82 protein-coding genes and 1 pseudogene are annotated in these 91723 nt (G+C 59.5%); 42 read left to right on the top strand and 41 right to left on the bottom strand.

The annotated features are described in order from the left end of the window. The 8 genes and pseudogenes from WC392_11700 to WC392_11665 form a co-directional block, all read right to left on the bottom strand. On the bottom strand, window positions 1-230 hold a 230-nt coding region (locus tag WC392_11700), incomplete at its 3' end, for a VCBS domain-containing protein (GenBank protein ID MFA5243027.1). Between the two features lie 117 nt (window positions 231-347). Next, window positions 348-2078: pseudogene (locus tag WC392_11695) on the bottom strand (retention module-containing protein). 96 nt (window positions 2079-2174) lie between these two features. Next, entirely contained in the window at window positions 2175-2795 is a 621-nt protein-coding gene (locus tag WC392_11690) for a response regulator transcription factor (protein MFA5243026.1), read from the bottom strand. 17 nt (window positions 2796-2812) lie between these two features. Next, window positions 2813-4228 carry an HlyD family type I secretion periplasmic adaptor subunit gene (locus tag WC392_11685; protein MFA5243025.1) on the bottom strand — a complete coding sequence of 472 codons (1416 nt, stop codon included), beginning with the start codon at window positions 4226-4228 and terminating at the stop codon, window positions 2813-2815. Next, window positions 4225-6408, bottom strand: coding sequence for a type I secretion system permease/ATPase (locus WC392_11680; GenBank protein MFA5243024.1), 2184 nt, complete (start codon window positions 6406-6408; stop codon window positions 4225-4227). Before WC392_11680 ends, WC392_11685 begins: the two co-directional genes overlap by 4 nt. 156 nt (window positions 6409-6564) lie before the next feature. Beyond that, window positions 6565-7704: an FAD-dependent oxidoreductase gene (locus tag WC392_11675; protein MFA5243023.1), complete on the bottom strand. Its 1140-nt coding sequence runs from the start codon at window positions 7702-7704 to the stop codon at window positions 6565-6567. A 36-nt stretch (window positions 7705-7740) separates the two neighbouring features. Beyond that, window positions 7741-7908: a rubredoxin gene (locus WC392_11670; GenBank protein ID MFA5243022.1), complete on the bottom strand. Its 168-nt coding sequence runs from the start codon at window positions 7906-7908 to the stop codon at window positions 7741-7743. Between the two features lie 91 nt (window positions 7909-7999). Next, on the bottom strand, window positions 8000-8947 hold the full coding sequence (locus tag WC392_11665; protein MFA5243021.1) for a LysR substrate-binding domain-containing protein: 948 nt from the start codon (window positions 8945-8947) through the stop codon (window positions 8000-8002). A 106-nt stretch (window positions 8948-9053) separates the two neighbouring features. Here WC392_11665 and WC392_11660 point away from each other — a divergent pair, with 106 nt between their 5' ends. Next, window positions 9054-9248 (top strand): YjfB family protein, encoded by a 195-nt coding sequence (locus WC392_11660; GenBank protein ID MFA5243020.1) that lies wholly within the window; start codon window positions 9054-9056, stop codon window positions 9246-9248. Between the two features lie 16 nt (window positions 9249-9264). Here the strand turns inward: WC392_11660 and WC392_11655 are convergent, their stop codons facing one another. The 11 genes from WC392_11655 to queA all read right to left on the bottom strand — a co-directional run bounded on the left by WC392_11655 (window position 9265) and on the right by queA (window position 21341). Then, a complete protein-coding gene (locus WC392_11655) occupies window positions 9265-10560 on the bottom strand; it encodes a DUF3999 family protein (GenBank protein ID MFA5243019.1) in 1296 nt (431 codons plus the stop codon). Next, the gene (locus WC392_11650) at window positions 10560-12386 is read right to left on the bottom strand and encodes a DUF2339 domain-containing protein (protein ID MFA5243018.1); all 1827 of its coding nucleotides are present in this window, start codon (window positions 12384-12386) and stop codon (window positions 10560-10562) included. The genes WC392_11655 and WC392_11650 overlap by 1 nt, the downstream gene beginning before the upstream one ends. A 39-nt stretch (window positions 12387-12425) precedes the next feature. After that, window positions 12426-13061: a DedA family protein gene (locus WC392_11645; GenBank protein MFA5243017.1), complete on the bottom strand. Its 636-nt coding sequence runs from the start codon at window positions 13059-13061 to the stop codon at window positions 12426-12428. 11 nt (window positions 13062-13072) lie between these two features. Continuing rightward, window positions 13073-14011, bottom strand: a complete 939-nt coding sequence (gene secF / locus WC392_11640; GenBank protein ID MFA5243016.1) for a protein translocase subunit SecF — start codon at window positions 14009-14011, stop codon at window positions 13073-13075. Between the two features lie 129 nt (window positions 14012-14140). Beyond that, the gene (secD, locus tag WC392_11635; protein ID MFA5243015.1) at window positions 14141-15958 is read right to left on the bottom strand and encodes a protein translocase subunit SecD; all 1818 of its coding nucleotides are present in this window, start codon (window positions 15956-15958) and stop codon (window positions 14141-14143) included. Window positions 15959-16045: 87 nt separating this feature from the next. Further along, window positions 16046-16369: a preprotein translocase subunit YajC gene (gene yajC / locus WC392_11630; protein ID MFA5243014.1), complete on the bottom strand. Its 324-nt coding sequence runs from the start codon at window positions 16367-16369 to the stop codon at window positions 16046-16048. Between the two features lie 43 nt (window positions 16370-16412). Beyond that, a complete protein-coding gene (tgt, locus tag WC392_11625; protein ID MFA5243013.1) occupies window positions 16413-17516 on the bottom strand; it encodes a tRNA guanosine(34) transglycosylase Tgt in 1104 nt (367 codons plus the stop codon). Further along, window positions 17513-18019, bottom strand: coding sequence for a hypothetical protein (locus WC392_11620; GenBank protein MFA5243012.1), 507 nt, complete (start codon window positions 18017-18019; stop codon window positions 17513-17515). The genes tgt and WC392_11620 overlap by 4 nt, the downstream gene beginning before the upstream one ends. A gap of 19 nt (window positions 18020-18038) precedes the next feature. Next, window positions 18039-18713, bottom strand: a complete 675-nt coding sequence (locus WC392_11615) for an RloB family protein (protein MFA5243011.1) — start codon at window positions 18711-18713, stop codon at window positions 18039-18041. A gap of 16 nt (window positions 18714-18729) precedes the next feature. Then, window positions 18730-19998: an AAA family ATPase gene (locus WC392_11610; GenBank protein MFA5243010.1), complete on the bottom strand. Its 1269-nt coding sequence runs from the start codon at window positions 19996-19998 to the stop codon at window positions 18730-18732. A gap of 269 nt (window positions 19999-20267) precedes the next feature. After that, window positions 20268-21341: a tRNA preQ1(34) S-adenosylmethionine ribosyltransferase-isomerase QueA gene (gene queA, locus WC392_11605; protein ID MFA5243009.1), complete on the bottom strand. Its 1074-nt coding sequence runs from the start codon at window positions 21339-21341 to the stop codon at window positions 20268-20270. Window positions 21342-21387: 46 nt separating this feature from the next. On the opposite strand from queA, the gene WC392_11600 reads away from it, so the two are divergent. The 3 genes from WC392_11600 (at window position 21388) to WC392_11590 (ending at window position 23721) form a co-directional block, all read left to right on the top strand. Further along, the gene (locus WC392_11600; protein ID MFA5243008.1) at window positions 21388-21744 is read left to right on the top strand and encodes a hypothetical protein; all 357 of its coding nucleotides are present in this window, start codon (window positions 21388-21390) and stop codon (window positions 21742-21744) included. Between the two features lie 110 nt (window positions 21745-21854). Beyond that, window positions 21855-22442 carry a c-type cytochrome gene (locus WC392_11595; protein MFA5243007.1) on the top strand — a complete coding sequence of 196 codons (588 nt, stop codon included), beginning with the start codon at window positions 21855-21857 and terminating at the stop codon, window positions 22440-22442. A gap of 10 nt (window positions 22443-22452) precedes the next feature. Then, the gene (locus tag WC392_11590; GenBank protein ID MFA5243006.1) at window positions 22453-23721 is read left to right on the top strand and encodes an FAD/NAD(P)-binding oxidoreductase; all 1269 of its coding nucleotides are present in this window, start codon (window positions 22453-22455) and stop codon (window positions 23719-23721) included. Between the two features lie 212 nt (window positions 23722-23933). Here the strand turns inward: WC392_11590 and WC392_11585 are convergent, their stop codons facing one another. The 10 genes from WC392_11585 to WC392_11540 all read right to left on the bottom strand — a co-directional run bounded on the left by WC392_11585 (window position 23934) and on the right by WC392_11540 (window position 34525). After that, the gene (locus WC392_11585) at window positions 23934-25052 is read right to left on the bottom strand and encodes a 3-deoxy-7-phosphoheptulonate synthase (protein ID MFA5243005.1); all 1119 of its coding nucleotides are present in this window, start codon (window positions 25050-25052) and stop codon (window positions 23934-23936) included. Between the two features lie 12 nt (window positions 25053-25064). Further along, complete coding sequence (locus WC392_11580; protein MFA5243004.1) at window positions 25065-25796, bottom strand: UDP-2,3-diacylglucosamine diphosphatase; 732 nt, start codon at window positions 25794-25796, stop codon at window positions 25065-25067. An 85-nt stretch (window positions 25797-25881) separates the two neighbouring features. Then, a complete protein-coding gene (locus WC392_11575; protein MFA5243003.1) occupies window positions 25882-26373 on the bottom strand; it encodes a peptidylprolyl isomerase in 492 nt (163 codons plus the stop codon). Continuing rightward, window positions 26366-27031 (bottom strand): peptidylprolyl isomerase, encoded by a 666-nt coding sequence (locus WC392_11570; GenBank protein MFA5243002.1) that lies wholly within the window; start codon window positions 27029-27031, stop codon window positions 26366-26368. The genes WC392_11575 and WC392_11570 overlap by 8 nt, the downstream gene beginning before the upstream one ends. Window positions 27032-27059: 28 nt before the next feature. After that, the gene (locus WC392_11565; GenBank protein MFA5243001.1) at window positions 27060-28283 is read right to left on the bottom strand and encodes a L,D-transpeptidase family protein; all 1224 of its coding nucleotides are present in this window, start codon (window positions 28281-28283) and stop codon (window positions 27060-27062) included. After that, window positions 28280-29350: a tetratricopeptide repeat protein gene (locus tag WC392_11560; GenBank protein ID MFA5243000.1), complete on the bottom strand. Its 1071-nt coding sequence runs from the start codon at window positions 29348-29350 to the stop codon at window positions 28280-28282. The genes WC392_11565 and WC392_11560 overlap by 4 nt, the downstream gene beginning before the upstream one ends. 90 nt (window positions 29351-29440) lie before the next feature. Beyond that, window positions 29441-32509, bottom strand: coding sequence for an efflux RND transporter permease subunit (locus WC392_11555; GenBank protein MFA5242999.1), 3069 nt, complete (start codon window positions 32507-32509; stop codon window positions 29441-29443). Continuing rightward, window positions 32506-32676 (bottom strand): hypothetical protein, encoded by a 171-nt coding sequence (locus tag WC392_11550; protein ID MFA5242998.1) that lies wholly within the window; start codon window positions 32674-32676, stop codon window positions 32506-32508. The genes WC392_11555 and WC392_11550 overlap by 4 nt, the downstream gene beginning before the upstream one ends. After that, window positions 32673-33686: an efflux RND transporter periplasmic adaptor subunit gene (locus tag WC392_11545; protein ID MFA5242997.1), complete on the bottom strand. Its 1014-nt coding sequence runs from the start codon at window positions 33684-33686 to the stop codon at window positions 32673-32675. Before WC392_11545 ends, WC392_11550 begins: the two co-directional genes overlap by 4 nt. A 263-nt stretch (window positions 33687-33949) precedes the next feature. Continuing rightward, window positions 33950-34525 (bottom strand): GNAT family N-acetyltransferase, encoded by a 576-nt coding sequence (locus WC392_11540; protein MFA5242996.1) that lies wholly within the window; start codon window positions 34523-34525, stop codon window positions 33950-33952. A 487-nt stretch (window positions 34526-35012) separates the two neighbouring features. Between WC392_11540 and WC392_11535 the strand changes: the two genes are divergently transcribed. After that, window positions 35013-36296, top strand: a complete 1284-nt coding sequence (locus WC392_11535) for a glycerophosphodiester phosphodiesterase family protein (GenBank protein MFA5242995.1) — start codon at window positions 35013-35015, stop codon at window positions 36294-36296. A 290-nt stretch (window positions 36297-36586) separates the two neighbouring features. Here WC392_11535 and WC392_11530 read toward each other — a convergent pair whose 3' ends face one another. Beyond that, the gene (locus WC392_11530; protein ID MFA5242994.1) at window positions 36587-37138 is read right to left on the bottom strand and encodes a hypothetical protein; all 552 of its coding nucleotides are present in this window, start codon (window positions 37136-37138) and stop codon (window positions 36587-36589) included. A 254-nt stretch (window positions 37139-37392) separates the two neighbouring features. On the opposite strand from WC392_11530, the gene WC392_11525 reads away from it, so the two are divergent. The 6 genes from WC392_11525 (at window position 37393) to WC392_11500 (ending at window position 44801) form a co-directional block, all read left to right on the top strand. Then, window positions 37393-39066, top strand: a complete 1674-nt coding sequence (locus WC392_11525; protein ID MFA5242993.1) for a glutamine--tRNA ligase/YqeY domain fusion protein — start codon at window positions 37393-37395, stop codon at window positions 39064-39066. A gap of 102 nt (window positions 39067-39168) precedes the next feature. Next, the gene (locus WC392_11520) at window positions 39169-39669 is read left to right on the top strand and encodes a copper chaperone PCu(A)C (GenBank protein ID MFA5242992.1); all 501 of its coding nucleotides are present in this window, start codon (window positions 39169-39171) and stop codon (window positions 39667-39669) included. 31 nt (window positions 39670-39700) lie between these two features. Further along, complete coding sequence (locus WC392_11515; GenBank protein ID MFA5242991.1) at window positions 39701-40687, top strand: class I SAM-dependent methyltransferase; 987 nt, start codon at window positions 39701-39703, stop codon at window positions 40685-40687. A gap of 417 nt (window positions 40688-41104) precedes the next feature. Beyond that, on the top strand, window positions 41105-42103 hold the full coding sequence (locus tag WC392_11510) for an extracellular solute-binding protein (protein MFA5242990.1): 999 nt from the start codon (window positions 41105-41107) through the stop codon (window positions 42101-42103). After that, window positions 42100-43704: an iron ABC transporter permease gene (locus WC392_11505; GenBank protein MFA5242989.1), complete on the top strand. Its 1605-nt coding sequence runs from the start codon at window positions 42100-42102 to the stop codon at window positions 43702-43704. Before WC392_11510 ends, WC392_11505 begins: the two co-directional genes overlap by 4 nt. Further along, a complete protein-coding gene (locus tag WC392_11500; protein ID MFA5242988.1) occupies window positions 43704-44801 on the top strand; it encodes an ABC transporter ATP-binding protein in 1098 nt (365 codons plus the stop codon). Before WC392_11505 ends, WC392_11500 begins: the two co-directional genes overlap by 1 nt. A gap of 175 nt (window positions 44802-44976) precedes the next feature. Here WC392_11500 and dnaE read toward each other — a convergent pair whose 3' ends face one another. Continuing rightward, window positions 44977-48432 carry a DNA polymerase III subunit alpha gene (gene dnaE, locus WC392_11495; protein ID MFA5242987.1) on the bottom strand — a complete coding sequence of 1152 codons (3456 nt, stop codon included), beginning with the start codon at window positions 48430-48432 and terminating at the stop codon, window positions 44977-44979. Window positions 48433-48474: 42 nt separating this feature from the next. Here dnaE and yegQ point away from each other — a divergent pair, with 42 nt between their 5' ends. From yegQ to WC392_11375, 24 genes are all read left to right on the top strand, one after another. After that, window positions 48475-49815 carry a tRNA 5-hydroxyuridine modification protein YegQ gene (gene yegQ / locus WC392_11490; GenBank protein MFA5242986.1) on the top strand — a complete coding sequence of 447 codons (1341 nt, stop codon included), beginning with the start codon at window positions 48475-48477 and terminating at the stop codon, window positions 49813-49815. 63 nt (window positions 49816-49878) lie between these two features. Further along, window positions 49879-51129, top strand: a complete 1251-nt coding sequence (hemA, locus tag WC392_11485) for a glutamyl-tRNA reductase (GenBank protein ID MFA5242985.1) — start codon at window positions 49879-49881, stop codon at window positions 51127-51129. 6 nt (window positions 51130-51135) lie between these two features. Further along, window positions 51136-52218, top strand: coding sequence for a peptide chain release factor 1 (prfA, locus tag WC392_11480; GenBank protein ID MFA5242984.1), 1083 nt, complete (start codon window positions 51136-51138; stop codon window positions 52216-52218). Then, entirely contained in the window at window positions 52219-53085 is an 867-nt protein-coding gene (gene prmC, locus WC392_11475) for a peptide chain release factor N(5)-glutamine methyltransferase (protein MFA5242983.1), read from the top strand. Window positions 53086-53285: 200 nt separating this feature from the next. Next, on the top strand, window positions 53286-53774 hold the full coding sequence (locus WC392_11470; GenBank protein MFA5242982.1) for a sulfurtransferase TusA family protein: 489 nt from the start codon (window positions 53286-53288) through the stop codon (window positions 53772-53774). A 166-nt stretch (window positions 53775-53940) separates the two neighbouring features. Then, complete coding sequence (locus tag WC392_11465; GenBank protein MFA5242981.1) at window positions 53941-54546, top strand: MotA/TolQ/ExbB proton channel family protein; 606 nt, start codon at window positions 53941-53943, stop codon at window positions 54544-54546. A 10-nt stretch (window positions 54547-54556) separates the two neighbouring features. Continuing rightward, on the top strand, window positions 54557-54979 hold the full coding sequence (locus tag WC392_11460; protein MFA5242980.1) for a biopolymer transporter ExbD: 423 nt from the start codon (window positions 54557-54559) through the stop codon (window positions 54977-54979). After that, window positions 54976-55989: a tetraacyldisaccharide 4'-kinase gene (gene lpxK / locus WC392_11455; GenBank protein ID MFA5242979.1), complete on the top strand. Its 1014-nt coding sequence runs from the start codon at window positions 54976-54978 to the stop codon at window positions 55987-55989. Before WC392_11460 ends, lpxK begins: the two co-directional genes overlap by 4 nt. After that, window positions 55970-56152 (top strand): Trm112 family protein, encoded by a 183-nt coding sequence (locus tag WC392_11450; protein MFA5242978.1) that lies wholly within the window; start codon window positions 55970-55972, stop codon window positions 56150-56152. The genes lpxK and WC392_11450 overlap by 20 nt, the downstream gene beginning before the upstream one ends. A gap of 62 nt (window positions 56153-56214) precedes the next feature. Continuing rightward, window positions 56215-56973 (top strand): 3-deoxy-manno-octulosonate cytidylyltransferase, encoded by a 759-nt coding sequence (gene kdsB / locus WC392_11445; GenBank protein ID MFA5242977.1) that lies wholly within the window; start codon window positions 56215-56217, stop codon window positions 56971-56973. Window positions 56974-57111: 138 nt separating this feature from the next. Continuing rightward, window positions 57112-57765 carry an adenylate kinase gene (adk, locus tag WC392_11440; GenBank protein ID MFA5242976.1) on the top strand — a complete coding sequence of 218 codons (654 nt, stop codon included), beginning with the start codon at window positions 57112-57114 and terminating at the stop codon, window positions 57763-57765. Window positions 57766-57778: 13 nt separating this feature from the next. Next, window positions 57779-58129, top strand: coding sequence for a hypothetical protein (locus WC392_11435; protein ID MFA5242975.1), 351 nt, complete (start codon window positions 57779-57781; stop codon window positions 58127-58129). 23 nt (window positions 58130-58152) lie between these two features. Next, on the top strand, window positions 58153-59406 hold the full coding sequence (locus WC392_11430; protein MFA5242974.1) for a 6-phosphofructokinase: 1254 nt from the start codon (window positions 58153-58155) through the stop codon (window positions 59404-59406). A 9-nt stretch (window positions 59407-59415) separates the two neighbouring features. Then, entirely contained in the window at window positions 59416-59628 is a 213-nt protein-coding gene (locus tag WC392_11425) for a hypothetical protein (GenBank protein MFA5242973.1), read from the top strand. A 145-nt stretch (window positions 59629-59773) separates the two neighbouring features. Next, window positions 59774-61828, top strand: coding sequence for a sodium-translocating pyrophosphatase (locus WC392_11420; GenBank protein ID MFA5242972.1), 2055 nt, complete (start codon window positions 59774-59776; stop codon window positions 61826-61828). A gap of 181 nt (window positions 61829-62009) precedes the next feature. Beyond that, window positions 62010-62528, top strand: a complete 519-nt coding sequence (locus tag WC392_11415; protein ID MFA5242971.1) for a PAS domain-containing protein — start codon at window positions 62010-62012, stop codon at window positions 62526-62528. Between the two features lie 37 nt (window positions 62529-62565). After that, window positions 62566-63957: a methyl-accepting chemotaxis protein gene (locus WC392_11410; GenBank protein ID MFA5242970.1), complete on the top strand. Its 1392-nt coding sequence runs from the start codon at window positions 62566-62568 to the stop codon at window positions 63955-63957. A 54-nt stretch (window positions 63958-64011) separates the two neighbouring features. Further along, entirely contained in the window at window positions 64012-64560 is a 549-nt protein-coding gene (gene ppa / locus WC392_11405) for an inorganic diphosphatase (GenBank protein ID MFA5242969.1), read from the top strand. Window positions 64561-64644: 84 nt separating this feature from the next. Beyond that, a complete protein-coding gene (locus WC392_11400) occupies window positions 64645-65184 on the top strand; it encodes a YfcE family phosphodiesterase (GenBank protein MFA5242968.1) in 540 nt (179 codons plus the stop codon). A 221-nt stretch (window positions 65185-65405) separates the two neighbouring features. Continuing rightward, entirely contained in the window at window positions 65406-66689 is a 1284-nt protein-coding gene (locus WC392_11395) for an FAD-dependent oxidoreductase (protein ID MFA5242967.1), read from the top strand. Between the two features lie 3 nt (window positions 66690-66692). Further along, window positions 66693-68963, top strand: a complete 2271-nt coding sequence (locus WC392_11390; protein ID MFA5242966.1) for an FAD-dependent oxidoreductase — start codon at window positions 66693-66695, stop codon at window positions 68961-68963. A gap of 12 nt (window positions 68964-68975) precedes the next feature. Further along, entirely contained in the window at window positions 68976-69578 is a 603-nt protein-coding gene (locus tag WC392_11385) for a 4Fe-4S dicluster domain-containing protein (protein ID MFA5242965.1), read from the top strand. Between the two features lie 12 nt (window positions 69579-69590). After that, complete coding sequence (locus WC392_11380; GenBank protein MFA5242964.1) at window positions 69591-70493, top strand: CoB--CoM heterodisulfide reductase iron-sulfur subunit B family protein; 903 nt, start codon at window positions 69591-69593, stop codon at window positions 70491-70493. Window positions 70494-70592: 99 nt separating this feature from the next. Beyond that, a complete protein-coding gene (locus WC392_11375) occupies window positions 70593-70910 on the top strand; it encodes a hypothetical protein (GenBank protein ID MFA5242963.1) in 318 nt (105 codons plus the stop codon). Here WC392_11375 and WC392_11370 read toward each other — a convergent pair whose 3' ends face one another. From WC392_11370 to radC, 10 genes are all read right to left on the bottom strand, one after another. Next, a complete protein-coding gene (locus WC392_11370) occupies window positions 70911-72287 on the bottom strand; it encodes a phosphomannomutase/phosphoglucomutase (protein MFA5242962.1) in 1377 nt (458 codons plus the stop codon). It abuts the gene before it with no gap. A 55-nt stretch (window positions 72288-72342) separates the two neighbouring features. Then, a complete protein-coding gene (locus WC392_11365) occupies window positions 72343-72927 on the bottom strand; it encodes an NUDIX hydrolase (GenBank protein MFA5242961.1) in 585 nt (194 codons plus the stop codon). 76 nt (window positions 72928-73003) lie between these two features. Next, window positions 73004-74926: a DUF3488 and transglutaminase-like domain-containing protein gene (locus tag WC392_11360; GenBank protein ID MFA5242960.1), complete on the bottom strand. Its 1923-nt coding sequence runs from the start codon at window positions 74924-74926 to the stop codon at window positions 73004-73006. Then, window positions 74923-75840 (bottom strand): DUF58 domain-containing protein, encoded by a 918-nt coding sequence (locus WC392_11355; protein ID MFA5242959.1) that lies wholly within the window; start codon window positions 75838-75840, stop codon window positions 74923-74925. Before WC392_11355 ends, WC392_11360 begins: the two co-directional genes overlap by 4 nt. Window positions 75841-75896: 56 nt before the next feature. Further along, the gene (locus WC392_11350; GenBank protein MFA5242958.1) at window positions 75897-76814 is read right to left on the bottom strand and encodes a MoxR family ATPase; all 918 of its coding nucleotides are present in this window, start codon (window positions 76812-76814) and stop codon (window positions 75897-75899) included. Between the two features lie 115 nt (window positions 76815-76929). After that, the gene (locus tag WC392_11345; protein MFA5242957.1) at window positions 76930-77466 is read right to left on the bottom strand and encodes a CNP1-like family protein; all 537 of its coding nucleotides are present in this window, start codon (window positions 77464-77466) and stop codon (window positions 76930-76932) included. 92 nt (window positions 77467-77558) lie between these two features. Further along, complete coding sequence (gene rpmG / locus WC392_11340) at window positions 77559-77726, bottom strand: 50S ribosomal protein L33 (protein MFA5242956.1); 168 nt, start codon at window positions 77724-77726, stop codon at window positions 77559-77561. A gap of 10 nt (window positions 77727-77736) precedes the next feature. Then, window positions 77737-77973, bottom strand: a complete 237-nt coding sequence (gene rpmB, locus WC392_11335; protein MFA5242955.1) for a 50S ribosomal protein L28 — start codon at window positions 77971-77973, stop codon at window positions 77737-77739. 72 nt (window positions 77974-78045) lie between these two features. Further along, window positions 78046-78621 carry an NAD(P)H-dependent oxidoreductase gene (locus WC392_11330; GenBank protein MFA5242954.1) on the bottom strand — a complete coding sequence of 192 codons (576 nt, stop codon included), beginning with the start codon at window positions 78619-78621 and terminating at the stop codon, window positions 78046-78048. Then, on the bottom strand, window positions 78618-79292 hold the full coding sequence (radC, locus tag WC392_11325) for a DNA repair protein RadC (GenBank protein MFA5242953.1): 675 nt from the start codon (window positions 79290-79292) through the stop codon (window positions 78618-78620). The genes WC392_11330 and radC overlap by 4 nt, the downstream gene beginning before the upstream one ends. A 33-nt stretch (window positions 79293-79325) precedes the next feature. On the opposite strand from radC, the gene coaBC reads away from it, so the two are divergent. The 7 genes from coaBC to WC392_11290 all read left to right on the top strand — a co-directional run. Next, window positions 79326-80540: a bifunctional phosphopantothenoylcysteine decarboxylase/phosphopantothenate--cysteine ligase CoaBC gene (coaBC, locus tag WC392_11320; GenBank protein ID MFA5242952.1), complete on the top strand. Its 1215-nt coding sequence runs from the start codon at window positions 79326-79328 to the stop codon at window positions 80538-80540. Next, a complete protein-coding gene (dut, locus tag WC392_11315; GenBank protein MFA5242951.1) occupies window positions 80530-80976 on the top strand; it encodes a dUTP diphosphatase in 447 nt (148 codons plus the stop codon). The genes coaBC and dut overlap by 11 nt, the downstream gene beginning before the upstream one ends. 114 nt (window positions 80977-81090) lie before the next feature. Beyond that, the gene (acnB, locus tag WC392_11310) at window positions 81091-83652 is read left to right on the top strand and encodes a bifunctional aconitate hydratase 2/2-methylisocitrate dehydratase (protein MFA5242950.1); all 2562 of its coding nucleotides are present in this window, start codon (window positions 81091-81093) and stop codon (window positions 83650-83652) included. 37 nt (window positions 83653-83689) lie between these two features. Further along, complete coding sequence (locus tag WC392_11305) at window positions 83690-84298, top strand: glutathione S-transferase (protein MFA5242949.1); 609 nt, start codon at window positions 83690-83692, stop codon at window positions 84296-84298. 2 nt (window positions 84299-84300) lie between these two features. Further along, on the top strand, window positions 84301-84798 hold the full coding sequence (locus WC392_11300; protein ID MFA5242948.1) for a DUF4124 domain-containing protein: 498 nt from the start codon (window positions 84301-84303) through the stop codon (window positions 84796-84798). A 401-nt stretch (window positions 84799-85199) separates the two neighbouring features. Continuing rightward, window positions 85200-86957, top strand: coding sequence for a ShlB/FhaC/HecB family hemolysin secretion/activation protein (locus tag WC392_11295; GenBank protein ID MFA5242947.1), 1758 nt, complete (start codon window positions 85200-85202; stop codon window positions 86955-86957). Window positions 86958-87122: 165 nt separating this feature from the next. Beyond that, window positions 87123-91723, top strand: a 4601-nt coding sequence (locus WC392_11290; protein MFA5242946.1) for a filamentous hemagglutinin N-terminal domain-containing protein, incomplete at its 3' end; no start/stop codon positions are given.

Below are 91723 nucleotides of genomic sequence, written 5' to 3'. Positions count from 1 at the left end.
ACCGACCCCGTACCGGAACTGATCACTGCCACATCATTAGAGCCGGTCACGGAGATATTAACCGTTGTAGTAGAACCATCCGACAACGCTACGGTGAATGTTGGTTCCACGACATTCTGACCTGCCGCCAATGCTTGCACAGCCGGGTCGGAGTTATTGAGGTTATATGCCCATGAACCGTCCGCAGCGACGGACAACGAACCATAAGAGCCCGTGATGGTTGCCGGCACGAAGGTGGCACCACCCGTAGCAGTGAGCACCCCCCCTGTAGTAGATGTTACGTCTTCCTGCACGGCCCCAAGTCCAACGGAAGCTGTTTCATTGGCACCGTTGATGGTAATCGTGACCTGGCTGGAGGAGCCATCCAGCGAAGTGACGGGATAGCTAGTGGTCAGGGTCTGACCCGCGCCCAGCGCCTGAACAGTCGGATTGGTGTTATCGAGGGTGAAGGTCCAGGCACCATTCGTGCCGAGGGTGAAGCTGCCGTAAGCACCAGTGGTGGCGGCCTGAGCCACGAAGCTGGCCTGGCCCGCATCGGTATCACTGATCGTGAGCGAGCCTGAAGTCGAGAGAACGGCATCTTCCATCACCACACCGGTCCTGGAACTGATCACGGCAACATCGTTGGTGCCATTGACCGTAACCGTCACACTGGAAGCCGTGCCATCCAGGCTCGACACGGTAAAGGTTTAGCTCAGGGTCTGACCAGCGCCCAGAGCCTGAACCGTGGTATTGGCGTTATCGAGGCTGTAAGTCCATGCCCCATTGGTACCGAGGGTGAAGCTGCCATAGGCACCCGCAGTGCTGGCCTGAGCCACGAAGCTGGCCTGACCGGCATCGGTGTCGGAGATGGTCAGCGTGCCGCTGGTCGAGAGCGCCGAGTCTTCGGCGACCGTACCGGTACCGGAACTGATCACTGCCACATCGTTGGTGCCGTTGACCGTAACTGTCACACTGGAGGTTGTGCCATCCAGACTCGATACGGTAAAGGTCTCGGACAGGGTCTGGCCTGCGCCCAGGGCCTGAACCGTCGGGTTGGTGTTATCGAGTGTGTAAGTCCAGGCGCCATTGGTGCCGAGGGTGAAGTTGCCATAGGCACCAGAAGTGGCGGGCTGAGCGATGAAGCTGGCCTGGCCTGCATCGGTATCGCTGATGGTCAGCGTGCCTGAAGTCGAGAGAACTGCATCTTCCGTGACCGCGCCGGTCCCGGAACTGATCACGGCCGCATCGTTGGTGCCGTTGACGGTGACTGTCACACTGGAGGTTGTGCCATCCAGACTCGACACGGTAAAGGTCTCGGACAGGGTCTGGCCTGCTCCCAGCGCCTGAACTGCTGGATTAGCGTTATCGAGCGAGTAAGTCCAGGCACCATTGGTACCGAGCGTGAACGAACCATAAGCCCCCGCAGTGCTGGCCTGAGCCACGAAGCTGGCCTGGCCTGCATCGGCATCACTGATGGTCAGCGAGCCTGAAGTGGAGAGCACCGAGTCCTCGGTGATTGTGCCCGTGCCGCTGCTGATCACCGCAGCATTGTTGGAGCCGGGGGGGGGCTCGGCTACGGTGCTTGTGCTTGTTTGCGGCACCAGCAATACTTGAGCATCTGGCAACGGCGGTATGTCTCTGCGGCCTGCTGAGCCATACGCATCATCGAACTGGGGAATGGCTTCCGCAATACGAATCAGCTGGACAAAGTTGTGGCCGTTATCCGCAGCGCTGCCGCCGGTTAGTCCTGCCGCGGTTTCTTCGAGCAATTGATCGAGACTGCTGCCTGCGGCGATGGCCTGGGTAATTTCTGTCAATTCGCCCACACGCGGGAGCAGCGCTGCACTTTTTGCATCAGCGCCTTCGCTGTCATATACGCTGCTATCCAGGGTCAGGGTTTCCTTTTCGCGCAACAGGTAGGTGTGTCCCTGATCGAAGGCCAGTTCAATTTTGCTGCCTTCCCTGGTAATGATCACTTCCCCTTCATACACGGCGTCACCCAGCTTGAGCTGGCGCTGTGAACCGTCCGAACTGCGCGCAAAGGCCTGACCTTCGAGGTGGGCGACCTTGCCGGCGATGTTGGCTTGCTGTGACATGACGAGTATTCCGTGCGAAATGGATGATGGTCGCTACTTTAGTGCGACTTTCCAATGGTGGATATTGGACTGAAGTACAACCCGGCGAACGGGTTGTCAGGAGGGGGATTGGCCGTTGACGCGCAATGCGATTTGCAGGCGGTCGCGAACCTTGAGCTTTTCCAGAATGGCGCCGACGTGTGCTTTTACCGTGCGCTCGGTGATGCCCAGTTCACGGGCGATTTCCTTGTTGGAGGCGCCGTGTGCGATGTGGCGGGCGATTTCCCTTTCGCGCCCGGTCAGGATGTCTGCCCATCTGCGAACCATAGCCTGATCCGGTGGCTGCATAATCCGCGCAGTCGACGCGATAACTCGCTGCATCAGCGATTCGCCAATCCACAGCCCGCCCTGCTGCACTACGTTTGCCACTTGTTGCAGCACGGCTGGCGCGGCGTGGGTGTTGCAGTAGCCGCGTGCGGCGGCGCCGAAGGCTGCCAAGGCCTGCTCGTCATCCGGCAGGTCGCTCAGCACGACGCAGGTTACGCCGCCCAGATGTCTACGAACCTCTTCCAGCTGCTGCGGGGCGGAGTCTCCGGCGGTGATGTGCAGCCAGGCAATGTCGCATTTCTGTTTTTGTAGCCCGTCGCCTGTTTTGCAGCCCTTGGCATCCGGAAACGCCTCCAGCCAGCGTGGCAACAGTCCGCCATTGGCTGAAACGAAAAGGTTGTCGATTCCCATGGGCTGTCTGGTTTCCCTCAGCGCTCGGTCAATGCAGCCTGCTTGGCTTTGATGACCGGTTTCAGCAGGTAGGAGAGAATGCTCTTTTGGCCGGTGATAATGTCTACCTCGGCCACCATGCCGGGAATGATGGGCAGGTGATCGGCCAGTTTCGACTTGTGAGTGCGTACACGCACGATGTAGAAGGTGTTGCCGCGCTCGTCTGTCAGCGAGTCCGCGCCGATATGTTCCAGCGTGGCCTCGAGCCCGCCATAAACAGAAAAGTCATAGGCCGTGAATTTGACCAGCGCTTTTTGCCCGGGGCGAAGAAATGCGATGTCCTTGGGCATGACCTTGGCTTCCAGAAGCAGATTGTCCTCCAGCGGCACGATTTCCAGCACGTCTTTTCCCGGCTGAACCACGCCGCCTACCGTGTTGACCAGCAGACGCTTGACGGTACCGTAAACCGGGGAGCGCAAGTCGGAATGCTTGACTCTGTCCGCCAGCCCCACGCTGCCTTCGGAGAGGGCATTGAGCTTGCTCATGGTTTCGGAAAGTTCGGTGCCCTGTTCCCTGCGGAAACTAAGTTCTACTTCCTGAATTTTGCGCGAGGCTTCGGAGATGGCCGCCTGGGTACGGATAATTTGCGTGGCTGCCATGTCGCGTTCACCACGGAAGCGAGAGACGTCACGCTCCAGGCGCAGGAGTTCAACCTCGGAAACCGCGCCAGCCTTGAGCAGCGGCCTGGTGACGTTGAGTTCCTTGAGCGTCAGGTCGTAAGCTTGTCCAGCTTGCTCGCGACGCGCGCGCGCTTCCGCGAGCTCTTGCTGGCGCTGCGCGAGTTGCTGGCGGGCAATCGAGAGTTGGGCTTCCAGATTGGAGGTGGCGGTTTCATACAGGCTTTTTTCCTCTTCTACTGTCCGAGGATCTTCCTTGAGGGTTTCCGGTGGCGGTATAAAGGGTTTTCCCTCGGTGAGCGCGCGCTGGCGGGCGGCCTTGGCCAGGAGGGAAAAATACTGCGACTGGCTTTCGCGCACCGAGGAGACGAAACGGGTGGCGTCGATCCGCAGCAGCAGATCGCCCGGATTGACGATCTGGCCTTCGCGCACCTTGATCTCGGACACAATCCCGCCATCCAGGCTTTGCAGGACCTGCAATTGCTGGGAAGGCACGACTTTGCCTTCGCCGCGAGTGATTTCGTCGACCTGCGCCAGCGCGGCCCACATGGTGAAAATCAGGAACACCACCGCCAGGCTGCGGATCAGGACCCGTGCGCGCAAGGGTTCCTGCTGGACGATATAGTAATCGGCATCGGCAACGAAATCCGGTTCCGGAAGGTCGGGGTCGATTTTCCATGTGTTCAGCCAGCGATCCACGTCCGGCTGGACTTTGAGGCGGATGGCTTCCAGCATGGCCCGGATGCGTTTTGCGGCCCCGATCAGGCGCGCGCTCATGACGCCCTCCCGACCCGCCCGGCTTGCAGATCCTCGATCACCTTGTCGCGCGGGCCATCGGCCACGACGCATCCGTCATCGATGACGATGATGCGGCTTGCCAGATCAAGCAGGCTGTTGCGGTGCGTGACGATGATCAGGGTCTTGTGCTGCGCAAAGCCTTTCAGGCGCTCCTTGAACTGGGCTTCGGATGAAAAATCCATCGCGCTGGTGGGTTCGTCCAGCAACAGGATTGGGGGGTCGAGCAGGGCAGCGCGGGCGATGGCGACGCCCTGGCGCTGGCCGCCGGATAGCGATTCGCCACGCTCACCGATGATCATGTCGAAACCCTGGGGGTGACGGTTCACGAAGTCGGTCAGTCCGCCGACATCGGAAGCCGCGATAATGGTCCGGTCGTCGGCATAAGGCGCGCCGATGGCAATGTTTTCGCGCAATGAGCCGTAGAGCAGGATGGTGTCCTGTTCTACATAGCCGATGTTGCGGCGCACATCGGCAGGGTCGAGCTGGCGCAGGTCCACGCCATCGATCCGGACCGTGCCTTCGCTTGGAGGGTAGAGGCCCAGCATGAGTTTTTGCAGGGTAGTCTTGCCGGAGCCCACACGCCCGATTACCACGACGTGCTCGCCGGGATTGATTTTGAATGACACGCCGCGCAGTGCGGGTTCGCTGTGGCCCGGGTAGGTGAACTGCACGTCGCGGAATTCGATTTCACCGCGGATTTCCGGGCGATGAATAAAATTGGTTTCCTCCGAGCGCTCTGTCGCCTGGGACATGGTCTGTTCGAGTGATTTGAGTGCGGTTTCAGCCTGCTGAAACTGCAACAGCAGACCCACTATCTGCCCCAGCGGCGCCATGGCACGCGAGGCCAGCATGGTGCAGGCGATCAGGCCACCCATGGTGAGCATGCCGGCATGAATCAGATACACGCCGCCCACGATCACACTCATGTTCACGAACTGTTGCAAGGTCATGACGCCATTGATGGCGGAGGATGAAAGCAGGCGCATCTGGGCGCTCATGCGCGCCAGGAAGGCAGCGGTCTTTTCCCATTTGGCTTGCATCACGCCCTCGGCGCCATGCGCCTTGATGGCTTCGAGTGCGGTCAGGCTTTCCACCAGGGTGGCATTGCGTAATGCGGCAGAGCGGAAAGTGGTTTCGGATAGTTCATGCATTTTGTGCTGAATGACATAACTGTAGATCACGACGGCGATAACACCGAGAATCGGGATGAAGACCAGCGGCCAGGATATCCAGGCCAGGACCAGGAAAAAGAGCAGGGCAAAGGGCAGGTCGATCAGCGCCGTGACCGTGGCGGATGCAATGAAATCACGCACGGATTCAAAGGATCTCAGTGTTGCCGCGTAAGAGCCGACGGAAGCCGGGCGGTTGCTGAGCCGCATGCCCAGGACGTGTTCCATGATCAGCTTGGATAGCCTGAGGTCGATACGCACGCTGGCGAGGTCGATAAAATGGCCACGCAGCAGCCGCAGCACATAATCAATCCCAAGCACCAGCGTCATCCCGGCAGCCAGCATCCACAAGGTTTCAACGGCGAAGTTTGGCACCACGCGGTCGTACACGTTCATGGTGAAAAGCGGCATGGCCAGGGCAAACAGATTGATCAGCACGGCCGCAGCCAGAATGTCGCGGTAAACCGGCAGCTGTTCGAGAATTGCGCCCCAGAACCAGTGTTTTTGCGGCACGCTGCCTATTTCAGGGGTGCGCTGGTCGAAGCGGAAATGGGGGCGTGCAAAAATGGCGATGTCCGTGTAGCGGGCGGCCAGCTCGTCGCGCGGCAGGGTAACCAAGCCTTGGGAAGTGTCCGGAAACAGCAATCTTGCGGTATTGCCGTCATCACTCCAGCCCAGCAGCAGGCAGGCCTCATCCCCATCCAGCAACAGAATAACGGGTAACAAGGCAGGATCGATTTTTTCAAGTTTCCTGCGCACCACCTTGCTGGAAAACCCCGCGCGAGCGGCAGGACGTGCAAACAGCGAAGGAGTGAGACCTTCTTTTGGCAGGGGCAGGCCCGCCGATAAAGCAGCGCGCGTGCTGGGGCGGCCATGGATGCGCGTGAGTTCTACCAGGCAGTCCAGCAAGGGATCCGGGTGGAGTAAATCTTCATGCAGTCCCTCGCCGAGATGGCTTTTACTGGAGGCGGGCTGGTCCGGAGATGTCATGCAAGGTCCTGGCAAAGGGCTGGAACGGGTCTTGGCTCAATTCCCGGGCTATTTTCATGTGCTATGGAGCAAATGTCCAGCCAGAATGCCCGTTATGTTGTCATTCCGGATTTCCTGCATCGTGTTTGACCGGGCCGGGTTTGAATTACGTCTTGCTCAGGATGCGCCCAGTTGTTGCGCCAGGCTGTTCTTTTCCGCCGTGGCCTGTCCGGTAAGCGCGAAACCATGCAGCTGGTCTGCCCCGTCAAGAAACAGGGCGCGCACACCCTGTGGCGTGGTTTCCACTTGCCATTCGCCTTCCATGCCGATGGGCGGTGGACAGGCCGTGATCGGGCAGGCCGGTGTTTTGATCACCACCGGCATCACCGGATAACTCAACTCTGCCCCGGTTCCCGCGAGCACTTTTGCCAGTGTCCGCGCCTGCTGCATCAGCGGCATGACGTACAGCAGCACCTTGCCTTGCGCTTCCGCGCAGTCGCCGATGGCGTAGATGTCCGGGGCGCTGGTTTTGAGCTGGTTGTCGACCACGATGCCGCGCTTGACGGTGATGCCTGCCGCCGCGGCCAGCGCGGTGCGCGAACGCAGGCCGATGGCGGATAGAACAACATCCGCGTCCAGGCTTGAGCCGTCAGACAGCTTGAGGTGCAAGGCATTGCCCGCATGCGCCACGGCTTCCGCCTTGACGCCGAAGCGCCAGTTCACGCCCTGTTCGCACAAGGCATCCTGTAGTTTCATGCTGGCTTCGGCCGGCAGCAGGGCGGCCAGGGGGCGTGTGCCGGGGTCGATGACGTCAACGCTGAAGCCACCTGCCAGCAGATCATTGGCGAATTCACAGCCGATCAATCCGCCGCCGAGGATGGCGACGCGTTTTTTACCTTCCAGCGCGGCACGGAAACGGGCGTAATCGTCGAGATTGTTGACCGAAAGCACGGCGTCGGCGCCATCGCCCCGCAATGGCGGGCGAATCGGATCGGCGCCCTGCGCCAGCACCAGCCGGGAATAGGCAAGCTCCGTTCCGTTCACGCTGATGCTGTGACGCTGCGGATGGATGGCGCTGATCTCGCTGTGTGCGCTGATCTCGGCATTCAGTTCCTGCGCCATCTGCGCTGCCGTTTTCATGGCCAGCTGTGCGGCCGATTTGCCGCCGGCAATGGCATTGGAGAGCATGGGCTTGGAATAGAACCCGCCATCGTCGCGGGTGAAAATGCGCAGCGGCGTGGCGCTGTCGAGCTTGCGCCATTCCCGTGCCAGGGTGAAGCCGGCCAGGCCGCTGCCGATAATGATGAGGGGTGACATGGCGTTCTCCTGCAGGGGAAATCTCCCCCTCTGTTATCAGGCTATCTGAGCCATTTCAAAGTCAGCTTTTCCTACCCCGCAATCCGGGCATGCCCAGCTGTCCGGGACATCTTCCCAGCGCGTGCCGGCGGCAATGCCTTCGCCCGGTGCGCCAGCAGCCTCGTCGTAAATCCAGCCACAGACTACGCATTGAAATTTTTTCATTGTTTGCCCCTTGTTCATATTCATTTGGATAATTCTGAATATTTTAAATTATGGCAGGCAGCCCAATTTACAAGTTGTTTCCTGATAAAAATCAATTTTCCTGTGGCGGCAGATCCAGTCTGGATGTACATGGCAGGCCGGCATCCATCACTGCCTGACGCACGGCGGCGATGGCATCGGGGCGGGGATAGCGCTTGCGCCACGCCAAAGCCACCCGGCGGCTGGGGATGGGGGCGCTGAATGGGCGGAAAGCCAGCAGGCTGTCTTCGCTCGTGCCCTTGCCGATGGCGCTGCAAGGGAGCACCGTGATGCCGGCGCCGCTGGCCACCATGTGGCGGATGGTTTCGAGCGAGCTGCCTTCGAGCGTCTTCTGTATGCTGCCGGGCGCGGCGTTGGAACGGTTGTGCGCGGCGGGGCAGGCCTGCAATACCTGATCGCGGAAGCAATGCCCGGAACCCAGCAGGAGCAGGCTTTCCTGCTCCAGTTCGGCGCTGCTGATGGTTTCTTTCTTGCTCCAGGGGTGGCTGGACGGCAAAGCCACGCGGAAGGGCTCGTCATACAGGGCCTGGGTGACAAAGCCGGGTTCGTCAAATGGCAAGGCAATGATGATGACGTCCAGATCACCCTGTTTCAGCCGCTCGTTGAGACGGGCGGTAAAATTTTCTTCAATATGCAGCGGCATGTTTGGCGCAAGTTGATGCAGCGCCGGAATCAGTTGTGGCAGCAGATAGGGCGCGATGGTGTAGATGGCGCCGAGGCGCAAGGGGCCGGCCAGTTGATCCTGCCCCTGCTGGGCGATGCTTTTGATCGCGCTGGCTTCTTCCAGCACGCGTTGCGCCTGCGCTACTACCTGCTCACCGATGGGGGTCATGGTAATTTCGCTGGTGCCGCGCTCAAAGAGCGTGACGCCCAGTTCTTCCTCCAGCTTGCGAATGGCAATGCTCAGCGTGGGCTGGCTGACAAAACAGGCTTCCGCCGCGCGGCCAAAATGGCGGGTACGGGTGAGGGCAACGATATAGCGCAGTTCAGTGAGGGTCATGGCGGAATTTTATCCTAAGCCGCCGGGCAGGATTGCCCGGCAGAAAAAAATCGGGGTATACTCGAAGCGCTTGTTCGAGTAGCGGAGGTTAATTATGAATGTAAACATGAATACCAGCACGGCACTGGCTTCGGTTGCCGGCCAGAGCACCGGTGATGCGGTTGGTCTCTCGGTGCTGAAGAAAGCCATGCAGATCGAGGAGCAGAATGCCCAGCAGCTGATAGCCGCCATTCCCAAGGCGGAAAAAACCGCCGCCAATCTGCCGCCCAATCTGGGTCAGAACATCAACACCACCGCTTGATACCCGGGCAGGGAGTTCATTCCCGCCCGGTTCGATTTCCCGTCTTGTCCCCTACTCCTGAATGGCCGTGGCGCAACGCCGTGATGGCCATCCATGCCAGCATGCCCACCGCCGTGACGAGTGCAGTCCACAGCAGCCACGGATGGCGTTCGCTCCAGGGCGCCGCGCTGACATAGGACGTGTTGCTGGCTTCCATCCCCAATGTGGCAACAGGCGCGGATTGCCATTGTGCGCTGCTGGATACTTGTGCCAATTCATACTGTGCCGGCGTGGCGCTCGGGTTGCCGTAAAGCAGGCGGTAATCCAGCCCTGCCTCGCGCCTGAACGCGATGTGGCGCGGAATCGACAGCATGTTCACATGCAGGCCGGGCAGCGCGGGGTCGTTGCGGTTGAGTATGCTGATGCGCCAGAATCTGGCGCGGGTTTCGGGAAAGCTGATTTCCAGTACTGCGCGCTGCTTCTCATCCAGGGCGGCGGCATGGCGATAGATGTGTCCGTGCGCGATGCCGCGCCAGTTCTTGCCGTCTTCGCTGGCGCTGACCTTGACCCCGCGGTGAAATTTGGCCTGACTGGACTCAAAGCGCAGTGCGGAAACGGGCGGCAAGCTCCGGCCCAGATCGGTTTGCCACACGCTCTCCCCTTCAACCTGCCCGGCAGCGAGTTGAAATGTTGCGGCAAGCGGGGTGCGCTCCGCCTCGGTCCGGACTTCCCGGGTGATGCGCGCGCTGGTAATCGACAGGGCCTTCTCGCCCTGCAGAAAGCGCAGGCGTAGCCAGCGCGATCGGGTCAGGGGGTAATTCAGGATCTCGCCGTTGTTCGGCCTGGCGCTGTCGAAGCGGTAGAGCGGCGCTTTTTCCCGCACGCTGCGCCAGGTAACGTGGTCATCACTGGCGGCGATCTCTGTCCAGGTGAAAAAATCCTTCTGCTCCGTGCTGATTTCAACCGCATTGTGCAGCGCACCGTCAGTTCCTGCATCGACTACGGCCTGGCTGTACTGGCCGGGAATGAAGCCGGTATCGCTGAGCGGCGCGCTGCGCCAGGTGCGCTGGCATTGCTCCTGTTGCGCGTACAGTAGATAGGGAATTTCCTTGCCGTTTTGGCCGATCAGGCGCAGGTCTGCGAGGCTGCCCTGTGCCGGGCCATGAATTTCGGCTGGCAGGGTGAAGCGCGCCCACTCCGATGGTGCGGCGGGCATCTGCAATGGGCGGGAATATTGCCAGTGCTGCCAGGCGGCAGGCTCGGCTGCCTTGGCCGGGGGCAGTTCCGCAGCCTGCACGCCGAAAGGGAGGAGTAGCAGGAACAGCCGTCGCATCAGGATTCCTTGCCGGGTTTTTCAGCTCCCTGACGGCGCTGGTAGAAAAAGGATACGGCCAGCAATGCCGTGCCCAAGGCAAAGAAGGAGGCAATGCGATAGGCCTTTTCGAGCAGGGCGAAGTCATACAGGAATACCTTGCCCACCAGCAGCCCGAACAGCGCCAGCGCCTGCCAGCGCAGCGCGGGGATGTTGCGCCGCACGCCAATGAGGATCAAAACCGTGGCATACGCCGCCCAGAACAGGGACAGGGCAAGCAATTGTGCCAGGCCGGTTCGTTGCCCGCTGCTGAACACATCCCACAGTTCCAGCGACAGGCCCCACACGGCAAAGATATTCGCCGCCACGCCTGCCGCGCCAAAACCAGGGCGCTCGTTGCTGGAAAGTGTCTCAACCGCCCTGAACGCCCAGGCCGCAGCCAGGCCGAGGCAGGCGGCCAGCACGGCGAAAGTGGCGAAGCGCGCATTGAGGAGAAATGCCCCGCCTTCCGGCAGGTCAGCAATCAGCGTCACGGCAGCGAGGGCAAACAGGATCAGTGCGGCGCCGCGCAGGCCGGCGTTGCCGCTTCTGAATCCGCTGGCAGCCAGCGCCGCGCCCTCGATGGCCCAGGCAATGGCGATCCATTCGCCCTCCAGTTGTACCGGGATGGCCAGCGTGGCGGCGGTCAGGGCCAGCGCGGCGAAAGGCAGGCGCGCGGGCGTGGGCGGCGCGAGGCGCATCATGCCGAGGTAGGCCGCGGAGAGCAGCAGCAGGGCAAGGGTGAGATAGGTGCGATGCTGGCCGTAGAGCAGATCACCCAGTGCAATGAGGTAGAAGGCGGCATTCAGGAGCAGCAGCAGGATTTGCAGCGGCGTGAGCCGTTCGCCGCGCCGCGCCTGGAGCACGGACAGGGCGGCGAACTGGGCAAAGAACAGGGTCAGGAAGGCCAGCGTTGGCAGCAGGCGGGTGGCTGCAAGGTAGAACTGCTCGTGCCAGCCGAAGTAATAGGCGATGGTGGCCGCCAGCGCCAGTGGCGGCAGCAGGTCCCAGTCGCGGCGGCGGGCGAGAACCATCAGGCCCATGTTCAGCACGGCCAGATAGCTGAAAAGCTGGATTTGCGCATCCACTCCGCTGCTCAGCAGGGCCGGGGTGAGGAAGCCGCCAGCCAGCGCCAGCAGGGCAATGCGCTGCGAATCCCGGCCCAGCGCCAGTCCCATCAGGGCGGCAGTGGTGATGGCCATGCCGCCGAACGCCGCCCAGGAGGGCACGAGATGGTAAAACTGGTGGGCAGCATAGAGCGAAAGATACAGCACACCCGCCCCCAGCCCGGCGATGCCGTCGGAAAAATAGCTGTAGCCACGCCTGAGCAGGGTCTGGCTGAACACGATCAGCGCGCTGCCCGACAGCAGGCCGATGGCGACGCGGCCTGCCGGGCCGATCCAGTCGTTGTCGAAGGCAAATTTGAGGAAGAACGATCCGGCCAGCAGCAGGGCGATGATGCCGATGCGATTGAGCCAGCGGCCTGCGATCAGCGTTTCCAGGTCAATGCCGGATGAAGGTTTTTCATCGCGCCGGGGCCGAGGCGCGGAAACGGGTTGGCTGGGGGTGGCTACGGCTGTTACCGGAATGGCCGCATTTGCGGCGAGTGGCACGGGTTCACCTGGCGCCGGCTGGGGCTGCCTTAATAGAGCGATCTCTGCTTCCAGCGCGGAGATGCGCGCACTCAGGGCGTTGTTGCGTTCGCGCTGGGTTTTTTCAAGCGTCCCCTGCCGCAGATAGGCCGAAATGCCCAGCAGCGGGGCGATCAGGAAAAAAAGCGCGAGCGCGATGTAGGCCAGAAATTCCATGCCGCAAAGCTATCATGCTTTGTGGCTGGCGCAAATAGGCTACTGAAAACGGTGGCGCAGGTAGCCGATGATGCCGGGCAGAATGGATACGAAGATGATCCCAAGCATCACCAGGGTGAGGTTCTGCTTGATGAAGGGGATGTTGCCGAAGAAATAGCCGCCAAGCACGAAGGAGCCTACCCAGGCGATGCTGCCGCTGAAGCTGAAGAACAGGAAGCGGCGGTAATCCATGTGGCCCATGCCGGCGACAAAGGGCGCGAAGGTGCGGATGATGGGGAAGAATCGCGCCAGGATGATGGCCTTGCCACCGTGCTTCTGGTAGAAGTGGTGGGTCTTGTCCAGGTAGTCGCGGTTGAGCAGGCGCGAGGTGTTGCTCTTGAATATCCTCGGCCCGGCCAGGCGGCCGATCCAGTAGTTGGTGTTGTCGCCGAGAAATGAGGCGGATACCAGCAGGACGACCAGAACTTCGGGCTCCATGGCGCCGGTGGCGGCGATGGCGCCGGAAATGAAGAGCAGCGAATCTCCCGGCAGGAAAGGGGTTACCACCAGCCCGGTTTCGCAGAAAATCACCAGAAACAGGGCCAGGTAAATCCAGGTGCCATATTGCTGGATCAATATGGGCAGATGCTTGTCCAGGTGCAGGACAAGGTCGATGAAGGAAAGCAGCAGTTCCATGGGTTAAGTTCTTAAGGCAGGACTTCGGCCTCTTCGCCTTCCTTTTTCTCCGGCTTGAGGAACTGCTCGCGCGAAACCCCCAGCCACAGCACGATCGGGCTGGCAACCAGGACCGAGGAGTAAATGCCGAACAGGATGCCGATGGTTAGTGCCAGGGCAAAATAGTGCAGGGCCTCGCCACCGAAGAACAGCATGGCCAGTACCATCAGCTGGGTGCTGAAGTGGGTGATGATGGTGCGCGACATGGTGCGGGTGATGGCGTTGTCGATGACTTCGGGCACGCTGGCCTTGCGCATCTTGCGGAAGTTTTCGCGGATCCGGTCGAATACCACCACCGATTCGTTCACCGAGTAGCCCAGAATTGCCAGTACCGCGGCCAGCACGGTCAGGGAAAAGTCCCACTGGAAAAAGGCGAAAAAGCCCAGAATGATCACGATGTCGTGCATGTTGGCGATGATGGCAGCCACGGCGAAGCGCCACTCGAAGCGCACGGCAAGGTAGGCCATGATACCGAAACACACCACCAGCAGGGCCAGGGCGCCGTTTTCATACAGTTCCTGGCCTACCTGCGGGCCGACAAACTCGACGCGTTGCAACTTGACGCTGGCGTCTGATGCGGCCAGTGCCTGAAATACCTGCTCGGACAGCTTGGCGCTGCTGAGTTCGGGTTTGGCCGGCAGGCGGATCAGGACATCGTGCGAGGTGCCGAAGGTTTGCACGGCGGCGTCTTTCAGACCCATTTTCTCCAGCGTGTCGCGGATTTTCGGCACTTCCGCCGGTTGCGGGTAGGTGATTTCCATCACCGTGCCGCCGGTAAAGTCCACGCCCAGATTGAGGCCCTTGAAGCCGAGCGCGGCCACCGCCAGGATGAAGGTCACCAGGGAGATCAGCGTGGTGACCCGGGCATAGCTCATGAACGGGATGTCGCGCTTGATGTTGAAAAGTTCCAGCATATTTTTTCCTTAAAACGGCTTAGCCACAGAATCGCAGGGTGGGTTAGCGGCGTAGCCGCGTAACCCGCCATCATGCTGCCACCTGGTGGGTTACGCTTCGCTAACCCACCCTACATTTAGCAATAATCAAATCGAAACTTTATCCAGCCTGACTTTGCGGCCATAGCTCAGGTTGACCAGGCTGCGTGATACCACCACCGCGCTGAAAATCGAGGTCAGGATGCCGAGGCACAATACCACCGCGAAACCCCGCACCGGGCCGGAGCCGAGCCAGAATAGCGCCACGCCGGCAATGAAGGTGGTGATGTTGGAGTCCAGAATGGTGTCGAAGGCACGCTCGTAACCGGCATGGATAGCCGCTTGCGGCGAGGTGCCGTTGCGCAGCTCCTCGCGGATCCGTTCGTTGATCAGCACGTTGGCGTCGATCGCCATGCCGATGGTGAGCGCGATTGCCGCCATGCCGGGCAGGGTCAGCGTGGCTTGCAGCAGCGACAGCAAGGCCACCAGGAACAGCAGGTTGGCGCTCAGCGCGAGGGTGGAAATCGTGCCGAAGAAGCGGTAGTAAATGATCATGAACACGGCGATGGCGATGAAGCCATAGATGTTCGAGTTGAAGCCCTTGGAAATATTCTCCGCGCCCATGCTGGGTCCGACGGTGCGTTCCTCGATGATTTCCATCGGGGCCGCCAGCGCGCCGGCACGCAGCAGCAAGGAGACATCGTTGGCTTCCTGGGCTGTCATGGCGCCGCTGATCTGCACCCGGCCTCCGCCGATTTCCTCGCGGATCACCGGGGCGGTAATGACTTCCGCCTGGCCTTTTTCGATCAGCAGGATGGCCATGCGCTTGCCCACGTTTTCGCGCGTGGTGTCGCGGAAGATGCGCGCGCCGCGGCCGTCGAGGGAAATATGCACCACCGGCTCGCTGGTCTGGTTGTCGAAGCCGGGCGAGGCATCGCTGATGTATTCGCCGGTCAGCACGACCTGCTTCCTGACCAGCATGGGCGAGCCCTTGCGTTCGGTATAAAGCTCGGTGCCAAAGGGGACCTGGCCCTGGAGCGCGGCGTTGACGTCGTGTTCCTCGTCCACCATGCGGATTTCCAGGGTGGCGGTACGGCCGAGGATTTCCTTGGCCTTGGCGGTATCCTGCACGCCGGGCAGCTGTACCACGATGCGGTCCGCGCCTTGCTGCTGGATAATGGGTTCTGCCACGCCGAGTTCGTTGACGCGGTTGCGCAGGGTGGTGATGTTCTGTTGCAGGGCGAATTCCTGGCTGCGTTTTTGCGCCTGCGGGTTCAAATTGGCGATGATCCTGAATTCGCCGCCTTCTTCTGTTTCCTTCAAAATCAGGTCGGGCATGTTTTTGAGCAGTTCGTTGGCAGCCTTGCCACGCGTTTCGGCATCGCGGAACTTGACCTGGATGGTCTGGTCGGGCTGACGGCTGATGCCGGCATAGGCAATCTTTTTCTCGCGCAGGGCGCTGCGGATGTCGCCGGTATAGCGCTCCATGGTCTTGACCAGGGCTGCTTTCATGTCCACTTCAAGCAGGAAATGCACGCCGCCGCGCAGATCCAGGCCCAGGTACATGGGTAGCGCGCCCAGGCTGCTGAGCCAGCCCGGAGAGCTGGAAATGAGATTGAGCGCGATCACATAATTGTTGCCCAGGCTGTTTTGCAGCAAATCCTTGGCTTTCAGCTGGGTGTCCGTGTCTGCAAAGCGAACCTTGATGCTGGCCGCGTCCAGCGTGGTTCCCTGGGACACAATCTGGTTCTGGCTCAAGGCCTCTTCCACTTTTTTTAGCGTGGAGGTATCCACTTTGACCGTGGAACGGGCTGACGAGATCTGGACAGCCGGCATTTCACCGAAAAAGTTGGGCAAGGTGTAGAGCAGACCCAGCAGCAGCGTGACTGCAACGAGGATGTTTTTCCACAGGGGGTAGCGGTTCATGGATCGAATTCCGTGAGGGGTAAGGGGTTAGGGGTGAGGCGGGAGAGGGGGTGGTTTTTCTCACCCCTCACGCCTCACCCCTCACGCTTAAATGCTTTTGATCGTGCCCTTGGGCAGGAGGGAGGTGATGGCTGCTTTCTGTATGTTTACCACTACATTTTCGGCGATTTCAACGCTGACATAGTTCTCGCCCACCTTGACGACCTTGCCCAGCTGTCCGCCTCCGGTGATGACTTCATCACCCTTTTGCAGCGCGTCGATCATGTTTTTCTGTTCCTTGGCGCGCTTCATCTGCGGGCGGATCAGCATGAAATAGAACAGCACGAAAATCACGATGAGCGGTATGAATTGCATCATGCCACCGGTCGGGTCCTGGGCGGGTGCGGCGGCGAAGGCGTTGCTGATGAACACGGTCAATCTCCATTCATTATTGAAAACAAAATTAGGCGCAATTCTAGCACGCAGTTGTCCGGGCTTGCCTGAACTCCTGCACGAATTCGTCAAAGCGCTGTTCCTCGATGGCTTTGCGTATCCCCTGCATCAGTTCCTGGTAGTAATGCAGGTTGTGGATGGTGTTGAGGCGCGCGCCGAGGATCTCGCCCAGGCGGTACAAATGGTGCAGGTAGGCGCGGGTGAAATTGCGGCAGGTGTAGCAGCTGCATTGCTCGTCCAGCGGGCCAGTGTCGAGGCGGTATTGCGCATTCCTGATCTTGACCGTGCCGAAGCGGGTGAACAGCCAGCCGTTGCGCGCATTGCGCGTGGGCATGACGCAGTCGAACATGTCGATGCCCTGGGAGACTGCATCCACGAGATCTTCGGGCGTTCCCACGCCCATCAGATAACGCGGTTTGTTGGCGGGCATGCGCGGCGCGGTGTGGGTGAGGATGCGCAGCATGTCTTCCTTGGGTTCACCCACCGACAGCCCGCCGATGGCGTAGCCGTCGAAGCCGATGTTGACCAGTTCGCGCAGCGATTCATCGCGCAGCGGCTCGTGCATGCCGCCCTGGACGATGCCGAACAGCGCATTGGGGTTGCCCTCGTGAGCTTTTTTCGAGCGCTCCGCCCAGCGCAGCGAGAGGCGCATGGACTCGGCCGCGGTGTGGAAATCGGCAGGGTAGGGCGTGCATTCGTCGAAAATCATCACGATGTCGGAATTCAGCACCTTCTGGATGCGCATCGATTCCTCCGGGGTGAGGAAGCAGCGGTCGCCGTTCACCGGCGACTGGAACTTGACGCCTTCCTCCGTGATCTTGCGCAGCTCGCCCAGGCTGAACACCTGGAACCCACCGCTGTCAGTCAGAATCGGGCCGTCCCAGTTCATGAAGCGGTGCAGGCCGCCGTGCGCCGCGATCACTTCCAGCCCCGGCCTCAGCCACAGGTGGAAGGTGTTGCCGAGCACGATATGGGCGCCGATGTCCTTCAACTCGGCCGGCGACATGGCCTTGACCGTGCCATAGGTGCCGACCGGCATGAAGGCCGGCGTTTCCACCTGGCCGTGGGCCAGCGTCAGGGTGCCGCGACGGGCCAGGCTGTCGCTTTGTTTGATTTGAAAATTCATATTTCCTTTTGGGCCTTTCCGGTCAGGCGGTATTTCTGCAGGCGGCTGTTGGGTTTGTCCGGGATAGTGTATTCGATGAGACCATCGTTCAATAGAGTCTTCATGGCGCGCTTGAAAGCGCCCGTCTTGCTTCGCAGCCCAAGGTGAGCGATAAGTTCATTGGCCGGGAGTGGTGCCGCCATAAGGGCGTGCAGGATAGCTTCCGACTGGGCCCCATTCTGGGCCTTTGACTGGGCCCTTGGCGTTGCGTCGAGGATCATTTGCAGCATGAACTCGATCAATGCCGCCGAGTCGCCGTGTTCGGTGCTGCGGTTGAGGGCGTACTTTTCGTCGCTGTCCGTGGCGACTTTGCCAACGAGTTGGCTCAGCACGGCCGCATTGATTTCCACTCCGCTCGCATCTTCGGTGAGCAGTTCAGGGAGCAGCGCTTTTAGCTTGGCGATATTCTCGGCAATCAGGCCGGCAAATTGCGCTTCGGGGTCTTGGGCGGTAAGTTTTTGCATGGGTAGGGTATTGTTCTGATTAATGCTTAAGCGTGGTAAGTAGCGTTACCAGGTGGTGTATATCAGTATATGGATCAGTGCCGTGGTATGCGTTGGATTGGGCAGCCAATTGCACGGCGCGCTGTGTGGCCACATCCAGGTGCTGGCGTGTTTGGGCAAAGTGTCCCTCTTGCCCTTTGTCGTAGCCGGGCAGGAACTGACTCAGCCGCTGATAGACCTCGGTGCGGTGCAGCGGGGCGAGCACGTCTTCAAAATGCAGCAACAGCCACAGTTCAAAGCAGGGCACGGAGGCAATGGCTTCGAAGCGCACGGCCTGATTCAGTTCGCTGCGCAGTTTACGGTCCCGCGCGGCGGCTTTGGCTAGTGCATTGTGATAGGTGGCGTGATCGTCACGGTCGATAACGGCATAGACTTTCTCAAAGGCGCGGGGCTGGATGTTCCTGGCATCGTCGCCATTCACGAACAGATGTTCGGCGTATTCCACCACCTGCAAAGGCGTGGTGCCAAACTGACTGGGTTGCACCTGTACGTTGGTCGTGCTTAGACGATACTCCGCGCGGATTTCATTCAGGTAGAGCGGTTCGGTTTTGCTTCCTTCACTGACGATGAGGATGCGGTCATAGCCAGCACGTCGGCCTTCCTTACGTGCCAGTTGTTCGGCTTGGCGTATTTTTGGCTGGTTATCTTTTCCCATGCGGCCCGCCTGCCTGTCAGCTTGCAGCCTGGGCTGGCGGAGTGGATTCATTGAAAAAAGGCACGGCACCATAGCGCCCGATCAAGTAACCGCGTTCCCAGGCTTCAGTTTCGCGCGGGCTGAAATCGGTTAGCGGATACAGGTGAGTTGCTTGATCACGGTCTTTTTCAGTGAACCAGATTTGGTCACGCCGGAACAGGGTGCGGTCGAGCAGCGAGGTGTCATGGGTGGTAAAAAGGAGTTGCGCACCCAGTGGATTGAGTTCCGGCTGGTGGAACATGCGCACCAACTGCCGCAACAGCAAGGGGTGCAGGCTGCTGTCCAGCTCATCCACAATCAGCAGGCGGCCATGTTTGAGCACGTCGAGTACGGGTGCTGCCAGGGCATACAACCTCTGCGTACCCTGAGATTCTTCATGCAGCTCAAAACTGGCAGATCCGCGTTCGGTCTTGTGGACAAATTGAGGCATGAGCATTTCCCGATCTTCGCGCGTGACTTGCGCGCCCTCGGGGCCAAACATTATTTTTTGCTGAAATCCTTGGCGCGGTACGCTCACCACATCGCTGATACTGATGTCCGCCGAGGTTAGAAAATCACGCACTGCACGCTTGCCAATCTCGGTCTGGAGAAGTTCCGTGGTGAAATCCGGTAACGGTGTCAAACCAGCGCCGAAATATACGGGTTGTTCCACCAACCAGCGGAACACGGGCCCCAACAGTTCGCTGTTGAGCTGCGCGGCAGTGGAAAGAAACAGCGCGTTGGGGCGAGTCGATTCTTGCCAGAGCTTGCGCGGGCCGGTTAGGTGCGTGCTGAACTCGTAAGTCGAGGTTTTTGTTTCTTCGTCAAAGCTACGGCTGAACCACTGCTGCGGCTTGGCGGCACGATAGACCAGCAACCATTCATCCACGATCCGCTCTGGTGTCAGGCTGAAGCCATATTGGTGCCGCACCCCGTTAAATATGAAACTCACTTCAAACTCGGTGGGTTGTGTAGCCCACTCAGCGTCCAGACGGAAAGGCTGCACATTAAATGTTTGCCCCAATTGCATGGTGGTCGCAGATTCAGCCACAACGCCGCGCATAAAAGCCAGCGCTTGTAGCAGAGTGGACTTGCCGCTGGCGTTTGGACCATAGACCACGGCGCTGCGCACCACATGAGCCAGGCTCTTGATACTGGTCGATGCGAGATGAGTTTCGGCCAGCTTTTTATCTTTGGACGCAACAAAACTGATGACTATTTCGTCACGAATTGAGCGGAAGTTGCGGATTCGAAATTCGAGCAGCATGGCAAGTTAGAAGTAAAAAATGAATTAAGATTATGCACTTTTTGTTCGCATAATCAATTTATTTTGATGTGTTTTTTCGCTATTCAGGCTGAAAACCATTTTTAGCTTCAATCCGCTGGTACTCCTGCAAGGCGATCAGGTGCTTGAGGAACATCCCGGATTGTCAGGATGGGATTTCATTTATGGCCTCAGGCCGCAACGATGCAAGACTATCGGGGCAGGATGCGAAGATCAAGGCTGAATTTCTGGCGGTGGGATAAGAACAGGTTTTATGGTAGATCTTGCCTTCTCTCGATCAGCATGGCGTCGCCATAGCTGAAAAAGCGGTAGCGCTGTTCCACCGCATGCTGGTAGGCGCGGCGGATATTATCCATGCCGGCGAAGGCGGACACCAGCATCAGCAGCGTGGACTTGGGCAGGTGAAAATTGGTGAGCAGGCGTTCCACCACGCGGAACTGGTAGCCGGGCGTGATGAAAATGCTGGTTTCGCCGTAGCCGGCCTTCAGTTCCCCGTCCGCGGCTGCGGATTCCAGCGCGCGCAGCGAGGTGGTGCCGACCGCCATGACGCGCCCGCCCTCGCTTCTGGCGCGAAGAATCGCGCCCACCGTCTCTAGCGGCACCTGGTAGCATTCGCTGTGCATCCGGTGCTCGGCGATGTTGTCCACCCGCACCGGCTGGAAGGTGCCTGCGCCGACGTGCAGCGTGACGTAGGCGATATGCACGCCCATGGCTTCAAGCTCGGCCAGCATCTCTGCGTCGAAATGCAGCCCGGCGGTGGGTGCGGCAACCGCGCCGGGCTCGCGGGCATAGACTGTCTGGTAGCGCGTTTCGTCCACTGCGTCCGGCGCGTGGGTGATGTAGGGCGGCAGGGGCAGGCTGCCGTGGCGTTCCAGCAGGTCCAGCACGGATTCGTCGCCAGAAAATTCAAGCCGGTACAGCGCGCCTTCCTTCTCCAGCACCCTGACAGCCAGGCAGCCCTCCAGCAGCAGCGCGGAACCCGGCTGCGGGCTATGGCTGGCGCGGATGTGGGCCAGGACATGGTGCTCGTCGAGGACGCGCTCCACCAGCACCTCGATCCTGCCGCCGCTTTCCTTGCTGCCGTGCAGGCGCGCCTTGATCACCCGGGTGTCGTTGAACACCAGCAGATCGCCTGCTTTGAGGTAAGCCGGGAGGTGGCGGAAAAAATCGTCGTGCAGCGCGTCGTTGGGCGCGTCCAGATGCAGCAGGCGGCTGTGGCGCCGTTGTTCGGCGGGAAACTGGGCAATCAGCTCGTCGGGCAGGGTGAAGTCAAAATCCGCCAAAGTGAGTTGAGGCGAATCGCCTTGTTTGATCGAAGCAGGCATTGGGCTAGAATTCAGTAAATTTCTGTTAAACGGTTCGGGATTGAGGATGATGATGAATAAATTGACTGGCCTGGTTCTGCTGCTTCTGCTCGCCGCCTGCGACTTGAATCAGCCCAAGGCGCCGAAGCTGGAAGGCCAGTGGCAGTGCCGCAACGGCATCACGATCACCTTCAGCGGCCAGCAGGATTACACGGCTTCAAGCCCGGCAGGCGAATCAGCCGGAGTGTACAAGTTAACCGTGGGGGAAAACAACTATCACGGCATCGAGTGGAATCCCGGCGTCAAGGATGCCGAAGCGCCGCTGCCTTCCCGTTTCCGCTATTTCGAGACCGAAAGGCTGATCCGCCTGTTCTTCTACACGCATGAAGTTGAAGAGGCCATGCCTTGTGAGCGCAGGCCCTGATTTTTGCCGGAATGTTGATATGGATCAATGTGGAGTTTGCCATATGCCTACAATCTCTCTTTTGCAGGTGCTTTGCTCGTCTGTTGGCAATTAAATTATAAGGAGGGGATATGAAACCCATGGGGATTGCAACCGCCATCATTGGCGGGTGTTTCATGATTCACGCGCCGGTATGGGCCGAAAGCCCGAGCCAGGCGGCCATGCTGTCGAACACCTGTGCCGGCTGTCACGGCACCAACGGAACCAGTGCCGGACCAAGCATGCCCACTATCGCGGGCATGCCGGAATCCTATTTGCTGGATACCATGAAGAAATTCAAGAGTGGCGAGCGTCCTTCCAGCATCATGGGGCGTCTGGCAAAAGCCTATTCGGATGAGGAAATCAAGATGATGACGGATTTCTTCGCCAAACATCCTTTCGGGCGCAAGAAGCAGGATGTGGATGCGGCCAAGGTTGCCATCGGCAAGCAGATTCACGATCAGCGCTGCAAGAAGTGTCATATGGATAATGGCCGCGATTCCGAGGATAGCGGCATTCTGGCCGGACAATGGAAAGAATACCTGCAGATCAGCATGCACGAGTTCCGTTTCGGCAAGCGCAAGATGCCCGAAAAGATGGCGGAAAAAGTCGAGGGTGAAGGAAAGCTGACACCCGAAGAGGTGGAAGCCGTCATCCATTTTTACGCCAGCCAGCAATAAGGAGCCGATCATGAATCGCAGAAATTTCATTCAAATGGCCGGCATCGCCGCGGGTCTCAGCATGTCTTCCCTTTCAGTCATCGCCCGCGCGGGCGAAGTGCTGCCCAAGAAGGGCCGCCGCGTGGTGGTAGTGGGGGGCGGTTACGGCGGCACCATCGTGTCCAAATACATCCGCATGAGCGACCCTTCCATCGAAGTGGTGATGATCGAGCGCAACAAGACTTATGTATCCTGCCCGTTCAGCAACCTGGTGATCGGTGGCACCCGCGATCTCAATGACAACATGATCACCTACGATAACCTTGCGGCGAAGCATGGTATCCAGGTGGTTTACGATGAAGTGACCGGCATCGATGTGGCCGCAAAACAGGTCAGGGTCGGCGCCGGAACCATCAGCTATGACCGGCTGGTGCTCTCCCCCGGCATCGATTTCCGCTTCGATGAACTGGAAGGCTACGATCCGGTTGAAACGCCGAAATTCATGCCACACGCCTGGAAGGCCGGCGAGCAGACGCTGCGGCTGCGCAAGCAACTGGTGGACATGGCGGATGGCGGCACGGTCGTGCTCTCGGTGCCGGTGACCCCTTTCCGCTGCCCGCCCGGTCCTTACGAGCGTATCAGCCAGATTGCCTGGCACCTCAAGAACCATAAGCCGAAGTCCAAGATCATTGTTCTGGATGCCAATCCGGACATCGTGTCCAAAGGGCCTCTGTTCAAAAAAGCCTGGGAAAAGCACTACAAGGGCATCATCGAGTTCCATGCCGGCAACAAGGTGAGCAAGGTGGACCACAAAGCCATGACGGTGGATACCGGCGTGGAAGAGGTCAAGGGAGCCGTGATCAACGTCGTGCCGCCGCAGAAGGCCGGGGCGGTTGCCTACATGGCCGGTGTGGTGGGTGAGGACAAGAAATGGTGCCCGGTGAATCAGGTCACTTTCGAATCCACCCTGGTGCCCAATGTCCACGTGATCGGCGACGCCTGCAGTGCCGGGGCCATGCCGAAATCGGGCTATGCCGCCAACTCCCAGGCCAAGGTGTGCGCGCTCAACGTGGTTCAGCTGATGAATGGCAAGGAGCCGATTCCGCCTTCACACGTCAATGTCTGCTACAGCTATGTGACCGACAAGGAAGCCATTTCGGTCTCGGCCGTGTACAAGGTGGCGGAGGGCAAAACGATTGCCGTGCCCAATTCAGGCGGGGTGTCTCCTGATCTGTCCGAGCTGGAAGGCGTGTATGCCCGCAGCTGGATCAAGAACATCCTCTACGAAATGTCTTCCTGAATTACATTCAGCAAGTTTTTTGTTTCTCTCTCCCCGCCGCCTGGCGGGGTTTTTTTTGGGTGGGAGGTAAATTGAACCTGAAAAGCAGTTAACCGCAAAGGAACGGGTAGGAGCGGCGCCCTCGCCGCGATTGGCCGGTTGGATACTGAATCGGCCCGGGGCGGGCCTCCTACATCCCCTGGTGTATGCGGTGAAAAGAGTTCTCAGGATGATTATTTCTGCTGGTAACGGCTCGCCAGCGCTTCGCGCTTGAGATAGGTTTCGCGCGCCAGTTGTATGTCTTCGATGAAGTGCGGCAGCTCCTTCATCAGCAGGGCCTGCGGGCCGTCTACCAGCGCAGTGCCCGGCTCCGGGTGAAAATCCACCAGGATCATGTTGGCGCCGGCGATCACGCCCTGGGCGGTGACATGGAATACATCCAGCAAGCCGTCCGGGGCGCGTGAGCGGGCGCCGACCGAGTGGGACGGGTCGATGCATACCGGCATGCGGGTGAGGCGTTTGACCACCGGCACGTGGGCGAAATCCACGAAGTTGCGGTGCGGGTCGCCCATATTGGTTTTCATGCCGCGCAGCCCGAACACGACTTTCCTGTTGCCTTCCGAAGCCAGGTATTCGGCGGCATTGAGGGATTCGTCCAGGGTGATGCCGAAACCGCGCTTGAACAGCACCGGAAACTCCTGCTGGCGGCCGACGATTTTCAAGAGCTCGAAATTCTGCGTGTTGCGCGTGCCGATCTGCAGCATCACCCCGGTGGGATTGCCGGTCTGGTGCAGGGCCTCGCGGATTTCATCAGCATGGGATTCGTGGGTGATTTCCATGGCGATCACCTTGATGCCGTACTTGCCCGCCAGTTCGAACACCCAGGGCAGGCATTCCTTGCCGTGCCCCTGGAAGGCGTAGGGGCTGGTGCGCGGCTTGTAGGCGCCCATGCGGGTGCACACCTGGCCGTGGTCGCGCAGCGCCCTGAGCATCTCCTCCACGTGCTGCGGCGTGTCCACCGCGCACAGGCCGGCAAAGATGTTGAGCGTGTCCTGCCCGAAACGCACGCCGTTGTACTCGAAGTGCGTGGGCCGGTCGTCGTCCTTGTGGCGGCCCAGCACGCGGTATTCCTCGGAAACGCGCACGGCGCGTTCCACGCCCGGCAGGGTTTTCATGTCCTCAAGGGAAAGGGCAGCCGTGTCGCCGATCAGGTAGATTTCGGTGAGGGTCTGCCGGGCGCCCTGTTCGCGGTGGACCCGGGTGCGGATATTGGGCAGGGCATTGAGGCGGTCCATGAGCTGCCGGAATTCCGGGCTTTCGCTGGAGATGTCCTGGGCGAGGATCAGTATCATTTGGATGCTCCTTTAGCCATGCTGAATCTTAATCGCTTCGCAGCCGCTTTCGTCGCAGCGCAGATAGCCGCCCTGATCGTACCAGTCGGGCAGCACCCAGCGTTCGCAGCGATGCTGGTCAACTTCGTGTTCATGCCGCGCCGGACGGTGGGTGTGGCCGTGAATCAGGCGCGGATAACCGTGGTTCCTGAGCGTATTTGTAACAGATCCGGCGTTGACGTCCATAATTTCCGCGGTTTTCCGGCTTTGCGCCTGTTTGCTTTGCGCGCGCAGTTGTTCGATCTGGGCCTTGCGCTGGGCCAGCGGCTGGGCCAGAAAATTCGCCTGCCAGCCGGGCGTGCGGACCTGGGCGCGGAATGCCATGTAATCAGTGTCGTCTGTGCACAGGGTGTCGCCATGCATGAGCAGGGTCGGGGTGCCGTGAATTCTGATCAGGCTGGGGTCGGGTAATAACCGTGCGCCGCAGGCGGCAGCCAGGGCCTCGCCCATGAGAAAGTCGCGGTTGCCGTGCAGCAGGTAGATCTTCACGCCATTTGCATGCAGCCTTGCGAGTGCCTGGATTACCTGCTGGTTGAAGGGGTCGTGAATGTCGTCATCACCGGCCCAGTATTCAAACAGGTCCCCGAGGATATACAGGGCTTCGGCTTGTGGCGCGGTGCTGGCGAGAAATCCGGAAAAGGCGGAAGCGCTTTCCGGGTGATCCGCGCTCAGATGCAGATCGGAGATGAACAGGCTGTGAGGCATTTGGGTGAGGGGTGAGGGGTGAGGGGTGAGGGGTGAGGAGATACGCTGGTTTCCCCATTCCTCATCGCCCCTTACCCATTACCACCTAAACGGCCTCGGCGCTTTCGATGATCACTGGTTCAACCGGCACGTCCTGATGCCCGGCCTTGTTGCCGGTGCGGACTTTCTTGATCTTGTCGATCACGTCCTGGCCTTCCACGACCTTGCCGAACACGCAGTAGCCCCAGCCTTGTGGTGTTTCGGCGGTGAAATTGAGGAAGCTGTTATCCCCTGCATTGATGAAAAACTGGGAAGAAGCCGAATGCGGGTTGGGTGTGCGTGCCATGGCGATGGTGTAAATATCATTCTTCAGGCCGTTGGTGGCTTCATTCTTGATCGTGTCGCGCGTGGCTTTCTGCATCATGTCGGGCATGAAGCCGCCGCCCTGGATCATGAAGCCGTCAATCACGCGGTGGAAGATGGTGCCATTGTAGAAGCCGTCGTTCACGTACTGGAGAAAGTTGGCAACGGTTTCCGGAGCCTTTTCGGCGTCGAGATCGAGGGTGATGGTGCCAAAGTTGGTTTGCAGCTTAACCATGTTTTACGTCCTTTTTTCTGGAGAGGGGTTTCTTGGTGGGTTTTTTCGTCACGGCCGGCGGTGTTTCAGCCTGCTTCGTTTCTGCCGGGAAAATGGGGCTGATTTCCTCGATCACAATCTTTTCTACCGGCACTTCTTCCTTGAAAGGACCGCTGGCGGTGGTCGGCATGGCGCCGATCTTTTTCGCCACATCCAGGCCCTTGACGACCTTGCCGAATACGCAATAGCCATAATAGTCGGGCTCGGGCTTGTAGTGATTGAGGTGCAGGTTGTTGTTGAGATTGATGAAAAACTGCGCGTTGGCGGAATTGGGCTCGTAGCCGCGCGCCATGGCCAGCGTGCCTGGCTCGTTCTTGAGGCCGTTACTGGCTTCGTTGTCGATTGGCGGCTGGGTTTGCTTCTGCTCCAGCGCGGGGGTGAAGCCGCCACCCTGAATCATGAAATCATTGATGACGCGATGGAAAACAGTACCGTTGTAGAAGCCGTCCTGAACATAGTTGAGGAAGTTCGCGACTGTTTTCGGCGCCTTTTGCGGGTAGAGTTCGATCAGCATTTCGCCGACATTGGTTTTTATCCTGACCTGCGGATTGGTCGCGGCATGGGCGCTGAAGCTGGTCAGCAGGACCACAAGGGCCAGCAGGGAGCGGAAATGAGGCATGGGAACTCTCCTTGAAAAATATGCGGCTCTAAGCCGCGCCTTCGTACATGATGCGCCACTGGCCGTTTTCCAGCTGCCAGTACTGGCGTTTTTTCATGACATTGTTGAGGTTACTGCTCTGGTAGTCCTGGGTGAAAGTCACCACCATCAGATTTTCCTTGCCCGGGTACTGGAACAGGCTGACATCGGACATTTGTACCCGCAGTGCTGATTTGCCCGCATGGGCCTGGCGCTTCTGGGCGCTGAAGGCATTGAAATCCTGGCCGTTGGCGGAGAACTTGCCCGAATAATGGCTGAGATAGCGCTTGCTGTCGAGGCTTTCCCAGTCCCTGCGCCAGGCTTCCAGTTCGCCCTTGAAGCGTTCGCGCTGGCTGCGCCACTCTTCCGGGGTGACCCATTCCACCTTGTCGCTGATGATGACCGGGGTGAGGCCGGGCTGTAGCGATTTTCCCACATTGGTCATGTCGGGGTTGCTGAGCACCACACAGCCGTTGCTCGCCCGCGGGGCGCGGCTGTAGGTGTCTTTGGGCACGCCATGCAGCCAGATGCCGTGACCGCTCTTGCCTTGCCGTTTGTCCCATTCATTGGGGTAGTTGAGCGGGAAGGCGCCTACACCATAGAAATCGGTAAGTTTTTCTACTGGCAGGCTGGAGGTGACGAAATAAACGCCGAGCGGGGTTTTCTGGTCGCCCTCGCGAAATTTTTCGGCGCCGGCCTTGCCCTGGGTGAAATAGTAATCGCTGACATAGCGCGGTTCACCATTATTGTTTTCGAACAGATAGAGGCGTGAACGGGCGGTGTCCACCACGATGGCGTGGCGTTGTCCGGCTTGCATCTGCAGCAGGTATTTGGGGATTTTCCCCGCTGGCGGTTGTTCAAGGTGGCGTTGCAGGCGAACGCGTGCTTCATCCCGGAAATCGGCTACCTGTTCTGATCCCGCCCCATCCGCGCCGCCAAAGGACGTCAGCGGTTTCGCCCGCGCCATGAGCAGATCGCCGCGGATCAGATGGGCGAGTTTGAAATTGGGTTTGCTGTCGAGCAGCGCGTCAACGTCGCGCAGCGCGGTGTCGAGCTGGTTGTGCCGGATCTTGAGAAGAATGTTGACCAGCAGCGCTTCAGGGTCATTGCCGTGGCTGCGTGCATACTGCATGGGCGGCAACAGGTCACCCATCCCGCCGGCGGGTGCTGCGGCCAGCCCCAGCATCAGTAGCAGGAAGGTGCGCGTGAAGTAAGCCGGTTTGCCTTTAATCAACGTCCAATACGCTCTTCATGAATCAGCCATGCCCCGTCTGACTTGACCATCACCAGCGTTTTCCATGCCTCGCTGTTAAAGCTGGAGGCGCGATACTGCTGTTTGAAAGTGACTTTGGCGTTGCTGGCATCAAGCAGTTTGACCTCAGGTGAGGCGATAGTCACTGAAATGGACTTGGGTTTGTTGATCCGGTCGCGCCGTGTCCGTTCCCAGGTCTTGCGGCTTTCGCCTTTGGCGAGGACCAGATCCGGCGCATAGAATTTAAGATAGCCCGCCACGTTTTTTTCAGACCAGGCTTTGGCCCAGGCTTCGACAGTAGCCAGCACTACCGCATCATCGGCGCTCTTGGCTTCGGGGGCCGGTTTTTCCGCGGGTGTTTTTGTGGCTTCGGCGACGGGTTTGGCAACGGGCGCAGGTGCGGCTGCCAGGGGAATGCTCTTGGTGGCGGTTTCAGCCGGGGCGGCAGCTTTTGCCTGAGCGGCAACAGCAGGTGCGGCGGGTGGCGGAACGGTTTTTGCCGCAACATTCGGCTTGGCTGGCGGCTGGATGCCCTGTTTGGAGAAAATATCCTTGATCAGCGCCAGTTTGGACTGCGCATTGGCATTGCCCTTGTCCAGTTGCAGCGCCTTGTCGTAGGCCTGGCTTGCCATCTTGGCATAGATGTCGCCGAGGTTTTCATGTGCGGTGGCGTAGCTGGGGTGGGTGTTGATGGCCATTTCCAGCGCGATTTTGGCTTTCTCGTATTGCCCCTGGGATGCGTACAGCACGGCCAGATTATTGTAAGGTTCCGGCAACTCGGGATGATCTTCGGTAATGCTGGTGAAAGTCTTGATCGCATCGGCGATTTTGTTCTGTTCGGTCTGGATCAGGCCCTTGAGGAAGCGAATTTTTGCATCCTTGGGGTGAGTCGCAAGATAGCTGTTGGCACGCTCCAGCGCTTTTTCCTGCTGCCCCTGTTTATGGATGCGGCTGATTTCCTGTGCTTCATCAGCACGAGCCGCGGTGGCTGAAAGCAGGAGCGCTGCGATAAGAGCAGAGAAAATGGGGACCATGCTGGAACGGCTCATTGCTGAATCTCTTATTGGACGAATGACATGCGATTCTAGCAAAAACGGATGTTTAACGCCATTCCATGGATGCCGGGCAATACCGCCGGTTTACTCCTCCCTGACCCGGTACCAGGCGGCATAGAGGGCCGGCAGGAACAGGCAGGTCAGCGCGGTGGCGATGATCAGGCCGCCCATGATGGCCACGGCCATGGGCCCCCAGAAGATCTGGCGCGTCAGGGGGATCATGGCCAGCACCGCTGCCGCCGCCGTCAGGGTAATGGGCCGGAAGCGCCGCACCGTGGAGCCGACGATGGCTTCCCAGGTGCTCTTGCCGGCCTTCTCGTCCTGGTCGATCTGGTCGACCAGGATCACCGAGTTGCGCAGGATCATGCCCATCAGGGCGATGACGCCGAGCTGGGCAACGAAGCCGAAGGGCACCTGGAATGCCAGCAGCGACAGGGTGACGCCGATCAGGCCGAGGGGCGCGGTCAGCAATACCATGATGGTGCGGCTCATGCTCTGCAGCTGCATCATCAGCAGGGTGATCACGCCGATCAGCATGAGCGGCATCACGGCCTGGATGGATTTCTCGCCCTTGGCCGATTCCTCCACCGTGCCGCCCATCTCGATGCGGAATCCCGGCGGCAGCTGGGCACGGATCGGATCAAGCTGCGGGTCGAGGCGGGCCGACACCGCCGGGCCCGTGGTATTGCCGGCCAGGTCGGCGCGCACCGTGATGGCCGGCAGCCGGTCGCGCCGCCAGATGATGCCTTCTTCCAGCACCGGCTCCAGCCTGGCCACCTGGGCCAGCGGCACATGGCGGCCGCCAGTCGTGGCGATGTCGAGGTCAGGCAATCCGTCGAGAGAGTCGCGGTTGACGCCGCTGCCGCGCCAGACCACGTCGATCAGCTGGTCGCCTTCGCGGAACTGGGTGATGGCTGCGCCCTTGAGCCAGGCTTGCAGGGTCAGCGCCATGTCCTGGCTGGAAACGCCCAGGAGGCGCGCCCGGTCCTGGTCGATGGCGACGCGCACGCTCTTCACCTTCTCGTTCCAGTCGAGGTGGACATCCTGGAGGTCGGGGTCGGCACGCATGACCTCCGCCACCCGCCCGGCAATAAGCCGCAACTGCTCCAGATCCTCGCCCATGACCCGGAACTGCACCGGGAAGCCCACGGGAGGGCCGTTTTCCAGGCGCAGGACGCGCGCCCGCAAGCCGGACCAGGCGCCATCGTCGCCGGTAAAGCGTTGTTCCAGGCGCTGCTTCAGGTCTTCGCGTTCCTGTACGCCCTTGGTCACCACCACGAACTGGGCGAAGTTGTCGTTGAACAGTTGCTGGTCCAGGGGCAGGTAGAAGCGCGGCGCGCCATTGCCCACGTAGGCGGACTGGGCGGTGACGGCTGGATCGTTTTCCAGGATTTTCTCGACCCGCCGCACCTCGGCCTCGGTGGCCTTGAGGGACGCGCCCTGGGGCAGCCACAGCTCGATCAGCAGTTCGGAGCGGGAGGAGGAGGGGAAAAACTGCTTTTTCACCACCGTGCCGAAGACGAATATGGATGCCAGGAAGATGATTAGCGTGGCGAGGATCACGCTCTTGCGGTGGCGCAGGCACCACACCACCAGGCTGCGGAAGCGCAGGTAGAAAGGCGAGCCGTAGATGTCGCCGCCGTGCTTGCGGCCGATTTCGGCCAGTTTTTCCGCGTTGAGCAGCTTGTAGCCCAGGTAGGGCGTGAACACCACGGCCACGATCCAGGACGCCAGCAAGGCGATGGTGACCACGGCGAAAATGGAGAAGGTGTATTCCCCCGCCGCCGATTGGGCAAAGCCCACGGGCGTGAAGCCGGCCACCGTGATGAGCGTGCCGGTGAGCATGGGAAAGGCGGTGGAGGTATAGGCGAAGGTGGCGGCCTTGAACTTGTCCCAGCCCTGTTCCATTTTTACCACCATCATTTCGGCGGCGATGATGGCGTCGTCCACCAGAAGGCCCAGGGAGATGACCAGGGCGCCGAGCGAGATGCGCTGCAGGTCGATGCCGAAAATCTTCATCAGGAAGAAGGTCACCGCCAGCACCAGGGGAATCGACAGCGCCACCACCGTGCCGGTGCGCCAGCCCAGGGAGAGGAAGCTCACCGCCAGGACGATGGCGATGGCCTCGGCCAGGGACTGGGCGAAAAGCTGGATCGACAGCTGCACGATCTCGGGCTGGTCGGCCACCGTATGCACCTCGATGCCCGCTGGCAGGTCGGCTGTCAGCCGGCTCATGGCCGCCTTGAGGTTCTCGCCCAGGTGGATGACGTCGCCGCCCTTGTCCATCACCACGCCGATGCCGATGGCGTCCTTGCCGTCCACCCGCATGCCCGGACTGGCCGGATCGGCGAAACCGCGCTTCACCTCGGCGATGTCGCCGAGGCGGAAGTGCCGCCCGGCAACGGCCAGATCGGCGTCGCGGATGCCGTCCACGGTGTCGAAGGGGCCAGTCACGCGCAGGCGCACCCGGTCCGTTGCGGTCTCGATGAAACCGGCGGCGGCCACCGCGTTCTGGCGCTGCAGCGCTTCAAAAACCTGGTTTGGCGCCAGCCCCAGGGCGGCGAGGCGCTCCGGCTTGACCTCGATGTAGATCTTTTCCTGCTGCACGCCGATCAGTTCCACTTTCTTCACGTCGGGCACGCGCTTCAGCTCCCGCGCCAGGCGGTCCGCCTCCAGGCGCAGGGCGGCAAGGTCGAAGCCGTCCCCGGTGAGAGCAAGGATATTGACCTGCACATCGCCGAACTCGTCGTTGGGAAACGGCCCCTGCACGCCGGCGGGAAAGGTGTGGCGGATATCGTCCAGTTTTTTCCTTACCTGGCGCCAGGCCTCCGGCACCTCGGGCTTGGGCGTGTAGTCCTTGAGGATCACGAACACCATGGACTCGCCGGGCTTGGAGGCGGAGCGGAGCACATCCACCCAGGGCGTTTCGGAGAGCTTTTTCTCGATGCGCTCGGTCAGTTCCAGTTCCACCTCGCGCGCGTCGGCGCCGGGCCAGAGGGTGCGCACCACCATCACCTTGAAGGTGAAATCCGGGTCCTCGGCGCGGCCCAGCTTGAAATAGGACAAGGCACCCGCCGCCATGAGCACGATGATCAGGTAGAGCACCATGGACGGGTGCGTCAGGGACCACTCGGAGAGGTTGGGGGCTTTCATTCTGGAAACTTTGATTGAACCACGGAGATCACTGAGGGCACGAAGAAAAACACGCCATGATGGAAGAAGTTATTGGCGCTACCTGACAGGTGTGGCGCGAAATCGGCATAACACTTCATTACTCCGTGTTCTCCGTGAACTCCGTGGTTGGCTTGTTCCGGGTTCATGGCGCGATCCGCACTTTCTGGCCGGCACTCAGCTTGTGCACGCCAACGGCGACGATGCGCTCGCCCGGCTGGAGGCCGGCGGCAATTGCCGCGCCCGCGTCGGTGTAGCCCGCCACCGTCACGGGCTTGAGGCTGACCGTGGCATCGCTGCCCACGGCCCAGACGGCGAAGCCCTGTCCTTGCTGGAACAAGGCGGCCAGGGGCACCACGAGGGCAGGGGTGGCTTGGGTGGTGAAGCGCACGCTGGCCGTCATGCCCAGGGCAAGGCCCGCATCGGCATCCAGAATGGAAACCCGTGCCGCATAGGTACGGGTCGCCGGATCGGCCGCAGGGGAAAGCTCGCGCAGCCGCCCCTGGTAAGCCCGTCCGCCGCTCCACAGGCTGATCTCCGCCGTCATGCCCGGTTTCAGGTCAATCACGCCGGCCTCGGGTACGGCGATAGCGACTTCCCTTTCCCCGTCCCGGGCGATGCGCAGCACCGGCTGCCCGGCGCTCACCACCTGGCCGGGTTCCGCCAGCACGGCGGCGACGACGCCGGCATGATCGGCGTTCAGGGTCGCATAGGCGGCCTGGTTGCGCGCCATTCCTGCCTGGGCTTCGGCGGACGCCAGGGCTGTTTCCCTGGCCTCCAGGGCGGCGGCGCTGACGAAACTCCGCGCATGGAGATCGCGGTAGCGTTTGGCCTCGGCCAGGGCCAGGGCGCGCTGGGCTTCGGCCTGTCCGGCAGCCAGGCGGACATCGGCGGGATCGAGGCGCGCCAGCAGTTGCCCCGCCTTGACGGCGGCACCCACATCCACCTTGCGTTCCAGTATCTTGCCGCCGATACGGAAGGCCAGTGAGGTTTCGTGGCGGGCGCGCACCTCGCCGCTATAAGCGCGCCCGGCGCTGGCGGCACTCTGGCTGACAAGATGGGTTTTCACCAATACGGGCGGCGGCGGGGGGGGTGAAGACTCCTGGCTGCAAGCGGTGAGCAGAACGGCCGCGAGAACCGGCAGAAAGACAGGCTTCATGGGGATCATATGCCAACAAATGACTGAATAGCCGACAATTTGCGCATTGCCGGGGGCGGCTGTCAAGTGGCAATGCGCGGCCATCAGGCATGATGGGTGCGCGGATGACGGTGTTTCTCGGGTTAAATCGGCGCGTTCAATCCGACCGGTTGGGGTGCGGACAAAGGTGTCAGCGGGCAAACATGGCAATAACGGCAACGAGGTGATTGTGTCATGTCAAGACTTGACCCCTTTTTTGCCTTTTTTGCGCTCTAACGCAAAGCTCAGCCGGGGAGGGCCACGTCGCGGCCTGAAGTCGGCTGCAACGACGTGTTATACAACTCGCTCCATTTTTCACAGATCAGTCGATACAGCCGTACTTGTTTTCCATGAAACGCGACCTCCTGAAAACTACAGAACCCGGACTTTTCGGCCACTCGCAGTGATGCAACATGTTCAGGCTCGATAATTACCACTACAGACTGACATTCCTTACTTTCAAACGCATAGGCGAGGACAGCTCTCGTCGACTCAGTGGCGAAACCTTTCCCCCAGTACCGCCTCGCCAACCGATATCCGAGATTGATCTCTTCCACATCTCCGACTCGCTCCGGGCCTACCCCGCAGAATCCAATAAGGGCGGACGTTTCCTTTTCGATAAGAGCCCACGGACCAATACCATGCGATTCGTAGCAAGCCAAGCACCATTCTACAAATCGTCGAGTAGCCGCCTCGTCGTAGACACCACGCACGGAATGCTTCATGACTTCCGGATCGCTAAGAATCTCTGTCAGTGCAGGCACATCGCCCAAGGTCAACGGCCTGATCCGCATTCGTGCTGTCTCGTTAATCAGTTCCATCCCTTCCTTTCCGCATCATAATCAATGAATCAATGGGGTCAGACTCGATTGATTCTGAAATTGTATCCGCTACTGTAACCAATGCATCCGGGCCCATAAAGCCCCACACTATCAGTTAATACCAATGTCATCAACCTGGGCATGGCTTCTCGGCGCTAAGCCATTACCATGCAAGGGGTCAGTCTTGACATGGCGCTATCGCCTCGTGCCCTATTGCCATGGCCCAAAACGGAGTTAACAGCCCTTTCGTAGCTGTTATGTCAAGACTTGACCCTTGAGCCGAAGACTTGACCCTTGAGCCGCATGCGCCGCTCCGCCAGGCTGGTGGGAAGCGGCGAATTTCAACAGCCTGATAAGCCTTTTGGACTAGGTCGCCCGCAAAACCGCAAAGAAACCGCCATCGCCCGTTCATCTCCACTAGCCACAGTGGCAGGTTGCGGGCGCACACCGCGCACGCGAGTCAATCCACATTCTTGGGAGTACCTCCATGCAGAAACACAGCAAATTCGCCGTGGCCCTGGCCATGGCCGCCCTGGCGGGCGTCACCTCCATGGCCCACGCCGACCGCGATGGCCGCCACCACTTCGAGAAGCACGATGCGAGCGTGCAACTCGGCCCCCGTCCCTTCTACCTCGTCGAGGGCATGGAAGAGGGCAAGCTGAAGGAGCGCCTGATGCAGTGCCAGGGCGGCCCCTTCTACCGCACCGACTTCTCCATCGCCCACCGCGGCGCGGCCATGCAGTTCCCCGAGCATTCCGACATCTCCTACCGCGCCGGCGCGCGCATGGGCGCGGGCATCGTCGAGTGCGACGTGAGCTTCACCAAGGACGCCGAGCTGGTGTGCCGCCACAGCGAGTGCGACCTGCACACCACCACCAACATCGTCGCCACCGAGCTGAACGCAAAGTGCACCGTACCCTGGACCGGCCCGGTGGGCGTCAACCCCGCGCCGCAGTGCTGCACCAGCGACCTGACCCTGGCGGAGTACAAGTCCCTGGATGCGAAGATGGACGCCAGCAACCCCAAGGCCACCACCGCCGAAGGCTACCTGGGCGGCACCGCCACGTGGCGCACCGACCTCTACACCGGCCGCGCCAACGTGTTGACCTTCAAGGAGAGCATCGCCCTGAACCAGGAACTAGGCGTGAAGCACACCCCCGAGCTGAAGGGCGCCAACTACCAGGACCGCGTCGATGCGATCTTCGGCGGCCAGGAACAGTACGCGCAGAAGTTCGCCGACGAGCTGGAGGCCGGTGGCGTCAAGCCGCGTGAGGTCTGGACCCAGTCCTTCAACGTCAACGACGTGTTCTACTGGATCGACAACACGAAATACGGCGAGCAGGCGGTGTATCTGCTCGACTACGATGCCGCCAAGGACGACATCGTGATCCAGGCGCCCTACGACGCGATGGACCGGATGGCGTACTTCAAGCTGCTGAAGCAGCGCGGCGTGCGCGTCATCGCCCCGCCGATGCCGGCCCTGCTGGCGCTCGACGGCAGCGGCAACATCGTGCCGTCGCAACTGGCGAAGGACCTCAAGGGCATGGGCTTCGACATCATCACCTGGACCTTCGAGCGTTCCGACCTGCGCCAGGGCGCGGCGAAGGGGGGCTACTACTACGACTTCGACCCGACCGGCAAGGCGATCAAGACCGACAGCGACATGTACAAGGCGCTGGACGTGCTGGCCAAGCGGGTGAAGATCCTCGGCATCTTCTCCGACTGGCCCGCCACCGTGACCTACTACGCCAACTGCATGGGCCTGAAGTAATCAGACCCCGCGCAACGGCGAAGGGCAGCCTCCGGGCTGCCCTTTTTCATTCCCGACTTTGCAGTGCACCGGTGCAGTGCACCGGGGTCACACAGGCACACAGGCACCCAGTGCACCGGGGTCAGGTCTTGCAAAATCACATTATTTCTCATACGAGGGGTCACACATGCATACGAGCATGCGAGGGGTCAAGTCTTGACATAACAGCCATGAAAGGGCTGTTAACTTCGTTTTGAGCCATGGCAATAGGGCACGAGGTGGTAGCGTCATGTCATTGACCCCTGTTGGTACTATGGGCACTGAACTTCCAGCGGCGCCAGGTCGACAGTGGCAACATGCGGATTACCCACGCCACAGCCATCGTCGCCGGATATTTGTCCCTTGATGGTGGTTTTGACAGAGTATTTCGGCGGCAGAAAGGTCGGATTGACCTTGCCCTTGGTGCGCACATATTCACATGCCTTGGTCCGGACCAGTTCCCCCAGATTATCGACAGGGTAGTTTTGCACTCCGTTGGAACGGCATTCGTCGGGTACTTGGGCCGGGTTCTTCGCATGGGCTTTCATGCACGCCATGAGGGCCTCGCTGGCGCGTTGCCGGCAACGATTCGGAACCAGCTGACCACAGCCGCGACGCGCCGTGAAGCCGTTTTCTGTTCCGGCGCCAGCGATATCGCCGATGGCAACCAGCCACTGCCCCTGCTCGTTGTTGACCGAACTCAGATGGAAGGAGTAATAGGCACGACAACTGCGCTCGATCCCGTCAGAGTGGGCGGCCGGAGCGACCATCATAAAGCTGGCGCAGATAGCGCCCAGCCTGGCAATAGTCATTAGCGTTTTCATGTTCTTCTCCTTGTGATCGTCTGGTGGTTTGCGCTTCCCGCTCATGCCAACATCTGTTTTCAGTATAGTCCAAAAAAATACGCAAAAAAACGATGCGGAACTGGAGATTCTGAGGACTATTTGATATCTCTGCTGTGAGAATAACTCGTTTGCGTGCCACCGCTTTTTGACCTGCCGGCCAAACTCGCTGCGCGAGCGCCGGGGTTTTTCGGGTAAAATCGGCGCGTTCAATCCAATTAGCCAAAGCCACCCTCATGAGCAGCGAGCGCGAACCCGTCCCCCATTTCATCCGCAACATCATCGAAGATGATCTCAAAAGCGGCAAACATCAGTCCATCGTTACCCGTTTCCCGCCGGAGCCAAACGGTTACCTGCACGTCGGCCATGCCAAGTCGATCTGCCTCAACTTCGGCCTGGCGCTGGATTTCAAGGGCAGGTGCAACCTGCGTTTCGACGACACCAATCCGGAGAAGGAGAGCGAGGAATATGCCCTCTCCATCCAGGACGACGTGCGCTGGCTGGGCTTTCAGTGGGATGGCGAGGTGCGCTGGGCGTCGGACTATTTCGCTGCGCTGTATGGCTACGCGGTGGAATTGATCCAGGCCGGCAAGGCTTACGTGTGCGATCTGACGCCGGACGAAATGCGCGAGTATCGCGGCACGCTCACCGCGCCGGGCAGGAACAGTCCTTACCGCGAGCGCTCCGTGGCGGAAAACCTGGACCTGTTCGCGCGCATGAAGGGCGGCGAGTTTCCCGACGGCAGCAAGGTGTTGCGCGCGAAAATCGACATGGCCTCGCCCAACATCAATCTGCGCGACCCGGCCATCTACCGCATCCGCCGCGCCCACCACATCCGCACCGGCGACCAGTGGTGCATCTATCCGATGTATGACTACACCCACTGCATCTCCGATGCGCTGGAAGGCATCACCCATTCGCTGTGCACGCTCGAATTCGAGGACCATCGCCCGCTTTACGACTGGGTGCTGGACAACATCACCATCCCCTGCCACCCGCGCCAGTATGAGTTTTCGCGCCTGGAGCTGCAGTGCACCATCACCAGCAAGCGCAAGTTGAACCAGCTGGTGAGCGAAAAGCGCGTATCCGGCTGGGACGACCCGCGCATGCCGACCATCACCGGCATGCGGCGGCGCGGCTATACTCCGGCGGGGATACGCGAATTCGCGCGCCGCATCGGCATTTCCAAGAGCGATAACGTGATCGACATGGCGGTGCTGGAAGGCTGCATCCGCGAGGACATGGAAACCAGCGTGCCGCGCGTGATGGCGGTTTTGAATCCGCTCAAGGTGGTGCTGAGCAATTTCGTGGCGGGCGAAACCCAGTCGCGCGAGGCGGGTTTCCACCCCAATCACCCCGAATTCGGCAGCCGTGAAGTGCCGATTGCGCGCGAGATCTGGATCGAGGCCGACGATTTCAGCGAAACGCCTCCCCCCGGCTGGCAGCGCCTGGTGCCGGGCGGCGAGGTGCGGCTGCGCTACAGCTACGTCATCCGGTGCGATGAAGTGATCAAGGACGCAGCCGGCAATGTGACCGAGCTGCGCTGTTCGCTGGATAGCGAGACCCTGGGCAAGAATCCGCAGGGGCGCAAGGTCAAGGGCGTGATCCACTGGGTTTCGGCCGAGCATGCGCTTCCCGCCGAGATTCGCCTCTACGACCGCCTGTTCACCGTGGCCCGACCGGACAGTGACAGGGAACGCGATTTCTGCGACTTCATCAATCCCGATTCGCTCGCCGTGGTGCAGGGCTGGGTCGAGCCCTGCGTGCGCGATGCGGCGCCGGAAACGCGCTATCAATTCGAGCGTCTGGGCTATTTTTGCACGGATCGCCGCCAGCACAGGCCGGGCGAAAAGCTGGTGTTCAACCGCACCGTGGCGCTCAAGGATACCTGGGCTAGCACAGCCGGATAAAATGTTCTGTTTGCAGCGCGGCATTTTGCCGCATTCTCGCTATCGCCCCGGCGCTTTACCATCTGGGGGTTCTTTTTTTTCCACTCAAGCAAGGAGTAATTCATGAAATTGACACTATCGACACTCGCAATTGCAGCGGCGTTTGCAGTCGCCGCCCCGTCATTCGCTGCCGGCACTGCCGCCGACAATGTGACAGTCAGCGACCCCTATGTGCGTCTGGCTCCTCCGGGGCAGATGGTTACGGGTGCTTTTCTCATGTTGAAAAACAATGATGACAAGGACCACAAGGTGGTCAAGGCTGACAATGCCGCGTCCAAGGTCACCGAGCTGCACACCCATACCATGGAAGGCGGCATGATGAAGATGCGCCAGGTCAAGGACATCGAAATCAAGGCCAAGGGCGAAACCGCGCTCAAGCCGGGCGGCCTGCACATCATGCTGATTGATCTCAAGCAGCCCCTGAAGGAAGGCGAAAACGTGGCCATTAACGTCACTTTCGAGGACGGCAGCAGCAAGAAATTCGATGCCCAGGTGCGCAAGCCCCAGGCGGCAATGCCAGCACCGATGCCGATGGATCATGACCACAAGGGCATGAAGCACTAAGAGTATTTCCCCGTTTGACAGCTTGAACAGGATGGCTCAGGATTCCGGGCCTTCCTGTCATTCTCCCTTCTTCGCCATGTCTGATTTCTCCGCTTTTCTCAACCGCCTGCACAAGAACGCCCGACACTGGGGCAAGTGGGCTCGTCGCCAGGGCATTTCCTGCTACCGGGTTTACGACCGCGATGTTCCAGAGTTTCCTCTGGCAGTCGATGTTTACCATGATCAGGCGCACTTGCAGGAATTCGATACCGGCTGGCAGATGCCCGACGAGGCGCATGCCCTGTGGGTGGAAAGCGTGCGCGAAAACGCCGCGCAGGCGCTCGATCTGCCGCTGCGGAACATCACCTACAAGCTGCGCGCGCGCCAGCGTGGCGAAAGCCAGTACGAAAAAACCGGCACGACGGGCGAGGATTTCGTGGTGGAAGAGGGCGGGCATCGCTTCGTCGTCAACCTGGCCGCATATCTCGATACCGGGCTGTTTCTCGATCATCGCAACACCCGGCGCATGGTGCAGGAACGCGCGGCGGGCAAGCGCTTCCTCAATCTCTTCGCCTATACCGGCAGCTTTACCGTTTATGCGGCTGGGGGAGGCGCGGCCAGCTCGGTGACGGTGGACATGAGTAATACCTATCAGGACTGGTCGCTGCGCAATTTCGAGCTCAACGGCATGGACTTGAAGCGGCACAAGCTGGTGCGTGCCGACGTGTTTGCCTATCTCGAACAGGCGCGTGCTTCAGGGGAAAAATTCGAGCTGATCGTGATGGACCCGCCGAGCTTCTCCAATTCCAAGAAAATGCAGGGCGTGCTTGACGTGCAACGCGACCATCCCCGTCTGATCAATGCCTGCCTGGAACTGCTTGCGCCGGGAGGCGAGCTGTTTTTCTCCACCAACCTGCGCAGCTTCAAACTCGACAGTGCCGCGCTGGCTACCCGTCAGGTCAAGGATATTTCCGCGCAGACCGTGCCCGAAGATTTCCGCAACAAGAAAATCCACTACTGCTGGCTGATCACGGCCTGATCAATCTCCATCCCAGGACTGAAACAACAGGAAACCCGGCAATACGCCGGACAAAAAAAAGCGCGGTCCATTTCTGAACTGCGCTTGAAATTCCACCAAATTTTTGGAGGATGGAGGAGACAACACAAAAAACTCAAAAGGGGATATGAGTGTTTCCGTGTGAATTAGAATTATCTAATATAATAATTTACTGCGCAAGTTTTTTAGGGTTTATTCAACCCAGATTGTTCATCGGGATGCTCGTACATGCAGGAGCGCCGCCCCTACAGCTGTGTTCTGGCCCTAACGGATAATCTGGGTTCAAGCCATCCGCATGCCTCGTCAAGAGAGTAGTCAAATGTAGTTGATAACAATTCTCATTAGCACTAGAATATCTCCATCAGTCACGATTTGTTTCTTTAAAGCATGGAGATTGCAATGAGAATCCTCAAGATCCTGTTCGTGGGCGCCCTCGTCAGCCTCGCTGCCGCATCGGCCTGCGCCGCCGAAGTGGTGGTTTATTCCGCCCGCAACGAGCAACTCATCAAGCCCTTGTTCGACGCCTACAGCAAGGAAAGCGGCGTGCAGGTCAAATTCATTACCGACAAGGAAGGCGCGCTGCTGCAGCGTCTCAGGGCGGAAGGCCAGAACACGCCGGCCGACCTGCTGCTGACCGTGGATGCCGGCAACCTGTGGGAAGCCGCCAGGGAAGGGCTGCTCAAGCCGGTGGCGTCACAAACGCTGAATGCCAATGTGCCGGCGCACCTGCGCGATCCGGGCAGCCAGTGGTTCGGCCTGTCGGTGCGCGCGCGCACCATTTTCTTCAACCAGCAGAAAGTGAAGCCCGCCGATCTGTCCACTTATGAGGATCTGGGCAGCGCGAAATGGAAGGGCCGCCTGTGCCTGCGGACTTCCAAGAAGGTCTACAACCAGTCGCTGGTGGCGATGATGATCGCCGAGCACGGCGAGGCCAAAGCCGAGCAGGTGGTTAAATCCTGGGTCGCCAATCTCGCGACCGAGCCGTTCCCGGACGACACCAAGATGCTGGAGGCGATCGCCGCCGGGCAGTGCGACGCGGGCATCGCCAACACCTATTATTTCGGGCGCCTGATGGAGAAGAAGGCCGGCCTGGCGCTGGGCATTTTCTGGCCCAACCAGCAGGGCAGCGGGGTGCATGTAAATGTTTCCGGCGCGGGCGTGGTCAGGCATGCCAGGCATGAGAAGGAGGCCGTGGCCCTGCTGGAATGGCTGTCCTCGGCCAGGGCGCAGAACCTGTTTGCCGACGTGAACCTGGAATACCCGGTCAATCCCGCCGTCAAGGCTGATCCGCTGGTGGCCGCCTGGGGCGGCTTCAGACAGAACCCGCTGAATGTCGCCAGGGCGGGCGAACTTCAGGCGGCGGCGGTCAAGCTGATGGACCGCGCCGGCTATCGATGAAACGCCACGGCTGGCGCCTGGCAGCGACCGGCATCGCGCTCCTGATCATCGTTCCGCTGGCAGTGGTGCTGGCGTCGCTGTTCAGCCCGGAGCGTGATGTCTGGCCGCACCTGCTGGAGCATGTGCTGCCCGGCCTGCTCGGCAATACCCTGCGCCTGGTGCTGGGCGTGGGCATAGGCGTCACGCTGCTGGGCGTCAGCCTGGCCTGGCTGACTGCCGTGTGCGAATTCCCGGGGCGGCGCTTTTTCTCTTGGGCGCTGCTCTTGCCGCTGGCACTACCGGCCTACGTCACGGCCTTTGTCTATGTCGCCCTGCTCGATTTCACCGGCCCGCTGCAAACCGTCCTGCGCGAACTGGCCGGCGGGCCGCTGGTTTTTCCCGCCATCCGTTCTGCCGGGGGGGTGATCATGGTGATGAGCCTGGCCCTCTACCCCTACGTTTACCTGCTGGCACGCAATGCCTTCCTCACCCAGGGTAAGCGCGCGCTGGAAGCAGCGCAGTCGCTGGGCTACAGCCGCAGGGCGGGGTTCTTCAAGGTGGCGTTGCCGCTGGCCCGTCCCTGGATCATGGCCGGGCTGCTGCTGGCCCTGATGGAAACGCTGGCGGATTTCGGCACGGTCGCGGTGTTCAATTACGACACCTTCACCACCGCCATCTACAAGACCTGGTTCGGGCTGTTTTCGCTGCAGGGCGCGTCCCAGCTCGCTTCGGTGCTGATCCTGCTGGTTTTCGCCCTGATCGCCGCAGAGCAGGTTTCGCGCCGCGGCCTGCGCTTCACCCAGGCCGGACGCCACAGCCGGATGGAAAGAATCATCCTGCGTGGCCCCAGTGCCTGGCTGGCAAGCGGCTTTTCCGCGCTGGTGCTGTTGCTGGCATTCGTCATCCCGGTTGCGCAGCTTTTGTTGTGGGCGGAAAAAGTGGTGGCCCAGGATTTCGACGCACGCTACCTGGGTTTCCTCTGGCATTCCCTGCTGCTGGGCGCGCTGGCCGCCGCGCTGATCGTCGCCGCCGCACTGGTGCTGAGCTATGCCCAGCGCCAGCACGGCGATGGCTGGACGCGCGCCATGGCGCGCATCGCCACGCTGGGCTATGCCGTGCCCGGCCCGGTGCTGGCGGTGGGCATCGTCATCCCCCTGGCCTGGCTCGACCAGCAGCTCATCGGCGCGGCCAGAAACTGGTTCGGCATCGACAGTGGCCTGATTTTGCAGGGTACGCTGCTGGTCATGCTGCCTGCCTACCTCACGCGCTTCCTGGCGGTGGGCTACAACCCGCTCGACAGCGCCATGCAGCGCGTCACCCGCAACCTCGACGAGGCGGCGCAAAGCCTGGGCCTGTCCGGCCTCGCCATGGTGCGCCGCGTGCATCTGCCGATGCTGCGCGGCGGCCTGCTGTCGGCCGCGGCGCTGGTGTTCGTGGATGTCATGAAGGAGATGCCGATCACCCTGATGACCCGTCCCTTCGGCTGGGACACGCTGGCGGTGCGCATTTTTGAAATGACCTCGGAAGGCGAATGGGAGCGCGCAGCCCTGCCCGCCGTGGCGCTGGTGCTGGCCGGCCTGCTGCCGATCGCCCTGCTGATCAAGAATACGGACAAATCCTGATGACTTCTTCCATTCAATGCCCCATCCCCGTTCCCGGCGTGCCGCTGCTGGAAGTGCATGAAATTCGCCAGGCCTATGGCAGCCAGGCGGTGGTGAAGGGGCTTTCCTTCAGCCTCGCCCAGGGAAGTATCGGCTGCCTGCTCGGCCCCTCCGGTTGCGGCAAGACCACCGTGCTGCGCGGCGTGGCCGGCTTCGAGCCGGTCAGCGGCGGGGAGATACTGCTCAACGGCGCCAGCGTGAGCCGGCCCGGCTTCATGCTTCCGCCCGAACAGCGGCGCATCGGCATGGTGTTCCAGGATTACGCCCTGTTTCCCCATCTCAGCGTGGCAGATAACGTGGCCTTCGGCCTGCATGGCGCCAACCGGCAGGAGCGCGCCCTGCGCGTGGCTGAGCTGCTGGAAGTGGTGGGCCTGCCCGACAGCGGGCGCAAGTTCCCGCACGAGCTGTCCGGCGGCCAGCAGCAGCGCGTGGCGCTGGCCCGCGCCCTGGCGCCGTGCCCCGCGCTGCTGCTGCTGGACGAGCCGTTTTCCAGCCTCGACGTGGAACTGCGCGAGCGGCTCGGCCAGGAAGTGCGCGACATCCTCAAGCAGCAGAACGCCACCGCGCTCCTCGTCACCCACGACCAGCACGAGGCCTTCGCCATCGCCGACGAAATCGGCGTCATGCACCAGGGCGTGCTGCAGCAATGGGACAGCGCCTACAATCTCTATCACCAGCCCGCCAGCCGCTTCGTCGCGGACTTCATCGGCGAGGGCGTGCTGATTCCGGGCACGGCATTGAGTGGAGATCGCGTGGAAACCGAGCTGGGCATCCTGGCCGGAAACATTCCAGAAGCGTGCCGCAACCAGCGCCAGGTGGAAGTGCTGCTGCGCCCCGACGACATCGTGCACGACGATGCCAGCCCCATGCAGGCCATGGTGGCGCACAAGGCCTTTCGCGGCGCCGACATTCTCTACACCCTGCTGCTCCCAAGCGGGCAGAAAGTGCTATCCCTGGTGCCCAGCCATCATAATCACGCCGACGGGGAGAAGATCGGCATCCGGCTGGAAGCGGATCATGTGGTGATGTTTCCGCGCGCTGAAGCAGGCGGCTTGTAACTTGGAAAAAACAGACAACCACGGAGTTCACGGAGAACACGGAGTAAAAACAGTAGGTTGTACATACACATGCATTCACTCGTTGGGTGAAGCATATTTAAAAGTTCAAGATGGCCTTTCTCTGTGACCTCCGTGTTCTCCGTGGTTTGAGTTGAAGCTCTTTAAGGTTAAAGCTTCAATACACGATCTGCACGTTTTCCTTTTGCAGTTGCTCGTGCAGCGAACTCAGTAATTCGTCGTGCAGGCTGACGCGCCACTCGTCGCCCAGTTGCAGTTCGCAGGTCGCGCCGCCGTTGCGGTAGGCGATGCGCACCGGGCAGCCGCCGTTGCGGTAGGGGGTCAGCAGGTCCTTCAGCTTGCCCGCATTGCTGCCGCCGTTGCATTTCAGCAGCATGGCCTTGGCGAAGCGGGTACGCGCGCCGGCCAGGCCAAGCAGTTTTTCGGCCACCACCCGGAAGCCGCCGGCGTAGTCGTCCTTGCTCACCTTGCCCTCCACGATCAGCAGCTGGTCTTCCCTCAGCAGCTCGCGATTGCTGTCGAACAGTTCGCTGAAGACCGATACATCCTGGCGTCCGCTGCCGTCATCGAGGGTGATGAAAGCCATCTTGCCGCGCCGCGTCATCTGGGTGCGGATGGCGTAGATGATGCCTGCCATGTAAACCGGCTGGTGTTGCGGCGCCAGGTCGGAGAGCCTGGTGCGGATGAAAGTGGACAGTTCCTTGCGGTAGCTGTCGTAGGGGTGGCCGCTGAAATAGAAGCCCAGGCTTTTCTTTTCAAACTGCAGTTGTTCCGCTTCGCCCCAGCGTGGTACATCCACCAGGATTTCAGCCGAATCCCCGGCGCTATCCTCACCAAACAGGCTGGCCTGATTTATCGAACGGTTATGCTGTTCGGCGGATTCCATTGCCAGTCCGGCTGAAGCCAGCAGGCTGGCACGATGGTCGGTAATCAAATCAAAAGCGCCAGCGCAAATCAGCGCCTCGATGGTGCGCCGGTTGACGATGCGCTTGTCCACGCGGCGGCAGAAATCGAACAGGTCGCGGAACGGGCCGCCGGCCTTGCGCTCGGCCTCGATGGACAGCACTGCCTGCTCGCCGGTGCCCTTGACCGCGCCCAGGCCGTAGCGGATCGCCGAGCGTGATACCGGCTCGAAGCGGTAATTGGAGACGTTGATGTCCGGCCCCAGCACCTTGACCTTGTTGGCCAGTGTATCCTCGTAGAACACCTTGAGCTGGTCAGTGTTGTCCAGTTCCGAGGACAGGGTGGCGGCCATGAAGGCGGCGGTGTGGTGCGCCTTGAGCCAGGCGGTCTGGTAGGAGACCACGGCGTAGGCGGCGGTGTGCGACTTGTTGAAGCCGTATTCGGCAAACTTGGTCATCAGGTCGAACAGCTTCTCGGCCAGCGCCGGGTCGTAGCCCTTCTCCCTGGCGCCCGCGGCGATGGTTTCGCGGTGCTTGGCCATTTCCTCGGGCTTCTTCTTGCCCATGGCGCGGCGCAGCATGTCGGCGCCGCCCAGGGTGTAGCCGCCGATGATCTGCGAAATCTGCATCACCTGTTCCTGATACACGATCACGCCGTAGGTGGGCGACAGGCAGGCTTTCAGATCCTCGTGGAAATAGTCGATCTTCTGCAGGCCCTTCTTGCGCAGGATGAAATCGTCCACCATGCCCGAACCGAGCGGGCCGGGGCGATACAGCGCGAGCACCGCGATGATGTCCTCGAAACGGTCCGGCTGGAGCTTGGCCAGCAGTTTTTTCATGCCGTCCGATTCCAGCTGGAACACCGCCGTGGTGTTGGCTTTCTTCAGAATTTCGTAGGCTGCCGGATCGTCGAAATGCTGGGTGTCGAGTGGCCCGGTGAAAGTCGGGTCGAGCCGCTTGAGGTATTTCAGCGCCAGCTCGATGATGGTCAGGTTCCGGAGGCCGAGGAAGTCGAACTTCACCAGCCCTACGGCTTCCACGTCGTCCTTGTCGAACTGGGATACCGTGACCGCATCGGCGCCGGAGGCCACATACAGCGGGCAGAAGTCGGTCAGCTTGCCGGGCGCGATCAGCACCCCGCCGGCGTGCATGCCGACATTGCGCGTCATGCCTTCGAGCTTGAGCGCCAGCTCGAACAGTTCGCGCACTTCCTCCTCGTTGTCGTAGCGTTCCTTGAGCTCGGGCACTTCTTCCAGCGCTTGGTTGAGGCTGACGAATTTGCCCGGCTGGGCGGGGATCAGCTTGGAAAGGCCGTCGCAGAAGAGATAAGGCATGTCCAGCACGCGTCCCACGTCGCGCAGCACCGCCTTGGCGGCCATGGTGCCGAAGGTGGCGATCTGCGATACCGCGTCGGCGCCGTACTGGCGGCGCACGTACTCGATCACCTTGTAGCGGGTTTCCTGGCAGAAATCCACGTCGAAGTCGGGCATGGACACCCGCTCCGGGTTGAGGAAGCGCTCGAACAGCAGGGCGTAGCGCAGCGGATCGAGGTCGGTGATGCCGAGGCTGTAGGCCACCAGCGAACCGGCGCCGGAACCCCGTCCCGGGCCGACGGGCACCTGGTTGTGCTTGGCCCAGTTGATGAAGTCCGCCACGATCAGGAAGTAGCCGGGAAAGCCCATTTGCACAATGGTGTCGGTTTCGAACTTGAGCCGGTCCGTATAGGTGGGATACTGCTCGGCGCGTTTCGCCTCGTCCGGATACAGCTCTTTCATGCGCTCCGCCAGCCCGTCCTCGGCGCGCTTGATCAGGTACTCGCTTTCGCTCATCCCCTCGGGGATGGGAAACAGCGGCAGCTTGCTCTTGCCCAGCTCAACGGTCAGGTTGCAGCGCTTGGCGATCTCGACGCTGTTTTCCAGCGCCTCGGGGATGTCGGCGAACAGCTCGGCCATCTCGGCCTGGCTCTTGAAATACTGCTGCTCGGTAAAGTTCCTGGGGCGCCGCTGGTCGCCCAGCACGTAACCCTCGGCAATGCACACGCGCGCTTCGTGGGCGCGGAAATCATCCTGGTCGAGAAACTGGATGGGGTGGGTGGCCACCACCGGCAGGTCGAGCTCCCCGGCCAGAAGCAGCGCCTGCTGCACGTATTCTTCCGCCGCGTTGGAGCCGGGGCGCTGCAGTTCGAGGTAAAAGCGCTGCGGAAAACACTTGGCCCATTCCAGCGCCAGCTGGCGCGCCTGCGCTTCGTTGCCGTTCAGAAATGCCTGGCCGATATCGCCCAGATGCGCGCCGGACAGGGCGATCAGTCCGTCACCGAAAGATGAGGCCAGCCACTCCTTCCTGATTTCCGCCCGGCCCCGGTACTGGTTGCCGCGGAAAGCCTGCGACAGCAGCTCGCACAGGTTGCCATAACCGGTCCGATTCTGGCACAGCAGCAGCAGACGGCCCGGCTGGTCGCGGTTGGCCTCGTTCTCTATCCATACGTCGCAGCCGATGAGTGGTTTGACGCCACCGCTCCGCGCCGCCTTGTAGAACTTCACCATGCCGAACAGGGTGCTCAGATCGGTCAGCGCCAGGGCGGGCATGCCATCGGCCTTGGCGCGCTCCACCGGCGGGCAGGCATGGTCCTTGCCCGCGTCCAGACGCACGATGCCGTCGGTTATGGAGTATTCGCTGTGGAGGCGGAGGTGGATGAAAGAAGGCTGGCTCATAGGGGGTGGTATAATTTTTCCTTTGCACAATTTTACCACCCAATGAAACAACCCGAACTTCTCTTGCCTGCCGGTTCGCTGGAAAAAATGCGCACCGCCTATGCTTTTGGCGCCGATGCGGTGTATGCCGGCCAGCCGCGCTACTCATTACGCGCGCGTAACAACGAATTTAAGCTCGACCAACTGGAAACCGGCATTGCGGAAGCCCACGCCCTGGGCAAGAAGTTCTTTGTCGCCAGCAACCTCATGCCGCACAACGCCAAGGTCAAGACTTACCTGGCCGACATGGAGCCGGTCATCGCCATGAATCCCGATGCCCTGATCATGGCCGACCCCGGCCTGATCATGATGGTGCGCGAGAAATGGCCGGAAGTGCCGGTCCATCTTTCCGTGCAGGCCAATACGGTGAACTACGCGGCGGTGAAATTCTGGCAAAGCATGGGGCTGACGCGCGTGATCCTGTCGCGCGAGCTGTCGCTCGACGAGATCGAGGAGATCCGCCAGCTGTGCCCGGATATGGAACTCGAAGTATTCGTCCACGGCGCGTTGTGCATCGCCTATTCGGGCCGCTGCCTGCTGTCTGGCTATTTCAACCACCGCGATCCCAATCAGGGGACCTGCACCAACTCCTGCCGCTGGGATTACAAGGTGCATGAAGGCGAGGAGGATGCAGCGGGCGTGATCCGCGCCGATTTTTCGGCGCAGATGCAGGAAAGCGCTCTGTCCGATTGTGGCAGCCTGCCGCGCCACCCGCTGGCGGACAAGGTCTACCTGCTGGAAGAGCAGAACCGTCCGGGCGAGCTGATGCCGGTGATGGAAGACGAGCACGGCACCTACATCATGAATTCCAAGGATTTGCGCGCGGTGGAGCATGTCGAGCGTCTGACCAAAATGGGCATTGACTCGCTCAAGATCGAGGGTCGCACCAAGTCGATCTATTATGTTGCGCGCACCGCGCAGGTGTACCGTTGCGCCATCGACGATGCGCTGGCAGGGCGGACTTTTGACCTGAACCATCTGTCCTCGCTGGAAACCCTGGCCAATCGCGGCTATACCGACGGCTTCTACCAGCGCCACCATACTGCCGAGCATCAGAACTACATGCGCGGCTATTCGGAAAGCGCCAAGAGCCAGTACGTTGGCGATATCGTGAGCTTCGATGCCGCCAGCCAGATGGCCGAGATCAACGTCAAGAACCGCTTTGTGGTGGGCGACCGGCTGGAGTTGCTCCTGCCCTCCGGCAACCGGGTGGTGCGGCTGGAGCGCATGGAAAACCTGGAGGGCGAGGCCATCGACGCCGCTCCGGGCAGTGGCTGGAGAGTGCGCATTCCCTTGCCGCCGGGGGATTTTTCGCAGGGGCTGGTAGCGCGTTTTGTGTCTTGAAAATGCCTTCTTGACCCTGATTTCCGGTATACTTTCAGCCATTTAACAGGCCATCTTTTCTAAATGCAGCTATTCGCCTTCGGCATCAATCACCACACCGCGCCGCTTGCCATTCGCGAGCAAGTGGCGTTCCATGCCGAAAGCGTGAAGCAGGCCCTGCTGGACCTGGTGGACCATCGTCCGGTGAAGGAGGCGGCGATCCTCTCCACCTGCAACCGCACCGAGGTGTATTGCAACACCGACGAGCCTCGGCAGGCAATCGAGTGGATGGCCGATTTTCATCAGCTCAAGACCCACGCCATCGAGCCCTACCTTTACACCCTGCCCAAGCAGGATGCGGTGAAGCATGCATTCCGCGTCGCCAGCGGCCTGGATTCCATGGTGCTGGGCGAAACCCAGATTCTCGGCCAGCTCAAGCAGGCGGTCAGAACCGCCGAGCAGGCCGGCACCATGGGCACGCTGCTGCACAAGCTGTTCCAGCGCACTTTCTCGGTGGCCAAGGAGGTGCGCGGCACCACCGCCATCGGCGCCAATTCGGTGTCCATGGCCGCCGCCGCGGTGCGCCTGGCGCAGCGCATTTTCCCCAGCATTCACGAGCAGAACGTGCTGTTCATCGGCGCGGGCGAAATGATCGAGCTGTGCGCCAACCACTTTGCTGCCCAGCACCCCAAGCACATCCTGGTTGCCAACCGCACCCTGGAACGCGCCGCCACGCTGGCGCAGCGCTTTGGTGGCGGTGCCATCACCCTCAACGATCTGCCCGATCACCTCGCCGCCTACGACATTATCGTCACCTCCACCGCCAGCCCGCTGCCGATCCTGGGCAAGGGTATGGTGGAGCGCGCCATCAAGGCGCGCAAGCACCGCCCCATGTTCATGGTCGATCTCGCCGTGCCGCGCGACATCGAGGAAGAAGTGGGCGAGATGGACGACGTTTTTCTCTACAGCGTGGACGACCTTTCCCAGGTGGTGCAGGAGGGCCTGGACAGCCGCCAGGTCGCGGCCGCCGAGGCCGAGGCCATCGTCGAATCGCGCGTGCGCAGCTTCGTGGAATGGATGGAAAACCGCGAAGTGGTGCCGACCATCCGCGCCCTGCGCGACCATGCCGACCGCGTGCGCCGCCAGGAACTGGAACATGCCCAGCGCATGCTGGCCCGGGGTGAAGATCCGCAGGAGGTGATGGAACTGATGGCGCGGGCGCTGACCAACAAGTTCCTGCATAACCCCAGCCACGCGCTAAGCCACGCCAGCGGCGAAGATCGCCAGCAGCTTGAAGCCATGCTGCGCAGGCTTTACCAAATCCACCACGAATAGCTCCAAATGAAATCATCTATCCTGGCCAAGCTCGCTTCCCTCAGCGAGCGGCTGGAGGAGCTCAATTTGCTCCTTTCCAGCGCCGATATCACCAGCAACATGGACAACTACCGCAAGCTCACGCGTGAGCATGCGGATATCACGCCGGTGGTGGCGCAGTACCATGCCTGGCAGCAGTGCGAGCAGGACATACGCGACGCGCAGGAAATGCTGGCCGACCCGGAAATGAAGGAATTCGCCGCGGCGGAGATCGAGGAAGGAAAGGCGCGACTGGAACAGATCGAGCTCGATCTGCAGAAGCTGCTGCTGCCCAAGGACCCCAACGACGAGCGCAACGTGTTCCTGGAAATCCGCGCCGGCACCGGCGGCGACGAGTCTGCGCTGTTCTCCGGCGACCTGTTCCGCATGTACACGCGCTACGCCGAGCGCCAGCGCTGGCAGGTGGAAATCGTCTCGGAAAGCCCGGGCGAAATGGGCGGCTACAAGGAAGTGATCGCCAAGATCATCGGCCAGGGCGCCTATTCCAAGCTCAAGTTCGAGTCCGGAGGACACCGCGTGCAGCGCGTCCCGGCGACCGAAACCCAGGGCCGCATCCACACTTCCGCCTGCACCGTCGCCATCATGCCGGAAGCGGATGAGCTGGCCGAGGTCAACCTGAATCCGGCCGACCTGCGCATCGACACCTTCCGCGCCTCCGGCGCGGGCGGCCAGCATATCAACAAGACCGACTCGGCGATCCGCATCACCCACCTGCCCACCGGCATCGTGGTGGAATGCCAGGACGACCGCTCGCAGCACAAGAACAAGGCCCAGGCCATGAGCGTGCTGGCTGCGCGCATCATGGACGGGCAGTTGCGCGAACGCAATGCCAAGGAAGCCGCAACGCGCAAATCCCTGATCGGCAGCGGCGACCGCTCCGAGCGCATCCGCACCTACAACTTCCCGCAAGGGCGCATCACCGACCACCGCATCAATCTGACCCTGTACAAGATCGACCAGATCATGGACGGCGACATGGACGAGCTCACCGGCGCGCTGATGGCCGAGCACCAGGCGGAAATGCTGGCCAGCCTGGCCGGAGAAGGCTGATTGGCAACGCTGGCCGAGGTTCTGGTGCAGGATAGCCAGAAACTGCGGCAGGCTCTTGGCCTCGACCTGCGTGAAGCGCGGCTGGAAATCCAGATACTGCTCAGCCACGCGCTTGGCGTGGCGCGTTCCTGGCTCATCGGCCATGACCGCGATGCTTTGGCGGAATCCGCCGCACAAAGCTACACAGACCTGCTGACCCGCCGCCTCGCGGGCGAACCCATCGCCTACATCGTCGGGAACCGGGAGTTTTTCGGCCTGGAATTCAAAACCACCCCCGTCGTATTGATTCCGCGTCCTGAAACTGAACTTCTGGTCGAACTTGCGCTGCAAAAAATCCCCGAAAACCTGCCCTGCAGCGTGCTGGATCTCGGCACCGGCAGCGGTGCCATTGCCATCAGCATCGCCAGGAACCGGCCGCAGGCGGCAGTGACCGCCGTCGATCAGTCACCGGAGGCGCTGGCCGTGGCGCGGGAGAATGCGGCCCGGCTGGGAGTGCCCAATCTGCGGCTCCTGCACAGCAACTGGTTCGGCGTGCTCGAAGGGGAAACCTTCGATCTCATCGTTTCCAATCCCCCCTATGTGGAAGCCGCCGACCCCCACCTGCAACGCGGTGATGTGCGCTTCGAACCCATCTCCGCGCTGGCATCCGGGGCGGACGGCCTGGATGATATCCGCCGCATCACCGCTGTCGCACCACAACACCTCAATCCGGGTGGCTGGCTGCTGTTTGAGCATGGCTACAATCAGGGAGAGGGCTGCCGCGAGATATTGCGCCAGCATGGCTATGCTGCGGTGGAGACAATTCGCGATCTGGCTGGGCTGGAGCGGGTGAGCCTGGGCTCTATAGCAAAAAAATCGTGTAATTAACGTAAGGCTCTCAATAGGGAGCCTTCTCCTTTTTTCCTGGAAATAACACCCCAATCTGTATATTCAATGCCATCGAGGGCCATTTGCCAATTTCAGGGCAGGTGGCTTTTTCATGCGCCGATCTCACCCCTCTCTTGTAAATTAACTAATGTTATGGCATCATTAGTTTTGTTTATTTATCGTAGTTGAGGGTTTGAGTCGTGAACCAACCGCTTCTGATGGGTGCCAATGGCATATTGAATTTAACCGGGCTGTCTTGCCCGCATCCCTTGCTGGGTGCAAAAAAAGTACTGGACGGGCTCAGCCCCGGCGAAGTGCTCTGTCTGGTTTCTGACTGCCCCGGCACGAAAGATGATTTGTTCTCCTGGATTAAGCTGACCGATAACGAAGTCATCCGCACCGACAAGGATGCCAACGGTGCGGATGAGTATTTTATCCGCAAGGGCCGGCGCCCCCCTTCCGCTTTTAATGTTGAATTGGATATGAGAGGCACGGCCTGCCCAGGCCCCATTGTCGAAGCGAGAAAGTTGCTTCAGGGCATGCAGGGTGGAGAAATTCTGAAGTTGGTCAGCAGTTGCCCCGCTACGCGAGATGACATCGAATCATGGATAAAAAGCAGTGGTCATGAGCTTCTGGACATTCAAGAAATTGACCCTGGTGTTCTCGCTTTTTATATCAGGAAAAATTAGCCAGAAAAGTCAGGGTTAAACGATCCCCCTTTTACCTGCCGCAGCATCGGGCAGGTTTTTTTGTTTTTGCAGATAAGGATTTCAAGGCAGGGCAGAAATCGCTGCCCTTGCTGAAAACGAGGTGGCAGGCTAAAGTTACGGGGTTAAAATTTACAGGGGTGTGGGCGTGTTATCCATCATTCAAGCTGCCGGTTGGCCAATCTGGCCGCTGATTATTGCGTCGGTGATTTCTCTGGCGATTATCGGCGAGCGCTCGTGGTCGCTGTATGGCGGCCTGGTGGCGCCCAAGAGCCTGTTGCCTAAAGTGCGTGAATGGCTGCGGCAGGACGGCGTCAACGATGAGATGATTGCAAATCTGGAGCGGCATTCTCTTCTCGGGCGTATCTTTGCGGCGGGTTTGCGCAACGTCAACAGTTCGCGGGAAATGATGAAGGAAGCCATCGAAGATTCGGGGCGCGCAGTCACTCACGAAATGGAGCGTTTCCTCACCACTCTTGGCACGATTGCTTCAATCAGTCCACTCCTGGGGCTGCTCGGCACGGTGATCGGGATGGTGGAAATTTTCGGTGCGCTTACCCCATCCGGAGGCAGTCCCGCCCAACTGGCTCACGGCATTTCAGTAGCGCTTTATAATACGGCCATGGGCCTGATTGTGGCGATTCCAAGCATGATTTTTTATCGCTATTTCCGTGGCAAGGTGGATTCCCTGGTGATGGAAATGGAGCAGCAATCGATCAAGCTGGTGGACATGGTTCACGGCGAACGGAAATAAGGCGTCCCGCATGAATTTCCAACGTGGCAGGCTGAAGGAAGATCCAGAAATCAACCTGATAGCGATGATCGATGTGTTGCTGGTGATCCTGATATTCCTCATGGTGACCACCACCTTTTCCCAGATTGCCGAATTGCAAATCAATCTGCCAACTGCTGATGCCGAGAAACAGGCGGAAAAGCCGAACGAAATCATAGTTGCGGTCGATGCTTCCGGCCATTACGTCATCAATCGTGCTCCCGTGGCCAAGCTCGGGGTGGATGTATTGAGCGAGGCGCTGCGCCGTGCGGCGGGGGGGCGGACCGACCCTGTAGTTGTGATTAATGCAGATGCCGAGGCCACTCACCAGTCCGTAATCAATATCATGGAAGCTTCGCGTCTGGCGGGTTTCAATCGCATCAGTTTCGCCACCCAGGCGAAGAACGGCAAGTGACCGCAGGGTCTGCCTGGCTGGAAAAACAGTGGTACCGCCATGGTTTGTGGCAGCTCGTGTTGTTGCCGTTCAGCGCTCTGTTCTGGCTGCTTTCTGCTTCGCGCCGGGTGGCGTTCAGATATGGCTTGATGGCTTCCGGATCACTGCCGGTGCCAGTGATCGTGGTGGGAAATATCACTGTCGGCGGCAGCGGCAAGACGCCGCTGGTGCTCTGGCTGGCGCAGTTCCTGCGGAAACAGGGCTATAGGCCGGGCATTGTAAGCCGCGGTTATGGCAGTCGTGCCGTGGAGGCGTGTCCGGTTGGCCCGGTTGACGATCCAGCTTTGAAAGGGGATGAACCTGTTTTACTGGCACGCAAATCCGCCAGCCCCGTCTGGGTAGGGCGTAACCGTGCGGCAGTAGGGCGTGCCCTGCTGGCAGCGCACCCGGACTGTAATGTAATTCTTTGCGATGACGGTTTGCAGCATTATCGCCTGCGGCGAAACGTCGAAATTGCAGTGGTGGATGGGCAGCGCCGATTTGGCAATGGTAGATTGTTGCCGTCCGGCCCCTTGCGCGAAGGCTTGTGGCGCCTGAACCGGGTGGATGCGGTAGTGGTAAATGGCGGTGATGCTCTTGAGGGGTTGGCTGCCCAATATCAGATGCATTTAACTGGGGAACGGTTGACCAACCTGCGCTCAGGCGAGACGCGACCGGCGGCGGACCTGGCGGGGTTGAAGTTGCATGCCTTGGCCGGTATTGGCCATCCGCAGCGATTTTTTGATCATTTGCACGGTTTGGGACTGGATTTTGTCACGCATGTTTTTCCCGATCATCACGTTTACTTGCCGGGTGATCTGGATTGGCCCGATGCTGACGCGTTGCTGATGACAGAGAAGGATGCCGTGAAGTGCGCAGCATTTGCTGACAACCGATACTGGGTCTTGCCGGTTACGGCTGAAATGGATCCGGAATTCGGACCAAAAATTCTGGAACTACTAAGGAAACTGGATGGACGCGAAACTACTTGAAATTTTGGTGTGCCCCTTGTGCAAGGGGCCGTTGGTTTACAAGAAGGCGGTACAGGAACTGATCTGCAAGCCCTGCCGCCTGGCTTATCCGGTCAAGGATGATATTCCTGTGATGCTGGAGGAGGAGGCGCGCAAGCTGCCCGCTGACGAGGAGATTGGGTGAAATGTGAGCAGTAAGCGGTAAGCAGTTTTGTGCCGCTCACTGCTCACAATTCGCTGTTCACTATGTTCAAGGTCGTTATTCCCGCACGCTACGCATCTACTCGCCTGCCCGGCAAGCCGCTGGCGGATATAGCCGGCAAGCCCATGGTGGTGAGAGTGGCGGAACGGGCGATGCAAAGCGGGGCAGAAGAGGTGTGGATCGCCACTGACCATGACGGCGTCGCCGATGCGGCACGTGACCATGGCTTGAATGTGTGCATGACTTCGCCGGACCATGCCTCCGGCACCGATCGCATCGCCGAAGTGGCTGCACAGCGCGGCTGGGACGAGCACACGCTGGTCGTCAACGTGCAGGGCGATGAACCGCTGATCGATCCCGCCTTGATCGGCGCCGTGGCGAAGCATCTGCATGACCATCAGCTAGCAGCGATTTCCACTGCTTGTCACCGGATTCATGAACGGGACGAGATGTTCAACCCAAATGTGGTAAAAGTGGTGCTGGATCGGGAGAGCTATGCCCTGTATTTCAGCCGTGCACCGATTCCCTATGCACGCGATGCGTTTGCCGCCGATGAATTTCCAGTGGACATGCCGGTGTACCGCCATATCGGTATCTACGCCTATCGCGCCGGGTTTCTCAAGACGTATGCCAGTTTGGCGCCGGCGGCGATTGAACGGTACGAGGCGCTGGAGCAGTTACGTGCCATGTGGCATGGTTACAGGATCAGCGTTGCTGTAACTTCACAGCTGCCGGCAGCAGGGGTGGATACGGCGGAAGACCTGGAGCGAGTGCGCAGTCTGTTCAGGACAGGGGCAAAATAATAACGGGCTTATCTCTTTATAAAAAAAATTAAATGTGCAGCGTAAGCTAATTGCAATAACCTTGACTGTAAGTTAGAAAAACAAGATATTCTTATCCGCAATGGTATCAGCACTTCAATAAAATTCAGGAGGTAGACAATGCGTATGATTCTTCTCGGTGGTCCGGGAGCCGGTAAAGGTACACAGGCCAACTATATCAAGGAAAAGTTTGGCATTTCGCAGATTTCTACCGGCGACATGTTGCGTGCCCACGTCAAGGCAGGCTCGGAGTTGGGCGTGGCCGCCAAGAAAATCATGGATGCAGGCGGTCTGGTATCCGATGACATCATTATCGGCATGGTGAAAGAACGCCTGACCCAGGATGATTGCAAGAACGGCTACCTGTTTGACGGCTTTCCACGCACCATTCCCCAGGCTGAGGCCATGAAGGCAGCCGGCGTGCCGATTGATTACGTGGTCGAAATCGACGTGGCTGACGAGGAAATCGTCAAGCGCATGTCGGGCCGTCGCGTGCACGTGGCTTCCGGCCGCACCTACCACGTCGTGTTCAACCCGCCAAAAGTGGCCGGCAAGGATGACGAGACGGGTGAAGACCTGATCCAGCGTGACGACGATAAGGAAGAAACGGTCAAGAAGCGTCTGGACATCTACCACGCCCAGACCGAGCCGCTGGTCAAGTACTACTCCGACTGGTCCGTATCTGGTGCGGCTGGCGCACCCAAGTGCGTGAAGATCGCCGGCGTCGGCAAAGTGGATCAGATCCGCGACGCCATTTTTGCGGCGCTGAAATAAAACTCTGGCTGTGATGAAGAAAAGAGCAAGCGTCCCGGACATCACCAGCGCCCAGCTGTGGGTGGTGGAAACCGCGGTCAAGGAGCGTTTTGGTGCCGGTGTGGTCGAGGTCCAGGTGGCGGATTCCGATATTCGCCTTGACCCTGCCGACCGCGAAGTGACTTCCTGTCCGACGCTGTACTGGACCGACGGTACGGCGCATTTTGTGATTTTCAAGGTTGGGGACGGCCTTTATCGCAGCCAGTTTTTCTATTCCAAAAGAGAGCAGTATGGCACCGGCCGCCGCGAATACGATGATCTGGCGGAATGCGTGTCTCTATTATTGAAAATGGAAGCGGACCAACGCAGTACCAGGTCCGCCTGAAACGAAAACATTTGGAGGATGGGATGGCAAAAAAGAATGCGTTTTATGCTCAATCTGGCGGTGTGACAGCCGTCATCAATGCTTCCGCCTGTGGCGTGATTGAAACCGCGCGCAAACACAAGGACGTTATTGGCAAGGTTTATGCCGGTCGCAACGGTATCATCGGTGCACTGACCGAAGACCTGATCGACACCTCAAAGGAATCAGCGGAAGCGATTGCCGCCCTGCGTCATACGCCATCTGGCGCTTTTGGGTCCTGCCGGTTCAAGCTCAAGTCGCTGGAGGCCAACAAGCGCGAATATGAGCGCCTGATCGAAGTATTCAAGGCACACAATATCGGCTACTTCTTCTATAACGGTGGCGGTGATTCAGCCGATACCTGTTTCAAGGTTTCCCAGCTGTCCGAAGCCATGGGTTATCCGATCCAGGCCATCCATGTTCCCAAGACTGTCGACAATGATTTGCCGATCACCGATTGCTGCCCGGGTTTCGGGTCTGTCGCTAAATACATCGCCGTATCCACCCTTGAGGCTTCATTTGATGTCAAGTCCATGGCAAAAACATCCACCAAGGTGTTTGTCATCGAGGTGATGGGGCGCCACGCTGGCTGGATCGCTGCTGCGGGCGGCCTGGTGGAAGATCATGGCATTCCAGTGGTGATCCTGTTCCCTGAAGTGGAATTCGATCAGAAGAAGTTCCTTGCCAAAGTGGATGAAAACGTCAAACAGCATGGTTTCTGCACCATCGTGGTATCAGAGGGCTGTCACTACCCGGACGGCAAGTTCCTTGCCGAGCAGGGCACTCGCGATGCCTTCGGTCATGCCCAGCTGGGTGGAGCTGCGCCAGTGGTGGCTAATATGATCAAGGATGCTTTGGGCTACAAGTTCCACTGGGCGGTAGCGGATTACCTGCAGCGTGCCGCGCGGCATATCGCTTCCAAGACCGACGTCAAGCAGGCTTACCAGCTTGGCAAGGCAGCCGTGGAGCTGGCCGCCAAGGGGCGCAACTCGGTGATGCCGACGGTGCAGCGTCTTTCCGATTCGCCATACAAATACAAGATCGGCGTGGCTGATCTCAAGGACGTGGCGAACGTCGAGAAATTCATGCCCAAGGATTTCATTACCAAGGATGGCTTTGGCATTACTGCGAAGTGCAAGCGTTACCTTGCACCACTGATTCAGGGAGAAGATTACCCGCCGTACAAGGATGGTCTGCCTGACTATGTGACACTCAAGAACGTGGCTGTCGCCAAGAAGCTACCGGAGTTCAAGTTGTAATGGTTGGCCGTGACGCTTGACCGGGCACGTCAGCTTCTCACGATTCAGACCAGTTTTGCTGGTGGTTACAATGCCAATTCAGCCAAACTGGTCTTGTCGGAGGTGCAGAAGGAGCACGGTCAGGTAGCGGTGGACCAGTTGGTCCGCGAGATGCAATTGGATCGGGTGTTTGGCTTTGAGCCAGGCGACCGTTTCGAAAGCGGTATGTTGGTGAAAAGCTGAAAGCAAGAATCCGAAAAGGATCGGTAGGTTGTAAAACTATAAAAACAGGGTCTAACCGCGGGCCAGGCAGGCCGCGGGATGATCAACGGGGGCGTAGGGCCAGCCCGGATTGGCCTAGTAATATCAGCAAGAAGGGATGGTCATCATGTCAGTCGGTCTTTTGTTTGCGCTAGTTTGTGCGGGTGCGGCGCTCCTGTACGGAGCGGTTTCAATAAAGTGGATTCTGGGGTTGCCAACCGGTAACGACCGCATGCGGGAAATTGCAGCGGCGGTACAGGAAGGTGCTTCAGCGTACCTGAATCGGCAGTACACCACGATTGGTGTCGTTGGCGTAATTCTTCTCGTGGCCATTTTTGTGGCTTTGGGCTGGCAGACTGCGGTCGGCTTTGCGCTTGGTGCAATCCTGTCGGGCCTGACTGGCTTTATCGGCATGAACGTCTCGGTGCGCGCCAACGTGCGTACTGCAGAAGCCGCCAAGGATGGCATTAACGCCGCGTTGAACGTTGCCTTCAAGGGCGGCGCGATTACCGGCATGCTGGTGGTGGGCCTGGGTCTTCTGGGTGTGGCCGGTTACTACGCTTTCCTGACTCTCGGTGTGGGTTCCAGTGCCACTGAGGCGACTCATTCACTGGTGGGTCTGGCCTTCGGTAGCTCGCTGATCTCCATCTTCGCCCGGCTCGGTGGCGGTATCTTCACCAAGGGCGCTGACGTCGGCGCTGACCTGGTGGGTAAGGTCGAAGCCGGCATCCCTGAGGACGACCCCCGTAACCCTGCCGTGATCGCCGATAACGTGGGCGACAACGTGGGCGACTGCGCGGGTATGGCAGCCGACCTGTTCGAAACCTACGCCGTGACCATTATCGCCACCATGGTGCTGGGTGGTCTGATGATTACCGGCTCTCCTGAAGCGGTGATCTATCCGCTGGTGCTGGGCGGTGTCTCGATCATCGCGTCGATTATCGGTACCTTCTTCGTCAAGACGCAGCCGGGCGCCAAAATCATGAACGCGCTGTACAAAGGCCTGATCGTGTCTGGCTTGCTGGCGGTGGTCGCTTTCTACCCCGTGACCACCATGATTCTGGGTGAAGGCGTGATGATCGACGGCAAGTTGGTAACGTCGATGAACCTGTATCTGGCCTCCCTGATTGGTTTGGCATTGACTGCCGCGCTGGTGTGGATTACTGAATACTACACGGCAACCGAGTTCAGCCCGGTGCGTCACATCGCGGAAGCTTCTACCACCGGTCATGGCACCAACGTGATCGCCGGCCTGGGCGTGTCGATGAAATCCACCGCCGCTCCCGTGTTGGCAGTATGTGCCGCCATTGGCGGCGCCTATGCCCTGGGTGGCCTGTACGGTATCGCCATTGCAGCGACTTCCATGCTGTCCATGGCCGGGATTATCGTGGCGCTTGATGCATACGGCCCGATCACCGATAACGCTGGTGGTATCGCGGAAATGGCCGGTTTGCCGGATGATATCCGCAACATCACTGATCCACTCGATGCAGTTGGCAACACCACCAAGGCCGTGACCAAGGGCTACGCAATTGGTTCCGCCGGTCTGGCTGCGCTGGTGCTGTTCGCCGACTACACGCACTCGATCAATGCTCATGCGCTCCTGATTGACCCTCTGGCCAAGGCGATGACCTTCGACCTGTCCAATCACATGGTTATCATTGGATTGTTCATCGGCGGCATGGTGCCTTACCTGTTCGCTGCCATGGGAATGGAAGCCGTGGGCCGTGCTGCTGGCTCCGTGGTGGTCGAAGTGCGCCGCCAGTTCAAGGAAATTCCGGGCATCATGGCAGGAACGGCCAAGCCTGACTATTCCAAGGCAGTGGATATGCTGACCAAGGCGGCGATCAAGGAAATGATTGTTCCTTCTCTTCTGCCGGTTGCTGTCCCCCTCATAGTTGGTCTGACCCTGGGTGCGCAAGCTCTGGGTGGTGTGCTGATCGGTACCATTATCACCGGAATTTTCGTGGCAATTTCCATGACTACCGGTGGTGGCGCCTGGGATAATGCCAAGAAATACATCGAGGAAGGCAATTTCGGCGGCAAAGGCTCCGAAGCCCACAAGGCTGCGGTGACCGGCGACACCGTAGGTGATCCATACAAGGATACGGCAGGCCCGGCGGTGAACCCGCTGATCAAGATCATTAACATCGTTGCACTGATGATCGTGCCGCTGATCTGATCAATGTAATATCTCTGGAAGAAGGGCGGGGAAACCCGCCCTTTTTTATTTATTGTCGCACCTCGGATCTGGGGAATAGAATCACTTGATGCAATAGCGGTGTCAGACTGACTTGCTGTTCTGGCTAGTTCCACCTATGGATAAATAAGGGAAAGATAGGCATGGAGGGGGTAAGGAATAAATGAAAAGAAATGTCACGCCGGCCAACAAGGAAAGAGTGATGCGCGAAGACGATTTCATCGTCTCGAAAACCGACCTCAAGGGGCGCATTACCTACGGTAACCGTATCTTCATTGAGTTTTCAGGTTACACGGAGCAGGAACTACTGGGGTCGCAGCACAACATCATTCGCCATCCGGACATGCCGCGCGCGGTGTTCAAACTCTTGTGGGACAGGCTGGCACTGAGGCAGGAGGTATTCGCTTATGTGAAAAACATGTCAAAGGATGGCGGGTTTTATTGGGTTTTTGCCCATGTCACGCCATCCTATGACCAGAATGGCAACGTGATCGGCTATCTTTCGGTGCGGCGCAAACCCAGGCCCGATGTCATCCCGGCCGTGGCCGATTTGTACCGGGCCATGCTGGCAGAAGAGGCCAGGGCAGGGGCGCGCGATGCCATGGCGGCATCGGGAAGCATTTTGAACCAAATACTTGTGGAGAAAGGGGTCGGCTATGACGAATTTATCCTTACCCTCTAAGCTGAAACTGCCACCGCTCATTTTTGCTGGATTGCTCGTGCTGGCAACGCTTGGCGCCTGGCTGCAAATGCCCTGGCTGTCAGTCGTTGCGCTGGCCGTGGGAGTGGTGCTGAGCGTGCTGCAATGGCGCCAATCCAGTGCCATGCTGGCAACCCTGGAGCAACTGCGGGAAATCAGCAATGATGTCGGACGCGGCTTCTTTGACCAGCGCTTCACCAGCATTACCAGCAAAGACCGGCTGGGGGAGCTGTGCTGGAACATCAACGATATGCTGGATCAGCTGGAAACTTTTTTTCGCGAGGTCGATTCGTCCTTCAAGTCTTCAAGTGAAGCGCGTTATTTCCGCAAGGCTATGCCTGCCGGCCTGCATGGGACTTTCCGTACCGCGTTGGAAAACATCAATGTTTCTCTTGGTGCAATGAAAGAGAATGCCCAGCATGCCATGCGCAATGTGATGACTTCCCGGTTGTCCGAGCTGAACAACCGTAATCTGCTGAATAATCTGGTGACCAATCAGCGCGACCTCAAAATCGTTTGTGACCGTATGCAGGAGGTCACCGATATTTCGCGCCAGACCGCACGAGACGTGGCGGAAAGCCAGTCTTCGGTGCAAACACTGGTCAGCGCCATGACTCGGATTTCAACCATGATCGATCATACCAACACCACTATTGCCCAGCTCAATTCGCGAGGCGAAGCAGTATCGCGTGCGGTCAAACTGATTACCAGCATAGCTGATCAGACCAATCTGCTGGCGCTCAATGCTGCCATTGAAGCGGCGCGTGCCGGTGAGGCCGGGCGAGGTTTTGCAGTGGTGGCAGACGAAGTGAGGAAACTGGCGGAAAACACCAAGCATGCCTCTTCCGAGATTGGCGTGGTGATGCAGGCGCTGACCCGGGAAGCCGCGACCATGCTGGATGAGGCTGGCTCCATGAAGAATGTTGCGGATAGCTCGCGCGGTATTATTGGCGAAGTCGAACAGAGGTTCTCGCGGTTTGCCGACTCCGCGCTTACCACGGAAAGTAATGTCACCTATGCGCAGGACATCAGTTTTGCCTCACTGGTCAAGATCGATCATGTGGTTTACAAACAGCGGGCCTACCGCGTGATTGCGGAGGGTACGCAGGCAGAAGTGGTGACTGCGGTGAGCGTGGATCACCACAACTGCCGCCTCGGGAAATGGTATGAAGGCATGGGCAGGGAGCAGTTTGGCGCCTCGCCTGGCTACGCCAGACTTGAGCCGGTGCATGCCGAGGTCCACAATGCCGCCCACCGGGCGATCGCGCTGGTCGAGCAGGGATGGGAGCATGATGCCGAAGTGCAGAATCGTATTTTTGACACCTTCAAGGCCATGGAAGATGCCAGCAGCAAAGTCATGGAAGGCATGGATAGCATGGTGGTGGAAAAATACGGACGCGAGAAGGCATGAGCCACAACGAAAATGCTACATCGGCTATAATCCCCATCTTTTTGGAGCGACGTCATGAATCTTGACCGCGTCAAGTCCGGCAATGATTTGCCCAATGATTTCAACGTGATTATCGAAATTCCCATGCATGGGGACCCCATCAAGTATGAAGTGGACAAGGATACCGGGGCCATGTTCGTTGATCGCTTCATGTCCACTGCAATGCATTACCCCTGCAACTATGGCTATATCCCTCATACCCTGTCTGATGATGGGGATCCGGTCGACGTGCTGGTGATCACCCCGGTGCCGCTGATTACTGGCGTGGTGGTGCGTTGCCGCCCGGTGGGCATGCTCAAGATGGAGGATGAGGCGGGGATAGATGCCAAGCTTTTGGCGGTACCGATCGACAAGCTGTGCAATATCTACCGCAACGTTGAATCTCCGCGCGATCTGCCGGAGTGGACTACCTCCCAGATTACGCATTTCTTCCAGCACTACAAGGATCTTGAGCTTGGAAAATGGGTCAAGGTGCAGGACTGGGTAGGGGCGGATGAGGCCAAGAAGGAAATTCTGGACGGCGTGTCGCGCTACCAGAATGCCGCCGAAAAACCGATGTTTTAACTTCCGTGAGGAGTGAGACGTGAGGGGTTAGGCGTGTTGGCGGGTTTCCCCTTACGCCTAACCCCTAACTCCTCACGAATAAATATGAAAATCTGCATTATTTCCGACAGTCACGATAACCGCAATCTCATGGCCGCCGCAGTTGAGGCGGCCAAGGCCCGTGGGGCAGAGGCGGTGATCCACTGTGGCGACGTGGTGGCTCCGCACACCCTGAAGTCGCTGCTGAAATTCGGCCTGCCGGTACATGTTATCTATGGCAATAACACGGGTGATCTTTTTACCATGTCCAAACTGGCCGCAGAGCCAGACAGCCTGATCCGCTTCTATGGCCAGGATGCAGGCATCAATCTGTGTGGGCGCAACATTTTCATTGTCCACTACCCGCACTATGCCCGAGCGCTGGCCACCACTGGTGACTGGGATCTGGTTTGCTGCGGCCACGATCACAAGGCCTCCATTCAGACTGTGCCGACCATCAAGGGTGGCCATAGCTGGTATGTCAATCCGGGCACGGTGGGTGGGGTGGGTGCGCCAGCAACATACGTGCTGGGTGATCTGGGGACGATGCAGTTCGACATTTACGACGTCGCCCTCGAAGAACCGGCACCTCCGGAACCTGTTTAGCCCTCATCACAAATCTGGCAGTCAACGGCCGGATAATCCTGACTGCTTTAGGTCAATTTACCCCCTCTATTCTGTTATAAGAAGATTCAATCAAGCCAGCCGGGTGGTTTGATGGATTGAGGTGGCGATTGAGAGTAACATTGCGGGGCTTGAAACCTAATGCAAAAGGCACCGGCCATTAGGGCCGGTGTGAGTCAGTATCCGTGATGGAGGAAGACCTGATGACGGAAGTCGTTGCAACCAACCAGACCATTCTGGTCGTAGGCGGTGGCATCAGCGGTATGACAGCGGCGCTCGAAGCGGCTGAATGCGGCAAGGAAGTGGTGCTGATCGAAAAGAATCCGGCTCTGGGCGGGCGTGTGTCCCAGCTCTACCGTTATTTCCCCAAGCTGTGCCATCCCACCTGTGGACTGGAAATCAACCAGCGCCGCGTCAAGCAGAACAAGCGTATTCGCGTGCTGACCATGGCCGAGGTGACCGGTATTACGGGTTCCCCTGGGGATTACACAGCCAGCGTAAAGATTGCGCCGCGCTACGTGAATGAAAACTGTACCGCCTGCGGTGACTGTGGCAATGCTGCGGAAACCATGGTTGACGATGCGTTTAACTACAATCTGGGCAAGGTCAAGGCGGCGTTTCTGCCAAGCCGGATGTCCTATCCTCAGCGTTATGTCGTCGATCCATCCGTGATAGGCACGCCCGAGGCCGACAAGATCAAGGCTGCGTGCAAGTACGATGCCGTGGATCTGTCTATGCAGGAAGAGACAGTGCAGTTCAAGGCCGGCGCCGTGGTATGGGCAACAGGCTGGAAGCCCTATGATGCCAACAAGATTCAGCCCTACGGCTACGACCGCTTTGCTAACGTGATCACCAGTGTCGAGTTCGAGCGTCTTTCCGACCCGCACGGTCCGACCGGTGGCAAGATACTGCGTCCCTCCGATGGCAAGGAAGCCAGGAATGTGGCTTTCATCCAATGCGCCGGTTCGCGCGATGAGAACCATTTGCGCCACTGTTCACGCATTTGTTGCATGGCTTCCCTGAAACAGACCAATTACATGCGTGAGGCCTTCGGCGACGAAGGCAAATCCACCATCTATTACATCGACATTCGCGCGATTGACCGCTTCGAGGATTTTTACCAGAAAGTCCAGGCCGATCCCAATGTGAAGTTCATCAAATCCAAGGTGGCCAGGATTCTTGAAGACAAGGATGGCAACCCGGTGCTGCATGGTGTGGATACCGAAGGTTATCACCGCTATGCGACGCCGCATGATCTGGTGGTGCTGGCGGTGGGGATGGAGCCCTCTGTCAGCGCGGCCAATATTCCTGCTGAAATCGTTAGCGACTCGAGCGGGTTCATCGAACAGGATCAGGCCAACGGTGCCATTTTCGGCGCCGGTTGCGCTGCCAATCCACTGGATGTGAACCGCTCGGTGCAGAGTGCCACGGCGAGTGCATTGCGTGCGATTCAAGTGATTAACCGTGTTGCCAGAGCGGAGGGTTAAACAATGGCGGACATGAAAGTAGCGGCCTACATTTGTCAGGGCTGCGGACTGGGGGAGCGGCTTGATACCGCCGATCTGGCCAAGGTGGCCCAGAAGGAAGGCAAGGCAGCGGTTGTGAAAGAGCATCCTTTCCTGTGTAACGCGGAAGGTGTTGCGATGATCCGCAGCGATATCGACAACGAAGCAGTAACTCATGTGATGGTTGCGGCCTGTTCGCGCCGCGCCAAGACCGAGGCTTTCGGCTTTACGGATGTGGCCGTGTCCCGCGCTAACCTGCGCGAAGGCGTAATCTGGGTTCGGCCGGATGACGAAGCGTCGCGCGAAACTACTCAGGAAATGGCCGCCGACTACGTGCGCATGGGTTGCGCCGAAGTGAAGAAAATGAAGCTGCCAGCTGGCAATCCGGCAGTCGCTACCAACCGTCGCGTGCTGGTGGTAGGTGGTGGTATTTCCGGCATGACCGCAGCGCTGGAGGCTTCAAAAGCTGGTTATCAGGTGGTGCTGGTCGAGAAGAGCGCTGCTCTGGGTGGCTGGGCTGCCAGGTTGTACAAGCGTTCACCTTCCCGCAGCCCCTACGCCGATCCTCAGGACACCGGTGTGGACGAGATGATTGCGGCCATCAATGCCGATAGCAATATCAAGGTTTACACCAACTCCATCACCAGCAAGACAGAAGGCGCACCAGGGCGCTTCAAGGTTGATATCAGCCAGGAAAGCGGTGCCACGGTGACAGAAGACGTGGGCTCGATTATTCAGGCCACTGGTTTCACACTGTACGACGCCAACAAGCTGCCTGAACTGGGCTATGGAAAATCCGCCAACGTGGTGGATCAGGGCGGCCTGGAAGCGCTAGCCAAGGCTGCCAACGGCGGACCCATCAAGCGTCCTTCCGATGGCGGTGAAGTGAAGTCCGTGGTGTTCGTGCAGTGCGCCGGTCAGCGCGACGAAACTGGCACGCACCTGCCGTACTGTTCCGGTTCCTGCTGCCTGACTTCGGTCAAGCAGGCGATGTATTTCAAGGACAGCAATCCTGATATTGACACTGTGGTGGTTTACACCGACTTGCGCATGCCCGGCAACGGCGAGGATTTCTACCGTAGCGGCCAGAACAAGGGTGTGACTTTCACCAAAGGCAAGGTTTCCTCGGTTGAGGCCACTGGCAATACCTGCAAGGTAAATTTCCAGGACCTGATTCTGAACGAGCAGACCGCGATCGAGAATGCCGATCTGGTCGTGCTGGCAACCGGTCAGGTGGCTAACTCGGGCGTCGACGTCGATGCCAAACTCAAAGCGGAAATTGCCGCGGCTGCAGGTGATAGCACGCTACTGGATGCTTACAATGCATCTCAGGCTGAAGGCGCGGTCAAGCCGATTTCCGTGCTCAACCTGACCTATCGGCAGGGCCCTGACGTGCCGCAATTGAAGTACGGCTTCACCGATTCTCACTTCATCTGCTTTCCCTACGAAACCCGCCGTACCGGTATTTATTCCGCCGGTCCGGTGCGCCGTCCGATGGATATCATCCAGGCTACGGAAGATGCCACCGGCGCGGCAATGAAGGCGATCCAGGCGGTGGAGAATGCCGCCGTGGGGCGTGCCGCGCATCCGCGTTCAGGTGATCTGTCCTACCCCATCGTCCGTATTGAAGGCTGCACCCAGTGCAAGCGCTGTACAGTGGAATGCCCGTTCGGCGCCATTGACGAAGATGAAAAACGCTACCCTGTGTTCAACGAAAGCCGTTGCCGCCGTTGCGGTACCTGCATGGGTGCCTGCCCGGTGCGTGTGATTTCCTTCGAAAACTATTCGGTGGATACCGTTGGCTCCCAGCTCAAGGCCGTTGATGTTCCGGACGAGTTCTCAGAGAAACCGCGTATCCTGATTCTGGCGTGCGAAAATGATGCCTACCCCGCGCTCGACATGGCAGCCATGAACCGGGAAGTCTATTCCGCCTGGGTGCGCGTGATTCCGGTACGTTGCCTGGGTTCAGTCAACACCATCTGGATTACCGACGCGCTTAACAGCGGTTACGACGGCGTGATGATGCTGGGTTGCAAGCATGGCGACGATTACCAGTGCCACTTCGTCAAGGGGTCCGAACTGGCCAGCTATCGCATGAGCAAGGTGGGCGACACGCTCCAGGGCATGGGGTTGGAACCCGAGCGCGTTCAAGTCTTTGAGGCTGCGATTACCGACATTGAGCGCTTGCCGAGACTGATCAACGAGTATTCGGATCAAATCGCTGCATTGCCGCCCAGCCCGTTCAAAGGCTTCTAGGAGGAGACAGGAATGAGCATCGAAAAATACACCAGGAACTTCCTCAAGGAAGTCGAAGAACGCGTCGAGGAAGGCCACTGGGTCAAGATGTGCATGCAATGCGGCGTTTGCGCCGGCTCATGCCCTCTTGGCGCACACTGGGAACATACCCCGCAGAAAATCTTCATGATGATCCGGGCCGGCAAGCGTGAGGAAGTGCTGTCATCCGATTCCATGTGGATGTGTACTTCCTGCTATCAGTGCATCGTGCGTTGCCCGCGCAAGCTGCCGATTACTCATATCATGCACGGCCTGGCCTATCTGGCTAAACGTGAAGGTCTGGCGCCCAAGAATCAGCCGACTGCGCAATTCGGACAGCTGTTCTGGGACAACCTGATCAAGACCGGCCGAGTCAACGAGTTGAAACTGAGTCTGGGCATGTATTTCAAGGACGGTTACAGCCAGGGCATCAAGAATGCCATGGCGATGCAAAGCGTCGGCATGGGAATGATGAAAGCCAAGCGCTTGAGCCCGATGGAAATCATGGGTGGTCACGGCGTCAAGGACAAGAGTGGATTCCAGGCCATGCTGAAAAAGGCGCGGGAACTTGAGGACAGCCGCAGGAAACTGGCGTAAGGAGCAAGATACATGGCTAAGAAACAATATTCTTTTTACCCCGGCTGCTCTTCGCAGACCGGCGCATCATCCAGCAACTATCTGACTTCGACCAACTCCATGGTCAATCTGCTGGATGTTGCCTTGAACGAGATTCCTGACTGGAACTGCTGCGGCGCCTCTATCGGCTATGCCGGCGGTGGCGAGTTGCCACGCATTGCCCTGTCGGCGCGTAATATCGCCCTGTCCGAGCAGCACAACCCGGGGCAGGAAATCGTTGCCACCTGCGCAGCCTGCTGGCTTGCTACCCGCGAAGCCAAGGAGCGCCTGGATCACAGCAGTTCCCTGCTGGCGGAAACCAATGAAGCGCTCAAGGAAGCCGGCCTGATATTCAAGAACGAAGCGCCTCCTGCCCGTCACATGGTGGAAGTGCTGATCGAGGACATCGGCTATGAAACCCTCAAGAGTGGCGTGAAGAAACCCCTGGAAGGCATCAAGTTCGCCGGTTATGTGGGATGCCAGACCAACCGTCCTTTTGGAATTGATGGCGAATCCTTCGAGAACCCCATGTACCTGGATCGCATGGTTGAATCCATGGGCGGCGAAGCGATTACCAACTACGACCAGAAAGTGACCTGCTGCGGCGGTGCACTGGCATTCTCCGAGCCGGATAAGAGCCAGAAGCAGATTCACGACATCATCGAATCCGCCTACGACCATGGTGCGGACATGATCGTCACGCCTTGCCCGTTGTGCCAGGCCAACGTGGAAATTTACCAGGGCGAAGTGAACAAGCGCTACGGCAAGAAGTTCAACATTCCGGTGACCTACTACAGCCAGCTTATTACCGTGGCCTATGGCGGCAGCAGTAAGGATGCAGCGCTGGACGGCCAGATTATTCGCGCCAGCAAGCTGGAAGATATTGCCAACAGGTAAATCCAGCCGTTCATGATCGAAGGGGGCGCCAGGCGCCCCCTTCTTTTTTGTATCCTGGCTACGATTTCAGGAATAATCCGAAATTTTCAGGAGTAAGCAATGAAGCGCCCAAAAACAACCGATGAATATGTCGATCTGATGCACCAGGCGGTATATGAGGTGGATGAAATCCGTTCCATCATGGACGAGGACTCGGAAGAATTTGCACCATTCCGCCCTTATATCAACCTGCTCGATACCCAGTTGCGCAAGATGTACGAAGACATGCTGAATGGATCGTACAAGTTCGACCCCAATGGTCCCGAACTGCCATTCATGGAAGTGGTGCGCCGCCTGGGCCCTCGCCTGCCTTTCGGTAATCTGCTAAAAATTATCGACGAGACCCACCGCTTTGGTCTGGATGTCGACGGCAGGTAGTTAAAAGGGCAGATCCAGACCGGGTTCAGCTGTCAGCAATACCTGCCGGAATTCATCCTGGATGCGCTTCAGGGCACTTTCGTTATCGCCCTCGAAACGCAGCACGATCACCGGCGTGGTGTTGGATGGGCGCATCAGGCCGAAGCCGTCAGCGTATTCCACGCGCAGGCCATCGAGCGTAATGATTTCATTCGCCGTGGGGAAACGGGCTGTTTCGCGCAACTTTTCGATCAGGGCGTAATGTTCGCCTTCCTTCAGCCAGATCTGTAATTCCGGCGTATTGATGCTGTCCGGCAGGCCGTGCAAGGTTGCGTTGATGTCGGCCTGGCGCGACAGATATTCGAGCAGGCGTGCTCCCGTGTAGAGGCCGTCGTCGAAGCCGTACCAGCGCTCCTTGAAGAATACATGGCCGCTCATTTCGCCCGCCAGCAGGGCGCCCGACTCCTTCATTTTAGCCTTGATCAGGGAGTGACCGGTTTTCCACAGCGTCGGCTTGCCGCCACGAGCACGTATCCAGGCAAACAGGTTGCGCGTGGATTTGACGTCGAAAATGATTTCCGCACCCGGATTGCGGGAGAGGACGTCATCCGCGTACAGCATCAACTGGCGGTCCGGGAAAATGATCTGACCATCCTTGGTGACCACCCCCAGGCGATCTCCATCGCCGTCAAACGCAAGGCCGATTTCAGCATCTGACGTCTTGAGGCGCGCAATCAGATCCTGCAGGTTCTTGGGTACGGAGGGATCCGGATGGTGGTTGGGGAAATTTCCGTCCACTTCACAGTACATTTCTTCCACCTCGCAGCCCATGGCACGGTAGAGCGCAGGCGCGAAGGCACCCGCCACTCCATTGCCGCAGTCCACGATGATCTTCATCGGGCGAGCCAGTTTTACATCGCCGCTGATACGCTGGATGTATTCCTGGGCGATATCGTGCTGGCGGTAGTTGCCGTTGCCGTGGCTCAAGTTGCCTTGCTCGATCCGCATTCTCAGACCCTGAATGGTGTCGCCAGACAATGTTTCACCGGCCAGCACCATTTTCAGCCCGTTGTAGTCGGGCGGATTGTGGCTGCCGGTGACCATCACAGCCGAGTTTGAGTGAAGCTGGTATGCACCGTAATAGGTCATCGGCGTTGCTGCCATGCCGATGTCGATGACGTTGATGCCGCTTTTCTGAATGCCGCGCGCCAGTGCGGCGGACAGGTCCGGTCCAGAGAGCCTGCCATCTCGGCCGATTACGATCTCGCTTTGCTTGCGTGCAATAGCTTCCGAGCCGATGGCGTGGCCAATGGCTTCGACTATTTCCGCTGTGAGCGATTTGCCGATAATGCCGCGGATGTCGTAGGCCTTGAAAATTTCTGCTGGGAGTGACGTCATTGGGAGTTCCGTAATAATGAATTTATTGTTAAAAGCAGCTTGTTGTCCAGGCTGTTCAGGGAATGAAATTGCGGGGGGGCGTGGCGTTAAAGAGTGCCTGCTGGTCCGGTGCGGGATGAATGTCGCCCATGTGGAATCCAAAGCATCCACTCTGACGCTCTGCGACATAGAGCTGTAGCGTCCGGCGCACGGTCGCAAAGGCGATTTCATCCCAGGGCAGGTCCTGTTCGGCAAACAGTTTGACTTCCAGGCTTTCCGTGCCGGCGCCAAAATCCGGCTCCAGCAGGCGCGCGCGGAAGAACAGATGTACCTGGCTGATATGGGGTACGTTGAACAGGCTATAAAGTGCACCGATTTCCACTTTTGCCAGCGCTTCCTCCAGTGTTTCCCGCGCAGCAGCCTGAGCCGTGGTTTCGCTGTTTTCCATAAAGCCCGCGGGCAACGTCCAGAAACCATGGCGCGGTTCGATGGCGCGGCGGCAGAGGAGAATCCTGTCCTCCCATTGCGGAATGCAGCCGATCACCATTTTGGGGTTCTGGTAATGGATGGTATGGCAATGGTCACACACATAGCGCGGCAGGCTGTCGCCTTCAGGGATGCGCAGGCTGACTTTGGCGCCGCAGTGGCTGCAATAATTCATGGCTTGGAATACGGAAATGTCATTCCCCGAACTTACCAAAAAAAAGCCATGGTGGATAGGGATCTTCATGCTGGTTTCAGGGTTTAAAGCGCTGCACCGCTTTTCTGAGTATGGGGAGCCAGGCGGCATGTCGTTGCCCGTAGCGCAGCGTGACATAAAGCCGGGTGATCTGCCTGATCTGGCGTGCCAGTTCGGGTCTTGTGCGTGATGCTCTGGCGGCAAAATCCACAGCACCTTCGCTAGAGGCGCGAACAATGCCCCGGCGCGCCAGTTTGGCGCAGAATTTTTGATAAGCGGCCAGCACAGGGTCGATGGCCTGGCGAGATGCGCGCCAAAGCATCCAGAATGAAATTCCCAGCAGGATTGAAGCAAGTCCGCCGAGCATCGCCAGCGTCATGTTCTGCCACGAACCCAGCCCCTGATGGAAGCTGGACAGGAAGCGCATTTGCCGTTCCTGGTTGTAGCCCAGCACCCACTGATTCCAGTTGTTGTTGAGCAGGTCCAGGGAAAGCCGCATGCGCATCAGCCATGCCGTATCCAGTTGCATCAGGGCAGGGGGCAGTTCAGCAGCGGGCAGGGCGCTGGCAATGCCGGTCTCGATTCGGCTCGGCGACACCGCTGCCGTGGGATCTATCCGTACCCATCCTTCTCCATCGAGCCATATTTCGGTCCATGCGTGGGCGTCGGATTGACGCACGATCATGTAATCGCCCATGGGATTGGGTTCGCCGCCCTGGTAGCCGGTCACCACCCGGGCCGGAATGCCTGCCGCACGCATCAGAAACACAAAAGAACCGGCGTAATGTTCGCAAAATCCGCGCCGGGATCCGAAGATAAAATCATCCACTGCTTGCTCGCCGAGCAGGGGTGGATTGAGCGTATAAAAAAAGTTTTCCTCGCGGAACATCTTCAATGCCTGCTGTGCGATGGCACGCGGTGATTCAAGGCTGGTGCGCCACTGTGCGGCAAGCTGCATTGCCCCGGGATTGCCGCCGGGCAGACTCAGGGCACGTTCCCATGCATCATCGGCAAGATTTTCACCGAGACGATAGGAGGGATAGGAAGTCAGGCTGTAGCGTATGCGCTGGTGCAGCGGGCTTGGCGCCAGAATCTGGAAGTCGGCGGAAGCAGTGCTGCCGGGTGGAAGTCCGGCGGGCAGGTCGAGAGCGAACAGCCAGCGCTGGTCGTGTGGCTCCAGCGTGATTGCATAGCTGATTGGCTTGCCCAGCGGGAGGAACTGGGCAGTACCGGCAGGTGGTTTATTCCGGGTTGACCAGGTTCTGCCGTCGTAATCCCACAACACCGGGCCACGCCAGTAACGCTGCGAGTTGTCCGGAAGCGGGCCATCGAATTTGACGCGAAAAGCCACCGCATCGGAGCGGATCAACCGGCTGATGGCGCCGGGACTCATTGAGTCCGACAGGCCGGACAGGCCGGAATAGGCGTCCTTGGGCAGTCCCCACAATGGCCCGACGCGGGGAAAGAACACGAATAGCACCAGCATGAGCGGAATGGCCTGAAGCAGCATGACGCCGGCGAGGCGTAGCCTGGGGCGGAAAGTAAAGCGCTCCAGTGGATGGTTATAGCCGATCATGGTGGCAGTGGTGATCAGAACCACCAGCAGCAGATAGAGCGCGGTCGGGATGCTCTGCGAATAGAAGAAATGGGTGATCAGCAGAAAATAACTCAGGAAAATCACTACCATGGTGTCGCGCAGGGTTTTCATTTCCATCAGTTTAAGCGCGATCATGACCACCAGCAGGGCAACCCCCGCATCGCGTCCAAACAGGGTGTGGTAATGGGCAAATATGCCTGCCGTGGCAGCGAAAGCAGTCAATATCAGCAGCCACTTTCGCGGCAGAACGCCGTGTGTGCGCATGATGCCAAAACGCCACAACCCCATGGCAAGACAGATTGGCCCAACCCATAGCGGCAGACGCTCCAGGTGAGGCGCCGTGGCAAGCGCCAGCGAGAGCAGCAGCCAGAGCAGATTGGTCATGGCGAAATCCCGAACAGGGCCAGCGCTTGCAGGCAGCGGCGCATCTGCTCCTGCCCGTGGGCGGGAGGGTGCTGCTGGCCCGGAAGTTTGAGGCCGTAACGCAGTCCGGCGCGATCTGCATCCAGCACCCAGCGCGTGAGCCTGGACAGTCTGGCTTCAATATCCATGCCGGGCAAGCTATCCCAGTCCAGCCAGATTTCCTGCGCTGCTTCACCGGAAAACTGCTTGGTCAGCATGCCACGCTCCTGCGCCACCGCCTTCCACGCGACATGGCGTAATCCATCGCCCGGCCGGTAATTGCGCAGGCCGCTGAAATCTTCCTGTCCTTCACCCTGTGACCACCCCTGCTGCAGTTCCGTAGCACTTACAGGAAGCGGCACCGTTTCAGCCGCAGGGCGGGGATAAACCAGGCAGCTCATGTCCAGATTGAGGTGGCACCAGACCCGTAACAGGCCGAGGGGGAAAGTGGAAAACAGGCTGAAGCTACCCGCGTGCAGCAGTCCGCGCTGCATGGTTGGAATGTGGAATTCGAAGTTGGCATGTTGCCCGTCTGCAATATCGCAGTAAGCAATGGGACTTTCTCGGCGGCTCAGGCCGATGGCAAAGCGAGGTTGGGCGGAGAGGGTGTCAAGCCGGAGGTGAAAGCACGCCTCCTGTCCGGCAAATACCGGCTCGGATTTGGCTGTGCTGATTCTGAGTTGCGCCAGGTTGCGGTAAGTATGGAGAATTGACACCACTGCCAGGCTGGCAAGCAGAAAAGTAAGTACAAAACCCATGCTGTTGGCGTAATTGATGGAGCCGAGCAACATGACCAGCAGCATCAGCGCATAAGTCAGACCGTGACGGGTGGGCAGGATATACAGCCGCCGCTGGGTTAACGTGACTGGCCCGGCCTCCTGGGCGGGTCGAAGCACCCTCTCCAGAAATGCGGGGCGAGGCAACTTTGCCCTGTCCAACAAAGCCATGGCGCTCAGGGAATGGGGACAGAAGCCAGCAGATGCTGCGCCAGCGCGGCGCCGCTTTCTCCGGCAAACTCCGCGCCAGGCCGCAGACGGTGCCCGGCCACGGCGGGCAGGATGGCTTGTACGTCTTCCGGCAGAACTTCTCCTCGCCCATCGCTGAATGCCCACGCCTGGGCAGCATGCAGCAGTGCCAGCCCGGCGCGGGGCGAAAGGCCATTCTGGAAGCGAGGCGTCTGGCGCGTGAAATGGATCAGCGCCTGAACATAGTCAAGCAAGGCATCCGATACGAACACTTGCGTGACGCCCTGCTGCAGAGCGGAAAGCTCCTGCGGGGCAAGGCCGGGCTGCAACTGCACCAGCAGTTCGCGCCTGTCCTTGCCCTGTAGCAGGGCGCGCTCGGCCTTGCTGTCCGGGTAGCCCAGCTCGATGCGCATCAGGAAACGGTCCAGCTGGGACTCCGGCAGGGGAAAGGTGCCGATCTGGTAAGCCGGGTTCTGGGTGGCGATGACGAAGAACGGCTCCGGCAACTGCCGGGTGATGCCTTCCGCCGTTACCTGGTGCTCCTCCATGGCCTCCAGCAGCGCGCTTTGGGCTTTGGGTGTGGCGCGGTTGACCTCGTCGGCAAGGATCAGTTGTGCAAAGATCGGGCCGGGGTGAAACTTGAAGCTGGCGCTATCGCGTTCATAGATGGATACGCCCAGGATATCCGCAGGCAGCAGATCGCTGGTGAACTGAATGCGCTGGAAATGCAGCCCCAGCGTTTTGGCCAGTACATGCGCCAGCGTGGTTTTTCCCACCCCGGGCAAGTCCTCGATCAGCAGATGGCCACGCGCCAGCAGGCAGGAGAGCGCTAAGCGAATCTGGGTTTCCTTGCCCAGAATGATCTGTCCGGCTTGAGCGGCGATACGCTCGATGATCGGGTTCATGGCGTGCCTGCAAATGACTTGTATCGGAATGATTGTAACCGATGGCGCCGCCAGCGAGGATGGTGATCAGAAAAGAGCCGGCAGCCAGTTTAGCGGAGCTGCGGCTGCCTGTCTGTTACCAGGCAATACCCTTGCTGCCTGGGTGCTCGCCGCGCTTGATGGCGTTTACGGCTTCGGCTGCGGATTTGACGGCGATCCCGCGCGGGCAGAAAAAATCATCGAAGAGCATGTGGTGCTGGCGGTTGACATCCTTGTAGCGAATATCTTCCCACTTGGTATTGCGTGCCTTGCCCCAGCTGCCGTCATTGCGGCCGAAGGCGTAGCGTTTCAGTTCACCCGAACTGCAGCGCATGCCCTCGTAGCTGATGTTGTTGGCGCCAGCAGCTGATTTGACCACCAGGGTGTACCGCACCACCTTGTCTTCGCCAAGCGTTACTGACGCACTGTCTATAAAAAAACGGTTGTCTGTTGATGCGCTGACATAGAAAGGCAGGAGGTTCTCCGGTTTTGGCGCAGGCGGGAGTTGGGCTTCCATTTCCACCCAGGGCTTTTCCTCGAAATCATGTTCGAATTTGCCCCAGCTTGACTGGTCAAATACGGCAGCCAGCGATGTGGCAGGCAGCAGGCAAAGAAGAAGAAGTCGCTTTTTCATGAGTTTCCCTGGAATTAAAAAAACCCCGCGCGCTTGTGGCGCCGGGGTTTGTTCTGGTTGCTTTGCCTGGCGGGTAACCGGCATCACTCCCCTTACTTCAGTTTTATTTCCTTGTATTCCACGTGCTTGCGAACCTTGGGATCATATTTCATCATCGCCATTTTTTCCGGCATGGTGCGCTTGTTTTTAGTCGTGGTATAGAAGTGCCCGGTACCCGCAGTGGATTCCAGCTTGATTTTCTCGCGTCCGCCTTTAGCCATGATTTACTCCTTAAACTGGTTCACCGCTGGCGCGCAGATCGGCCAGCACGGCATCAATGCCTTTTTTGTCAATGGTGCGCAGGGCCGAGCAGCTCACACGCAGGCGTACCCAGCGGTTTTCACTTTCAACCCAGAAGCGGCGATATTGTAGATTCGGCAGGAAACGGCGCTTGGTCCTGTTGTTTGCGTGGGAAACATTATTTCCCGTCATCGGGCGCTTGCCGGTGACTATACATACGCGTGCCATTCGAGGTGACTCCTAAATGTTTGTAGCTTGAATTCGAAAAACGCAATTTATACCATATTTCAGCCACCGGACTCAAGCAAAAAATCGTTTTCCGTTCTCGAATGCCTGTTCGACATAGGATTGAAGCACGGAGCGATCGGCTTGCGGGTACACGCCCCAGTTGGCCTGGGTGGGCAGAATATCCATGCCGCAGTAGCGCAGCACGCCAAGCATCGGTTCGAGATAAAGGGTGGCAAGATCGACATCCTGGCGTTGCCGGCTGCCGATGTTCACCAGCATCTGCGCGCGCAGCTTGAGTTGGCCCTCGGTGCGGGCGCCCACGTGCTGGAAAGCGAAACCCTGGGTCAGTACCCGTTGCAGCCACCCTGTAAGAATGGCGGGCGGGGTGCTCCACCATACCGGGTAGGAGAGGATCAGCCCGTCGCAGCTTCTGATGCGTTCCTGTTCGGCGCGGATTTCCGCTGAAATATTGCCTTGCTGCCAGCCTTGCAGCTCCTGAACCGAAACGATGGGGTTGAATCCTTCTTCATACAGGTTCGCGATTTCTGCCATGTGGCCGCTGGCCTCAACGCCCCTGGCAAAGCTGTGCGCCAGCGCCTGGGTGAAACTATCCTGCTGAGGGTGTGCGGTGACGATCAGTGCTTTCAAATTAAACCCCGCTCCGCGAACGACAACACCGTGTTGCCGCCAACTATAAAATGATCCAGGACCCGTATATCTATGAGCGCCAGGGCGTTTTTCAAGGCCTGGGTGAGAATTTGGTCGGCATGGCTGGGTTCCGCGGCGCCCGAGGGATGGTTGTGCGCCAGAATGACGCTGGCAGCGTTATGGTGCAGGGCGCGTATGACGACTTCACGAGGATAAACGCTCGTTTGGGTAAGCGTCCCTCTGAAGAGCTCCTCAATGGAAATGGGCCTGTTCTGGGCGTCGAGAAACAGGACGGCAAAAACTTCATGGCTTTTCCGGCCCAGGGTGAGTAGCAGGTAATCCTTGACGGCGGCGGGAGAGTTGAGTGCGTCAATGTCACGCATTTTTTCCTGCATCGCGCGCCGCGCCATTTCCAGCACCGCCTGCAACTGCACAAATTTGGCAGGGCCGAGGCCATGTATGGTGCAGAATTCCTGCTGGCTGGCATCAAACAGCCGGGTCAGGTCGCCAAAGTGATCCATCATTTCGCGCGCCAGATCCACTGCGCTTTTGCCAGTCACGCCCACGCGCAGGAAAATCGCCAGCAATTCCGCGTCGGACAGGCTGGCGGCGCCCTGTTTCAGCAGGCGTTCTCTGGGACGTTCGTCTTCGGGCCAATCCGTTATCGCCATGGGCTTTGATTTTCACGTAAAATGGCAGCCATTATGACCGATTTGGCTAAAAAACGCCTGTTGCTGGGCATTACCGGCGGCGTCGCCGCTTACAAGGCGGCGGAGCTGGTGCGGCTGCTGGTGCGGCAGAATGTCGAGGTGCAGGTGGTGATGACCCAGGCGGCATGCCAGTTCATCACCCCGGTGACCATGCAGGCGCTGTCCGGGCGCCCGGTGTTCACCGACCTGTGGGACAACCGCATCGACAACGGCATGGCGCACATCGATTTCACCCGTGATGTCGATGCCGTGGTGGTGGCCCCCGCCAGCGCCGACTTCATCGCCAAGCTGGCGCATGGGCTGGCGGACGATCTGCTTTCAACGCTGTGCCTGGCGCGCATGTGCCCCTTGCTGGTGGCACCGGCGATGAACCGGCAGATGTGGGAAAACCCCGCTACCCGGCGCAATGTTGCGCAGATCAGCGCCGACGGCATTACCGTCCTCGGCCCCGACAGCGGGGCGCAGGCCTGTGGCGAAACCGGCATGGGGCGCATGCTGGAGGCGGAAGACCTGCTGGCCGGGATCGAAGCCTTCTTCCAGCCCAGGCTGCTGCCGGGCAAGCATGTCCTGATTACCGCCGGGCCGACCTTCGAGGCCATTGACGCGGTGCGTGGCATCACCAATTCCAGTTCGGGCAAGATGGGTTACGCCGTGGCGCGCGCCGCCATGGAGGCGGGCGCGGAAGTCACGCTTATCAGCGGCCCGACTTGTCTCAAGCCTCCCCAGGGCGCACGGGTGGTAAGCGTCACCACGGCCCAGCAAATGCTCAGGGCAGTGAATGAAAGCGTGAACTGGGCGGATATTTTCATCGGCGTGGCGGCGGTCGCCGACTACTATGTGCTCAACCCTTCCGAGCAGAAGATCAAGAAGGACGCCCATATCCTGACCCTGGAACTGGCGCCCAACCCCGATATCGTATCGAACGTGGTGAACCTGCCCAATCCGCCGTTTTGCGTCGGCTTTGCGGCCGAGAGCGAAAACCTGTACGAATATGCGGAGATGAAACGGCGCAGGAAAAATCTCCCGCTGCTGGCCGCCAACCTGGTTCAGACCGCCATCGGCGGCGATGAAAACGAACTGGTGCTGTTTGACGATGACGGCCCTCACCCCCTGCCGCGCGCGCCAAAAATTACCCTGGCGCGTCAGTTGGTTGCGCACATTGCGCATCTGTACCAGAAAACACAAACGGAAAAGCAGCATGAAAATTGATGTGAAAATTCTCGACCCGCGCATGCACGAGCAACTCCCGGCCTATGCCACCCCCGGCGCGGCCGGCCTTGATCTGCGCGCCTGCCTGGCGGAAGCGCTGGTGCTCAACCCCGGCCAGACCGAGCTGATCCCCACGGGCATCGCCATTCACCTGGCGGATCCCGGCTATGCCGCCCTGATCCTGCCGCGCTCTGGTCTCGGGCACAAGCACGGCATCGTGCTGGGCAACCTGGTCGGGCTGATCGATTCGGACTATCAGGGCCAGCTCTTCGTGTCCTGCTGGAACCGCGGCCAGACCGCCTTCACCATCAACCCCATGGAGCGCATCGCGCAGCTGGTGGTGGTGCCGGTAGTGCAGGCAATGTTCAACATCGTCGATGAATTCGCCGACAGCGAGCGCGGGGCGGGTGGGTTCGGCAGTACAGGAAAGCATTGATATTTACCACGGAGAGCACGGAGGTCACGGAGAAAAAATGACTCCAATCTCTGTGGCCTCCGTGATCTCCGTGGTTCCATTGTTTTGATCTTTAATGAATAGAGTTAAGCAACCATGTTAAAAACCTATCGTGACCACGTGGCCGAGCGCGCTGCCCAAGGCCTGCCGCCCTTGCCCCTTTCCCCGGAACAGACCGCCGCCCTGGTGGAATTGCTGAAAGCCCCGCCCAAGGGCGAGGACGATTTCCTCCTCGACCTGTTCGAAAATCGCGTTCCGGCCGGGGTGGACCAGGCCGCCTATGTCAAGGCTGCCTTCCTCGCCGACCTGGCGCATGGCAAGGCCGAGTCGCCGCTGATCTGCCGCCAGCATGCGGTGCAGGTACTGGGCACCATGCTCGGCGGCTACAACGTGGGCACGCTGATTTCACTGCTGGTCGATGCCACGCTGGCGCCGGATGCAGTACAGGCGCTGTCGCATACGACCCTTATCTTCGATGCATTTCACGATGTGGTGGAGAAAATGCAGGCAGGCAATGCCCATGCCAGGGAATTGCTGCAATCCTGGGCAGCGGCGGAGTGGTTTACCAGCAAGCCGGCACTGGCGGAGAGCATTCAGTGCGTGGTGTTCAAGGTGGACGGCGAAACCAATACCGATGATCTTTCCCCCGCGCAAGCCGCCTGGTCGCGCCCGGACATCCCCCTGCACGCCAAGGAAATGCTGGTCAGCAAGATGCCGGACGGCCTGAAAACCATCGATACGCTGAAACAAAAAGGACTGCCGCTGGCCTATGTGGGCGACGTGGTGGGGACCGGTTCCTCGCGCAAGTCCGCGATCAACTCGGTGCAGTGGTACATGGGCATGGATATTCCGCATATTCCCGGCAAGCGCACTGGCGGCATCGTGCTGGGCAGCAAGATTGCGCCGATTTTCTTCAACACCGCCGAGGATTCCGGCGCGCTGCCGATCCAGTGCGATGTGGCGGCGCTGAAAATGGGTGATGTCATCACCATTTACCCGTTCAAGGGCGAGATTCACGACGCCGCCGGCAAGGTGGTTTCCACCTTCAAGCTGGAGCCGGTGACGCTGGCCGACGAAGTGCGCGCCGGTGGCCGTATTCCACTGATCATCGGGCGCGGCCTGACCAGCAAGGCGCGCGAGGCGCTGGGACTGGCGCCGTCCGAGCTGTTCATCCAGCCGCTCAACCCCAAGGACACAGGCAAGGGCTACACCCTGGCGCAGAAAATGGTGGGCCGAGCCTGCGGCGTGCCGGGTGTGCGCCCCGGCACCTATTGCGAGCCGAAGATGGCCACGGTGGGCTCGCAGGACACTACTGGCGCGATGACGCGCGACGAACTCAAGGAGCTGGCCTGCCTGGGCTTTTCCGCTGACCTGGTGATGCAGAGCTTCTGCCACACCGCGGCCTACCCCAAACCGGTGGACGTCAAGTTGCAGCATAGCCTGCCGGACTTCATTACCTCGCGCGGCGGCGTATCGCTCAAGCCGGGCGACGGCGTGATCCATTCCTGGCTCAACCGCATGCTGCTGCCCGATACCGTGGGCACTGGCGGCGATTCGCATACCCGCTTCCCGATTGGTATTTCTTTCCCCGCCGGTTCCGGCCTGGTGGCCTTTGCCGCCGCCATGGGCGTGATGCCGCTGGACATGGCGGAATCCGTGCTGGTGCGCTTCAAGGGCGAGATGCAGCCCGGCATCACCCTGCGCGACCTGGTTAACGCCATTCCCTATGCGGCGATCCAGAAGGGCGAGCTGACAGTCGGCAAGCAGGGCAAGAAGAATGTATTCAACGGCCGCATTCTGGAAATCGAGGGCCTGCCCAATCTCAAGGTCGAGCAGGCGTTCGAGCTGGCGGACGCCTCCGCCGAGCGCTCCGCCAACGGCTGCACCGTGCGCCTCAACAAGGAGCCGGTGATCGAATATCTCAATTCCAACGTGGTGCTGCTGGAAAACATGATTGCCAATGGCTATCAGGACGCGCGCACCCTGCAGCGCCGCATCGACGCCATGAAGGCCTGGCTGGCCAGGCCGGAACTGCTGGAGCCGGATGCCGACGCCGAGTACGCCTACGTGCTGGAAATCGATCTGAACGAAATCAGGGAGCCGCTGCTGGCCTGCCCCAATGATCCGGACGATGTCAAAACGCTCTCCGCCGTGGCAGGTGACAAGATCGACGAAGTGTTTATCGGCAGCTGCATGACCAATATCGGCCACTATCGCGCTGCTTCAAAAATACTGGAGGATGCCGGCCTGCTCTCGACCAAGCTATGGGTGGCGCCGCCGACCCGCATGGACGAGGCGCAGTTGCGCGAAGAGGGCGTGTACGGCGTTCTTGGCCGCGCCGGCGCGCGCATGGAAATGCCCGGCTGCTCGCTGTGCATGGGCAACCAGGCGCGCGTGGCGGACAAGGCCACGGTGTTTTCCACCAGCACGCGCAATTTCGACAACCGTCTCGGCAAGGATGCGCGTGTCTATCTGGGCTCGGCGGAACTGGCGGCGGTGTGCGCTCGCCTTGGTCGCATTCCCGGCGTCGATGAATACCTGGCACAGGTGGAGCACAAGATCGCCCCGCTGGCGGACAATATCTACCGTTACCTCAACTTCAACCAGATGGAAACCTATGCCGTAAAAGGCAAGGTGATCCCGCTGGCTTCAAGCTGATAGCTGACGGCTGATAGCTAACAAAAGAGAACAATCCATGAAACTCATCCTGTCCCTGACCAGTCCTTTCGCGCGCAAAGTACGCGTGGTGCTGGCGGAAAAACGCATCGACTACGAAGCGGTGGTGGATATTCCCTGGGAAGCCACCACCCGGGTGCCGGAATACAACCCGCTGGGCAAGGTCCCCGTGCTGGTGATGGACGATGGCCATACCCTGTTCGATTCGCGTGTGATTGTCGAGTATCTCGATAATCTGACGCCGGTTTCGCCTTTGCTGCCCAAGGAAAACCGCCCGCGCATCGCCGTGCGGCGCTGGGAAGCGCTGGCGGATGGCGTGACGGAGTCCGCCGTAACGATTTATCTCGAGCAGAAAAGGCCCGAAACCAGGCAGGACCCGGAATGGATTGTGCGCCAGGAGGCCCAGGTTTTTCGCGGCCTGGAGGCCATGTCAGAGGAGTTGGGAGAAAAAACCTGGTGTACCGGTGATTTTTTCAGTCTGGCGGACATCGCCGTGGGCTGTACCCTGGGATATCTTGATTTCCGCTTTCCACACATCCAGTGGCGCGAGGCACACCCCAATCTGGCCAAGCTGGCGGATAAACTTGCGCAACGAACCTCTTTCGCCGAGACCGTGCCGGTGGCCTGAACATGCGTGCCTTCTGCTTCCTGCTGGCTGGCTTGCTGCTTGCACCGTGCGCGGGAGCGGACACGGTTTACAAATGCCTTGACGCCAAAGGCCGCGTTGTCTACCAGTCGGAATCCTGCACCAGCAGCCATTTGAAGGAAGCGGGGCGGCTGGATCCCGTTCCTGAAGTGCCCCCGGAGGAAGTGAAGCGCGTCCGGGCCGAGACTGAAAAAACGCGCGCGCGCCTGGAAGCGAAGAAAAAGGTCGAGGAAGAAGTCAAAGCGAAGGCGCAGCAGCAGGAACTGGAGGAGCGGCGGGTGCAGGCGCTGGAACGCCAGGCTCAAGCCGCGGAAGAGCAGGCGCGCGCCGCGGAACGTCAGGCCAGGGCTGCGGAAGAGGAAGCCAGAACGCCCAATGTCATTTATGTCCCCGCTCGTATCCCGGCCGCGAAACCCGGGCCTGTAGCCAAGCCTCCGTATCCATCGCAGCGTTGTGCGCCAGGTGACTGGCGCTGCAAGTAGACGTCTGTAACTGGAGCGCGTTTCCCCCTGAAAGTCCTGTCGGACTTGAAAAATCATTGCTGTATTCGTTGCACATGCCTTGGAACTCATTTGAGTTTGTCATGATGATCGAATCCGGTTCAAATTAGGCAGCCAATCCGCGCGTTAATTTGCTGCGTTTGGATTCAAGTAAAAAGCCTATTCAGAAACAATCTACGCCCATTTTATTTGATGACATTGAAATATTGGTTGTCATCGGCATAATGATAAATTCATAATAAGCGGATTTTCAGGTCGATTAATCGCGGAAGGCTGTCAATTCCGAATCGCAAGCATGAATGGGGCCGGATAGAGGCCCCTTTTGACGCAAGCCAAGCATAAATCGACTCCAACGCAGGTGGCATTGCTCCATTAAGGGCTTTATGTTTCAGAGAAAGAAAGTACGTCATCGATGGTGGCGAGGAAGCGTACTGACCATTGGCGGCATGCTATTGCCGGCAGCACTGGTTTTTGCGCAGACTCAACCCCCCCTTTCACCTTCAGCCCTCAGCGATGCCGATGCCCATCAGCTATTGCAGCAGCAGGAACGAGAGCGGGCCTTGCGTCAGCAGCAAGAGCAATCACCCGATGTGCGTCTTGAAGGTCCGGAAGTAGGCAAGCTGCCCGCTTTGCCGAAGAACGAGACGCCCTGCTTTCCTATCCAAACGATAGCGTTGACCGGTAATGATGCCGGGCAATTCCAATGGGTACTGAAAGCCGCTGACCCGGTGGCAGACCCCGCTACCGGGCGCTGTCTGGGCAGCGCCGGGATCAACCTCGTGATGAAGCGCGTGCAGAACGCGATTGTGGCGAAAGGGTTTGTCACTACGCGTGTGCTGGCCTCTCCGCAAGATTTGAAGGCTGGCAAGCTCACTTTAACTGTGATTCCGGGACGGGTTCGGGCGGTCCGGTTTTCAGAGAACAGTGACCCCCGTGCGACCAAGTGGAATGCGATGCCTGTCCGTCCTGGCGATATTCTTAACCTGCGCGACATAGAGCAAGGGCTGGAAAACTTCAAGCATGTGCCAACGGCAGATGCAGATATTCAAATTATCCCGGCTGAGGGCCCTGGCGCGGAGCCCGGCGAAAGCGACCTGGTGATTACCTGGAAACAGGCAATGCCATTCCGCCTCAGCCTTTCGGTCGACGATTCCGGCAGCAAGTACACCGGGAAATACCAGGGAGGCATCACGATCGCCTACGACAACTGGTGGACCCTGAACGACCTGTTCTACCTCAGCTTAAACCACGATCTAGGTGGCGGAGCCGCCGCCAACAAGGGCTCATACGGCAACACGGTGCATTACGAAATTCCCTACCACTACTGGCGGCTTGGCTTAACTGCCAGCAACTACAAATACTACCAGTCGGTTGCTGGCGTTAACCAGACCTATCGCTACAGCGGCACGAGCGAGAACAGCGAAGTGCGCCTGTCACGCGTCATTTATCGCGATGTGATTCGAAAGAGCGGAGTGTATCTGCGTGGTTGGGCCAGATCCTCGAACAATTTCATCGACGATGCCGAAGTCCAGGTTCAACGCCGCCGCATGGCGGGCTGGGAACTGGGGCTCACGCATCGCGAGTATCTCGGCACGGCAACACTCGATGCCAGTGCGGGATACCGGCACGGCACCGGGGCCATGGGAGCAATACCCGCTCCGGAAGAAAGCTTTGGCGAGGGAACCTCGCGACCGGTGCTGATCACCGCTGACGCCCAGCTTAACGTGCCGTTTGTCTTTGCCTCGCAACGCTTGCGCTACACCGGTACGTGGCGGGCGCAGTGGAACCAGACCCCGCTGGTTCCACAGGATCGTTTTTCCATCGGCGGGCGTTATTCGGTGCGGGGTTTCGATGGCGAAACGTCCTTGATCGGAGACCGGGGCTGGCTGATTCGCAATGAATTGGGCCTGCCACTCGGCACGGTCGGGCAGGAGCTGTATCTCGGCATCGACTATGGCGAGGTCGGCGGGCGTTCGGCGCAATTTCTGCCCGGCACGCGTCTTACCGGCGCGGTAATCGGGCTGCGAGGGGGATACCGTGGGTTTTTCTGGGATGCGTTCGTTGGCCAGCCGGTCAGCAAGCCGGATGGATTCCTGACCGCAAATGCCACTGCCGGATTCAATCTCAACTGGACATATTGAGGCAATCCGGCCGATGAATCATGCACGCTCGAAATTTCCCTCAAAAAATTGCTGCACCGCCGTGGTGGCCAATACATGCCTGGTTTGTGACCCGCTTGGTTGCCGTTTCTACTGTCGGATGCGCCATTTAAAGATGTAACAGCCTGCATTTGCAAGGATAAAACGATGAACAAAAACCTCTACCGCATCATATTCAACAAGCCTCGTGGCCTGTTGATGGCCGTCGCAGAGAATGTGGGCGGCGGAGGCAAGGCTGCGGGGGCGAGCGATGTTCCGGGCCAGCTTGCCTCTCCGGCAATTTTGGGCGTGCTTCGTCCGGTGTGTTGCTCCGTGCTGCTTGCCTTTGGTCTGGCCGCCAGCTTGAGCGATATCGCCCAGGCGCAGGTTGTTGCCGACCCTGGCGCGCCGGCAAATCAGCAGCCGACCGTCGTAACATCGGCTAACGGCACCGTTCAGGTGAACATCCAGAGCCCGAGTGCCGCAGGCGTATCGAGGAATGCGTACAGCCAGTTCGACGTGAACCAGCAAGGCGTTATTCTGAACAATGCACGAACCAATGTGCAAACCCAGCTGGGCGGCTGGGTACAGGGAAATCCGTGGCTGGCAGCCGGAACAGCACGCGTGATCCTGAACGAGGTGAACAGCAGCAATCCCAGCCAGCTGCGCGGATATGTCGAAGTCGCTGGCGACCGTGCGCAAGTGGTGATCGCCAACCCCGCGGGAATCAGTTGTGACGGCTGTGGTTTCCTCAATGCCAATCGCGTGACGCTAACCACGGGTACCCCAATAGTGAACAGCGGCAATCTGGAGGGTTATCGGGTCCAGCAGGGCGCAGTGACCGTGGAAGGCGCCGGCATGGATACAAGCCGGGCGGACTATACCGATATCATTGCGCGATCCGTGCAAGTCAATGCGGGAATTTGGGCCAACACCCTAAAGCTTAGTGCCGGCGCCAACGAGGTCAATGCCGGTCACACGCAAATCACACCCGTGGCAGCCAGCGGCGCGGCTCCGGCCTATGCGATTGATGTGGCGAATCTTGGCGGAATGTATGCAGGAAAGATCTTTTTGACCGGTTCAGAAAGCGGGGTAGGGGTTCGAAATTCCGGGCTGATCGCCGCCGCTGCTGGCGACGTGATTGTTACCAGCGACGGTCTTCTTGAGAATGGCGGGCGAATCGCCAGTGCGGGAGACGCCCATCTCGACGCCAATGGCGGCATCGTCAATAGCGGCATCGTATATGCTCAAGGCGCTGCCCGGATCGTAGCGCAAGGCATGATCGACAATAAAGGCGGCGATATCCAGGCGCAGGGAAACATCAGCATCGACGTGGGCACAGGGCGCGTCGACAATACCGGCAGTCTGATCCGCTCCGGCGGCGCACTCGATATTCGTGCGGCCAGCGTCGAAAATGCCAACACGCAAGGCGCCGATCAAGGCATCGAGGCCCAATTGGTTGACATTGCCGCCGGCCAGATCAACAACCAGTCCGGCGCCATACGCGCCGCCGCATCGCTGGCGCTGACGGGGTCCGGCGCCCTTGAAAACACCCTGGGTCTGATTTCCTCGGGGCAGACACTCGCCATACTGGATCGCGATCTCGCCAGCAAAACCCTGGCAATCACCAATACCGGCGGCACCTTGATCGCCGGCACAAGCCTGAATGTCGATAGCGCCACGCTCAGCGGCGATGGCGATGTGCTGTCGCAGGGTGATCTGGCGGTCAGGCTGAGCGGCGACTATGTCCATACCGGGAACCTCCTGGCCAACGGCAACGCCAGCCTGGAAACGGCCGGCAATGTGACCAACCTGGCCGCCATGCAGGCCGGTAACGGGCTGGCCATATCCGCAGCCAATATCGACAATACCGCTTCAGGCCAAATTAGCGCCACTACAACCCATGTCAGCGCGGACGGCACCTTGATCAATCGCGGCCTGATCGACGGCCAGGAGACGGCGATTACGGCCAATGCCGTCAGCAACCTCGGCACCGGGCGCATCTACGGCGACCACCTTTCGATTGGTGCCACCACCCTCGCCAACGACGCCGAAAACGGCGCAGCCCCGGTAATCGCCGCGCGCAACCGCCTCGACATCGGCGCGCAAACCATCACCAACCGCGAACACGCCCTGATCTTCAGCGCCGGCGACATGGCCATCGGCGGCAATCTCGACGCCAACAAACAAGCCACCGGCCAGGCGGCCACTCTCAACAACGCCAGCGCCACCATAGAGGCCCTGGGCAGCCTGACTCTCTCCGCTTACCAGATCAACAACACCAACGAACACTTCAGCACGCAAGTGGTACCGGTTTCCTCGCAAAGCTTCAACGAATTCCAGGGCGAAGGCGCTGGCACCCGCTATCCGGCCAGTAGCGTGTACCAGCACCATGTGCGCGACAGTTTTTACCAATGGGTCATCGGGGGGATTGCCTACAACCGCTCCTATCAATACGACTACACCCGCACCATCACCGAAACCCAGGTGCAAAGCTCCGACCCGGCGCAAATTCTGTCCGGCGGCGCGATGAACCTGAGCGCCAATAGCCTCCTCAACGACAAAAGCCGCATCATCGCCGGCGGCGCCCTCACCGGCAACCTCGGCAGCCTCACCAATAGCGAAGTGGCAGGCGAGCGTGTAAGCACCGAGGCGGGCACGGCCTACCATTACATCGACCACCAACCCGGAGGATGCTGTAACGATTGGACCGAAATCCAGATCACTGGCTACAACCCCGCGCCCAGCGTGGCAGGCATCTCGCTGACCCCCACCGTCTATCAGCAAAATACCGCGCCCAACGGCAGCGGCACCGCCATCGGCACCCTCGCCATCGCCAGCGTCAACCAGAGCGCTGGAGGCGCCAACCCCACGCCCTTGAGCAGCCTGTTCAACAGCGCCCCAAACCCCAACGCCGGCTACCTGATCGAAACCGACCCGCGCTTCGCCAGCTACCGCACCTGGCTGAGTTCGGACTACCTGCTCAACGCCCTGGAAATCGACCCGGCGATCACCCATAAACGCCTTGGCGACGGCTTCTACGAACAAAAGCTGGTCCGCGAACAAGTCGCGCAACTGACGGGCAGAAGATTCCTCGACGGCTACGCCAACGACGAAGCCCAATACCAGGCGCTGCTGGGCAACGCCGTCACCTACGCCCAGGCGCACCAACTGCGCCCCGGCGTCGCATTAAGTGCCGGGCAAATGGCGCAACTCACCAGCGACATCGTCTGGCTGGTGGAAAAAACCGTCACCCTGCCCAACGGCCAGACCACCCAGGCCCTGGTGCCGCAACTCTACATGCGCGTCCGGGACGGCGACCTGCAAACCTCCGGCGCCCTGCTCGCCGCCAGCAGCGTCAGCCTCAATCTCAGCGGCGATCTCAGCAACAGCGGCACCATCGCTGGCCGTAGCGTGGTCAGCCTCAGCGCCGAGAATGTCAGGAACCTCGGCGGGCGCATCAGCGGCAACGACCTCGGCATCCAGGCCCGCACCGACCTCGACAACATCGGTGGCACAATAGAGGCCATGCACACCCTCAGCGCCAGCGCCGGACGCGACCTCAACGTCCTCTCCACCACCCGCACCCAGACCAACGCCCAGGGCAGCCGCACCCATATCGACCGCGTTGCCGGCCTGTACGTCACCGGCAGCGGCGGCACCCTCATGGCAACCGCCGGACGCGACCTCAATCTCGACGCCGCCGCCATCCTCAACGCCGCCGCTTCCCCCTCACCCCTCGCGGAAGAGGGGGCAGGCAGCACCACCCTGGCCGCCGGCAACAACCTCAAGCTCGGCACCGTCAGCGAAGCCCAACAGCACGACTTAGCTTGGGACAGCCGCAACTATCGCAAAGAAAACAGCCGCAGCGACATCGGCACCACCATCCAGACCCAGGGCGACCTGCGCCTCTCGGCCGGCAACGACCTCAACGCCAAAGCCGCCAGCGTCACCAGCGAGCAGGGCGAACTGCTCGCCACTGCCGGGCGCAACATCACCCTCAGCGCAGGCGAAGCCAACGACCAGCGCGACGAAGCCAGCTACAGCCAAAGCCGCGGCAACTGGGGCAGCAAAAAGACCGTCGCCACCCGCGACACCCTGAATGAAACCACCGCCCTGACCAGCACCTTCACAGGCAAGACCGCCGTTCTCGATGCCGGGAACGACATTCACATTGAAGGCGGCCAGATCAAGGCACTAAACACCATCGCCCTCCTGGCCGGCAACGACATCCATCTCACCGCCGCCGAAAATACCCGTACCGAAAGCCACCTCAGGGACGAAAAAACATCCGGCCTCAGCACCCGCGGCTACAAAAAGCAAAGCAACGAAGCAAGCGACACCCTCGACCAGATCACCCACAGCGGCAGCCGCCTCGGCAGCGAGACAGGAAACATCGTACTCGCCGCCAACCTCAACAACACCCAGGACATGAACAAAGGCCTGATCCTGATCGAAGGCAGCGAAATTCGCGCCGGCAATGGCAAGATCGACCTCACCGGCCAACACATCATCCTCACCGCCAGCGAAGACCTGAGCAGCAGCGAGCGCACCCGGAAAGAAAGCAACCGCACCTGGGCCTTCGCCACCGGCCTGCCCAGCGGTACGCAACACGGCCTCGACGCAGTCGGACAAAGCCGCACCCTGAACGGCAGCACCCTCCAGAGCGCACAAGGCATCACCCTCGACGCCCAAGGCGTAATAGACATCACCGCCTCGCAACTCAAGGCTGACCAAGGCGACATCCACATCAAGGGTGCCGAAAACAG

Source organism: Sulfuricella sp. (assembly GCA_041651995.1).
Lineage (GTDB): Bacteria > Pseudomonadota > Gammaproteobacteria > Burkholderiales > Sulfuricellaceae > Sulfurimicrobium.
Note: the sequence above shows the minus strand (reverse complement) of the source record. Positions and strands in the feature narration are given on the sequence as shown.

What these genes read in the sequence shown, in the direction of transcription:
- WC392_11690 (MFA5243026.1), bottom strand. Translation starts at nt 2,795, where the DNA reads ATGGGAATCGACAACCTTTTCGTTTCAGCCAATGGCGGACTGTTGCCA.
- WC392_11685 (MFA5243025.1), bottom strand. Translation starts at nt 4,228, where the DNA reads ATGAGCGCGCGCCTGATCGGGGCCGCAAAACGCATCCGGGCCATGCTG.
- WC392_11680 (MFA5243024.1), bottom strand. Translation starts at nt 6,408, where the DNA reads ATGACATCTCCGGACCAGCCCGCCTCCAGTAAAAGCCATCTCGGCGAG.
- WC392_11675 (MFA5243023.1), bottom strand. Translation starts at nt 7,704, where the DNA reads ATGTCACCCCTCATCATTATCGGCAGCGGCCTGGCCGGCTTCACCCTG.
- WC392_11670 (MFA5243022.1), bottom strand. Translation starts at nt 7,908, where the DNA reads ATGAAAAAATTTCAATGCGTAGTCTGTGGCTGGATTTACGACGAGGCT.
- WC392_11665 (MFA5243021.1), bottom strand. Translation starts at nt 8,947, where the DNA reads ATGACCCTCACTGAACTGCGCTATATCGTTGCCCTCACCCGTACCCGC.
- WC392_11660 (MFA5243020.1), top strand. Translation starts at nt 9,054, where the DNA reads ATGAATACCAGCACGGCACTGGCTTCGGTTGCCGGCCAGAGCACCGGT.
- WC392_11655 (MFA5243019.1), bottom strand. Translation starts at nt 10,560, where the DNA reads ATGCGACGGCTGTTCCTGCTACTCCTCCCTTTCGGCGTGCAGGCTGCG.
- WC392_11650 (MFA5243018.1), bottom strand. Translation starts at nt 12,386, where the DNA reads ATGGAATTTCTGGCCTACATCGCGCTCGCGCTTTTTTTCCTGATCGCC.
- WC392_11645 (MFA5243017.1), bottom strand. Translation starts at nt 13,061, where the DNA reads ATGGAACTGCTGCTTTCCTTCATCGACCTTGTCCTGCACCTGGACAAG.
- secD (MFA5243015.1), bottom strand. Translation starts at nt 15,958, where the DNA reads ATGAACCGCTACCCCCTGTGGAAAAACATCCTCGTTGCAGTCACGCTG.
- tgt (MFA5243013.1), bottom strand. Translation starts at nt 17,516, where the DNA reads ATGAATTTTCAAATCAAACAAAGCGACAGCCTGGCCCGTCGCGGCACC.
- WC392_11620 (MFA5243012.1), bottom strand. Translation starts at nt 18,019, where the DNA reads ATGCAAAAACTTACCGCCCAAGACCCCGAAGCGCAATTTGCCGGCCTG.
- WC392_11615 (MFA5243011.1), bottom strand. Translation starts at nt 18,713, where the DNA reads ATGGGAAAAGATAACCAGCCAAAAATACGCCAAGCCGAACAACTGGCA.
- WC392_11610 (MFA5243010.1), bottom strand. Translation starts at nt 19,998, where the DNA reads ATGCTGCTCGAATTTCGAATCCGCAACTTCCGCTCAATTCGTGACGAA.
- queA (MFA5243009.1), bottom strand. Translation starts at nt 21,341, where the DNA reads ATGCCTGCTTCGATCAAACAAGGCGATTCGCCTCAACTCACTTTGGCG.
- WC392_11600 (MFA5243008.1), top strand. Translation starts at nt 21,388, where the DNA reads ATGATGATGAATAAATTGACTGGCCTGGTTCTGCTGCTTCTGCTCGCC.
- WC392_11595 (MFA5243007.1), top strand. Translation starts at nt 21,855, where the DNA reads ATGAAACCCATGGGGATTGCAACCGCCATCATTGGCGGGTGTTTCATG.
- WC392_11590 (MFA5243006.1), top strand. Translation starts at nt 22,453, where the DNA reads ATGAATCGCAGAAATTTCATTCAAATGGCCGGCATCGCCGCGGGTCTC.
- WC392_11585 (MFA5243005.1), bottom strand. Translation starts at nt 25,052, where the DNA reads ATGATACTGATCCTCGCCCAGGACATCTCCAGCGAAAGCCCGGAATTC.
- WC392_11580 (MFA5243004.1), bottom strand. Translation starts at nt 25,796, where the DNA reads ATGCCTCACAGCCTGTTCATCTCCGATCTGCATCTGAGCGCGGATCAC.
- WC392_11575 (MFA5243003.1), bottom strand. Translation starts at nt 26,373, where the DNA reads ATGGTTAAGCTGCAAACCAACTTTGGCACCATCACCCTCGATCTCGAC.
- WC392_11570 (MFA5243002.1), bottom strand. Translation starts at nt 27,031, where the DNA reads ATGCCTCATTTCCGCTCCCTGCTGGCCCTTGTGGTCCTGCTGACCAGC.
- WC392_11560 (MFA5243000.1), bottom strand. Translation starts at nt 29,350, where the DNA reads ATGAGCCGTTCCAGCATGGTCCCCATTTTCTCTGCTCTTATCGCAGCG.
- WC392_11555 (MFA5242999.1), bottom strand. Translation starts at nt 32,509, where the DNA reads ATGAAAGCCCCCAACCTCTCCGAGTGGTCCCTGACGCACCCGTCCATG.
- WC392_11550 (MFA5242998.1), bottom strand. Translation starts at nt 32,676, where the DNA reads ATGAACCCGGAACAAGCCAACCACGGAGTTCACGGAGAACACGGAGTA.
- WC392_11545 (MFA5242997.1), bottom strand. Translation starts at nt 33,686, where the DNA reads ATGAAGCCTGTCTTTCTGCCGGTTCTCGCGGCCGTTCTGCTCACCGCT.
- WC392_11540 (MFA5242996.1), bottom strand. Translation starts at nt 34,525, where the DNA reads ATGGAACTGATTAACGAGACAGCACGAATGCGGATCAGGCCGTTGACC.
- WC392_11535 (MFA5242995.1), top strand. Translation starts at nt 35,013, where the DNA reads ATGCAGAAACACAGCAAATTCGCCGTGGCCCTGGCCATGGCCGCCCTG.
- WC392_11530 (MFA5242994.1), bottom strand. Translation starts at nt 37,138, where the DNA reads ATGAAAACGCTAATGACTATTGCCAGGCTGGGCGCTATCTGCGCCAGC.
- WC392_11525 (MFA5242993.1), top strand. Translation starts at nt 37,393, where the DNA reads ATGAGCAGCGAGCGCGAACCCGTCCCCCATTTCATCCGCAACATCATC.
- WC392_11520 (MFA5242992.1), top strand. Translation starts at nt 39,169, where the DNA reads ATGAAATTGACACTATCGACACTCGCAATTGCAGCGGCGTTTGCAGTC.
- WC392_11515 (MFA5242991.1), top strand. Translation starts at nt 39,701, where the DNA reads ATGGCTCAGGATTCCGGGCCTTCCTGTCATTCTCCCTTCTTCGCCATG.
- WC392_11510 (MFA5242990.1), top strand. Translation starts at nt 41,105, where the DNA reads ATGAGAATCCTCAAGATCCTGTTCGTGGGCGCCCTCGTCAGCCTCGCT.
- WC392_11505 (MFA5242989.1), top strand. Translation starts at nt 42,100, where the DNA reads ATGAAACGCCACGGCTGGCGCCTGGCAGCGACCGGCATCGCGCTCCTG.
- WC392_11500 (MFA5242988.1), top strand. Translation starts at nt 43,704, where the DNA reads ATGACTTCTTCCATTCAATGCCCCATCCCCGTTCCCGGCGTGCCGCTG.
- dnaE (MFA5242987.1), bottom strand. Translation starts at nt 48,432, where the DNA reads ATGAGCCAGCCTTCTTTCATCCACCTCCGCCTCCACAGCGAATACTCC.
- yegQ (MFA5242986.1), top strand. Translation starts at nt 48,475, where the DNA reads ATGAAACAACCCGAACTTCTCTTGCCTGCCGGTTCGCTGGAAAAAATG.
- hemA (MFA5242985.1), top strand. Translation starts at nt 49,879, where the DNA reads ATGCAGCTATTCGCCTTCGGCATCAATCACCACACCGCGCCGCTTGCC.
- prfA (MFA5242984.1), top strand. Translation starts at nt 51,136, where the DNA reads ATGAAATCATCTATCCTGGCCAAGCTCGCTTCCCTCAGCGAGCGGCTG.
- WC392_11460 (MFA5242980.1), top strand. Translation starts at nt 54,557, where the DNA reads ATGAATTTCCAACGTGGCAGGCTGAAGGAAGATCCAGAAATCAACCTG.
- WC392_11450 (MFA5242978.1), top strand. Translation starts at nt 55,970, where the DNA reads ATGGACGCGAAACTACTTGAAATTTTGGTGTGCCCCTTGTGCAAGGGG.
- kdsB (MFA5242977.1), top strand. Translation starts at nt 56,215, where the DNA reads ATGTTCAAGGTCGTTATTCCCGCACGCTACGCATCTACTCGCCTGCCC.
- adk (MFA5242976.1), top strand. Translation starts at nt 57,112, where the DNA reads ATGCGTATGATTCTTCTCGGTGGTCCGGGAGCCGGTAAAGGTACACAG.
- WC392_11435 (MFA5242975.1), top strand. Translation starts at nt 57,779, where the DNA reads ATGAAGAAAAGAGCAAGCGTCCCGGACATCACCAGCGCCCAGCTGTGG.
- WC392_11430 (MFA5242974.1), top strand. Translation starts at nt 58,153, where the DNA reads ATGGCAAAAAAGAATGCGTTTTATGCTCAATCTGGCGGTGTGACAGCC.
- WC392_11420 (MFA5242972.1), top strand. Translation starts at nt 59,774, where the DNA reads ATGTCAGTCGGTCTTTTGTTTGCGCTAGTTTGTGCGGGTGCGGCGCTC.
- WC392_11415 (MFA5242971.1), top strand. Translation starts at nt 62,010, where the DNA reads ATGAAAAGAAATGTCACGCCGGCCAACAAGGAAAGAGTGATGCGCGAA.
- ppa (MFA5242969.1), top strand. Translation starts at nt 64,012, where the DNA reads ATGAATCTTGACCGCGTCAAGTCCGGCAATGATTTGCCCAATGATTTC.
- WC392_11400 (MFA5242968.1), top strand. Translation starts at nt 64,645, where the DNA reads ATGAAAATCTGCATTATTTCCGACAGTCACGATAACCGCAATCTCATG.
- WC392_11395 (MFA5242967.1), top strand. Translation starts at nt 65,406, where the DNA reads ATGACGGAAGTCGTTGCAACCAACCAGACCATTCTGGTCGTAGGCGGT.
- WC392_11390 (MFA5242966.1), top strand. Translation starts at nt 66,693, where the DNA reads ATGGCGGACATGAAAGTAGCGGCCTACATTTGTCAGGGCTGCGGACTG.
- WC392_11385 (MFA5242965.1), top strand. Translation starts at nt 68,976, where the DNA reads ATGAGCATCGAAAAATACACCAGGAACTTCCTCAAGGAAGTCGAAGAA.
- WC392_11380 (MFA5242964.1), top strand. Translation starts at nt 69,591, where the DNA reads ATGGCTAAGAAACAATATTCTTTTTACCCCGGCTGCTCTTCGCAGACC.
- WC392_11375 (MFA5242963.1), top strand. Translation starts at nt 70,593, where the DNA reads ATGAAGCGCCCAAAAACAACCGATGAATATGTCGATCTGATGCACCAG.
- WC392_11370 (MFA5242962.1), bottom strand. Translation starts at nt 72,287, where the DNA reads ATGACGTCACTCCCAGCAGAAATTTTCAAGGCCTACGACATCCGCGGC.
- WC392_11365 (MFA5242961.1), bottom strand. Translation starts at nt 72,927, where the DNA reads ATGAATTATTGCAGCCACTGCGGCGCCAAAGTCAGCCTGCGCATCCCT.
- WC392_11360 (MFA5242960.1), bottom strand. Translation starts at nt 74,926, where the DNA reads ATGACCAATCTGCTCTGGCTGCTGCTCTCGCTGGCGCTTGCCACGGCG.
- WC392_11350 (MFA5242958.1), bottom strand. Translation starts at nt 76,814, where the DNA reads ATGAACCCGATCATCGAGCGTATCGCCGCTCAAGCCGGACAGATCATT.
- WC392_11345 (MFA5242957.1), bottom strand. Translation starts at nt 77,466, where the DNA reads ATGAAAAAGCGACTTCTTCTTCTTTGCCTGCTGCCTGCCACATCGCTG.
- rpmG (MFA5242956.1), bottom strand. Translation starts at nt 77,726, where the DNA reads ATGGCTAAAGGCGGACGCGAGAAAATCAAGCTGGAATCCACTGCGGGT.
- rpmB (MFA5242955.1), bottom strand. Translation starts at nt 77,973, where the DNA reads ATGGCACGCGTATGTATAGTCACCGGCAAGCGCCCGATGACGGGAAAT.
- radC (MFA5242953.1), bottom strand. Translation starts at nt 79,292, where the DNA reads ATGGCGATAACGGATTGGCCCGAAGACGAACGTCCCAGAGAACGCCTG.
- coaBC (MFA5242952.1), top strand. Translation starts at nt 79,326, where the DNA reads ATGACCGATTTGGCTAAAAAACGCCTGTTGCTGGGCATTACCGGCGGC.
- dut (MFA5242951.1), top strand. Translation starts at nt 80,530, where the DNA reads ATGAAAATTGATGTGAAAATTCTCGACCCGCGCATGCACGAGCAACTC.
- acnB (MFA5242950.1), top strand. Translation starts at nt 81,091, where the DNA reads ATGTTAAAAACCTATCGTGACCACGTGGCCGAGCGCGCTGCCCAAGGC.
- WC392_11305 (MFA5242949.1), top strand. Translation starts at nt 83,690, where the DNA reads ATGAAACTCATCCTGTCCCTGACCAGTCCTTTCGCGCGCAAAGTACGC.
- WC392_11300 (MFA5242948.1), top strand. Translation starts at nt 84,301, where the DNA reads ATGCGTGCCTTCTGCTTCCTGCTGGCTGGCTTGCTGCTTGCACCGTGC.
- WC392_11295 (MFA5242947.1), top strand. Translation starts at nt 85,200, where the DNA reads ATGTTTCAGAGAAAGAAAGTACGTCATCGATGGTGGCGAGGAAGCGTA.